Annotated in this window: 82 protein-coding genes, 2 tRNA genes and 2 pseudogenes (1 of these 86 only partly in view); 29 read left to right on the top strand and 57 right to left on the bottom strand. The window is 59.0% G+C overall.

Features of this window, described 5'->3' with window-relative positions; translation table 11 throughout:
- Nucleotides 1–47: 47 nt before the first annotated feature.
- The 8 genes from F617_RS0121290 to F617_RS0121255 all read left to right on the top strand — a co-directional run bounded on the left by F617_RS0121290 (nucleotide 48) and on the right by F617_RS0121255 (nucleotide 6,431).
- Nucleotides 48–124 (top strand) — tRNA-Met (locus F617_RS0121290).
- Nucleotides 125–434: 310 nt separating this feature from the next.
- Nucleotides 435–869: an acetyl-CoA carboxylase biotin carboxyl carrier protein subunit gene (locus F617_RS0121285; RefSeq protein WP_019566623.1), complete on the top strand. Its 435-nt coding sequence runs from the start codon at nucleotides 435–437 to the stop codon at nucleotides 867–869.
- 29 nt (nucleotides 870–898) lie between these two features.
- Entirely contained in the window at nucleotides 899–2,257 is a 1,359-nt protein-coding gene (gene accC, locus F617_RS0121280) for an acetyl-CoA carboxylase biotin carboxylase subunit (protein ID WP_026330988.1), read from the top strand.
- Nucleotides 2,254–2,682, top strand: coding sequence for a hypothetical protein (locus F617_RS0121275; RefSeq protein WP_026330987.1), 429 nt, complete (start codon nucleotides 2,254–2,256; stop codon nucleotides 2,680–2,682). Before accC ends, F617_RS0121275 begins: the two co-directional genes overlap by 4 nt.
- Nucleotides 2,679–3,386: a 5-oxoprolinase subunit PxpB gene (gene pxpB, locus F617_RS0121270; RefSeq protein WP_019566620.1), complete on the top strand. Its 708-nt coding sequence runs from the start codon at nucleotides 2,679–2,681 to the stop codon at nucleotides 3,384–3,386. Before F617_RS0121275 ends, pxpB begins: the two co-directional genes overlap by 4 nt.
- Nucleotides 3,383–4,378 (top strand): biotin-dependent carboxyltransferase family protein, encoded by a 996-nt coding sequence (locus tag F617_RS0121265; RefSeq protein WP_019566619.1) that lies wholly within the window; start codon nucleotides 3,383–3,385, stop codon nucleotides 4,376–4,378. The genes pxpB and F617_RS0121265 overlap by 4 nt, the downstream gene beginning before the upstream one ends.
- A gap of 30 nt (nucleotides 4,379–4,408) precedes the next feature.
- Entirely contained in the window at nucleotides 4,409–5,176 is a 768-nt protein-coding gene (locus tag F617_RS0121260) for a 5-oxoprolinase subunit PxpA (RefSeq protein WP_019566618.1), read from the top strand.
- A 49-nt stretch (nucleotides 5,177–5,225) separates the two neighbouring features.
- Nucleotides 5,226–6,431 (top strand): pyridoxal phosphate-dependent aminotransferase, encoded by a 1,206-nt coding sequence (locus tag F617_RS0121255; protein ID WP_026330986.1) that lies wholly within the window; start codon nucleotides 5,226–5,228, stop codon nucleotides 6,429–6,431.
- Between the two features lie 45 nt (nucleotides 6,432–6,476).
- On the opposite strand, the gene nac is transcribed toward F617_RS0121255, so the two are convergent.
- A complete protein-coding gene (nac, locus tag F617_RS0121250; RefSeq protein WP_003518016.1) occupies nucleotides 6,477–7,382 on the bottom strand; it encodes a nitrogen assimilation transcriptional regulator NAC in 906 nt (301 codons plus the stop codon).
- Between the two features lie 210 nt (nucleotides 7,383–7,592).
- Between nac and F617_RS0121245 the strand changes: the two genes are divergently transcribed.
- The 6 genes from F617_RS0121245 to F617_RS0121220 all read left to right on the top strand — a co-directional run bounded on the left by F617_RS0121245 (nucleotide 7,593) and on the right by F617_RS0121220 (nucleotide 12,232).
- Nucleotides 7,593–8,372, top strand: coding sequence for an SDR family oxidoreductase (locus tag F617_RS0121245; RefSeq protein WP_003518017.1), 780 nt, complete (start codon nucleotides 7,593–7,595; stop codon nucleotides 8,370–8,372).
- Nucleotides 8,369–9,076 carry an amino acid ABC transporter permease gene (locus F617_RS0121240; protein WP_003518018.1) on the top strand — a complete coding sequence of 236 codons (708 nt, stop codon included), beginning with the start codon at nucleotides 8,369–8,371 and terminating at the stop codon, nucleotides 9,074–9,076. The genes F617_RS0121245 and F617_RS0121240 overlap by 4 nt, the downstream gene beginning before the upstream one ends.
- The gene (locus F617_RS0121235) at nucleotides 9,073–9,831 is read left to right on the top strand and encodes an amino acid ABC transporter permease (RefSeq protein WP_003518019.1); all 759 of its coding nucleotides are present in this window, start codon (nucleotides 9,073–9,075) and stop codon (nucleotides 9,829–9,831) included. Before F617_RS0121240 ends, F617_RS0121235 begins: the two co-directional genes overlap by 4 nt.
- Nucleotides 9,828–10,589: an amino acid ABC transporter ATP-binding protein gene (locus F617_RS0121230; protein ID WP_003518020.1), complete on the top strand. Its 762-nt coding sequence runs from the start codon at nucleotides 9,828–9,830 to the stop codon at nucleotides 10,587–10,589. The genes F617_RS0121235 and F617_RS0121230 overlap by 4 nt, the downstream gene beginning before the upstream one ends.
- A gap of 30 nt (nucleotides 10,590–10,619) precedes the next feature.
- Complete coding sequence (locus tag F617_RS0121225; protein ID WP_019566615.1) at nucleotides 10,620–11,456, top strand: ABC transporter substrate-binding protein; 837 nt, start codon at nucleotides 10,620–10,622, stop codon at nucleotides 11,454–11,456.
- Between the two features lie 101 nt (nucleotides 11,457–11,557).
- Nucleotides 11,558–12,232, top strand: coding sequence for a 4-carboxy-4-hydroxy-2-oxoadipate aldolase/oxaloacetate decarboxylase (locus tag F617_RS0121220; protein ID WP_003518022.1), 675 nt, complete (start codon nucleotides 11,558–11,560; stop codon nucleotides 12,230–12,232).
- A gap of 211 nt (nucleotides 12,233–12,443) precedes the next feature.
- Here the strand turns inward: F617_RS0121220 and speB are convergent, their stop codons facing one another.
- The 5 genes from speB to F617_RS0121195 are packed head-to-tail and all read right to left on the bottom strand — an operon-like array spanning nucleotide 12,444 to nucleotide 16,360.
- Nucleotides 12,444–13,397: an agmatinase gene (gene speB, locus F617_RS0121215; RefSeq protein ID WP_019566614.1), complete on the bottom strand. Its 954-nt coding sequence runs from the start codon at nucleotides 13,395–13,397 to the stop codon at nucleotides 12,444–12,446.
- A 19-nt stretch (nucleotides 13,398–13,416) separates the two neighbouring features.
- Nucleotides 13,417–14,199 (bottom strand): amino acid ABC transporter ATP-binding protein, encoded by a 783-nt coding sequence (locus F617_RS0121210; protein WP_019566613.1) that lies wholly within the window; start codon nucleotides 14,197–14,199, stop codon nucleotides 13,417–13,419.
- A 1-nt stretch (nucleotide 14,200) separates the two neighbouring features.
- The gene (locus F617_RS0121205) at nucleotides 14,201–14,851 is read right to left on the bottom strand and encodes an amino acid ABC transporter permease (RefSeq protein WP_019566612.1); all 651 of its coding nucleotides are present in this window, start codon (nucleotides 14,849–14,851) and stop codon (nucleotides 14,201–14,203) included.
- Nucleotides 14,848–15,498: an amino acid ABC transporter permease gene (locus F617_RS0121200; protein ID WP_019566611.1), complete on the bottom strand. Its 651-nt coding sequence runs from the start codon at nucleotides 15,496–15,498 to the stop codon at nucleotides 14,848–14,850. Before F617_RS0121200 ends, F617_RS0121205 begins: the two co-directional genes overlap by 4 nt.
- A gap of 19 nt (nucleotides 15,499–15,517) precedes the next feature.
- Nucleotides 15,518–16,360, bottom strand: a complete 843-nt coding sequence (locus tag F617_RS0121195) for a transporter substrate-binding domain-containing protein (protein ID WP_019566610.1) — start codon at nucleotides 16,358–16,360, stop codon at nucleotides 15,518–15,520.
- A gap of 112 nt (nucleotides 16,361–16,472) precedes the next feature.
- On the opposite strand from F617_RS0121195, the gene F617_RS0121190 reads away from it, so the two are divergent.
- The 3 genes from F617_RS0121190 (at nucleotide 16,473) to arsK (ending at nucleotide 19,105) form a co-directional block, all read left to right on the top strand.
- Complete coding sequence (locus tag F617_RS0121190) at nucleotides 16,473–17,396, top strand: LysR family transcriptional regulator (RefSeq protein ID WP_003518035.1); 924 nt, start codon at nucleotides 16,473–16,475, stop codon at nucleotides 17,394–17,396.
- 139 nt (nucleotides 17,397–17,535) lie between these two features.
- On the top strand, nucleotides 17,536–17,907 hold the full coding sequence (locus tag F617_RS0121185; RefSeq protein WP_019566609.1) for a helix-turn-helix transcriptional regulator: 372 nt from the start codon (nucleotides 17,536–17,538) through the stop codon (nucleotides 17,905–17,907).
- Nucleotides 17,900–19,105: an arsenite efflux MFS transporter ArsK gene (arsK, locus tag F617_RS0121180; RefSeq protein WP_019566608.1), complete on the top strand. Its 1,206-nt coding sequence runs from the start codon at nucleotides 17,900–17,902 to the stop codon at nucleotides 19,103–19,105. The genes F617_RS0121185 and arsK overlap by 8 nt, the downstream gene beginning before the upstream one ends.
- 4 nt (nucleotides 19,106–19,109) lie before the next feature.
- Here the strand turns inward: arsK and arsH are convergent, their stop codons facing one another.
- The 14 genes from arsH to F617_RS0121110 all read right to left on the bottom strand — a co-directional run bounded on the left by arsH (nucleotide 19,110) and on the right by F617_RS0121110 (nucleotide 32,836).
- Nucleotides 19,110–19,838 (bottom strand): arsenical resistance protein ArsH, encoded by a 729-nt coding sequence (gene arsH, locus F617_RS0121175; RefSeq protein WP_019566607.1) that lies wholly within the window; start codon nucleotides 19,836–19,838, stop codon nucleotides 19,110–19,112.
- Entirely contained in the window at nucleotides 19,813–20,238 is a 426-nt protein-coding gene (gene arsC, locus F617_RS0121170; protein ID WP_003518039.1) for an arsenate reductase (glutaredoxin), read from the bottom strand. The genes arsH and arsC overlap by 26 nt, the downstream gene beginning before the upstream one ends.
- 2 nt (nucleotides 20,239–20,240) lie before the next feature.
- Nucleotides 20,241–21,299, bottom strand: a complete 1,059-nt coding sequence (gene arsB / locus F617_RS0121165; RefSeq protein ID WP_013761984.1) for an ACR3 family arsenite efflux transporter — start codon at nucleotides 21,297–21,299, stop codon at nucleotides 20,241–20,243.
- Nucleotides 21,299–21,655, bottom strand: a complete 357-nt coding sequence (locus F617_RS0121160) for a helix-turn-helix transcriptional regulator (RefSeq protein ID WP_003518041.1) — start codon at nucleotides 21,653–21,655, stop codon at nucleotides 21,299–21,301. Before F617_RS0121160 ends, arsB begins: the two co-directional genes overlap by 1 nt.
- A gap of 261 nt (nucleotides 21,656–21,916) precedes the next feature.
- Nucleotides 21,917–22,636: a ribonuclease activity regulator RraA gene (locus F617_RS0121155; protein ID WP_003518042.1), complete on the bottom strand. Its 720-nt coding sequence runs from the start codon at nucleotides 22,634–22,636 to the stop codon at nucleotides 21,917–21,919.
- Between the two features lie 34 nt (nucleotides 22,637–22,670).
- A complete protein-coding gene (locus F617_RS0121150) occupies nucleotides 22,671–23,468 on the bottom strand; it encodes an NAD(P)-dependent oxidoreductase (RefSeq protein ID WP_025595272.1) in 798 nt (265 codons plus the stop codon).
- Nucleotides 23,469–23,484: 16 nt separating this feature from the next.
- Complete coding sequence (gene araD / locus F617_RS0121145) at nucleotides 23,485–25,209, bottom strand: L-arabinonate dehydratase (RefSeq protein ID WP_019566605.1); 1,725 nt, start codon at nucleotides 25,207–25,209, stop codon at nucleotides 23,485–23,487.
- A 39-nt stretch (nucleotides 25,210–25,248) separates the two neighbouring features.
- On the bottom strand, nucleotides 25,249–26,328 hold the full coding sequence (locus F617_RS0121140; protein WP_003518045.1) for an ABC transporter ATP-binding protein: 1,080 nt from the start codon (nucleotides 26,326–26,328) through the stop codon (nucleotides 25,249–25,251).
- Between the two features lie 23 nt (nucleotides 26,329–26,351).
- Nucleotides 26,352–27,395 (bottom strand): carbohydrate ABC transporter permease, encoded by a 1,044-nt coding sequence (locus F617_RS0121135; RefSeq protein ID WP_003518047.1) that lies wholly within the window; start codon nucleotides 27,393–27,395, stop codon nucleotides 26,352–26,354.
- On the bottom strand, nucleotides 27,388–28,356 hold the full coding sequence (locus F617_RS0121130) for a carbohydrate ABC transporter permease (RefSeq protein WP_003518048.1): 969 nt from the start codon (nucleotides 28,354–28,356) through the stop codon (nucleotides 27,388–27,390). The genes F617_RS0121135 and F617_RS0121130 overlap by 8 nt, the downstream gene beginning before the upstream one ends.
- A gap of 57 nt (nucleotides 28,357–28,413) precedes the next feature.
- Nucleotides 28,414–29,682, bottom strand: coding sequence for an ABC transporter substrate-binding protein (locus tag F617_RS0121125; RefSeq protein WP_019566604.1), 1,269 nt, complete (start codon nucleotides 29,680–29,682; stop codon nucleotides 28,414–28,416).
- 22 nt (nucleotides 29,683–29,704) lie between these two features.
- The gene (locus F617_RS0121120) at nucleotides 29,705–30,778 is read right to left on the bottom strand and encodes a Gfo/Idh/MocA family protein (protein WP_019566603.1); all 1,074 of its coding nucleotides are present in this window, start codon (nucleotides 30,776–30,778) and stop codon (nucleotides 29,705–29,707) included.
- The gene (locus F617_RS0121115) at nucleotides 30,775–31,791 is read right to left on the bottom strand and encodes a Gfo/Idh/MocA family protein (RefSeq protein WP_019566602.1); all 1,017 of its coding nucleotides are present in this window, start codon (nucleotides 31,789–31,791) and stop codon (nucleotides 30,775–30,777) included. The genes F617_RS0121120 and F617_RS0121115 overlap by 4 nt, the downstream gene beginning before the upstream one ends.
- On the bottom strand, nucleotides 31,784–32,836 hold the full coding sequence (locus F617_RS0121110; protein ID WP_013761993.1) for a Gfo/Idh/MocA family protein: 1,053 nt from the start codon (nucleotides 32,834–32,836) through the stop codon (nucleotides 31,784–31,786). The genes F617_RS0121115 and F617_RS0121110 overlap by 8 nt, the downstream gene beginning before the upstream one ends.
- Before the next feature lie 106 nt (nucleotides 32,837–32,942).
- On the opposite strand from F617_RS0121110, the gene F617_RS0121105 reads away from it, so the two are divergent.
- The gene (locus tag F617_RS0121105) at nucleotides 32,943–33,656 is read left to right on the top strand and encodes a GntR family transcriptional regulator (protein WP_019566601.1); all 714 of its coding nucleotides are present in this window, start codon (nucleotides 32,943–32,945) and stop codon (nucleotides 33,654–33,656) included.
- Between the two features lie 35 nt (nucleotides 33,657–33,691).
- Nucleotides 33,692–34,615: an SMP-30/gluconolactonase/LRE family protein gene (locus tag F617_RS0121100; protein WP_019566600.1), complete on the top strand. Its 924-nt coding sequence runs from the start codon at nucleotides 33,692–33,694 to the stop codon at nucleotides 34,613–34,615.
- 145 nt (nucleotides 34,616–34,760) lie between these two features.
- Here F617_RS0121100 and F617_RS0121095 read toward each other — a convergent pair whose 3' ends face one another.
- The 5 genes and pseudogenes from F617_RS0121095 to F617_RS0121075 form a co-directional block, all read right to left on the bottom strand.
- Complete coding sequence (locus tag F617_RS0121095) at nucleotides 34,761–35,357, bottom strand: NUDIX domain-containing protein (RefSeq protein WP_019566599.1); 597 nt, start codon at nucleotides 35,355–35,357, stop codon at nucleotides 34,761–34,763.
- A gap of 27 nt (nucleotides 35,358–35,384) precedes the next feature.
- Entirely contained in the window at nucleotides 35,385–36,230 is an 846-nt protein-coding gene (locus F617_RS0121090; protein ID WP_019566598.1) for a PhzF family phenazine biosynthesis protein, read from the bottom strand.
- A gap of 43 nt (nucleotides 36,231–36,273) precedes the next feature.
- The gene (locus tag F617_RS0121085) at nucleotides 36,274–37,056 is read right to left on the bottom strand and encodes a pyrroline-5-carboxylate reductase (protein WP_019566597.1); all 783 of its coding nucleotides are present in this window, start codon (nucleotides 37,054–37,056) and stop codon (nucleotides 36,274–36,276) included.
- Between the two features lie 144 nt (nucleotides 37,057–37,200).
- Nucleotides 37,201–37,686, bottom strand: a pseudogene (locus tag F617_RS0121080) (FAD-dependent oxidoreductase); the annotation flags it as partial.
- A gap of 1 nt (nucleotide 37,687) precedes the next feature.
- Nucleotides 37,688–38,536 (bottom strand): LysR family transcriptional regulator, encoded by an 849-nt coding sequence (locus tag F617_RS0121075; RefSeq protein WP_019566595.1) that lies wholly within the window; start codon nucleotides 38,534–38,536, stop codon nucleotides 37,688–37,690.
- Between the two features lie 151 nt (nucleotides 38,537–38,687).
- On the opposite strand from F617_RS0121075, the gene F617_RS0121070 reads away from it, so the two are divergent.
- Nucleotides 38,688–40,208: an MFS transporter gene (locus F617_RS0121070; RefSeq protein ID WP_019566594.1), complete on the top strand. Its 1,521-nt coding sequence runs from the start codon at nucleotides 38,688–38,690 to the stop codon at nucleotides 40,206–40,208.
- A 25-nt stretch (nucleotides 40,209–40,233) separates the two neighbouring features.
- On the opposite strand, the gene F617_RS0121065 is transcribed toward F617_RS0121070, so the two are convergent.
- The 14 genes from F617_RS0121065 to F617_RS0120995 form a co-directional block, all read right to left on the bottom strand.
- Nucleotides 40,234–41,415 carry an acyl-CoA dehydrogenase family protein gene (locus tag F617_RS0121065; RefSeq protein WP_019566593.1) on the bottom strand — a complete coding sequence of 394 codons (1,182 nt, stop codon included), beginning with the start codon at nucleotides 41,413–41,415 and terminating at the stop codon, nucleotides 40,234–40,236.
- Between the two features lie 112 nt (nucleotides 41,416–41,527).
- On the bottom strand, nucleotides 41,528–42,631 hold the full coding sequence (locus F617_RS0121060) for an LLM class flavin-dependent oxidoreductase (protein ID WP_019566592.1): 1,104 nt from the start codon (nucleotides 42,629–42,631) through the stop codon (nucleotides 41,528–41,530).
- 192 nt (nucleotides 42,632–42,823) lie between these two features.
- Nucleotides 42,824–43,903: an LLM class flavin-dependent oxidoreductase gene (locus tag F617_RS0121055; RefSeq protein ID WP_019566591.1), complete on the bottom strand. Its 1,080-nt coding sequence runs from the start codon at nucleotides 43,901–43,903 to the stop codon at nucleotides 42,824–42,826.
- The gene (locus F617_RS0121050) at nucleotides 43,900–45,639 is read right to left on the bottom strand and encodes an ABC transporter ATP-binding protein (RefSeq protein WP_019566590.1); all 1,740 of its coding nucleotides are present in this window, start codon (nucleotides 45,637–45,639) and stop codon (nucleotides 43,900–43,902) included. Before F617_RS0121050 ends, F617_RS0121055 begins: the two co-directional genes overlap by 4 nt.
- Nucleotides 45,618–46,466, bottom strand: coding sequence for an ABC transporter permease (locus F617_RS0121045; protein ID WP_013762004.1), 849 nt, complete (start codon nucleotides 46,464–46,466; stop codon nucleotides 45,618–45,620). The genes F617_RS0121050 and F617_RS0121045 overlap by 22 nt, the downstream gene beginning before the upstream one ends.
- On the bottom strand, nucleotides 46,463–47,467 hold the full coding sequence (locus F617_RS0121040) for an ABC transporter permease (protein ID WP_019566589.1): 1,005 nt from the start codon (nucleotides 47,465–47,467) through the stop codon (nucleotides 46,463–46,465). The genes F617_RS0121045 and F617_RS0121040 overlap by 4 nt, the downstream gene beginning before the upstream one ends.
- Before the next feature lie 37 nt (nucleotides 47,468–47,504).
- Nucleotides 47,505–49,154 carry an ABC transporter substrate-binding protein gene (locus F617_RS0121035; RefSeq protein WP_003518073.1) on the bottom strand — a complete coding sequence of 550 codons (1,650 nt, stop codon included), beginning with the start codon at nucleotides 49,152–49,154 and terminating at the stop codon, nucleotides 47,505–47,507.
- A gap of 462 nt (nucleotides 49,155–49,616) precedes the next feature.
- Entirely contained in the window at nucleotides 49,617–51,911 is a 2,295-nt protein-coding gene (locus tag F617_RS0121025; RefSeq protein WP_019566587.1) for a molybdopterin guanine dinucleotide-containing S/N-oxide reductase, read from the bottom strand.
- Nucleotides 51,912–51,929: 18 nt separating this feature from the next.
- The gene (locus F617_RS0121020; RefSeq protein WP_019566586.1) at nucleotides 51,930–53,336 is read right to left on the bottom strand and encodes an FAD-binding oxidoreductase; all 1,407 of its coding nucleotides are present in this window, start codon (nucleotides 53,334–53,336) and stop codon (nucleotides 51,930–51,932) included.
- 121 nt (nucleotides 53,337–53,457) lie between these two features.
- The gene (locus F617_RS0121015; protein ID WP_019566585.1) at nucleotides 53,458–54,060 is read right to left on the bottom strand and encodes a 2-hydroxychromene-2-carboxylate isomerase; all 603 of its coding nucleotides are present in this window, start codon (nucleotides 54,058–54,060) and stop codon (nucleotides 53,458–53,460) included.
- Nucleotides 54,057–54,635 carry a TetR/AcrR family transcriptional regulator gene (locus F617_RS0121010; RefSeq protein WP_004431568.1) on the bottom strand — a complete coding sequence of 193 codons (579 nt, stop codon included), beginning with the start codon at nucleotides 54,633–54,635 and terminating at the stop codon, nucleotides 54,057–54,059. The genes F617_RS0121015 and F617_RS0121010 overlap by 4 nt, the downstream gene beginning before the upstream one ends.
- 48 nt (nucleotides 54,636–54,683) lie before the next feature.
- On the bottom strand, nucleotides 54,684–55,712 hold the full coding sequence (locus tag F617_RS0121005; protein ID WP_019566584.1) for a ketopantoate reductase family protein: 1,029 nt from the start codon (nucleotides 55,710–55,712) through the stop codon (nucleotides 54,684–54,686).
- A 320-nt stretch (nucleotides 55,713–56,032) separates the two neighbouring features.
- Nucleotides 56,033–57,190: an ATP-binding protein gene (locus F617_RS0121000; protein WP_019566583.1), complete on the bottom strand. Its 1,158-nt coding sequence runs from the start codon at nucleotides 57,188–57,190 to the stop codon at nucleotides 56,033–56,035.
- Entirely contained in the window at nucleotides 57,187–57,885 is a 699-nt protein-coding gene (locus tag F617_RS0120995) for a response regulator (protein WP_004431575.1), read from the bottom strand. Before F617_RS0120995 ends, F617_RS0121000 begins: the two co-directional genes overlap by 4 nt.
- Nucleotides 57,886–58,055: 170 nt before the next feature.
- Here F617_RS0120995 and F617_RS0120990 point away from each other — a divergent pair, with 170 nt between their 5' ends.
- Nucleotides 58,056–58,841 carry a phosphatase PAP2 family protein gene (locus tag F617_RS0120990; protein ID WP_019566582.1) on the top strand — a complete coding sequence of 262 codons (786 nt, stop codon included), beginning with the start codon at nucleotides 58,056–58,058 and terminating at the stop codon, nucleotides 58,839–58,841.
- A 140-nt stretch (nucleotides 58,842–58,981) separates the two neighbouring features.
- On the opposite strand, the gene F617_RS0120985 is transcribed toward F617_RS0120990, so the two are convergent.
- The 9 genes from F617_RS0120985 to F617_RS0120945 all read right to left on the bottom strand — a co-directional run bounded on the left by F617_RS0120985 (nucleotide 58,982) and on the right by F617_RS0120945 (nucleotide 65,951).
- Nucleotides 58,982–59,266, bottom strand: a complete 285-nt coding sequence (locus F617_RS0120985; protein WP_004431579.1) for a copper-binding protein — start codon at nucleotides 59,264–59,266, stop codon at nucleotides 58,982–58,984.
- A gap of 24 nt (nucleotides 59,267–59,290) precedes the next feature.
- A complete protein-coding gene (locus tag F617_RS0120980) occupies nucleotides 59,291–59,767 on the bottom strand; it encodes a plastocyanin/azurin family copper-binding protein (protein WP_004431582.1) in 477 nt (158 codons plus the stop codon).
- A gap of 41 nt (nucleotides 59,768–59,808) precedes the next feature.
- Nucleotides 59,809–61,158, bottom strand: a complete 1,350-nt coding sequence (locus F617_RS0120975; RefSeq protein WP_004431584.1) for a multicopper oxidase family protein — start codon at nucleotides 61,156–61,158, stop codon at nucleotides 59,809–59,811.
- Between the two features lie 14 nt (nucleotides 61,159–61,172).
- Nucleotides 61,173–62,636 carry a TolC family protein gene (locus F617_RS0120970; protein WP_019566581.1) on the bottom strand — a complete coding sequence of 488 codons (1,464 nt, stop codon included), beginning with the start codon at nucleotides 62,634–62,636 and terminating at the stop codon, nucleotides 61,173–61,175.
- Nucleotides 62,633–62,863: a hypothetical protein gene (locus tag F617_RS0120965; protein ID WP_019566580.1), complete on the bottom strand. Its 231-nt coding sequence runs from the start codon at nucleotides 62,861–62,863 to the stop codon at nucleotides 62,633–62,635. The genes F617_RS0120970 and F617_RS0120965 overlap by 4 nt, the downstream gene beginning before the upstream one ends.
- 87 nt (nucleotides 62,864–62,950) lie before the next feature.
- A complete protein-coding gene (locus F617_RS0120960; RefSeq protein ID WP_026330985.1) occupies nucleotides 62,951–63,364 on the bottom strand; it encodes a hypothetical protein in 414 nt (137 codons plus the stop codon).
- Between the two features lie 88 nt (nucleotides 63,365–63,452).
- Nucleotides 63,453–64,376, bottom strand: coding sequence for a hypothetical protein (locus F617_RS0120955; RefSeq protein ID WP_019566578.1), 924 nt, complete (start codon nucleotides 64,374–64,376; stop codon nucleotides 63,453–63,455).
- 123 nt (nucleotides 64,377–64,499) lie between these two features.
- Nucleotides 64,500–65,399 (bottom strand): AraC family transcriptional regulator, encoded by a 900-nt coding sequence (locus tag F617_RS0120950; RefSeq protein ID WP_019566577.1) that lies wholly within the window; start codon nucleotides 65,397–65,399, stop codon nucleotides 64,500–64,502.
- A gap of 105 nt (nucleotides 65,400–65,504) precedes the next feature.
- The gene (locus F617_RS0120945) at nucleotides 65,505–65,951 is read right to left on the bottom strand and encodes an acetyltransferase (protein ID WP_019566576.1); all 447 of its coding nucleotides are present in this window, start codon (nucleotides 65,949–65,951) and stop codon (nucleotides 65,505–65,507) included.
- 223 nt (nucleotides 65,952–66,174) lie between these two features.
- Here F617_RS0120945 and bioB point away from each other — a divergent pair, with 223 nt between their 5' ends.
- From bioB to F617_RS28915, 5 genes and pseudogenes are all read left to right on the top strand, one after another.
- On the top strand, nucleotides 66,175–67,194 hold the full coding sequence (bioB, locus tag F617_RS0120935; protein ID WP_019566574.1) for a biotin synthase BioB: 1,020 nt from the start codon (nucleotides 66,175–66,177) through the stop codon (nucleotides 67,192–67,194).
- The gene (locus F617_RS0120930; RefSeq protein ID WP_019566573.1) at nucleotides 67,191–68,333 is read left to right on the top strand and encodes an 8-amino-7-oxononanoate synthase; all 1,143 of its coding nucleotides are present in this window, start codon (nucleotides 67,191–67,193) and stop codon (nucleotides 68,331–68,333) included. The genes bioB and F617_RS0120930 overlap by 4 nt, the downstream gene beginning before the upstream one ends.
- On the top strand, nucleotides 68,330–68,968 hold the full coding sequence (gene bioD, locus F617_RS0120925; RefSeq protein WP_013762020.1) for a dethiobiotin synthase: 639 nt from the start codon (nucleotides 68,330–68,332) through the stop codon (nucleotides 68,966–68,968). Before F617_RS0120930 ends, bioD begins: the two co-directional genes overlap by 4 nt.
- Nucleotides 68,965–70,254, top strand: a pseudogene (locus tag F617_RS28920) (adenosylmethionine--8-amino-7-oxononanoate transaminase); the annotation flags it as partial. The gene bioD and the pseudogene F617_RS28920, both read left to right, overlap by 4 nt.
- A gap of 27 nt (nucleotides 70,255–70,281) precedes the next feature.
- Nucleotides 70,282–71,268 carry a beta-ketoacyl-ACP synthase III gene (locus F617_RS28915; protein WP_026330989.1) on the top strand — a complete coding sequence of 329 codons (987 nt, stop codon included), beginning with the start codon at nucleotides 70,282–70,284 and terminating at the stop codon, nucleotides 71,266–71,268.
- Nucleotides 71,269–71,390: 122 nt separating this feature from the next.
- Here the strand turns inward: F617_RS28915 and F617_RS0120910 are convergent.
- Both F617_RS0120910 and F617_RS0120905 read right to left on the bottom strand, forming a co-directional pair.
- Nucleotides 71,391–71,464 (bottom strand) — tRNA-Gln (locus F617_RS0120910).
- Nucleotides 71,465–71,587: 123 nt separating this feature from the next.
- Nucleotides 71,588–72,025 (bottom strand): Lrp/AsnC family transcriptional regulator, encoded by a 438-nt coding sequence (locus tag F617_RS0120905; RefSeq protein WP_004431612.1) that lies wholly within the window; start codon nucleotides 72,023–72,025, stop codon nucleotides 71,588–71,590.
- A 132-nt stretch (nucleotides 72,026–72,157) separates the two neighbouring features.
- On the opposite strand from F617_RS0120905, the gene rocF reads away from it, so the two are divergent.
- A complete protein-coding gene (rocF, locus tag F617_RS0120900) occupies nucleotides 72,158–73,078 on the top strand; it encodes an arginase (protein ID WP_026330984.1) in 921 nt (306 codons plus the stop codon).
- A gap of 13 nt (nucleotides 73,079–73,091) precedes the next feature.
- A complete protein-coding gene (locus F617_RS0120895; RefSeq protein ID WP_004431625.1) occupies nucleotides 73,092–74,147 on the top strand; it encodes an ornithine cyclodeaminase in 1,056 nt (351 codons plus the stop codon).
- Between the two features lie 23 nt (nucleotides 74,148–74,170).
- Here F617_RS0120895 and F617_RS0120890 read toward each other — a convergent pair whose 3' ends face one another.
- The 5 genes from F617_RS0120890 to F617_RS0120865 form a co-directional block, all read right to left on the bottom strand.
- Nucleotides 74,171–75,055: a DMT family transporter gene (locus F617_RS0120890; protein WP_004431626.1), complete on the bottom strand. Its 885-nt coding sequence runs from the start codon at nucleotides 75,053–75,055 to the stop codon at nucleotides 74,171–74,173.
- 264 nt (nucleotides 75,056–75,319) lie between these two features.
- Entirely contained in the window at nucleotides 75,320–76,312 is a 993-nt protein-coding gene (gene iolG, locus F617_RS0120885) for an inositol 2-dehydrogenase (protein ID WP_004431628.1), read from the bottom strand.
- Nucleotides 76,313–76,544: 232 nt separating this feature from the next.
- Nucleotides 76,545–77,795: an adenylate/guanylate cyclase domain-containing protein gene (locus F617_RS0120875; protein ID WP_019566568.1), complete on the bottom strand. Its 1,251-nt coding sequence runs from the start codon at nucleotides 77,793–77,795 to the stop codon at nucleotides 76,545–76,547.
- Nucleotides 77,796–78,019: 224 nt separating this feature from the next.
- A complete protein-coding gene (locus F617_RS0120870) occupies nucleotides 78,020–78,250 on the bottom strand; it encodes a helix-turn-helix domain-containing protein (RefSeq protein ID WP_004431634.1) in 231 nt (76 codons plus the stop codon).
- A 257-nt stretch (nucleotides 78,251–78,507) separates the two neighbouring features.
- Nucleotides 78,508–79,623: an RHE_PE00001 family protein gene (locus tag F617_RS0120865; RefSeq protein WP_019566567.1), complete on the bottom strand. Its 1,116-nt coding sequence runs from the start codon at nucleotides 79,621–79,623 to the stop codon at nucleotides 78,508–78,510.
- Nucleotides 79,624–79,845: 222 nt separating this feature from the next.
- Between F617_RS0120865 and F617_RS0120860 the strand changes: the two genes are divergently transcribed.
- Complete coding sequence (locus F617_RS0120860) at nucleotides 79,846–81,150, top strand: MFS transporter (protein WP_004431639.1); 1,305 nt, start codon at nucleotides 79,846–79,848, stop codon at nucleotides 81,148–81,150.
- A gap of 61 nt (nucleotides 81,151–81,211) precedes the next feature.
- Here F617_RS0120860 and F617_RS0120855 read toward each other — a convergent pair whose 3' ends face one another.
- Nucleotides 81,212–82,549 (bottom strand): HAMP domain-containing sensor histidine kinase, encoded by a 1,338-nt coding sequence (locus F617_RS0120855; RefSeq protein WP_019566566.1) that lies wholly within the window; start codon nucleotides 82,547–82,549, stop codon nucleotides 81,212–81,214.
- A 6-nt stretch (nucleotides 82,550–82,555) separates the two neighbouring features.
- A protein-coding gene (locus F617_RS0120850) for a response regulator transcription factor (protein WP_004431644.1) crosses the window boundary here: on the bottom strand, nucleotides 82,556–82,868 show its end. It continues 341 nt past the right edge of the window; only the last 313 of its 654 coding nucleotides appear in the window; the start codon falls outside the window, past its right edge; it ends in the stop codon at nucleotides 82,556–82,558.

The raw sequence follows: 82,868 nt of genomic DNA, 5'->3' as shown, positions 1-82,868 counted from the left end.
GGATTTACGCTGGTCGCGATAAATCCAATAGGGATTTACGCTGGTAACGCGGGGTGGAGCAGCCCGGTAGCTCGTCAGGCTCATAACCTGAAGGCCGCAGGTTCAAATCCTGCCCCCGCAACCAATATATTCAAGACTATCAACAACAAAGCCCTCCCATCCCGGAGGGCACCTTGCGTTTAGGGCCTTGGATACCGCAAATGAATTGCTGGCGGTATAGCCACGTGGGGCTCTGATAGCGTGCAGCGGTCGATCCATTACGCCCACTCGAGCTTCGCGGACCCAACAGGCTCACGGCCCCTATTCATTGAACACCTCCATCAAAAGTTCTTCTGACCCCATCAAACAGCCTATCGTGCTAGGTCTAAGGCAACCGAAAGTGACCCCGATCGTGCGGGATTACCGGGTGGCTTTGGACAATGCCGAGTACGCTTATGGACCTGCCGAAGATAAAGACGCTGATTGATTTTGTCGGACGAACGAACGTCACCGAACTCATGGTGACAGAGAAAAGCGTAACTGTGCGGATATTCAAAACCGCACCTCGAACAGAGACAGGCAGCAATATCCCGGTCAAAGCAGGGGATGACGCGCTGATCGATCGGTCGGAGTCGATCCTTCCTGCCACCACATCGGCCACCTCCGTTCATGCCCCGATTTTTGGCGTTTTGCATCGCGCTTCTGCGCCGGGACAACCTTCATTTGTCGAGGCTGGAGATGTGGTTGAGGAGGGGCAGGCCCTCTTCATCATCGAAGCCATGAAAGTCTTCAATAAAATTGTTGCGCCACGCGCTGGCCGGATCACCTATCTGACGGAGGTTGATGGTGGCGAGGTTGAGGCCAATGATTTGCTGGCGGAGATCGCGTAGTGACGGAAGGTCTCAACACCACATCGGATATGCCGGGTTTCGACACGGTCCTGATTGCCAACCGGGGTGAAATTGCTGCACGCATTCAGCGCGCCTGCCGCGAATTGGGCTTGAAGACCGTAGCCATCTGCTCTGAGGCGGACAGGCAGGCTCCATATGGCCAAACGGCTGACACCTTCCTTTGTGTTGGACCGGCGAATGCTGCCAAGAGCTATCTCAATCAGAATGCTATCTTAATCGCTGCCCGTCTGACGGGTGCGGGTGCGATCCATCCCGGTTATGGGTTTCTGTCCGAAAATGCCGCCTTTTCTCAGGCTGTCGAAGATGCCGGTCTCGTATTCATCGGTCCCGACGCAAGGTCGATCTCCACGATGGGCGACAAGATCGCTGCCAAACGGGCAATGATTGCGGCCGGTGTGCCATGTGTACCGGGACCGGATACAGCGCTTCCCGAGGATGCCGCAACGGTTGAGCGTATCGCGAATGAGATCGGCTATCCAGTCATCATTAAGGCTGCGGGCGGTGGTGGCGGGCGTGGCATGCGAGTGGTGCAGGAAGCTGCCTTGCTTCATGAAGCCATTAACTTGACGAGGGAGGAGGCAAGGCAGGCTTTTGGCTCTGCTGTCCTCTACATGGAGAAGTTTCTCCAGCATCCCCGTCATATCGAGATACAGGTCTTGTGCGACACGCACGGCAATGCCGTCTGGCTTGGTCACCGCGACTGTTCGATGCAACGTCGTCATCAAAAAGTGGTCGAAGAAGCGCCAGCGCCTGGAATTTCGGTCGATGTGATCCAGCCGGTTGGTATGGCTTGCGTCGAGGCTTGCCGACAGATCGGCTATCGCGGGGTGGGAACTTTCGAATTCCTGTTTGAAGACGGCAAGTTCTATTTCATCGAGATGAATACGCGCTTGCAGGTCGAACATCCCGTCACGGAAATGACGAGCGGCATCGACATCGTTCAGGCCCAGATCAAGGCGGCGCAGGGTAAGCCTCTGGACTTGCGGCAGGCAGATGTTATCTGCGACGGACATTCTTTCGAATGTCGTATCAATGCCGAAGATCCCGATAAGTTTCTCCCCTCGGCGGGCATCGTGACCGATCTTGTGCTGCCGGAAGGAGAGGGGATTCGCGTCGATACGCATATCCATGTCGGCTACCGGGTGTCACCCTATTACGATTCCTTGATCGCCAAGTTGATCGTACATGCGCCGACCCGTGCTGAAGCCATGGTTAGGATGCGCCAAGCGCTTGCGGGTACACGGGCGGAGGGTATTTCGACCAATCTTCCGCTCCTGCGCGCCCTGTTTGAGGACGAGGCTTTTGCGCAGGGCGAAACAGACATTCACTATCTTGAACAATGGCTAAAAGAACGGAGCGCGGCATGAGCAGGCCCGACTTTAGCGACCCCGTCTTACTCACAGCTTTGACCGATATGCTGACGGATGCAGGCGTGGACGGCGTGGAAATCACGACGCCTGAGGGTCAGGTACGCATTATTGTTTCTGCCTCGGCAAGATCTGCAATTTCCGTCGCCGGCACTGTTTGCTCACCAAAGGCCGCTGTTTCGAAAGTGGTGGTAAAAGCGCCGATTGCCGGTCTCTTCTGCTCTTCTAAGCCTGCTCTGCCTGCAAAAATGCAAAATCTTCCGCGTTTGGTTGCTGCAGATGACGTGATTGGATTTATCCGGATCGACCACATTCTCATCCCCGTTGTCGCGGGTCGTAACGGTTCGCTCGTCAATCAGCTTGCCGTGCAGGATGCTCTGGTTGGTTTTGGTGATCCGCTGTTCGAAATCGAGCTTCAATCATGATTGCGACATCGAACACTCTAGCCCCTCGTCACGAAATCCAGCCCGTCATCAAAGGCCAGGCGCGCGTTTCGTTCATAGGCTCCCGGTCATTCTTGCTCGAAGCATCCGGCGAATTTGATCTGCCAGCACAACGCTGGATCTGGGCGCTTTCGCAAACGGTAAAAGTCTGGGCAGGTGTTGCGGAAGTCATTCCCGGCATGACGAACCTTCTGGCGATTTTTAAGGAAACGCCTGAAGATCCAGAGTCCATCGTGTCTCAGTTGCTCGATGCCTGGGATAAAGCAGCCAGTCTGGATATTGTCGGGAAGACAGTTGAAATACCGGTACATTATGGGGGTGAATACGCTGCCGACCTTCCAGCCCTCTGTGATTTTTCAGGGCTGAGCGACCGCGAAGTCGTGCGGATTCACCATGAGGCAACCTACCGCGTCTTCGCGCTTGGGAGCGCGCCGGGCTTTGGCTACCTGCATGGTCTTGATGCGCGCATCTATATGCCCCGAAAAACCGTGCCATCGATCAAGATGGAAAAGGGTTGCGTGACGATCGGTGGAATGCAGACGGGTGTGGCGATGTTGACCGGACCGAATGGGTGGAATTCCATCGGTTACGCCGATTTGCAGATGTTCGATCCCGCCTCTTCTGCGCCAGCTCTTTTGGCACCCGGAGATACGGTTCGCTTCATACCTACAGGGATCGAGCTATGATCGAGATTATCGAAACCGGCCCCTTCAACACCGTGCAAGACCTCGGTCGCCCCGGTTACCGTGACATCGGGGTTTCTGCTGGCGGTGCCATGGATCCTCTGTCGCTTAAGATCGGCAATATTCTGACCGGTAATGCCGCAGATGCTGCCGTCATCGAGGTCCAGACTTTTCCATTCAAATTGCGTTTTACGAAAACAGCAACATTTGCCGTTACCGGGACGGATGGGCGCCCGTTGCTTGACGGGAAAGAGCTGCTTTCCTGGTGCGCTCATATCGGCAAGGAAGGTCAGATACTGGAACTGAGGCAGCCGCCGAAACTCGCCCGCGCCTATGTCGCAGTTACGGGCGGGGTGGACGTTCCGGTTTTGATGGGATCTCGAAGCACGGCACTGCGCGGCAGTTTCGGCGGTCACGATGGGCGACCGCTTGCAAAAGGTGACAGGCTGGAAATAGGGGCTTCCGCCGATCTTTTACCGCTGCCATCAAACGGGCTTGGTGTAGTTGAGCCTTCCGTGGCTTTAAGCGATATTTTCCCGCCTGTGGTGGACGGCGTTTTGCCGATACGTGCTATTCCGGCCGGTGAACAAAAGCTGTTTGCCAATGATGGCGAGGAATTCTGGAGCCAGATCTGGCGCATATCCTCCCGCAGCGACCGGACCGGTTACCGGCTGTCGGGTGATCCTATCAAACCGACCGAAACCATCGAAATGCGTTCCCACGGTGTGATGCCGGGCGTTGTACAGGTGCCGCCAGGTGGCGAGCCGATCATCCAGATGAGCGATGCAAATACGGCGGGCGGTTATCCAAAGATTGCCGGCGTGATCGAAGCCGACCTGTGGCGGTTAGGACAGGCACGCGCGGGTGGGAAGATCAAATTCGTGAAGTCCAATCACGAGGAAGCGCGTGTGGCCGAGCGGGCAGTTGCGAAATACGTCGATGATGTTCGCCAGACCTCACAAATGGTCAAGCGAGCGCTGAATGCGATGGGTTGACGGACAACCAGGGAGCAAAGGGAGGAAACGATGAAGATCGATCTGAACTCCGACATGGGCGAAGGCTTCGGTCCTTACCGGCTCTGTGACGACGAAGCGATGATGAAGATCGTATCGTCGGCTAATATTGCCTGTGGTTTTCATGGCGGCGAGCCAGATACCATGGCGCGAATGGTTCGCCTTGCCAAAGAAAATGGCGTTGGCATTGGCGCGCATCCGGGATTGCCTGATAGGGCGGGCTTCGGCCGACGCGAAATGCCCTTTCAGCCGGATGAGTTGAGACAGCAGATGCTCTATCAGCTCGGGGCCTTGATCGCGATTGCCAAAAGCGAAGGCGTCGAAGTCGGGCACTTCAGTTTTCATGCGGCCATGGGCAATATGGTCAATCGCGACCCGGCGCTTGCCGATTTGATGATGAATGCCATTTCTGCCGTTGATCCGAAGCTTGTGGTGTTCGTAACGCCGGACAGCGAAATCGAGAGAGCGGCAAAACGCGCTGGATTGAAGACCCTGGCATTGTTTTTGGCCGATCGCGCCTATGACGCCAAGGGAAGCCTTGTCGCGCGGGGTCTTCCCGGCGCGCTGGTCAAGGATGAACCATCGGTGCGCGCCCGTGTCCGCCGGTTCCTGACCAATGGCACGGTCGAAGCCATCGATGGCACGATCATCACAATGCCGGCTCGCTCCATCCTCGTCCACAGCGATACGCCCGGTTCGCTGGAGCTGGCGCGTATCGTGCGTAGTGAAATCAGCGCCTCCGGCGCAACGCTCGCGCCTGCCGCAGAACTCGCGTCTTAATGGGCCTCTGGTTGGCCCGTTCTCTAAATCTTACTGAAAGATCATGCAGATGCCCTCTACATCAGACCGCCTGAAAAACGTTTCCATCTCCGCTTCCGCCGCCATGACCCAACGCGCCAGAGAGCTCGCCGCGCAGGGTGTCAAGGTGGTCAGCCTCTCCTCAGGTGAACCGGACTTCCCGACGCCTGCTCACGCAATCGAGGCCGCGCACGAAGCAGCCCTTGGCGGGCAGACGAAATATCCACCGATGGATGGCACGCCTGCGCTCAAAGCCGCGATTGCCAGAAAGTTCAAGCGGGACAATAATCTGACATACGATGCCAGCCAGATCATCGTTTCCGCAGGCGGCAAACAGGTAATCTTCAACGCCATGCTTGCAACCTGCAATTCGGGCGACGAGGTCGTTATTCCCACCCCGTCATGGGTCAGCTATGCGGATATCGTCAAATTCGCAGGGGGTGTTCCCGTCGCTGTGCCGTGCGTCGAACAAACCGGTTTCAAACTGCGTGCCGAAGATTTGGAAGCTGCGATTACGCCACGTACGAAGTGGCTCATTCTCAATTTTCCCAACAACCCCACCGGCGCCGCCTGCTCCCGTGCGGAGATGAAAGCAATCGCAGAGGTTATGCTGCGTCATCCCCATGTCTGGATCCTGACTGACGATATTTACGAGCATCTTGTCTATGATGGCTTCGAATTCGGCACAATTGCCGATGTGGAGCCGCGGCTTTATGACCGCGTTCTGACAATGAACGGCGTGTCGAAGGCTTACGCCATGACGGGATGGCGTCTGGGCTATTGCGCCAGCGGCTCGAAGGAACTTATCGCCGCAATAAGCAATGTAAACGGTCAGAACGGCGGCGGCATTGCCACTGTTTCGCAGGCGGCAGCGATTGCAGCGCTGGACGGTCCCCAGGATCTTCTTAAAGAACGCGCCGCTATCTATCGCGACCGTCGCGATTTTGTTCTGAGCAAACTCGGCGAGATTGACGGTTTGCGCTGCCATAAGCCGGAAGGCGCCTTTTACCTCTATCCCAATATGTCTGGGCTTATCGGCAAGACCACCAAGGGCGGACGCAAAATCGAAGGCGATGTGGATTTTGTGATGGCGCTGGTGGATGAGCATCACGTGGCAACGGTACAGGGCGCCGCCTATGGTATGAGCCCATACTTCCGGATCTCTTATGCAACGAGCATGGAGATGTTGAGCGAAGGCTGCGCCCGCATTGCGCAGTTCTGCCAGGATATGCGTTGATCCTGAAAACGATCCTTTGGCTCGGCTGCCGGGCCAAAGGATACTCTAAAGTTTCAATTTTTCCGTCAGTTCCACCAGGATATCCTTGACGGCAAAAGCCGGCTCAGACAGCGAATTCTGGTCGGACATGCAGAGCGACAGTGTTTCTTCGATCCGTGGCGACAGCAGCCGGCAAATAAGTGGTTCGCTCGTTTCCGAGACGATCCGGTTGGCTATCGCTTTTGGCATGATGGTTGCGCCGAGACCACTGGCAACGGCGCGGGCAAGCGTCCTGACGATTTCCACTTCCGCGACGACCTTCAGATTGATCCGGCTGCGGGTAAATGCCGTGTCTACAGCGCGCCTGACAAAATTATACGCGGGTGGCATCAGCATGGGCATGCCATCAAGCGCGGCGATCGGCACCGGTTTTGAATCCGCTTCGATTGCGAAATCGCGATGTGCGACAAGATAAAATTCTTCGCTGAGCATGGGCTCGAATTTTACGCCCTTGATTGGTCCGACGCCGTGGATCAAGGCCAGTTCCAGACGTCCATTCATGATCATCTGGCTATAGGTTTGTCCCACACTTTCCGTCAGGTGGATCAATATCCCCGGATGTCGCTTGCGCGTTTCCGCCAACAGCTCCACGGAAAGCGTTGCAGCGCTGCTGAATGGGACGAGACCGACAGAGACGCGTCCCGCAATTGAGTTACCCGCCGCCGATACGTCAACCTGCGCCTGTTCCATCTGGCGCAATATGATCTGTGCATGGCGGTAAACGGCATGTCCCGCATCCGTCATCGTCACGCCCTGCTGGCTGCGGATGAGCAATTTCTGGCCGAAATGATCTTCAAGCGCGGCTAGTTGCTGGCTGAGTGCCGGTTGCGCCAGATGCAGAATATCTGCGGCGCGCGTGATGCTGCCACTGTCTACGATGACGATGAATGATTTGAGACGTCTTATATCCATGCTTGGCGCAGCTTACAGGCTCGCACGCGTTTTGCAATCTGGGCGCCAGAGCGGAAAGCTCCTGCCTGGAACAAGAACATCCCGGAATCCCGTCTCTAATTGCCTGTTTGCGGGTCTCCATAAAACTTACTTATTACTCCAAAAATAATCGGTCTTAGGCAAGCAGGGAAAGCTTCGCTAGTGTTGATGGTAACAAAAAAGGGGATCAGAATGCCATTCTCCGATTACAAGACCGCTTTGGTCACCGGTGCTTCATCCGGTATCGGTGCCGCTGTCGTCGAGCGGTTTTGCCGCGAAAACATTGAAGTCCACGCGGTTGCCCGCAGCGCCGGCGCCCTGAATGAACTTGCCGAACGCACCGGCTGTATACCGCACGCGATCGACGTTACCGATCGCGCTGCAATTGCCGATCTTGCAAACAAGGTGCAGTTCGACATTCTCGTGAACAATGCCGGCGTCGACAGGCCGAAGAAGTTCCTTCAGGCTGATGCGGAGGATATCGACCTTTTGATCGATGTGAATCTCCGTGCCGTTCTCCACATTTGCCGGCTGATTGTTCCGGGCATGGTGGAGCGTGATCGCGGGCATGTCGTCAATATCTCGTCCATCGCCGGAAACTATAATTTCGGTGGCAACTCGACCTATCATGCCGTTAAAGCTGGTGTCGCGATGCTTTCGAACCAGTTGAGGCTGGATGCATTCGGCAGACGCGTCCGCGTAACGGAGATCTGCCCCGGCCGCGTGGCGACGGATATCTTCACTCACGTTCACGGCAACGATCCGAGCGTGCGCGAGCGCTTCATCGATGGTTTCGAGTTGCCGAAAGCGGAAGATATTGCCGACGCGATAGCCTTTGCCGTTGCCGCGCCAGTTTCCATGAATATCGGCCATATGGAAATCACCCCGACATTGCAGGTTATGGGCGGACTTCAGACGGCCAAACCGCAGACTGTGGCGCAAGCTGACGCAGCGAAGGAACAAAAGCCGTGAGCGGTTTCGACCTGTCGGCAATCCTGAGCGACCCGCAGTATATTGCAATGCTCTGGCACGGATTGCAGATGACCTTCGTCATCTTTATCGGGTCCTGGTCTCTCGCCATGACGCTTGCGCTGGTCCTGTTATGCGTGCGGTTTTCATCGTCGCGTTTTGCTGATCGCGCCGTGGCGGCCTATGTTTCCTACCACCGCAATGTGCCCACACTCGTGCAATTGATGCTGTGGTACTTCGGGATATTCACGCTCCTGCCTTCAGGTTTGACGGACTGGCTGATCGGTCACAATGCCGAAGCGATCTTTGCCGTGGTGGGTCTTGGTCTCTGTCAGGCAGCCTATTTCAGTGAGGATCTGCGTTCAGGCCTGCGCTCCGTCAGCCCGGGACAGATGGAAGCGGCCAAGGCATTGGGCCACGGTTATCTTTCCGCGATGCGCTTCATCATCATGCCGCAAGGCGTGCGCAATGCCCTGCCGCCGCTCATCAATCACAGTGTCTCCCTGTTCAAGAACAGCAGCCTCGCCCTCATTATCGGCGCTTCCGAATTGACCCATGCCATCAAGGAAATTGAAAATCTCAGCTTCCAGACCTTCGAGATCTATCTTGTCGGAACTGTTCTGTACCTCTTCTTCTCGCTGTTGATCATGGGTGCCGGTGCGTATCTTTCGATGCGCCTTGATCCGGCGTGGAGGGCACGCGGATGATCGGCGATATGATTACCATCGTTCATGACAACTGGTTGCTGCTGCTGATCGGGCAATATCCGAACGGCCCGCTTGGAGGGCTTGCGAACACGATCATCCTGTCTGCCCTTGCCATCGCACTGGCCTTTCCTGTCAGCATCCTTATGGCGATGGCGCGCCTGTCCAAGTGGCGGCTCCTGCGGTGGCCGGTAACGGGGCTGGTCTATGTCACGCGCGGCGTGCCTTTGCTCATGCTCATCCTTTGGAGTTATTTCCTCGTTCCGCTCTGGACCGGCGCAGACGTGCCGAGCTTCGTCATCATGTTGACGACGCTTGTCATCTATCAGGGCGCATTTCTCAGCGAAGTCGTAAGAGCGGGTATTGTCGCTCTTGGTGCCGGGCAGATGGATGCGGCGAGAGCGCTTGGCCACAGCTATCTCGGTGCAATGCGCTTCATCATCTTGCCGCAGGCGCTTTACAACATGATCCCCAGCATGATCTCGACATTCGTCGCCACGATCAAGGATACGACGCTCGGTTACGTCATCAACGTACCCGACCTCACCTTTGCGGCAAGTCAGGTCAATAATCAGCTTCTGACACAACCATTCCAGGTCTTCCTCATCCTCGCGGTTGTCTACTACGCCATTTGCTGGAGCTTGACGTATCTCGCAAATGCCGTCGAGCGGCGTATCGCCAAACGCCGTGCCGGTGTGGTCGGTCGCCGGCAACAGGCATTGCAGGCGCAGGCGAAAATCATAACGGAGCAGCCATGACAAACACGGCATCATCAACACAGCAGACCATCCGCATTTCCAATGTCTGCAAGAGTTATGGCGACTACGAAGTTTTGAAGAATGTCGACGCCGAAGTTGCGCGGGGCGAGGTTATCGTCATCTGCGGCCCTTCCGGCTCCGGCAAATCCACATTGATCCGTACCGTCAATCGTCTCGAAGAGATCAACAGCGGATCCATCACGCTCGATGGGCAGGATATTCACGCGGCAACCAAGACAAAGGAACTCAATCTTCTGCGCAGCAGAGTTGGTTTTGTGTTCCAGAATTTCAATCTCTTTCCGCACCTGTCTGTTGTCGAAAATGTCACGATTTCCCCGATCCGGGTGAAAGGTGTCGCACCTGATGTTGCCCGCCAGAAAGCTTTGAAGCTTCTGGATCGGGTAGGCCTCTCCGACAAGGCTGGCGCCTATCCGGGGCAATTGTCCGGCGGTCAGCAGCAGCGCGTGGCAATTGCGCGTGCGCTGGCCATGGAGCCGCCCGTCATGTTGTTCGATGAACCGACAAGCGCTCTCGACCCGGAAATGGTTGGAGAGGTGCTGGCCGTCATGAAGGGGCTCGCGGCAGAGGGCATGACCATGCTTTGCGTGACCCACGAAATGGGCTTTGCCCGTGAAGTTGCCGACCGCATCTGGTTCATCGACGCCGGCGAAATTCTCGAAAAAGCGACGCCGGAAGAGTTTTTCACAGCACCACGCCATCCGCGCGCGCAGCGGTTCCTTTCCGATCTGCGCCACTGATACCAATCAATCATAAGAGGAGAACTGACCATGAACTGGAAATGCCTGACACTTACCGTTGCACTGGCTGGAACCGCTCTCGCGTCACCAGCGGCGGCTGATCAACTCGATACGATCATGGCGAACAAGGTGCTTCGTTGCGCAACCTTTGCTGATGTCGTGCCATTCGCGGCACCCGATCCGAAGACCCGTGAAATGGCCGGTTTTGACGTTGATCTTTGCAACGCGATCGCCAAGGAACTGGGCGTTAAGGCCGAAGTCAAACCGGTGTCGGTGGAAGCCCGTGTGCCGGAAGTCAAGCTTGGCCGCGTCGATATCACCGTCGCCAATCTCGCCTACACACAAAGCCGCGCCGAGCAGATTCAGTTCAGCGATCCCTATTATCTCGCCAAGGAAATGCTGATCGTGCCGGTTGATGATGCCGGCAAGAAGAAGTCGGATTACGAAGGCCAGCGTGTCGCCTCCACCAAGGGCTCGACCTCTGAAATGTCTATCAAGCTCAACAAGTCCGAGCCGCTGACCTTCCAGGATACTGCCTCTGCCTATCTTGCCGTTCAGCAGGGCAAGGCGCGGGGTATGGTGGCCAACACCATGACCACCACCAAGTTCGTCAATGAATCGAAGACCAAGGGCAAACCGATGCGCATGATCGAGGAGCCGATGCTCTATCAGCCGATCGGTGTCGGCATGGCAAAGGACAATCCTGCCCTCACAGCGAAGATCAATGAAGTGCTGCGCACACTCGACGCCTCCGGCGAGATAAACAAAATCTGGGACAAGTGGCTTGGCCCGAATACCGAATACAAAATGACCCGTACGGACAAGGTCGTCCCGCTCTCCGAGCTGAAATTCGACCCGATCCCCTGATCCCGCCTGGCTTCAAGCCACGGCAACGATTGACACATGACAATTAAACTCAATGCGAGTGGCGGGACGTTCCCGCCGCCAGCCTTACCGTGGGAGGTTTTATGATCCACATTAAAGATATAGCAGAACGGCCAAGCAAGGCAGACATCGAAGCCCTTTCGAAGTTTTCGCCGGCAACCATCCACGAGGCACAGGGTCGCAGGGGCGCACTTTCCTCCCGCATCAAGCCTGTCGATTACCGCATGAAACTGTGTGGTCCCGCCTTTACCGTCAAATGCGCGCCGCGTGACAACATCATGTTGCAGCTGGCCATTAATTACGCCAAGCCCGGCGACATCATCGTGGTTTCAGCTGGTGAGTACGAAGAGGCTGGTTCCTTTGGCGACGTGCTGGCAAATGCCTGCCTTGCAAAGGGGATCGGTGGTCTGGTGACGGATACCGGTGTGCGTGACACCTTGCAGCTTCGAGACCTTGGCTTCCCTGTATTCTCGTTCAGCGTCTGCATCAAGGGTACCGTCAAGGAAACGATTGCCGCAGTAAACGATACGATCATCATTGGCGATGAGATCGTCAATCCCGGCGACATCATTGTTGGCGATGCGGACGGTTTGGTGGTTGTGCGTCGTGCTGACGCTCAGGAATCGGCACGTCTTTCGCAAATTCGCGAAGATGCTGAAGCGGGCTTCATTGAAGCTTACAAGCAGGGCAAATCCGTTATCGAAGTTAGCAATCTGGAGCCCGTCCTGAAGGCAAAGGGGCTTGTCGTTGATATCTGATTTTTGCGTGGTGCAGCGAGGCGCGTTTGGCGTTTTTGGACTTTTAAAACCGTCGCAACCATAGCTACAATCAATGCAAACAAAAGCCCTCCCCCCGGGGAGGGCTTTTGGCTTCACGTCTGACGAGACCATCGAACTCCAGGAAGCCCCAAGGGCGGCCCTTCTTGCGCGCTGCGTGTCCAAGGATCCAGTACCGGCGGATCGCGGTTTTTTATGCGTTCCGAGCTATGAAGATACGTCCGATCGTGTTGAGCAGAATCTGCGCAGCCAGAATGGCGGTGGAGCCGGTGTGATCGTAATCAGGCGCGACCTCGACCAGATCAATGCCGACGATCTCGCCACGCTTTGCAAGACCTGCAATCAGTTCCAGTACCTCGTAATAGATGAAGCCGCCATGGCTCGGGGTCCCGGTTCCTGGCGCGATGGACGGGTCGAAGCCATCGATATCGATCGAAAGATAATAGCGCTTGCCCGCGGGGATGCGCTCCACTACGGCGTCCACGCCGAGTTTGCGGATCTGGCGCACGGAGAGAATATCCGAGCCCTGGGAGCGGGCATAGTCGTATCCTTCCTTTGCGGTGGAGGAGACGTTGCGGATACCGAGCTGGGTCATTCCGGTGACCCACGGTTTTTCCGAGGCGCGGCGCATGGGGCTGCCATGTCCGAAGCGGACGCCGTGACGCTCATCGACGAAATCCAGATGCGCGTCGATCTGCACCAGATGGATCGGCTCCTGATCGCTGAAGGCATTGATGCAGGCGATGTTGATGGAGTGGTCTCCGCCAAGCACCACAGGCAGTGCGCCGGCTTTAAGGATCTTGCGGACGCCGAACTCAATATTCGCGTGGCTGTTCACCGTATCGGTATGAACAATGTCGGCGTCGCCTATATCGACGATCTTCACGCCTTCCAGATATGTGACGTCGTCCTCGTGATCGTAGGCGCCCGCGTGGCCGAAGGAAAACAGGGTGGAGGCCTCACGGATGCTGCGCGGCCCGAAGCGGGCGCCGGGGCGCCATTGCGTCCCAAAATCGAACGGGGCACCGAGGACCGCCACATCCGCATCGATCGCGTCCCAGTTTTCGACGTAGGGACTTTTGGCAAAGGTGGAAATACCGACGAATGGCAGGTTCAATCGTCCGCCGTCATAGCCGTGGGCAGTCATAGAGATGTCCTTTCAGATATCAAAGTGCGCGCTTGCGCCAGGTTTGCAGAAATTGGGAAAGGCGTTCGCTCTTCGGATTACTGAAAAGCGTCTGCGGCGCGCCTTCCTCAACGATCTTGCCGTCATCCATGAAGACGACACGGTTGGCCGCATGTGCGGCAAAACCCATTTCGTGCGTGACGATGACCATGGTCATTCCTTCCGCCGCGAGCGTCTTCATGACGGAAAGCACTTCACCGACAAGTTCGGGATCGAGTGCCGAGGTCGGCTCGTCGAACAGCATGGCGCGAGGGTTCACCGCCAGTGCGCGGGCGATGGCGACGCGTTGCTTCTGCCCACCGGACAGGCCGTCGGGTCGGCGGTCAGCGAAAGCGGCAAGCCCGACTTTATCCAGCATGGCGCGGCCGCGCTTTATCGCTTCGGCCTGGGGAAGGCCATGGACGAGCCTGAGCGCCAATGTCACGTTTTTGATGACGCTCATATGCGGCCACAGATGAAAGTGCTGAAAGACCATTCCAAGCGGGCGGCGCGTCTCTGCCAGTTCTTTCGGACCGGCGCGTTCGCGGCCAAGCGGGGTTTCACGCCAGCCGATCAGGCGGCCGAAGACATCGACATCACCCGCGTCATAGGGATCGAGAAATGCAAGCGAGCGCAGAAGTGTGCTCTTGCCCGATCCCGAAGGTCCGATGATGCACAGGACATCACCCATATGAATGTCGAGATCGATGCCTTTCAGAACGGTCTTGTCACCGAACCTTTTCTCCAGGCCGCGCGCGGAAATAACAACTGTTCGTTCGCTCATGTCAGGAGCCTTCGGTGGAAAGGCGGCGTTCGAGATAGAGGCCGAGCCGCGACAGGATTTCGACGATTGCCCAGTAGAGCAGGGCAATGGTGAGATAAGGGGTTACGACCGCGAAGGTGATCGAGCTGATCGTACCGGCGACCTTGGTCAGCTCGCTGAGCGTGATGACGGACAGAACGGCGGATTCCTTGACAAGATTAATGGCCTGGCCGACCGAAGCCGGCAGTGTCAGTGCCAGCGCCTGCGGCATCTGGATGTGGAGAAAGGTGTCGCCGACGGTAATGCCCAGCATTCCCGCCGCTTCGATCTCGCCTCTTGGAACGGCATTGAAACCGGCGCGGAAAATCTCCGCAAAGGGGCCAGCGCCATAGAGGCCGAGACCGACGATGCCGGCGGCATAGGGGCTGAGGATCAGCCCCAATTGCGGGCCGCCATAATAGAAAAGAAACAGGATCAGCGCGAGCGGCGCGCCGCGGGCAAACTCCACATAAAGCCTTACCGGCAGGGAGATGGCCATGTACCGCGACCGTAGCGCCGCAGCCAGCACGATACCGATGATGACGGCCAGTGCGATACCCGCAATGGAAACTGTCAGTGTTGTGAACAAACCGGCCGCATAGAGAGGAATATCGTTCAGAAAGCCGGAAATCATCGCGTCGCTTCCTTTGTCAGGTGCCGTTCGACAAGGAGGCCTATTCCCGCAAGCAGCGCTCCAACCGCGACATAAAGCAGGAGAGCCGAGAGATAGGCGTCGAGTGGCCGGAAGGTGGTGGCCGCATATTGCTGGGCACGGCGCGTCAAGTCGGTGACGGCGATGACCGAAACGAGTGAGGAGTTCTTCACGAGAGCCTGTATCTCGCCGACAAGTGCCGGCAACATGGTTCTGAAGGCCTGAGGCACTTCAATGTGCAGGAATGTACGACCTGCGGAAAGGCCGAGCATGGCGGCGGCTTCCCGCTCTCCCTTTGGAATGGATTGCAGGCCTGCCCTGTATATCTCCGACTGGAAGGCGGCTGTGTTTAGCGCCAGCGCCACAGTTGCGGCAGCAACCGGCGTCAGATCCAGCCCCAGAAGTGGCAGGACGTAGAAGACGATCAGCAGCTGGACTAGAATGGGCGTGCCTCGCCAGAAGGAGATGTAGAGACCGGATGCCAGGCGGGGCAGGCGGCCGCTGCGACCGCAGGCCGCGAGGAGAAGGGCCAGCGGCGCTCCCAGGAGAAGCGCCGAAAGGCTGACGGTCAGCGTGGTGAAGAGGCCGTCCAGAAGAACCGGCCAGATGGCAAAAGATATCTTGTCCATGACCGGTTCGACCTGCCGGTCACTCAGTCGCCGGCAGAGTGGCGGGCAGCTCCATCTGCGCGCCGAACCATTTCTTCTGGAATTCGGCCAGTTTGCCGGATGCATTGAGCTTTGCCAATTCACTGTCCATGAAGGCATTTAGCGTCGCACTGTCAGTATCGTTGCGGCCCGCCCATGAGAAATAGGTCTTCGGTCCGAAGGTCGGCAGAACGACTTCAAAAGCATCCGGCCGCTGGCGTGCAGCTTCCAGAAGGTTTGGAAGCGAGTTGACGACGGCGCGCAGGCGCCCGGCACCGAGGTCGGCATAAGCTTCTGAGAAATCCGTGTAGCTGGAGACCGTCGTGGCATCCTTGCCGGCCGCCTTCAGTTCGGCGGAAAACGTCTCAAGCGCCTTGAGCTGCGCGGAGCCCGCCTGCGAGCCGACGGGCTTACCCGCGATATCTTCCGGCTTGGAGATCTCGGCATCGCCCTTGCGTTTCAGGATTGCCATCGTCGCATCTGCAACGGGTGCTGAGAGCTTGTAGGCCTTCATGCGTTCCGGCGTCACGGTGACCGAGGTCACGACATAATCGAAGCGGCTGGCGGCAAGGCCTGGCAGGATGCCCTGCCAGGGCAGATCGAGACGCTTCAGCTCAACGCCCGGCAAGGCTTTCATGACTTCTTGCATGATGTCAGCGGAATAACCGACGATCTTGCCGTCCTCGACAAATTCGAACGGCGCAAACCGGGCCTCGGTTGCGACAGTGAAAACCTTATCGGCCTTGATCTTTTCCAGAAGATCGGCGGCATGGGCGGATGCGCCGAGGCTGACGGCGAAAGCTGCGCAGAGCGTGAGAGATTTCAGAGTGGGCAGGTTTTGCATGGTTTCGTTCCCTTATTGGTTTGTGATTGGGGAGGAGGAAACCATGGACATTATTCCAGAAAAATAGGAAACTGATGGAGTTTATATTTGTAAAATTGATGTAACGGTCCCCATGCAGCTCGCGCAATCCGACCTTCGTTCTCTCGCCGTCTTCCGCGCCGTCGTGGAGCACAAGAGTTTTCTCGGCGCGCAAATCACGCTCGGGCTGAGCCAGTCCGCTGTCAGTTTCCATATCAAGGCGCTGGAAGACAGGCTCGGTTTCAAGCTGTGTCGGCGAGGGCGATCCGGTTTTGAATTGACGGATCGCGGCGCGCTCGTGCATGAGCGTTCGAAAGTGCTGTTCCTGGCGCTGAACGCCTTCGAAAGCGATATCGGTACGCTCAAGAACCGTATTACCGGTACGTTGCGACTGGGACTTGTGGACAACACGATTACCGATCACGACCTGCCCATTCACCGCATCATCGCCCGCATCAGCGAAAAGGCGCCGGAAGCACGTATCGAGCTGGTGATCGACACGCCGGACGCCCTGTTGTCGGAAATTGCCAATGGCGGCCTCGACATCGCACTTTTACCGGAAACGCTGCCGTATCAGGGCCTGAAGCTTTCGCGCTTCAGGGAAGAGGCGCATTCACTGTATTGCGCGAAGGGACACCAGCTCTTTCATCTTCCCGATGCCGAACTTTCCGTCGAGCGCATCGAATCCTTCGATTTTGTCGTGCGGCCCTATGCCAATATGCGTGAGCTGCAATATTTTCCGCAGGCACGGGCGCGCGCTTCGGCCTCCAACATGGAGGCTCAGGCGATGTTCGTGATGTCCGGCCACTATGTTGGGTATCTGCCTGATCATTATGCAGATGATTGGGTCCAGAAAGGAATTTTCCGGCCGTTGATGGCAGCAAAGACCCGTATCCAGTCCACCTTCGTTATTGCCACGCGGTCCGCTGAAAAGCCTTCGACGGTGCTCGATTTCTTCATTCGCGAACTCGCCGGTTTCGCATCAGAGGCGTTTCACAAGAACGCGCGCAAGGCGTAGAGCATACGCCGCTGATAGCCCGGTCGCCGCGAACGCCTACGTATGTTCCAGGGGGCAAGTGTGATCTCGGAAGAAATTGCCTTGCCGATGGCATCGCCGTTCGCTATCCATACTTCAATAATTCAAGGATTATTGAAGTATGGACCAGCATCAGGCTCTTTCGGCATTTGCTGCCCTCTCTCAGGAGACGCGCCTCGCGATCGTTCGAGCACTTGTCGTTGCCGGTCCTGACGGACTGGCCGCCGGTGCAATCGCCGAGCGCATGGGCGTCTCGGCAACGAACGTGTCGTTTCATCTCAAGGAACTGGAGCGGTCTGGCCTGGTCTCGCAACGACGAATATCGAGGTCTATCCTTTACAGCGCCAGCTACGACACTTTGGCCGAGCTTGTGAAATTCCTGGTAGAAGACTGTTGTGCTGAACATCCGGCGATTCTGGAGAATGTCGAGCGAAGCGATGGATGCGCCAGTCCGGCCGGCACTTCCTCCGGTGGGGGCAATATCATTGCATAATTCGAAAGTACCTGCTGGCATCGTCTCAGCGCTTGGCCTCACGCAGATCATCGGTTACGGCACTCTCTATTACAGTTTCAGTATTCTTGCGCCCGGCATGGCGGAAGACCTCGGCCTGACATTGGCGGAGGTATTTGGCGTCTTCTCGGTGTCGCTATTCATCGGAGGTCTGTCGGCAACCTATATCGGCAGGCAGATGGATAGGATCGGAGCCGCCACGGTGATGACGGTTGGCTCAGCCCTTGCGGCCTTGATGCTGTCGCTCTGTGCCTGGTCACCGTCAGTCGCAATCTTCGCCGTTGCCATCATCCTGCTCGAGGTATCGTCCGGAATGGTGCAGTATCAGGCCGCATTCGCGACGCTGGTCGAAAGCGATCCCAGAACCGCCGCCCGCAGCATCACCTACCTCACGCTGATCGGCGGGTTCGCATCGACGATCTTCTGGCCGATCTCGGCCGCGCTTTCCGAATGGATGTCGTGGCGTGAGATCTATCTGGTCTTTGCAGCGCTGAACCTGTTCCTTTGCATGCCTCTACACGTCTGGATCATGCGCGTCGGCAAGACCGGACCGAATGCGGATGCGGCTGTCCCTCGCGAAGCCATAATCGGAGCAATCCCCCACGATGCGCGCCGCCGAAGCATGATCATGGTGTCGTTCGCCTTCGCGCTTCTCGGATTTACGCTTGCCGCGATCCTCGCGCACATGGTGCCGATGCTCGGTTCCATCGGGCTAGGTGGCGCGGCAGTAGTTATAGGATCTCTGTTCGGTCCGGCACAGGTCGCAAGCCGCCTGATCAACATGGTCTTCGGAAAGAACCTGTCGCCGCCAGCGCTCGCCGTCCTGTCGGCGGTGCTGATTGTGTTCGGCATCCTGATCTTGCTGGCAACGCGAGACTGGCTACCGGGGGCAGTCGCGTTCGCAATCTGCCTCGGGCTTGGGTCAGGCATCAACAGCATCGCGCAGGGTAGCCTGCCACTCTATCTGTTCGGATCGGAAGGGTATGGCGCGATCACGGGCAAGATGGCGGCAGCTCGACTGGCGCTCGGAGCCGGGGCACCCTTCGCGTTCGCGGCGTCCATGGAAAACTTTGGCCTGAGCCTGTCACTCATTGGAAACGCATGTCTCGGCGCGGTCAGCATCACGGCATTCGTTGCGGTGGCAGCATCCTGTCGGCGGCCAGCCACCGCAACAACCTAGGTCGTCAGATCGATTTCAGGGAGACCCGCTTCTCCAACTCGACCGCTTCTTCCTTCCGCTCGCTGTAGCGGTCGGTCAAATAGGCCGAGGCATCGCGGGTCACGATGGTGAACTTAACCAGCTCCTCGCAGACATCCACCACCCGGTCGTAATAGGGAGACGGCTTCATCCGTCCGTTAGCATCGAACTCCTGATACGCCCTTGCGACCGACGACTGGTTGGGGATGGTGATCATCCGCATCCATCGCCCGAGGATACGCATCTGGTTCACAGCATTGAAGGACTGGCTGCCGCCGGAAACCTCCATGACGGCGAGCGTCTTGCCCTGTGTCGGGCGAACAGATCCGAGCGAGAGAGGAATCCAGTCTATCTGCGACTTCATGATGCCGGTCATCGCGCCGTGGCGCTCGGGACTTACCCAAACCTGCCCTTCCGACCATTGCGAGAGCTCACGCAATTCCTGCACCTTCGGGTGGCTCACGGGTGCTTCGTCGGGCAAAGGCAGGCCCTTCGGATCGAATATCCGAACTTCGCATCCAAGCCGTTCGAGCAGCCGCCCTGCTTCGAAGGCAAGCAAACGACTGTAGGACACCTCGCGTAGCGAACCGTAGAGGATCAGAATGCGGGGCTTATGTGTCGAAAAGGCCGGACGCAGAGCATCGAGATCAATCGCGTGCAGGTGCTGGCCCTCAAGTGCGGGGAATGTGTCAGGCAATGCGCTTTCCTTCATCATCGAGGACCTGTTCGCCGTCTTCTTTGGTAAACGGCCCCTTGAATGCGTCTGCCGGAAGTATATCCAGAACCACTTCCGAGGGGCGCGACAACCGCGTACCCATTGGGGTGATGACGAATGGCCGGTTGATCAGGATTGGCGTCTCGAGCATGGCATCGATCAACTGGTCATCGGTCAGTTCAGGATATCCAAGCCCAAGCACCGTATAGGGCGTGCCCTTCTCGCGGATCGCCTCGCGGACGGTCAGCCCGGCGTCGGCGATCATCTTGACGAGTTGCTCGCGGCTCGGCGGGGTTTTCAGATACTCGATCACAGTGGGTTGAATACCGGCGTGCTCAATGAGTGCGAGGGTGTTGCGCGAAGTGCCGCAATCCGGGTTGTGATAGATGGTGACGTCCATGCTCATTGCCTTTCGGTAATTGTGTTTCGGGAAACGGCTGGGGCCGCCTCGTACCAATCCTTCGAGCGGTTCACGATCCAGACGACCGAGAGCATGACCGGAACCTCGATGAGGACACCGACAACGGTTGCCAGTGCTGCGCCTGATTGAAAACCGAACAGGCTGATAGCGGCCGCAACCGCGAGTTCGAAGAAATTGCTTGCACCGATCAGTGCCGACGGACCGGCAATGCAGTGCCGTTCGCCGCTCATCCGGTTCAGAAGATAGGCGAGCCCGGAGTTCAGATAGACCTGGATAAGGATGGGGATTGCAAGCAAGCCGATGACGGCTGGTTGGGCGATAATCTGCTCGCCTTGGAAGGCGAAGAGAAGAACCAGTGTTGCAAGCAGCGCTACCAGCGAAATCGGCTGCAGCCTTGCGAGAATGCGATCGAGCATCCGTGACGTTCCGTCCGCCATGAGCCGGTGCCGGATGAACTGCGCGAGGAAGACGGGCACGACGATATAGAGGGCAACGGAGAGGACGAGCGTGTCCCACGGAACGGTGATTGCGGACAGGCCAAGCAAAAGGCCGACAATGGGAGCAAAGGCGATGACCATGATCGCATCGTTGAGTGCGACCTGCGAGAGCGTGAATAGTGGTTCGCCGCGTGTCAGGTTAGACCACACAAAGACCATGGCAGTGCAGGGCGCTGCGGCAAGAATGATCAGTCCCGCAATATAGGAGTCGATCTGGTCAGCGGGAAGATAGGGGCGGAACAGCCAGCCGATGAAGAGCCAGCCCAGCAACGCCATCGAGAACGGCTTGACGGCCCAGTTGATGAACAGCGTGACGCCGATACCCCGCCAGTAGGTGCCGACCTGCGTGAGAGAGCGGAAATCGATCTTCAGCAGCATCGGAATGATCATCAGCCAGATCAGGATTGCGACCGGGATATTCACCTTGGCAATCTCGGCCGCGCCAATGAGCTGGAAGACGCCGGGCAGCAAATGGCCGAGGGCGACACCGACGATGATGCACAGAAACACCCAGACGGTTAGGTAACGTTCAAATGTGGACATCAGGCGGACTTTCCCGCGTGTGGAGTGCAGCAGGGCGTCAACTCGGCGATCAGCGGAGCGCAAAGCTCTGCCGATCCACCACAACAATCCTTCAGGAGAAACAGCGTCATGTCGCGAAGCTGTTCTATCTGCGCGCGATACATGATGATTCTGCTCTGGCGTTGCGATGATACGAGGCCCGCGCGTGACAGAACATTGAGATGCGCGGACATGGTGTTTTGCGGCACCACCAGCGCGCGCGCGATGTCACCCGCCGGCAAGCCTTCCGGTGCGTGCCGCACAAGCAGCCGAAAAGTTTCGAGACGGGTTGGCTGCGCAAGCGCCGCCAAAGCGAGAATAGCCTGTTCTTGTTCCATATATCCAGATTAATGGAAATATAGGCATAGTCAATGTGTTTTTGCGGGTGTTACCAAACACCACAAACTCCAGGGGATCATTTTACGAATATCGACAGAAACCCATTTCGGGCCGGTTTTTAGTGCGGGAAAATCGTCGGCCCAGTCGCTTCGGCGACTTGGTATTATTGTACATGCGAGTCCGCCTGCATGAGTGGGACGCCACCCATGCAGGCTTGCTTCAAGGCATTGCCGACGAAACCGGCAAGCGTTCTGTTCGACTCACGCGCCCGAACGGTCTCTCTGTTCGCGCCATACGGCGAAAGCCTTCTGGTGTTCGTCCTTCGTGCAGGGATAAAGACCGATGATGGTTGCGCCGCCCTTCACCTGTTCGACCACGAAATCCTCGTAAGCGGTCATTTCCACCGCTTCTGTCGCGATTTCGTCGGCAATTCCGGCGGGGATGACGATGACGCAATCCGCATCACCGACAATGATATCCCCGGGGAAAATCGGGGCATCGCCGCAGCCGATCGGTCCGTTGATTTCAATTGCTTCGTGTTTCGTGAGGTTTGTAGGGCTGGATGGTCGGGTGTGGTAGGCTGGAATATCCAGCTCCGCAATCGTCGCAGCATCGCGGAAACCGCCATCCGTAACGACGCCGGCAGCACCGCGCACCATCAGGCGGGTGATAAGAATATCACCAGCAGATGCGGCGCTCGGGTCTTTGCGGCTGTCCATGACCAGTACGTGGCCGGGCGGGCAGGTCTCAATGGCGACGCGCTGGGGATGTGCTGGGTTGCGGAATTCCACCAGCTGGTTGCGGTCTTCGCGGGCGGGCATGTAACGCAGCGTGAATGCAGGCCCGACCATGTTCGCGCCCTTGTGGCCAAGCGGGTGGACGCCCTGAATGACCTGGTTGCGCAGGCCGCGCTTGTAGAGTGCGGTTGCGAGGGTGGCGACGGAAACCGTCATCAATTTTTCCCTGGTTTCTGTATTCATCTTATTCTCCTCGAATAGCGTGAGTGTCTGCACATCAGTTTTTGTGGATCGGTTCGTCTATGAAAACGCCGCCCTGGTATTTCGCGATTGCGGCATCCGGATCAGGGCGAGGGACATCCCGTTCGATATCGGCCCGGAAGCGTGCGGCATTATCCCGCCGCTGCCAGCCGAGAAAATCGACGTGGGAATTATCCCACCAGCTGTCGTCATTGGCAGAGACGCCCCAGATGACCAGGCAACCGAGTTTTGGCGCGTGAAATACGGCCTCTACCAGGGAGACCAGATCGTCATGGCTGAGCCAGGTGGATAACATGCGCCAGTTGGTGGGCTTCTCTTCGCAGGAGCCAATGCGGACGATGGCCGTTTCCTGTCCGAATTTGGAATGGTAGAGGCTCGCCATTGCCTCGCCGAAAATCTTCGAGACGCCGTAAAGGCCATCCGGCAAAAACGGCGTCTGCGGCGATAGCTGCTCACCCTGCGGATAATATCCGATGGTGTGGTTGCTGGAGGCAAACAGGATGCGTGGCATGCCAGCAAGCCTTGCTGCCTCGTAAAGATTATAGACACCGCGCAGATTGGCGGCCTCGATGGGATCGTAAGCCTTTTCGACGGAGATGCCGCCGAGATGGACGATGCCGTCGCAATCCTTCACCAGCGCATGGACGGCGCCACCGTCCTCCAGAGAGCAGCGGATGATCTCTTCATTCGCTGCCGCCGCACCCATATCAACCACATCCGAAAGGCGGATGATCTCCGCGAGGTGGCCGAGCCTGCCGCGCAACATGCTGCCCAGCTTGCCGCCGGCGCCCGTAATCAGCAAACGTTTCATCATTTTGCGCGCTCCCGTCTCAGAATATGTCGGGTTCGCCAGCGGTGCGGCCGAAATCCGTCTGCAGGAAATCGAAATCGCATCCGGCATCCGCCTGGGTAACGTGTTTCGAGAAGATGTAGCCATAACCACGCTCGTAACGCGGCGGCGGCGCCTGCCATGCGGCCCGACGCTGGGCGATCTCCTCTTCGCTGACCAGCATGTCGAGACGGCGCTGGGGCAGATCGAGCCGCACGATATCGCCGGTCTTCAGCAGGGCAAGCGGCCCGCCGACGAAGCTTTCCGGCGCGACATGAAGAACGCAGGCGCCATAGGAGGTGCCGGACATGCGGGCATCGGAGATGCGCACCATATCGCGGTGACCCTTCTTGATCAGCGCCTTGGGGATGGGCAACATGCCCCATTCGGGAAAGCCTGGGCCGCCAAGCGGGCCCGCATTACGCAGAACCAGAACGTGATCGGGCGTCACATCCAGATTTTCATCGTCGATTGCCGCCTTCATCTCGGGGTAGCTATCGAAGACCAGCGCCGGACCTTCATGGAAATGGAGTTTCGGATCGCAGGCGGCGGGCTTGATCACAGCACCATCCGGGCAGAGATTGCCGCGTAGAACGGCAAGCGATCCTTCAGCGTAAACAGGGTTATCCAGCGAGCGGATGACGTCGTCATTATAGACCCGCGCGCCTTCGAGGTTTTCGCCCATGCTGCGGCCGGTAACGGTGAGCACGGAACAGTCCAGACGGCTTTCGATCTGCTTCATCAGGGCTCGCAGACCGCCCGCATAATAAAAATCCTCCATCAGGTAATCTTTGCCGGAGGGGCGGACATTGGCGATAAGCGGCGTCACGCGGCCGAGTTCGTCCAGCTCGTCCAGCGTCATCGGTACACCGGCGCGGCGCGCCATGGCAATCAGATGCACGACGGCATTGGTGGAACAACCGGTCGCCATGGCAACGATGGCCGCATTCCGAAACGCGGCCGCAGTAAGAATACGATCCGGGGTCAGCTCCTCGGCCACCATTTCCACAATGCGACGGCCACAGCCTGCCGACATGCGCTGGTGTTCGGCGTCCACCGCCGGGATGGAGGAAGCGCCGGGCAAAGTGAGACCGAGCGCATCGGTGATTGCCGTCATGGTCGATGCCGTACCCATGGTCATGCAGACGCCGGCGGAGCGGGCAATGCCGCCCTGCACGCCGCGCCATTCTTCATCGGTCACGTTACCGGCCCGGCGTTCGTCCCAGTATTTCCAGGCATCGGAGCCGGAGCCCAGCACCTTGCCGGCATAGTTGCCGCGCAGCATCGGCCCGGCTGGAAGATAGATCATCGGCACGCCGGCCGAGATCGCTCCCATGACGAGGCCGGGGGTGGTCTTGTCGCAACCACCCATCAGCACCACGCCATCCAGCGGATGCGAACGGATCATTTCCTCCGTCTCCATGGCGAGCATGTTGCGATAGAGCATGGAGGTCGGCTTGGTGAAACTCTCATCGACCGAAAGCGAGGGCATCTCGACCGGGAAGCCACCTGCCTGTAGAACGCCGCGCTTCACATCCTTCACACGTTCGGGAAAATGCGAGTGACAGGTATTCAGCTCCGACCAAGTGTTGAGAATGCCGATGACGGGCTTGCCGGCAAAATCCTCCTCCGAATAGCCAAGCTGCATCATGCGTGAGCGGTGGCCGAAACTGCGCAGATCGTCGGGCGCGAACCAGCGGGAGGAACGGAGTTTTTTGTCGGTCATGTCAAAGGTCCTGCTTTACGGGGGCGTGGCGACGGAGGCTTAGTCCTGCTTCAGCGTAAGCCCGCTTTTCGTATCGAAGAGGTGGATATGTTGGAGCGGCGCCGACATGCGGATGACTTCGCCAGCTGATGTCGATGTCTGCCCCGCAAGATGCAGGGTGACGTGGCTGCCGTCACCGAGGTTGCCATAGAGATAGGATTCCCCGCCGAGCTGCTCTGCCGTGCGCACGGACATGGTCACCGCACCATCCGGTGTGGGCTGCACATGGTTGGGGCGAATGCCGAGCGTGACCCTCTGGCCGGGTGCGTAGGAAAAGCCGCTCTGCGGCAACGGGATCAATTCGCCGGTCGCGATTTTAAGGGACGGCTGACCTTCTGCTACTACTTCGCCGGCGAAGAAGTTCATCTTCGGCGAACCGATGAAGCCTGCTACGAAAAGGTTTGCGGGGCGATTATAAAGATCGAGGGGAACGCCGAACTGCTCGAGCTTTCCGGCGCGCAGCACGGCAATCTTGTCGGCCATCGTCATGGCCTCCACCTGATCGTGGGTCACATAGATCATGGTATTGCCAAGACGCCGATGCAGGCTGGAAATCTCGCCGCGCATATCCACGCGCAGTTCCGCATCGAGGTTCGACAGCGGCTCGTCAAACAGGAAAACCCGCGGTTCGCGCACGACAGCGCGACCGATCGCGACGCGCTGTCGCTGGCCGCCCGACAGATCCTTCGGCCGCCGCTCAAGCAGCTGGTCGATCTGCAGCATCTTGGACACCTGTGAGACCTTCTCGACGATGTCTTTTTTCGGAGTGCCGATGTTTTCCAGGCCGAAGGACAGGTTTTCCCGGACCGTCATATGCGGGTAGAGCGCGTAGGACTGGAACACCATGGCAAGCCCGCGATCGGCAGCCGGAACCGCGTTCACCACATCGCCGCCGATGACGATATCGCCGCCGCTCAGCTCTTCAAGACCGGAGATCATGCGCAGCAGCGTCGATTTTCCGCAACCGGACGGGCCGACGAAAACACAGAACTCGCCGTGCTTGATATCGAGATCGATACCCTTGATGACGTCGAGGGCGCCATATGTTTTTTTGACCTGACGAAGCTCTATACTTGCCATTGTGTCATTCCCTCCCTTGAGGATCATTTTCCGCCGGTCGATGCGATGCCGGTGGCGATATATTTTTGCAGGAACATGAAGACCAGCGCGATTGGCGCCAATGTCAGCACCGTCATGGCCAGCAGATTGCTCCACTCTGTCGTCATTTCTCCCTGGAAGGAGTTGAGCGCCAGTTGCAGGGTGAAATTGTCGTTGCGCGTCAGCACGATAAGCGGCCACAGGAAGTCGTTCCAACGCCACATGATGGCGAGGATGGCCAGCACCGCGAGCGCCGGTGCAGACAGCGGTAGGATGATGCGCCAGTAGATTTTCCATTCGCTGGCCTTGTCCATGCGTGCCGCATCGAGGATTTCATCCGGGATGGTCAACATGTATTGGCGCAGCAGAAATACCCCGGTCGGTGTGGCCGCTCCTGGAATGATCACACCCCACAGGCTGTTGATCATGCCGAGCTGGCTGGTGATGAGAAAAAGCGGAACGAGCACGACGGTCTGCGGGATCATCAACGTTCCGACGACGAGTGCCAGAACCACGCCTCTGCCCTTGAAGCTGTATTTCGACAGTGCAAAGGCCGCCATGGAGTTCACGATCAGCATGATGACGGTCGACGTCACGGTGATGAAGGTCGAGTTCCAGAAATAAAGCGGAAAGTTGAAGCGCTGGAAAAGCTCGGTGTAGTTCTCCGTCGCCAGTGCAACCTTCTCGGCCGGGCGCAGCTCGTTGAACGGCATCTTCATGACTTCGCCGGGCTTTGCCGGATCCACCACCTGGGCGACGAGCCCGACGCGCCTGATCATGCCGAGCTTGCGGCCTTCCTTGTCGACAAAGGCCGGCAAAGGTGCGGCCTGACCGTCAATGACCACGGTTTCCTGCGCATAGGGAAGCAGGCGCGGCGGAAACCGCTGGAGGTCGGCTTCCGTCTTGAAGGAGGAGAGAACGAGCCAAAGAACGGGTCCGAACATCATCAGAACGGCAACGCCGAGATAGGCGTAAGACAGCCAGTCGGTCCAGTGCAATTTGCCGTTTCTGCCGCGTGTGCGGGTTAGAAATGCGCCAATCCTAGCCATCGACTTTGCTCCTGTTGGCCCGGAATTGCAGGGCAGTCAGCACCACGAGAACCACGGCAAGCAGCAGCGAAGCCGCCGCGGCCAGTCCGAAGTTGCGGGGTGTTCCGGCAAAACCAGTCTGATAGATGAATTGAATGATGAAGGTCGTCGCCGAACCCGGCCCACCGCCGGTAAATGCGAAGACTTCATCGAAGGTCTGTACGCCCTTGATGAGGGACAATACGAGAACCACGAGCATGGTCGGGGCGAGAAGCGGCATTGTGATCCGGCGGAAAATCCGCCACGGGCTTGCCTTGTCCAGCTGTGCCGCCTCATAGACGTCACGCGGAATGGCCTGAAGACCGGCAAGCAGGATGAGCGTGTAAAAGCCCATATGCGCCCAGACGGACAGGAATACCGACCATCCAAAGGCAAGGTTGGCCTCCAGCAGCCAGTCCACCGAACCGATACCGAGGGAATCGAGCGCAGCGTTCAGGACGCCGAAACGCTGCAGTATCCACTTCCATATCAGCGCCACGACCACCGGTGAAAGCAGCACGGGAAAGAAGAAGACGGCGCGGAAAAAACCGCGTGCCCTGATGTCACGGTTGAGCACGACCGCCGTAATCAGCGAGAAGCCCACCATGAACCCGACCTGCAGCACGACGAAGAAAAGCGTGTTCCAGACGGAGCGCCAGAAAAGATCGCGCTGACAGGAATTGGGATCGAAATAGTTCTGGCACGAGAGAAGGACCGAGAAGTTTTCGCCGCCCACGGAGGGGCGTTCCGACAGCAGGATATGCTCGCTGCCGGTCACTGAATAAGCCATGTTGAGAACGATCGGCAAAAACGCGAAGACCGCAAACAACAGGAGATTGGGTGTCAGAAACACCCATGCGATGCGCCGATGCCCGAGCATTTTCTGCAAGAGGGCGAAAGGTAGCTCTATGATGCCCATGACGGGCGCAAGAAGTCTGTACATTGATGGTCCTCCTTCGATCCGGCGCGGCGCGGCAAGGCCGCGCCGGAAGGCGATGGATCACTTCGCCTGTTTCAACGCTTCCTCAAGATCGGCCTTCGCACGTGTCATGGCGTCATCAACCGAGCTTTCGCCAACAATCGCCTGCGTGACGCGCTGGACGGAAATGTTGAACATCGCACGGTTGTTCTTGTAGCCCTGATAGGCGTAGGCGATGGGGCTGATACCAGGGACCTGATCCAGCCACGCGTTCATGGCCTTCTGGGTCGCCGGGGTTGCGCCGGTGTAGTCGATAGGCTTTGCGCCGACGGCCTTGTGAGCCGGGACGTTGCGGGTACGGACAGTGAAATCGAGGTAATTTTCGTCCTGCGCGAGGAAGTTCAGAATATCCGCGACGATCTTGGGGTTCTTGGTCTGCTTGAAGCCCACGATACCCGTTCCGCCTGGCATGCCGGTGCATGCGGCCGGTCCGCATGGCTGCGACACGACTTCCCAGTCGAAAGCATCGCCGACCTGACTGTCGAAGCGCGCTGTCTGCCAGCTGCCGGAATAATAATAGACGAGCTGACCGTTGATGAATTCCTGCGCCGCATCGCGGTAGGTATTGCCACCCTGACCGGCCCAGACGTCACGCGCCATGGTGCCGTCCTTGTTCCACTCGACGAATTTCTTCACGAAAGTGGTGAAGCCCTCGTCGACCAGGATCGGCTTGCCGTCGGCGTCGAAAAGTTTCGCACCGTAGGAAATAGCCGGACCGGCGATACGGTGACCGGAGCGGTCGATCGCCATGGGGTATGGCGAGCCGGTGGCCTTGGCCACTTCATTTGCGGCCTTCGCCCAGTCGTCAAAAGTCGCATCTTTGCCGGGAACGGCGACTTTCGCCTGATCGAACAAGGTGCGGTTGATGAAGGCGCCGGTAATGGTAAGCTGCGTCTGCATACCATAGATGCCCTTGTCGTCGGGGCCGCTACGATACCATTTCAGCACATCGCCGAAATTGTCCTGCCAGTACTTCGCATCCACGTAGGGCGTCAGGTCGAGATAATAGCGATTGAGGCCGCCAAGATCGGTGACGGTTGCGAAATCCGGGCCGCTGCCGCCGGCGAGCTGCACCGGCAGGCCTTCGAGAAGCGCCTTGTAGGGCACGATATCCGTAACGATCTTGACGTCAGGATGCTGTTTTTCGTAACGCGACAGGATGTCCTTCAGGACTTCGCAGCCGTTGCCGTCATAGGCGCAGGTGAAGCGAACTTCCTGTGCCTCAGCGGCACCGGCAAAAGATGCCGTCCCCAGGGCCAAGGCAAACGCCAGGCTGTATTTTCTGCTCATCTGGTTTCCTCCCTTTAGATGATTATGCCGTGGCGGACGCGCGCGGAGCCCAACCCTTGAGCCGCTCATTGTCAGCGGTCAGCGGCAGGCGAACGGCCGTGCCTTCCTGTACCGACGTGTAGATTGCGGTTACGAGTTCGATGGACTGCAAGCCGTCCGTAATCGTCACTTCCTTGCCCCCGCGACCCTCCATCGCATTGGCAATCGCCTCGACAAAACCGGTAAAGCCGTTTTCGCCATCTTTAACCGTTGCAAGAACGGCGTCGATCTGGTCCTGCGTGGTCGGCGCCCGCGCTGCAAAGTGCCATTTATCTTCCGCCGGACGATAGGGCAGCGTTCCGCTTTCGGCCGTGAAGCCTTCGAAGCAGAACCGCAGACGGGACGTGTCGTCGGCTGCACCAAGCGTGACCGAGCTGGTGGCGAGCGCGCCGCTCTTCATGCGGAAGCTGATGGCGGCGCAGTCTTCCGTCTCGATCCTGTTCACCCGGGTGTCGGCCATGGCGAAGACCTGTTCCACCGGACCTAGGACATGGCACAGAAGGTCGTGGGCATGGATGGCGTGACCGAGGATCGCGCCGCCGCATTCACCCTTCCAGGTGCCGCGCCAGGGAATGTCGTAGTAGCTCGCGCCACGGTTCCAGTGAACTTCCGAGCTTGCCACATAGGCTTTGCCAGCAAGTCCGGCGTCGATGAGGGCGCGCAGCTGCCGCAGGGCGGGACCAAAACGATACTGGAAAACCGGAAAGACGCGCCGTCCGGTCTTCTTGACAGAGTCCATCAGCGCATTTGCTTCCTCCAGCGAACGCACCAGAGGCTTTTCGCAGACCACGTCCTTGCCGGCCGCGTGGGCCTTCAGCATTACGGGGAAATGCAGATGCGGCGGCAGGCAGACGTCTATGAGCGAAATGCTTTCATCGGCGAGGACTTCTTCGAGATCCGCCGTGATGCGGATGGAAGAATTTTCGCCAGCCACCGCCCGTGCCCGCTCCACATCAAGATCGCAGATCGCCTTGACGGTGAAACGTTCCGGCAGCGCCAGATAACCGGTGAGATGCTGTGCGCCGATACCGGCGCCGATAATGGCGACGCCGATCATGCTGCGGTTCCTTCAGCCTTGGCCTGCGCCTGAAGCGAGAGGTCACAAACCTTGAAGACGTGTTCCTGCGTCATGGCAGTTTCCGTGCGGTTGCGGATATCGTCGCATACACGGGCGAAGTAGGGCAGGCCGGCACCGGATGCGTCGATATATTCGCAACGGTCGCCATTGACGAGGATCAGACGGTCTGTCCCCTCGGTGTTGCCGACATCGACGTATTTGCGCAGTTCGATATAACCTTCGGTACCGAGGATCGTCAGGCGGCCATCACCCCATGTCGGTAGTGCATCGGGTGTGTACCAGTCGACGCGGATATACCCATGGCCCTTGTCGCCGCGCAGCACGACTTCGCCGAAATCCTGCAGGCCCGGATCGCCCGGGTTGGCGTAATTGGCAACGGTGGCAGATACGATCTCAACTTCGGTGGACCCGGTAAAGAACATGAACTGGTCGATCTGGTGGCTGGCAATATCGGTGAGAATGCCGCCATAGGCCTCGCGTTCGAAGAACCATGTCGGGCGGATTTGTCGGTTCAGGCGGTGCGGACCAAGGCCAACCGTCTGGATGACGCGGCCGATGGCACCCTGTGCAACCAGCTCGGCGGCTTTCGTGACGCTCGGGACTTCGAAGCGCTCGGAAAAATCGACGGTCCAGATTCTTTTGGTCTTGGCAACGGTCTGGCGCAGGCGCTCAAGCTGGTCGAACGTGGTGCAGCCCGGCTTGTCGGACATGACGTCCTTGCCTGCTTCCATGGCAGCGATGGCAAGATCGGCACGCTTGGACGGAATGTCGGCAATGATGACGAGATCGATGGTTTGGTCAGCCAGCAAATCCTCCTTGGAGGCAGCACGCGGCACGTCCGGGAAGCGCTTTACGAAACCTTCGACCACGTCCGGCTCGCCTTGCGTCCACCAGCCCGCAAATTGCGCACCGGCATCCAGCATGTTCTGCGCCATGCCGAAAATGTGCCTGTGCTCTATGCCGAGAGCCACGAACTTGATTGGTTTACTCATCCTGCAGTTCCACTTCCTTGCCGGTTTCGGCTGAGTTGATGATCGCGTCGATCAGTCTGTGAGACAAAAGAGCTGCTTCACCGGTGACGACCGGCGGGCGCCCTGAAGAAATGGCGTCGACGAAATCGTCGAAAACGCCCTGATGCCATTCATGCGTGAAAGCCATGGGATCGGCGCCGCCGCCGGTGCCGGAAGCGGCACCACCGAAGGTTTCCTGGCGGCCGTCGCGCCAGTCGACATGCAGCAGGCCGGATGCGAGCCGCAGGCTTGCCTTGTCGAAATGGAGAAGAATGGATTCAGGCGCACCGGGAAAGCTTGCGGTGCTCGCGACGAGCGAGCCGACGGCGCCGTTTTTGAAACGAAGGCCGGCCGATACGTAATCCTCGGTTTCCATCTTGTGAAAACGCGTCGTTGCCGCCATGGCCTGCACGCGGGCAACAGGGCCTGCAAGGCTCAGGGCCAGATCGATCGTGTGGATTGCCTGCGATATCAGAACGCCGCCGCCGTCACGCGCAAGCGTGCCGCGTCCCGGCTCATCATAATAGGCCTGGGTACGCCACCACGGCACCGAAATCTCGCAAAGGCCTAGTTCGCCAAGCGTGCCGGATGCGACCAGTTCGCGTGCCTTTTGCGATGCGGCGCGCATGCGGTGCTGGAAAATGATACCGAGCGTTACACCCGCATCGCGGCAGAGCGCTACCAGATCGGCCGCTTCCCGCGTGTTGCGGGCGACAGGCTTTTCGAGAAGAATGTGTTTGCCGGCTTTTGCAAGCGGACCGACGATATCGGCGCGGGCATTGGGCGGCGTTGCTATGATGGCGAAATCGACATCGCCGTCACGCGCGGCTTCCTCGATTGACGCGTATACGGCCACGTGGTGACCGGTGTGTTTTGCCGCTTCGGCAGCCAGCGCTTTCGCGCGGCCGGAGCCACCGTCAACAATCGCTTTCAGGCGGATTTTTTCAGGGCTTGCCGCACAGGCAAGCACATGCGTCTTCGCTACCATTCCGGCACCAACGATGACGCAGGTCTTGATATTTTGCATTCGGGAGCCTCCTTCCCATGGCCATTCAATTGCATACCGGTATGCCGGTTGTCAACACACCAGTGTTCCGGTATACCGGTTACAGAGAAAGACATTTGGAGAGCGTATGCCAAAGATCCCGATGACAGGCGGCACGGTGCCGATGATGGAACGACTGGATTTCAACCGACCGGTTGTGGACCAGATCTATTCGGCGCTGAAATCTGCCATCCTTTCGCGGGAGCTGTTTCCGGGCCAGGCCGTGTCGGAAAACGAGATTGGCCAGTCCTTCAACTCCAGCCGCACCCCGGTGCGCGAGGCGTTGAGCCGGCTGCGAGATGACGGTTTGATCGTCACCCTGCCGAGCCGCGGGACCTATGTCTCCAGACTGTCGGACAAAAATATCCGCAGCGCGCAGTTCATTCGTGAGGCGCTGGAGGTTGCCGCTGCCCGCAGGCTCTGCCAGACCGGCATCCCGGCCGAAGCGGACCAGGAAATCCTGCATGCGCTGGAAGGCCAGCGTTTGGCGATGGAGCTTGGCGACAAAAAGGCCTTCCGTATCCATGACGACCAGTTCCACAGCGCCCTTGCCGCCGCAACCGGCCTCGAAAGGCTGGAGACCCTGTTGATCCGGGAAAAGGCTGGGCTAGACCGCCTGCGAGCGCTGGCGATTACCGACGAAGCACACATGGCCAGACTGCTGACGGAGCATGAGGCCGTCTACAATGCAATAAAGGCGCGTGAGGAGGAGAGCGCGGTGGATTATCTGCGCCAGCATCTCCGCCGCGTCCTCGGCATTCTGTCGCAGATCTTCGAAGCACATCAGGAATATTTCGAATAACGCCACGCTGCGCAATTCAACGGTTCAGATAGAAAATGACAACAGCAAATTTCGACAACGCGCCTGCGATCGATCAGGCAGGACTCCTGTGCGACGAAATCAGCATTCTTGCGGAAAGCCCGGTGTGGGACGAAAGACGTCAGGTCCTGTTCTGGTGCGACATTCTTGGCAAGAAGCTACGTTCAGCTGGGCTGGGCGGCGTCCAGTATCGTGAATGGACGTTCCCGGAAACCGTCTCCAGTCTTGGGCTCTGTCAGAGCGGTGATCTGATTGCCGCTTGCGGGATGGATATACTCATCCTCAATCCGGAAAGCGGCGCGCGGCGCACACTTCATTCCATTCCCGCACCTGAAGGCATCGCCTGCCGGCTGAATGACGGACGTGTCGGTCCGGATGGAGCTTTCTGGGTTGGTACCATGCACAATGTCCCGCTCTCGCAGATGCAGCCCTATGGAGAGCTCTGGCGTATTACGAATAATGGGGCCGAACGTATCCAGACCGGACTGACATGTCCCAACGGCCTCGCTTTTTCGCAGGACGGTTCCGTCATGTGGCAAAGCGATTCCGTGCAGAAATGGATACGCAGGCGGAATTTCGACAAAACCAACGGTGTATTTGATGAAGGTGTGCTAGTCGCACAAATGCAGGAAGAGACCGGAAGGCCCGATGGTGGATGTCTTGACATAAGCGGCCGATATTGGAGCGCGGGTGTATCTGCCGGCGTTTTGAACATTTTCTCGGAAGACGGCAGTCAACAGATCGGGACGGTAAGGATGCCTGTTCCGCATCCAACGATGCCCTGCTTTGGCGGGCCGGATTTCGGCTCGCTTTTCGTGACATCGCACCGCCATAACATGACGCAAGACAGGCTGAGCGAGGTACCTCTTTCCGGTGGCGTTTGGGTCATTCCGTCCGACATCAAGGGCTTTCCCGCATTCCGTTTTGAGGATGGCAGGTGAAGCCCAAATCGTAAGTCTTTGATCTTTGTTGCCCAACGCAAGTGATGGGTTTCGGCCAGTCTACGTCAGGCAAATTCGTCCTGTTGATCCTGTAGTCTGGCCGTAATCAGCATCGCTTCCGCATTGGTAGATATTGCGGTCGAGATCAGCGTGTTCCGTGCTTTTCCTGCAAAAGCCGGATGGTGAGGTGCTGCAGCAGAATGATGGTCTTGGCGTCGCGAATATCGCCGCGGCTGATCATCTGCATAGCGTCTGGCAGAGCGATTTCCAGCACGTCTATGTCTTCTCCCTCGTCCGCGGAGCCGCCGCCTGTGCCCACTTTATGGTTCTCGGCATATTCGCCGTAGAAAAAGGCGAGGTATTCGGTGACCGATCCGGGGCTCATATAGATATCGAACAGATGGGTGAGTTCGGAAACCTCATAACCGGTCTCCTCCATCAGTTCCGCACGCATGCGCGCTGCCGGTTCAGCGCCTTCCAGCAGCCCCGCCGGAGTCTCGATCAGCGACTCGAGGCCGCCGTTCAAGAGAACCGGCAAACGGAACTGGCGGGTGAGCAAAACATGGTCGTTTGCGGGGTTGTACAACAGGCATGTCGCTCCGTTGCCGCGATCATACGCCTCCCGGGTCTGCCGTTGCCAGCTTCCGTCCCTTAGCTGAAGTTCATACTCATATTTGGTCAGCCGTCCCCAATCATCCGCCAATACGCGTTGCGAAATCGGGCGGTAAACGCTGCTATTCATCAAGTCACCTCGTCATTATCTGTCTTTTCAAAGGCCGTGCAGCCGGCCTTCGACTTGCGTGCGTGTCTCGCCGCCGACCCATATCTGGCCGGTATCATCGCGGGTCAGGTAAATGCGGCCTTGACGGCCAAGACATGTGCCCTGGGCGGCGACATAGTCTTCCGCGACCACGCCTGTCGCAAACAGCCACTGCGCCAGCGAGGCGTTGAGGCTTCCGGTGACCGGATCCTCGGCGATGGCGCCCAGATGATCGCTGAAGAAGGCGCGAACCTCGAAGGCGGCTTCGCCGCCATTTGCGTGCGGACCAACGACGCCAACGTCAATGCGGCCGGGCCAGCTGCGGACCGGCTCAAGGGCAAGCACCTTCTCAGCCGATGCCAGCCTGATCCCCAACCAGCCGGGGCCATTGTCGATCCATGCGGCATCAACGATGTCGCGTGTCTCTATTCCCAGCAGCTGCCGGGCCTCTTCCAGCTCTGCGGGTGTCGGCGCGCCGGAACGGACAAGGGGCGGAGCGGCAAAGGAAAGTCGACCATGCGCGTGCCGGATCGTCACCAGACCGGCACCGCACTCCTGAACGATGCCCATTTCGCTTTTGGGCAGGCCGTTTTCGGAGAGCCAGGCATGGCAAGTGCCGAGCGTAGGGTGTCCGGCAAACGGCATCTCCCGGTCCAGTGAGAATATCCGGACACGGTAATCAGCCTGGGGGTGGGTGGGCGGCAGCAGAAACGTGGTTTCGGACAGATTGAACCACCGCGTCAATCGCTGAATGTCATCCGTGGTCAAGGTGTCTGCACCCGTGACGACCGCCAGCGGATTGCCAGAAAGCGGGCCGGAGCCGAATACATCGATCATATGGATAGTAAAGGTCATGGCATCGTTCTTTCAGTTCGGATCGATTGTCGGCGCGGACTGTCTATTGCGTAATCCGTTCCAGCACGCGGCTCAATGCCCGCTTCAATGCGCTCGAACCGCCATTGCCGTCAAAGTCCTGAAGAACCTGCTCGTTCAGGCCACCCTTGGTGGCGAATTCGCGGCTGAGATCGGTAAAGTCCGTGTCCTTGCCGGCAAGCAGCGCCACTTCGGAGAGGCCGGCGAAGAGGGGTGCAAGATAGGCGCGGCCCTTTTCTTCCGGCAGGCCGTTTTCGGCCAACCACTCCGTCGTCTGTTGCAGAATGCCGAAATAGGTTGCCATCAGGGCGCTTGCGGCGGCGAGAAGGTCGTATTCCGCCTTTGTTTCACATTCCACCGCATTGCCGAGCACGTTGAAGATCGCGGCGGTATCCGCATCGGAGGGGTAAACGGCCGTGACGCCTTTGCGGCGGGCGACAAAAGGCAGCGGGATCGCCTGGGTCAGGCGCACATCCGCGCCGATCCAGTCAAGCAGTGCATGTCGACCGGTTGCGGCAACGACGCTTATGACTTTCTGCCCCTCGCGAAACCGCAGCGGCCGGATGACGTCCTCGGCGATCTGCGGGCGGATGGCCAAAACGACGGTATCGCAGCCGTCAACAATCGCCTGATTGTCGCTGGAGACGATCACCTGCGGGAAATCGGCGGCAAGCCTGGCCGAGATATCCGCGCTGCGCTGGGATACCATGACATGCGGCACGGCGGAAGGCGTGCTGAGGAGCCCCCGCACCATCGCATCGGTGATAGCGCCGGTTCCGATAAAGCCGATTTTCTGGGGAAGGGACATGATGACTCCATTGCATTGATAGGAAGGACGATACATCGGTACGGCTGACGCAGGAAGGCAATGAAACAATCACGAGATTGCCGGGGGCTGGCATATCTGCCGAAGAATTGGCTTGGCAACCGGATCGGCCACTTCACATAACCTTCAAATCTCTCCGAACCAACGGGCTGCTGCCCTTGCGAATTTCTCCTTGTCCGGAGCAGACTCCGTGGCACAGGCGACGATACCATCGGGGCGCACCAGGACTGTGCTCAAGCCCAATTGGTCGACGGCATTGCCGGCGACATAGGAGATCCGGCCGTTCCAGCGACCTGCCAGCGCTTCAAGCGATGCGTCCGCGCTAAAGTGCAAAAGCAGACCTTTGCCCTCTCTCAGAAGTTCGCCGGTGCTCCTCCCGTCCGCCAGTGCGAAGTCCGGAACGCTGCAGCCCACCAGCGGATGGTTGCCGCCTAGCTCGTAGCGGAGGGAAATGCCCCATACGCGCTCGGCGAAATATGTCGCGCCATCGCGGGTCTCGATGAGATCGCGGATGATGGCTTCCAGCGCTCGTGTGCTCCGGCTTGGGCGCATCAGTGCGACCTGGGCGCGCGACCAGTCAAGGACCTGTGCACCCACTGGGTGTCGCTCACAGTCACGGTCGATGCTCCCGGAAAGCGGCGGCCAGTGTGCGCAGCGCCTCACGGGATCTGCTGTCGGTAAGGGTCGAGAACATCACGATCTCGGTGGAAGGCAGCGGCGGGAGGCTGAAACGCTGGCTGACCTCGATTGTACCGGGTGGCGCCAGGCGGCAGGAGAATGCCGAAATGGCGAGACCTGCCGAAACGGCCGCGGTCACCATCGATGAGGTGCCGCCAAGAAAGACTTCCGTCCACGCGATGGCGGCGGAATCAAGAGCACGAGTGGCGATGTCACGTACACCGCAGGCGGGCGAAAGCGCTGCCAGTCGCAGTGGCTCGCCCTGACGATGCTCGAATTGCGGGGCTGCGAACCAGCCGAAATGCTCTTGCCCGAGCACTTCGCCATCACGCCTGTCATCCTCGCGCCGGATGATTGCAGCATCGATCTCGCCGCGGTCGAAGGCATCCAGCAACGTGCGGGAATTGTCCATCCGCACTTCTATCGTCAGTCCCGGATCGTGCGCGTTGAGCCGCGCCAGCAGCGTTGGCACTTCCGGCCCTGCAACATGGGCGGCTATGCCAAGGCCAAAGCGTCGGCGCGTGGAAAAAAGCCCTGCCATGGCGCGATCATGCGCGGCAAGGAATTCGCGGGCTGGTGTTAGAAACACTGCGCCTTGCGCGGAAAGGCGCACCGAGCGCGGCGTCCGTTCAAGAAGCCGCTGGCCGAGCCGGTCTTCCAGCCGCTTGAGCTTGACGCTGATGGCACCCTGCGTGGTTCCGAGCGTTTCGGCAGCGCGGGTGAAGCTCTGCAGATCGGCAATGGTGACGAAAGCCTGAACGGCATCCACATCCAGAGTGGTCACTTTAATAATCCAAATTTGTTGTCTCTGAAATATCCAAGCATCCAATTCAGTTATGGTCAAGCTTTCACTAATTTGCCTTGGACTCTGCAAAACACGGATCGAAGCGTGCATGTCTTCTGCTGCTTCAGTCCGAACCACGAAAGGCTGAAGAATGACCCTTGCCGTTACCGCCCCAACCCGGAGTAGAAGTGCCATTGCGCTCGCCGCCGTCTGTCTCTCCGCTCTGATGTTCGGGCTGGAAATCTCCAGCGTGCCGGCGATCCTGCCGACGCTCGAGCAGGTGCTGCACGCGGATTTCCGGCAGCTGCAGTGGATCATGAACGCCTATACGATCGGCGTGACGATGGTGCTGATGGCAACCGGCGCGTTGGCCGACCGCTTCGGTCGCAAACGCGTCTTCATCGCGACCATCGTCGCTTTCGCCATTTCCTCCCTCGCCTGCGGCATGACTGAAAGCGTGGCGGTGCTGATCGGCGCACGCTTCCTTCAGGGACTAAGCGGTGGAGCGATGCTGGTATGCCAGATCGCTATTCTGTCACATCAGTTCCGCACGGCCCGCGAGCGTGGAATGGCTTTCGGCTGGTGGGGTATTGTCTCCGGCGTCGGGCTGGGTTTCGGGCCGATCATCGGCGGAGCCATCGTTGCGCTGTGGAGCTGGGAGTGGGTATTCCTCGTTCACGTGGCGCTCGGCATCGTGACACTGTTCCTTGCCGCAAGCGGTGTGGAAGAATCGCGTGATCCGGATGCAACCCGTCTTGATCTTGCCGGTATCGCCACACTCTCGGTTGCCGTGTTCTGCCTTGCGTTTTTCATCACCCAGGGACCGGAACTCGGCTTTGCCAGTTCAAAGGCACTTCTGATCCTTGGTCTATCAGTCGCGAGTTTCATCGCCTTCGTGATCGTCGAAAAGCTCACGCCAAGGCCGATGTTTGATTTCTCCGTATTCCGCATCCGGCCATTTTCCGGCGCGATTATCGGCTCGGCGGCGATGAACATCAGCTTCTGGCCGTTCATGATCTATCTGCCGATCTGGTTTCAGGCGGGCCTTGGTTATGACAGCGTCACCGCCGGTCTCGGTCTGCTTGCCTATACGCTGCCAGCGCTGGTCGTACCGCCGTTGGCCGAGCGTCTGTCGCTGCGTTATCAACCCCGTCTTGTCGTCCCGGCCGGGCTGTTCACCATCGGTCTCGGTTTCATGCTGATGAAACTTGGCAGCAGTGTCGCAGATGCGAGCTGGCTCACCATGCTGCCCGGCTGCATCCTGTCCGGTGTCGGGCTTGGCCTCACCAACACGCCGGTCACCAATACGACAACCGGTGCCGTTCCCGCTGCCCGTTCCGGCATGGCCTCCGGCATCGACATGAGCGCGCGAATGATCTCGCTTGCCATCAACATCCCGATCATGGGCTTCATTCTGGTTGAGGGCGTCTGGTCGTCGCTTAGGGCCAACCTGCCGTCCGGCGCGGATTTGCCCGCCCTGCGTTCGCTCGCGGAGAAGATCGCGGCGGGAACCGCGGGATCGTCGGTGGAGCGTGTTTCGGATGCACTCGTCCATCAGGCACTCGCGGACGGTTTCGGTCTGGTCATGCTTTATGCTGGCATCAGTGTCTGGTTGCTCGCCGCTCTGAGCTTTGTGGTTTTCGGCCCGGCGCGAAAGCTTGCCCACGGTTAGTGGTGCCCGGGCGCTGGGACGATAGTCAGGCGGATTTCAGGATTTGCAGTCCTGCCGAAGGTTGGGCGGCCGCAGTCTCCTCGCGGCTCCAGCGGCCAAAGGCGGAGCGGCCCAAAATCGCAATCGACGTATCCTCCTGCGGCGCATGGACGAGCACCGTCTGGATGTCGCGGAAATGTCGTTCGAGGCCCAGTTCGCTACCAAGACCTGGATTGCCGATGCCGCGCACTGCGATCTCGACGGCATCACGCAGCTGCCGGCCGGCAAGCAGCCTTGCCCTGATGAATCCTTCCGCATCGCCATTGTTGTTTTCGAGCGTGCCGAAAATGATCTGGCGGGCGCCGGAGACCAGAAGATCGATTTCGCCTGAAAGCGTTATGAAACGTTCCGTGCGGGCGATGGGATGGCCGAGATTGGCCGGCACACGCTCATGCGCGAAGCGGATGAACTTGGCCTGAGCGGCTTCTGCTACGCCGAGGTAAAGCGCTGTCAAAGCCAGCGGGAGTGCCGCATGCGCCCGGTTGTCCTGCTGGGCGACCGATGGATCGACGAGGTCGATGACGTTTTCCGCCGGGATTTCGACATTGGCATATTCGACATCGTGCGATCCCGTAGCGCGCATGCCGAGGCTCTGCCAGTTCTCGATGACCTTGATGCCCGGCAACCCGTTCGGCACCACGAATGTTCCCACCCGCGCCGGCGTTTCGTCAGTATGCGCCCAGACAAGGAAATGCGTGAGACCATATGCGCCCGTCACGAAGCGTTTTCGGCCCGTGATAGACCAGCCATTGTTTGTCCGGCGGGCGAGCGTCGCGGGCAGGCCACCGCGCGCCGGCGACCCCAGCTCCGGCTCGACACGCGCGGCATTGAGCAGCAACGGCCGTTGTTTGGCGTCCGTCAGAAGCCGCCGGTAGAGATCTTCGGGCCAGTGGTTTTTCGCGGCCTGGGCGAGATGGGTAAAGATCGTCATGGCGCTGATCAGCGCCACGGAAGGATCGCCCCGGCCAAGTGCCGCCAGAATGTGGGCGGTATCGGCAAGCGTCGCTCCCTGGCCGCCATAACGTGTCGCAACCGTGCTTTCGAGGAGGCCGCTTTCGTGAACGGCACGGATACCCGTCCAGGGAAACTGGCCAGTCTGGTCCGCATCCGGTGCGGCCTGTTCAAGGATGCGAGCGGTTGCGTCTAGGACAGTTGAGTCATGAGACATGCGTGGTCGAGGCTCTCTGGCTGTGGGGAATACCATTTCCCCATCAGGGGCGATTGGCTCCGTCTGCACTTCAAAAAAATGCCCGGTCAGGCGACCGGGCTGGATCGCGGCATTATGCAGCGGTCTTTTTCTTCGCATCTTCCCGTTCGCGAATGCCTTCGCGGACAAGCGGCAGGATGTAGCGGCCATAATCCACCGCGTCGTTGTAATTGTCGTAGCCGCGGATCGAGATCAGGTCAGCGCCAAGATCGATGTAGTCGAGGATGGAATCCGCAATGGTGCGTGGCGAACCGACCAGCGCAGTGGTGGCGCCGCTGGCATTGGTGGCGGTGACCGTCGGATACCAGAGGGCGCGATCATGCACATCGCCGCGTGCGGCGATTTCCAGAAGCCGTTGCGAACCGACATTGGCCGGGCGCGGCGCGTTGAGCGGTGCGCGTGTTACGTCTTTCTGGCGGTTCTCGTTCAACCGATCCAGAGTTCTGTGAGCCTTTTCCCAGGCAAGCTCGTCCGTCTCGGCGACGATCGGCCGGAATGTGACCCAGATCCGGGGGCGATCCGTGCGGCCCGCCTTTGCGGCTTCCGCATAGACCCGCTCGATCTGCTGCTTGGTTTCGGCAAGCGGCTCTCCCCACAGGCCGAAGATATCGCAGAGCGAACCACCGATGCGATAGGCGGCGTCCGAGGAGCCACCGAGCGAAATCGGAATAAGCCCGTTTGTGGGCCGCACCGCGCTGCGGAATTGCTTGAACTGGTAATATTTTCCGTCGAAGTCGAAGGGCTCTTTCGAGGTCCAGGCCAGGCGCAGGATGCGGATATATTCCTCCTGGCGCTCATAGCGTTCTTCCTTGTTGAGGAAGTCGCCTTCACGCGCCTGTTCTTCATCGCTGCCGCCGGCAATGAAGTGCACCACGACACGCCCGCCGCTCAACTGATCGAGCGTCGCGAGCGACTTGGCGGCAACTGTGGGATAAACCGTGTTCGGCCGCAGGGCGACGATGATCTTGATGTTTTTCGTGTGCGCGAGCACCGTGGCGCCCAGCGTGAAAGGATCGAAAGACGATGAGGAGTAAGGGATCAGCGTATAGTTGAAACCGTAATCATCAAGGGCGCGGGCATAGCGCTCCAGAAAAACAGGATCCACAGGTGCGTCTGGAACGGGGTTTAGATCGTTCGATGCATTGGGAAAGCTTACGCTGATAAATTCCGCGGACATGGGCGCTCCTTCAGGTTCAATGCAAGCATGTTAGGGCGCGGCGCAGGGACGAGGAAGACAGGTCTTTCTTTTTCTATCGAATATGTAGAAAATATTCCCTGCGACGGCCTTCGATATAGGACCAGCAACCGCCGCCGCGTTTCCGTCTTCAAGTCGCTGCCACGAAGTGGCAATCGCTCGGTGCCCTAACGGTTAAAAGGTGGGCGACCAGCCCAGGCTCGGAGCCACCGTGTCCGCCAGATCGGTCAGCAGTTGTATGTTTTCGGCGAGACCGAAGGCAGGCGGCAAAAACAGCACGACCTCATCGGCTGCTGCAAGGCCCGGATCGTTGAATACCGATTCCAGCACCTGATCGGGCGTGCCTTGGAAAACGGGCGAAATTTGAAACCCCGCTGGCTGGGTTGCCTGTTCGAGAGCGCCTTTGGGGCGAGATGCGGCAATACCCTTGGTACGCCGCTCCAGATCATAGGCGGCGTATTTTTCGCGAAGCTCGGCTGTGGTGCCAACCAGGATGGAGGCGGCGACGGCGACCGGAGGCGGTTCCGTTGTCCATGTCTTGCGCCATGTGAAACGGAAGGCCTCGATGATGCGGGCCTGATATTCCCCGAAGCTCTCGCCTTCTGCCTGATCGTGCTGGACGGTTCCCGAGATAAGGCCGATGCCGAGTTCCGCCGCCTGCACAGCCGAAGCAATGCTTGCTGCACCCTGCCGGATGCGCGAACGCAGTGTCGGGCTATGCGGCGTGACACGCAGTGCCGTGCCCTCCGGGTTGGATTGGCCGCCTTCGACACGGTGCAGGACATCGCCAGCGATTGCCGAGAGGAAGCGGGCCTGACGACGTCTGGCCTCTGTGCGGGCATCGGTGTCGACCGTGCCGAATACCGCGTCAAAGGCGGCGTTTGCGCCGGTCGAAATGGCAAGTTCCAGTCGCCCATCAATCAAAAGATCGGTCGTGCCGGCCGCCTCGGCAAGCAGGATCGGATCCTGATAGCGCATGGGGATCACCGCAGAACCGAGCGTAATATGCCGGGTATGCTGGCCGGCAGCGGCGAAGAACGGAAGTGGCGAGGACAGATAGTGGTCGAAATGCCGCTGATAGGCCCAGCCGGACTGGTAGCCCAGTTGTTCGGCAGCCTTGAACAGTTCGATACCCTCACGCAGCCCCTGCGCCGGCCCGGCATCGTCGCTGAAAGATACGCGGGTATTGAAGCCGAGCCGCTGTTTGGGGCGGAAGGACGTGGACGCAGTATCGATGGGTGCAGCGATGGTCATGCGATCTTTTCCTTATCGTGAACCCGCCGGGGCAGCGGCTGTGGCGCACGGGCGATGGTTGCGGCACCGGATGGGATCGATTCCAGCAGCGACGCGGTATAGGGGTGCTGCGGATTGTCGAAGATATCGACGACCGTTCCATGTTCGACGATACGCCCGCGCTGCATCACAGAAACGGTGTGGGCGAGCTGGCGTACCAGTGCCAGATCATGGGAGACGAAAACATAGGTCAGGCCGAGCTTCGCCTGCAGCGAGAGCAGCACATCGACGATGTCTGCCTGGACGCTGACATCAAGTGCGGAGGTCGGCTCGTCGAGCACGATCACATCCGGTCGGAGAACCAGCGCCCTTGCAATGGCAACGCGCTGGCGCTGGCCACCCGAAAGGGCCGTCGGCTTGCGGTTGAGAAGGTGTTCGCTCAAGCCCACATTGGCCAAAGCGTCACGAACAGTTTCGAGCCGTTCCGCACGGGTTCCGATCTTGAAACGATCAAGCGGCTCGCGCACCAGCTGTTCGACGCTCCAGGTGGGATCAAGCGAGGTAAACGGGTTCTGGTAAACGAACTGAAGATGGCGCCATGTTGAACGCAGCGACGTGCGGGAGCGACCGGTCAATTCTTCGCCAGCTACCGATATCGTGCCGGTGTCGGGTTCCTCGAGGCCAAGCAGCAGCCGAATGGTTGTCGTCTTGCCAGAGCCGGACTCGCCAACCAGCGCATGGGTGGTACCTGCAGGCACGTTGAAGGAGACGTTGTTGACCGCCGTCAACACCCTGTCGCCGACCCTGAAATTCTTGGTGACGGCATTGACCGCGATCTTTGGCGTCGTGGTGGACTCTGCCTTCAGCAGACGGAAACCCGGATCGCGCAGCCGGGCGTAGCGATCCGGATTGAGTGCCGGCACGTCCGCATGCAGCTTCCTTGCATAGGCAGAGGCCGGTGCGGAAAACACCGATGCGGTGCTTCCGGCTTCCTGAACCTTGCCACCCTTCAGGACTACCAGCGAATCCGCCCGTTCGGCGGCGATCGCCAGATCGTGTGTGATGAGGAGCAGGCTGATATCCAGCTCGTGCTGCAACCGCGAGAGCAGATCGAGGATCCGCTTCTGGATCGTCACATCGAGCGCAGACGTTGGCTCGTCTGCGACCAGAAGTGACGGGCGCGGCAGAACCGCAAGGCCTATGAGCACCCGCTGCAACATGCCGCCGGATAATTGGTGCGGGTAGGACTCGTAGACAACACCCGGGTTGTCCAATCCCACCTGCGCGAAGGTCTCGAGAATGAGGGCCTTGCGGATCGCCTTGTCAGGCTCGTCGAGAAGTGCGGCCGCCTCCATGGCCTGCGCGCCGATTGTCCGCACCGGATTGAGCGAATTGCCTGGATCCTGCGGGACAAAGCCGATGGCGCGTCCCCGCAGCGGTCGGAAGTTGCGCTCTGGCAGTCCCAATATCTCCTGATCACCAAAGGTGACGTGGCCGGTGGCATGTCCCCCGCTTGGCAAAAGCCGCAGGACCGCACGGGCGATTGTCGATTTGCCGGAGCCGGACTCGCCAATAAGGGCAAGGCTCTTGCCACGGCCGAGTTCGAAACCGACATTGCTGACGACCTCCTGGCCTCCATAGGCGACCGAAAGATCGTTGACCCGGAGAAGCGGGACAGGAGCCTGCTGCGGCTGCGGTCTGGCCGCAAAGGTAACGGGGCGGGCGATAGTGGTGGTCAGTCTGTCTTGCGTAGCCATCGGCTGATCCTGTTTACAGAGAGGACGGTCGCGATTGTGACGAAGGCGGGGGCGTATACGAGCCACGGCCATTTGAGGTAATCCTTGCCGATCGAGATCAGCAGGCCCCAGTCGGAGGCGGGCGGCGGGTCGCCGTATCCGAGAAAGGCAAGGCTTGCGATCACGAGGATCGACTCGCCGAACTGCAACACGGCAAGCGGCAGCACCGAGCGCGACGCGTTAGGCAGAACGTGGCGCAGAAGGATGAACCAGCGCGAGCCGCCGAGCAGGTACGAAGCCTCCACGAATGTCGCCTGTCTGGTCTTGATGACCTCCGCACGCGTGACGCGGGCAAAGACCGCCACGGCGGAGACGCCGGTGGCGATGGCGGCATTGATGGTCTCGAAACCGATGGCGGTGACCACGATCACCGCCAGCAGAAACTTTGGAATTGCCAAGAGCACATCGACCAGCCGGGCAAGTGTGATATCGACCCAGCCGCCGAGAAAGCCCGCAAGAAGCCCGATGAGACCGCCAGCGAAGACGCCGATCACGACCGCGACGAGTGCGCTGGAGACGGAAGAGGACGTGCCATAAACGACGCGTGCATAGACATCGCGGCCGAGGTGGTCGGTGCCGAACCAATGCGCAAGACTTGGGCCGAGCAATTTGTTCGTCGGCACCCCGACGACTGGGCTGTGACTGGTAAACAGGCCGGGCGCCAGTGACCAGGCGACGACGAGCGCGATAATGGCGAAGGACAAGGCGACGGTCAGCGGTATCCGCAGGCCTGTCAGCCTGTTTGCAGGGGTCGCACCCGGCAGGGAAGCGTTCGAGGCGAAAGTCATGGTGTCACCGCCTTGGTGGTGGAGGAATCCTCTGTAATGGCCAAGCGAGGCTTTCGCGCGCCGAGAATTTGCACGCGTGGATCGAGCAGGGGATAAAGAAGATCGGCAATCAGGTTGACGAGCACGAACACCACGGCTCCCAGCGAAACGATCGCTTGCAGGACGGGCAGGTCCTGCGTGCTCACGGAGCGCTGCACCAGGCTGCCGAGACCGGTTCGCCCAAAGACAGACTCGGTGATGAGTGAATTGCCAAGCAGTTCACCGACGGTGATGGCGATCACGGTGACGACGGGCAACGAGGCAGGCTTGAGCAGATGCTGTGCAAACAGCCGCGCCTGTCCGATGCCGCGGCTGCGGGCGACGGCCGCGTATTCCTGTTCTGCCTCCCTGTCGAGGTTCGCTATAAGCACCTCGGCGATTTGCGCAGAGAAAGGAATTCCGATTGTGATTGCGGCAAACACCGTTGCCCAGAAGCTATCTGGTTCGATAACGCGGAAGAGGCGCAGCTGAAAGCCGAAGAGATGGATCAGTATCAGACCAATCACAAAATTCGGTGTCGAGAGAAACAGCGATGGGAAAGCTCTTAGCAATCCCTGGCCGTAGCGCTTTGGTACCACCTGGGTTCCGTAAGCAACGGCCATTGCCAGAATCAAGGCGACGGCAAGTCCCGTGGATGCAAGGATCAGTGTCGATGGCAGCACTTCAGCGATGAGGGTCGCCACCGGCCGGTTGGAGCGCATCGACATGCCCAGATCACCAGTCAGAAACCCCGACAGGGACGACCACAGCTGCACGAGAACCGGTCTGTCGAGGCCCTGCGCGGCGATGATTTCCGCGATCTCCTGCTCGGTAAACCCGTTTTGCGGGTTCCTGAGCACGCTGGTGATCGGGTCGCCAGGCAGGATACTGACGACCACGAAGGTGAAGACATAGGCCAGCAGTATGACGACGACCGCCTGGCCAAGCCGCTTTGCGGCGTAGGTTAGGTAGGCATTGCTCATGCCGGTGACCTCCTTCAACGTTGCCTTGTTGTGCGCGTCAGTCGCTGATGGAGGCGGTGTAGTAGCTGGCATAAGCCACGCCGTTATACACTTCGCCCTTCAGCTTCGGGGACTGCACGTAGATCCGCTGCACGATCTGCGTTCGCGGAATGAAATAGCCCTGCTCAAGGACATATTTCTGCAGCTCATCGAGAAGCGGGCTGCGCTCGTCGACAGAGCCGGCGCCGGCGATCTTGTCGCGCAATCCGTTGAGCGTCGCGTCACGGTCGTCAAGGGCGAACCAGTTCTCGCCATTGTTGGCGTTGGTGAGAATGCTGGCGACGGTGCCTGCATCGATGAAGCTGCGCGTCACCTCATAGGTCGGGATGGCCGCACCGCCGAATTTGACCTTTTCACCAAAGGTCACGACGTCGTAAGCGCGGATAGCGACTTTCCAGCCGAGCTTGCCGAGTTGCTGGGCGATGAGTTCATCGACCGACTTGGATGTCGCGAGATAGGGATTGGAGTGGATCGTCAGCGACAGCGGTTTGCCGTCTTTGGTCCTGATACCATCGGCACCCTTGACCCAGCCCGCCTCGTCGAGCAGCTTTTCGGCCTTGGCGGGATCGTAAGCGAGAAGTGCGCTGTGGTCGGTCGCGCCCGGCACGTTGCTTTGGATGAAGGACGTGGCGAGCTTCCAGTCTGGCGTATAGACGGTGTCGATGATTTCCTGACGGTTCACGCCGGCCTGCAGCGCCTGGCGAACCTTCACATCATCATAGGGCGGAAGCTTGGTGTTGACCGCCCAGCCGTTGACGAAGCCGAGATAACGCGGCGTTGCGACGGTAAAGCCCTCTTCGTGCAGTGACTTCAGCTCCTGCGGCGAAGCATTATAGGCGACATCGGCCTGGCCGGACTGGACCGAGGCGACACGCAACGACGGTTCCGACACCAGCTTATAGGTGATGGAATCGAGGAAGGCCGGGCCGGTGTGGCCAACGGCGGCAGGACCCCAATTGTAATCCTTGCGCTTGACCAGCTTGACGTAATCTCCCTCCTTCCAGGATTCGACCACATAGGGGCCGCTGCCGGAAGTCTTGCTGAGATCGGCCTGCTGGGTGGCGGGCTGGGCGATGGTCTTCGGCGAGATCAGGATCGAGCCGTGGTAACCGAGCGTCGGAATAAAGCCGAGCGTCGGCTTCTTGAAGAAGACCTTCACCGTGGATGCGTCCACCGCTTCAGCATGGTCGTAGGTCTTGGGGAAAAGACCGATCGGGTTGATGCCTTCGCTCTTGCGTCCGGCATACCAGATGTCGAGATTGGCGACGACCGCCGCTGCATCCAGCGGTGTGCCATCGGAGAAGGTCACGCCGTTTTTGAGGTGAAGCGTGAATTCGGTGGCATTGTCGTTCTGCTCCCAGCGCTCGGCAAGCCAGGGGCTGACCTTACCGTCGGCATCGACATAAAGCAGCTTGTCGGCGACATGGCCCCAGATATGGCCCTGAAAGCTGGAAATGGCGCTGTTGTTCGGGATCCAGGTGTCGCCGAGAGAATCGATGAGGAAGGTAATGTCGCCGCCATTGCGTGGGGTATCGGCTGCCTCAACCGGAGCAGGCCCCATCGTCGTCAGAAGCGCGATTGCCCCTGCGAGAGTGGTGGTCAGCAGACCCCGACGGGAGAAGGAAAAAAGCGAAGAACGTATCGTCATTAAGAAATCCTGATTGGTCGCGTTGTTTCTTGTCTTTGTGATTTCAGGAACTATCGCCGCTCTGCGCCGGTCTTTTGCGGCCACACGAAAGGCTTCACACGACAGCGTTGCCGGTGGTTTCAATGTCCTGAAATCGGCAAAAATGTGCCTGCTTTACCTCTTGGAGGGTCCGACCGATGTTACGGCTTAGCCGTTACTTTCAGCCATTGACGGCTCGTTCGATCGCAGGCCGTGCTTGCTGATACATCGTGCGGTCATGACGCGGTCCCTTGTTTCGAAATTCGGTTCTTGATGTCTAACGTAGCAGGGTGGCCAGAAGGAGAAAGACCAGTTGTTCTTTTTCTATCGAATTAATGGATTATTTTGCCGCGGTTTCCGAAGGTGGTAGGATCAGCTTTTCCGACGCCCGAAATACGTTGGCGGTGCGATTTTTCAGGCAGTGCCGGAACACCCGTCCCCCACTTATTTTGCAAATGCCATCTTTTCGAAAATCCGCACCGGAGGCGCCTCACCGGCAAAACGTTCCACCTCCACTCTGGTAATCTGACCGGTCGATCCCTGCGCCAGTTTCGAGGTGCCGATGTCGCGCGTCAGGATGTTCGGATTGCCGTGAATGCACGTCGCTTGCTCTGCATGCCGGTCATGCGGTTCGAACCACGCACCCGTTGCCAGCTGCATCACGCCGTTGCGCACATCCGTGCTCAGGACGGCTGCGGCGAGGCAGCTGCCACGACTGTTGAACAGCCTGATGATATCGCCATCGGCAATGCCCCGGTGGGCTGCATCTTCGGGGTTGATGCGCACGGGTTCCCGGCCCTTAATCTTGGTGGAGCGGCTGAAAGCGCCATAGTCGAGCTGGCTGTGCAGACGCTGATGCGGCTGATTGCACACCAGATGCAGCGGATAGAGCGCTTCGTCTTCCGGTTTCGTCCTGCCGGGATACCATTGCGGATGGCCGCCGCAATCGTCATAGCCGAAACCCTCGATCGTCTCGGAGAAGATTTCGATTTTACCGGATGGTGTCTTCAGAGGGAAGGCTATGGGATCATCACGGAAGGCACGCGCAGGCCCTCCGTCATCCGGCTTGAGCGGAAGACCTATCTCTCCACGTTCCCAGAACGTTTCGAAATCGGGAGCCTCGTACCCACCGGCGGCAAGCGCCCCACGCGTTGTTTCATAGAGGAAGGCAAGCCATTCCCGGCTGCTGCGACCTTCGGTGAAGGTTTCGAATTTGCCGAGCCGGCGCGCGATCTCGGAGAAGATTTCATAGTCGTCGCGCGCCTCACCAACCGGTTCGATCAGCTTTTTCATCGCGATCATCAGAGGATCGCGGTCGGCGGCGCCAATGTCGTCGCGCTCCAGAGTTGTCGTCGCCGGCAGCACGACATCGGCATGCCGCGCAGATGATGTCCATGCGGTTTCATGCACGATGATGGTCTCGGGCCGTCTGAACGCTGCCCGTAGCCGGTTGATATCCTGATGGTGGTGGAAAGGGTTACCACCCGCCCAGTAAACCAAGCGGATATCGGGATAGTGCATCCTCTGGCCGTTATAGTGAAATTCCCCACCAGGATTGAGCAGCATGTCGGCGATGCGCGCGACCGGAATGAAATCCGCGACCGGGTTTTTGAACTGGTTAAGTGTCGGCAGGGGAACGGCCAGCAGGTTCTTCCCGACATTGCCCAAAGCGCCGAGGGAATAGGAATATCCGCCGCCGTCGAGGCCAATCTGACCGAGCATGGCGGCAAGAACGATCCCCAGCCAGACGGGTTGCTCACCATAATCGGCGCGCTGAAGCGAATGGCTGACAGTGATCAATGTTCTCGCGCGCGCCATGGTGCGGGCGAGTTCCCTTATAGTTTCCGTGCCGATGCCGCAGAGCCCGGAAGCCCATTCGGGGCTTTTCGCCACACCATCGGTCCGGCCGAGCAGGTAGTCTTCGAAACGCTGATAGCCGACGGCATAGCGGTCAAGAAACGCCCGATCGTGCAGGCCCTCGGTGACGAGAACATGCGCAAGTCCGAGCATCAGCGCGACATCGGTACCGGGTATGACCGGCAGCCACTCCGCATTGAGGTCTTTCGGAAAATCGTCTTTTAGCGGGCTGATCAGCACGAATCGCGCGCCGCGTGCACGTGCGCCATTCAGCTTCTGTGGCACGATATGCACGCTGTTGCCGCCGCCATGCACGTCCGTATTCTTGATCGCCATGCCGCCGAAGGCGACGATCAATTCGCTGCTGCGCTCGATTGCATCCCAGGTAACGCTCTTGCGGTCGAAATGATCGTAGGGTCCGAGCACATGCGGAATGATGACCATCGCCGCGCCGGAACTGTAGGTGTTGACGGAGCGCACATATCCGCCAAGCGTGTTCAGAAAACGGTGGACCTGGCTTTGCGCGTGATGGAAACGTCCGGCGCTCGACCAGCCGTAGGAGCCGCCGAACACGGCCTGTGGGCCGTAATCGCCGTAAACCCTTTGAAGCTCCTTCGCGACGAGGTCCGCCGCCTGCGGCCAATCGACCTCCACATAGTCGTCCGCCCCGCGTATCTGCGCGTTGCCCGGTTTCCCCTCCAGCCAGCCGCGCCTGACCGCCGGACGCCGGATGCGCGCGGCGCTATCGGCGATTGCCGGCAGATTGGCGAGCAAGGGCGAGGGGTGTGGATCGTCCGGATGTGGACGGATATCGAGCTTGCCATTCCGGTAGCTGCCGGAAAAGGCGCCCCAGTGGGAGCTGTGGGTCTTGTAATTATCCATCTGCGAAATCCCGCACGGTCAAAGCGTTTCTCGGCGGCTGGGCAAGTCTTGGCTCGGCAGGATCTTGCCCGGATTCATGATGCCGGCCGGATCTATGGCGTTTTTGATGATCGCCATGAGGTCCACCGCGTCGCCGTGTTCCTGCCGCAGATAAGCGATCTTGCCGGTGCCAACCCCATGCTCGCCGGTGGAAGTGCCGCCAACCGAGATGGCGTGCTGCACCATCTTTTTGTTGATTGCCGCCACCTCGTCGAGTTCGGCTTGATTTGCAGGGTCTACGGCGAAGACCACATGATAGTTGCCATCGCCGACATGGCCGAGAATGGCGGCGGGCACGCTGCAGTCGCGTAGCAATTCCCGGGTCCTGACGATGCAGCCGCTCAACTCGGATACCGGCACGCAGACATCGGAAGACCAGCCCTTGGCGTTCGGGCGCTGCGAGACCACGGCGTAAAACGCGTTGTGGCGCGCCTTCCACAGGCGGTTGCGGTCCTCCGGCGCATTCGCCCATTCGAAATCCCTGCCGCCATTGTCTTCCACTATGGCAGCGACCATCTCGACCTGTTCCTTCACGCCAGCTGGCGAGCCGTGGAACTCGAAGGCGAGCGTGTCCTCGACCTTGAGGGAAAGACTGGAATAGGCGTTGACGGCCTCGATCAGGCCACGGTCCATTAATTCCATTCTCGCAACTGGAATGCCGAGCTGCACGACCGTAATGGCTGCCGCAACTGCCTGTTCGACGCTTTCGAAGGAGCAAAGTGCAGCCGAGATGGTTTCGGGAATTCCGTAGAGTCGCAATGTCACTTCCGTGATGATGCCGAGCGTCCCCTCGGAGCCGACGAACAGCCGCGTTAGGTCATAACCTGCTGATGATTTACGCGCCCGCCCGCCGGTGCGGATGACCTGGCCGTTCGGCAAGACGACCGTCAGCGACAGCACGTTTTCTCGCATTGTGCCGTAACGCACGGCGTTTGTGCCGGAAGCGCGGGTTGCCGCCATGCCGCCGATGGACGCATTGGCGCCAGGATCGATCGGAAAGAACAGGCCCATGTCGCGCAGATGTGTGTTCAGTTGCTCGCGCGTGACGCCGGCCTCCACCGTGCAATCGAGATCCTCGGCGCTGATGCGGACGATTTTCGACATGCGCGACAGATCGACGGAGACACCGCCACGCACTGCCGTCAGATGGCCTTCGAGCGAAGTGCCGGTGCCGAAGGCGATGACGGGAACACCTTCAGCGGCGCAAAGCCGCACGGCTTCCGCCACATCATCCGTGCTCTCGGCGAAAACGACGGCATCCGGGATCGCCGGCGTGTGGTGGGATTCGCCACGGCCGTGTTGTTCCCGCAATGCCTGCGCGGTGGAAAAACGCTCGCCGAAACGGTTGCGCAAAGAGTCCGAGAGAGCGGGAGGCAGTGCGCTCATCGCGATACTCCGCGCGAGGAGGGCGGGAAAAGAGACATGAGAAACTCCACGGGAATGGTCTGGAGAGAGCCATGGCCGGGTTGCGGCCACGGCGTGACAGTCACCCGGTTTTCGGCGGGGATCAGGCGGCCAGTTTTTCGCCCTTGAGATGACGTTCGAGGAAGGGCAAGCTGTCCTGTCCCCAATACAGTTCGTCCTCGTAGCGGAATGTCGGAAGCCCGAACACACCGGCTGCCTTTGCGGCCTCATAATTGGCTTTCCGGATGGCTTCCACGGCATCGCTTCCGCCGCGTTCGTCCAGCGCCGCACCGTCGAAACCGGCTTTGTCAGCGATTGCGCGGCGAACTTCGGCATTGCCGATATCTTCGCCGCCTTCCCAGAAAGCTTCCTGAAGCGCCTTGGTCAGCCTCAACCAGTCCTCGCCCGCATCGATCGCGGCAATGACCATGAAGCCGGCCGGCGTGGGATCGGAAAGGGCGGCGCGATTGTCGAAGTTAAGGGACTTGCCGCGCAACGCCGCCCATCGCTTCAAATCCTTCGTCCAATAGGCGCGGCGCGCTTCCGGACGGTTGCGTGAGTAGATGGCGCCATTATCCTCGATCAGCGGGATGACATAGGGCCGTATCGTGGCGTTGTGCTCGTTAGCGAGCGCGGCGAAAGGATCCAGGCCGAGAAAGGCCCAGGGGGAGCCGATGCCGAAGAAATAGTCGATGGTCTTGGTCATATCTTGTCTCCTGAGGATATCTTGCCGGTGGCGAGATCGAACACCGAGAGCGCACAGTCCCGGGCGATGAGTACGGCATGCGGATCGCGCCCGACCGCGACGGTGGCAAGTGCGCCTTCGTAAAGAAGCGAAAGGTGGGAGGCGGCCTGATCCAGTCGCACCCCCGCTTTCGACATGACGGTCTCGAAAATATCCCGCACCATTCTTTTGTGGGTTCGAGCCACGGTGACGACGCGTTCGGAATCGCCGTGTTCGGCAACCGCGAGTGCAAAGGCACAGCCCCTGAATTCAGGGCTGTCGGCCTTCTCGTAAAGCCGCTCGAAAATCACCTGCAGCTGGTCCCTTGGATCAATCGTCGCCGTCAGAACATCCTTCAGCGAGCGAATGACACGATCGTGGCGATCCTGAAGATAGGCCGCGACAAGATGATCCTTGGACGGAAAATGCCGATAGAGAGTAGCTTTTGCGACCTTCGCTTCTTCGATGATGCGGTCGATACCGACCGCCCGGATACCTTCTGTATAAAACAGCGCTCCGGCGGCGGTGAGAATCTGGTCTGGAATGGCTTCTCTCATTTTATCGCTTCAGCTTGGTGGTTTCATGGGAAGAACGGGTCGCACGCATCATTGCGCGGCGGCGAGACCGGTTTTGTCGCGCTCGTGGAGCTGCCCGACAAAAGAGAGGATCGCGTCAAGCGGCACCGCCTTCGAGAAGGCGCCCTGATGCGCCAGCCTGCCGCCAAGAGACTGGATAGCCTCGTTATATGGTGTCGCGACGTTATGCAGACGGCCGAGCAGCACAATCTCACCGTTGAGAAAATCGATCTCGCTGGAAGCCCCCCGGGCAAAGCTCTGCCAGGTCGATTGCTGGCCTGGCTGAATGCCGCTGTTTTGAGCGATGCTCCAGCCTGAAATATCGACAGCCCGTTCAGAGGGAGAGGCGAGATTGTAGCCTGCTACCTCAAGCGTCTGGCGGGCTTCATTGACCAGCGCTTCGGCGATCGATGCTCGCAGATCGTCTTCTCCGTCGAACAGATCCAGCGCGTTGCGGACGTTATGAAGCAGTTTTGCCGATTTCCAGCGGCGGATATCGCTGCTGGTTTCCGCAAGATAATTGGCGCGTGTGAGGTCTGCGGCAATCTCCTTCGCCGTTTCGTCGGAACCGGCCGGGAAGCGCCCGATCGTGACCACGCCGACCTGCGGATTGCCGGCCGCCGCAACCGCGCCGGTTTGTGTAAACCGGGCAGGGGTCAGAATACTGGCGCCGTAGACATTGGCGAAGGTCCTGAGCGCCAGCGCTTCCGTCGCCAGACCGTTCTGAAAGGTAACCACCGGCAACTGCGTGGCTGTTAGACCTTCCACACCGGATACCTGTCGCCATGACCAGTCTGCCAGAGTGGCTGCCGCATCCTGCGTTTTGACGGTCAGCAGCAGGATATCGTCGGGCGCTAGGTCCGGCGGAGCGGATACGTCGAAGGCGTTCAGCCTTATTTGCTGCGTGCCTGAGGGGCGTTGGTAGCTCAGCCCCTGTTCAATGATGGAGGCAATTTGTGCGCCGCGTCCGACCAGAGCATATTTGATGCCGGAAAGCTCGAACTGTGCGGCAAGGCTCGCGCCAACCGCGCCTGCGCCAATGATAACGTATCGTGTCACCTTTTCCTCCAATTCAACCGGGCCGATAATGCGCCAGTATCAATTGCAGCGGTGCGGTTTGCTGGATCGATACGGGATTTCGCTCAACATCGGTCCTCCCTGATGGCGACCAATGATGACAGCTAAACTAGGCATGAGGAGCGTCTCAAGAAAGACAGGTCGTTCTTTTTCTATCTATTTTATAGAAAATAATTCGGCGTAAGGAAAATTTGCGATCACCTTATTCCCGACAGCAGTCCTGGCGCGGCGAAACCCTGGAATAAGCCCCAACGAAGCACACCGTCAGCGCGCGCGGGAGAGCATCAACTCGCCGGGATTTTTCAGGTGGCTGCCTTGAAGAGAACCGTGACGACGGTTCCGCCGTCTTGTCGCGGATCTATCTGCAAATCGCTGTCATGCGCGCTTGCGATCGCTCGAGCAATCGACAGGCCGAGGCCGGTGCCACCGGTCTTACGTGCACGCGACGGCTCTGTGCGCCAGAAGAGTTCGATGCCGTGTGCCTCGATGCCGGGGGGAAAACCCGGCCCCTTGTCTTCGATTGTTATGAAGGGACGTCCTTCCCGGACTCCGGTCGAGCAGAAGAGGCTCTTCCCGCTCGCCGCATAGCGGCGTACATTATCCATCAGGATGAGCAGTAGCTGTTGAAGGCGTTGAGGGTCGCCGCTAATTGGAGCCGTCTGCAGCGACATATCGAGACGAATTCCTGCCTCTTCGAGAAGAGGCCGTGCCGCCTCCGCCACGGCCGCGCATTCGGTAGCGAGATCGAGTGGCCGCATCTCCGTAACGAGACTGTTGGTTTCTGCCAGCGAAAGCGTCCGCAGATCGTCGACGAGACGCGCAAGTCCTTCCACATGGCCGATTAGGTGGCGAATGGCCTGCTTGTCGAGCGGAAAGACGTCATCGGCAATGCCGTGTAAACGGCCTTGCAGGATGGTTAGCGGGGTGCGCAGCTCGTGGGCTACCGCCATGGTGTTGAACTTCAACCGGCGCTCCATCATCTGAAGCTCCTGCGTCAAAGTCTCGAAACTGTCGACCAGAAATCCGACTTCGGCGATGCGGCTCGCCTTGATCTTTGCGCCTCCGCTGAAGTCGCCGGTCGCCATGCGCCGCGCCGCGTCGGCAAGTTCGCCGAGAGGTGCTGCAATGCGCCGGGAGATGAAATAACCAAGCAAGCTGCACAGGAAGACACCGAGCAATCCAAAGAGGAACACCGATTTGAGAAGTTCGCTATCTGCCTGGTCCTCCAGGCCCGGTAAAACCTCGATAAGGGCCTGAAGCTGGCTCTGATCCGGCATCACGCCCCGGTCAATATCCGAGAAAGCCTTGGCAGCATCAGGTGACAGTTGGGCAAGGATGCGCTCCTCAATGGTGTCCGAATACCAGGAAACGCCGAAATAGACCAACGCAACCGCAAAGATGAGCATTGTGGTGATTGTGATCGCCGTCATCGTGCGCAGGCGGAGCCGCCGGAACCTCATGATGTCTGCTCCCTGGCAAGTCGGTAGCCGATGCTGCGCACCGACACCAGATAACCGCCAGCACCGTGATCCGTCAGTTTTTTACGCAGATTGGCGATGTGCGTATCGACCGTGCGTGCCAGCGCATCGCTTTCCGGCAGGCAGGCATCCAGAAGATCGGCCCGCTGAAAGGCATAGGTGGGGCGACGCGTCATATGGGCAAGAATTCTGAATTCGCTGAGCGTCAACGGCAGAACGGTTCGTCCCGCATCGCTGCAAACAGCCGCGATGTAAGCTTCGGTATCTATTTCGATGGCGCCGAAACGCAGGATCCCTCCGCCAGTTGGCTGACGCGAGCGTTTTAGAACGGCATTCACCCGGGCGACCATTTCCTGCGGGTTGAAAGGTTTGACGATGTAGTCGTCGGCACCCAGGCGCAGACCGGTCAGCTTGTCCATATCTTCGGCAAGGGCGGTGACCATGATGATCGGCGTATCGCGCTCCCGCCGTATGCGTGTCAGCACATCGATGCCATCGAGCTTCGGTAGCCCGATGTCGAGAAGAATGAGATCCGGCCGCAGCATCGAGAAATGCGTCATGGCCGTCTCGCCATCCCCGGCTCTAACGGTTCTGTATCCGTCACGAATGAGATAGGCGTCCAGAATCTGCATGATGTCGGGGTCGTCTTCGACGATGAGAATGAGCCCTTTGTCCATGCTAACCTTACGAACTTACTGATATTACCGCTTTATTGCCGGGACGCTAAGCCGACGCAAAGCGCCGGGCAAGAGCCGTCTCACGAGATAGATGCGGCAGGCACGCTTTTCCTCTCAGTCTTGAGACTTCCTCCGCAGAACCTTGACATTTCTGCGGAAGAAAGCTGGCCATGCACCAGTATCTCTCCCATAAGGCCGAACAGAAATGGCCAAGCCGGCCCGAAAAACCGAAGTTCCGCTTTGCCGTCATCCCCACGGCGCGCCAGACTTTCGCATGGGTTTCCGGCAGCCCATCTCTGCTCGCGCTTTCGACCACGCTTGCAATGATGGTCTTCTTCACTGTCAGGCCGGATATCGATCTTGACGCCAGTCGCTGGTTCTGGACAGATGGTTTTCGTCTTGGCGAGGATCAATTCTTGATTTCCGTCCGCGATCTGAACCGCGCACTTCCCGCCGTTTTATTGTCCACGCTTGTCTGCCTGCTCCTTGCCACGCCATTTGTCTCCGGCGTGCGGCGTGCCATCCGCCCTCACAAACTGCTACTTGTTCTCACCTTTTATGCGCTTGGGCCGGGTGCGACCGTGCATGTGCTGAAAAACCTGTTCGGACGTGCCAGACCGCGGCATATCAGTGAATTCGGGGCAGATTTGTTTTTTACGCCCGTTCTTTCCCTCGATGGCAGCTGTTCGCGCAACTGCTCCTTTCCGTCCGGCGAAAGCGCGTCCGCAATCGCCCTGCTGGCGTTCATCATCTTCCTGCCGGAAAAATTCCGCCTGAGTGCCACGGCGATCTTGATGCCGTTCATAGTGCTTTGCTCCCTAAACAGGGCAGCTATGGGCGCACATTTTCTCTCCGATGTCCTGATTGCATGGCCACTGATGCTCGCCGTGTTCCTCTCACTGCATCGGCTGTTCACGAAGCATGCGGACACAATCGACACTGCGTTTCTGCGCTAATTCATGGGAATACGGCATAGCGCCGAACAAAGGTCATGCCCCGAGCAATAAATTTGTGTTCGGGGTTCGTCCGCCGCCTGCTCAAATCGCACATGCCCGTGCCTGTGGTCTGGTACGGGCATGTGCAGACGGTGACTGCCTTATTTCACCTGGGCGACGACCAGCTTGCCATCCGCACGTTCGGCGATGAACTCGATGTTCGCGCCTTCCTTGAGCTTGGCGAGCAGGGCATCGTCCTTGACGCGGAACACCATCGTCATGGCGGGCATATCGAGGTTTTTCAGTTCCTCATGAATGATGGTGACTTTCTTGGCGGTAGCGTCGACCTTCTTCACCGTACCTTTGGTGAATTCCTGTGCGAATGCGCCAAAGGGGGCTGTAAGCAACAAAGCGGCTGCAAGGGTAATTTTAACGATCGTCTTCATGGTCAGATTCCTTTTTTCGATTGGTTACTTGGCCGAAACTTTGAGATCGCCGCGCATGCCGGCCTCGTAATGTCCGGGCTTCAGGCAGGCGAATTCGAACATGCCGTCATTGGTGAATTTCCAGATGATTTCGCCGCTTTCGCCCGGCGCAAGGCTGATTGCGTTCGGATTGTCGTGTTCCATCTCCGGGGCCTTTGCCATGGCGGCCTTGTGCTCCAGATTTGCGCTCTGTTCGTCGAGAATGAATTCATGGTCCAGCTCGCCGACATTCTTCACGGCAAAGCGAACGGTCTTGCCCTTCTTGAATTCGAACTTGGCGGGCGTGAACAGCATCTTGCCATCAGGCGTTTCCTTCATGGTGACCTGTATGGTCTGGGTTACCTTGGATTTGTCGCCGGGTTCGCCGATCGCCATCGCTTCATGGCCGCCGCCGTGGGTGCCCGATGCGAAGGCGGGTGTGGCAAGAGCGGTGAGAAGCAGTGCAAGTTTCAGTCTGGTCATCGAATTTTTCCTTGGTTCTGGTGGGGATATGGTCTGCACGATCAGCCGTGTTTCATCGGTTTCGGCGTTATCTGTGTTTTCGGATCATTGGTCTTTTCGGTATCCGGCACGTCGCCGGTCCATTCCCAGGCCTGGGTACCGGGCGGGTTTTGGTACCAGCCGGGATCTGAGTAATCGCCCGCGGAGATGCCTTCGCGGACCTTCACCACGGAGAACATGCCGCCCATTTCGATGGGGCCGTGCGGACCCCAGCCGGTCATCATGGGAACGGTGTTCTCAGGGATTTCCATCTCCATCGCGCCCATATCGGCCATGCCGGCTGTACCCATCGGCATGTATTCCGGCCGCACCTTGCGGATCTTTTCGGTGACGGTCTTCTTGTCGACGCCGATGAAGGTCGGGACATCGTGTCCCATCGCATTCATCGTGTGGTGCGACTTGTGGCAATGGATCGCCCAGTCGCCGACATATTTGGCGTCGAATTCATAGGCCCGCATGGCGCCGACGGGGATGTCGATGCTGACCTCCGGCCACCGGGCCTCGGGCCGCACCCAGCCGCCATCGGTGCACGTCACCTCGAAATCATAACCGTGCATGTGGATCGGGTGGTTGGTCATGGTCAGGTTTCCGACCCTGACACGCACCCGGTCGTCCTTGGAGACCACCAGCGGATCGATGCCCGGAAATACCCGGCTGTTCCATGACCACAGATTGAAGTCCGTCATGGTCATGATTTTCGGAACGTAGGAGCCGGGATTGATGTCGAAGGCGTTGATCAGGAACACGAAGTCGCGATCAACAGGCATGAAGGTCGGGTCCTTTGGATGGACCACGAAAAAGCCCATCATGCCCATCGCCATCTGCACCATCTCGTCTGAATGCGGGTGGTACATGAAGGTGCCGGACTTCACGAGATCGAACTCGTAGACGAAGGTCTTGCCAACGGGGATATGCGGTTGCGACAGGCCGCCGACACCGTCCATGCCTGATGGCAGGATCATGCCGTGCCAGTGGACCGTTGTATGTTCCGGCAGCTTGTTGGTCACGAAAATCCGCACCCGGTCGCCTTCTACGGCCTCGATGGTCGGGCCGGGTGATTGGCCGTTATAGCCCCAGAGGCGGGCGGTCATGCCCTCCGCCATCTCGCGTTCCACTGGCTCGGCGACAAGGTGGAATTCCTTGACGCCATTGTTCATCCGGAAAGGCAGGGTCCAGCCGTTGAGGGTGACGACCGGATTGTAATCGGGACCGGTAGTGGGCTTGACGGGGGCTTGCGTCGCTGCCGTTTCCATCACGGCCGCTTCCGGCAGGCTGCTATTCGATGTCTTTGCCCAGGCCGCCGTGGAGACCATTGCGGCGCCGACGCCCAGAAAGTTTCTTCTATTGAACATGGTCGTTTCCTTTCTCAGTGTCCGCCACCGCTGCCGCCACCAGTGGCGGCAACTTCGGTCTCCGCGCCTGCCGTACCCGCGCCACCGCCGTAGATGGCGGGCGCAAGGCCGGCTTCCGCGAGCCAGAAGTCACGTTTGGCATTGATGGCGAGCAGGTTCGAATTGACCTTTTCGCGGCTGTCGGCGAGCAGTTCGAAGGTGTTGGTGAGCATGCCGTTATAGGTCAGCAGCGACTCCTCCTCGATCTTGGTCCGCAGCGGCACCACGCTGTTGCGATAGTGCCGGGCGATGTCGTAGTTCGAGCGATAGGCCTGATAGGCGGAGCGGGCTTCGGAGCGGATATTGACCGCTTTTTCGGCCAGCAGGTTTGCTGCGCGCATATAGGCGAGTTCGGATTCCCGCATTCTTGCCCGACCGGAATCGAAGATCGGAATGATGAATTCCAGCTCGGCATTGCCGGTCGTCTGTTTGTGTTTTTCGCCGTCTTCAAGTTCGCGTTCGGTCTCGAAGCCGGAACGAAGTTCTAGATCGGTGACGTATCGGGTAGCTTCTGTGAGTTTGAACGACCGGGCGGTCGATTCCAGATCGAGCTTCGCCATCTGCAAATCCACCCGGCGCTGCAGCGCCTCGGCCTCGATCATCTCACGTTTGGCCAGATCCTTTGGAAGCTGGGGCAGGCGGTTGGGGATGGAGTAGTCTATGTCCGCGCCCCACAGGCCCATCAGCCTTGTCAGTTCCTCCTTCGCAAGCCGGGCTTCAAGCCGCGCCTTGGCGATCTGGCCGGTCAGTTCGGCATAGAAGACCTGCTCGCGAGCCTGGCCTTCCTTGTTCAGCGAGCCTGCTTCGCCAAGCTTCCTCGCAAGTTCCGAAGCGGCATCCGCGGCTGTCTGGGCCTGCGCCAGCTGGCCGACATTTTCCCAGGCAGCAACCGCCGTGATCCAGGCGCGGCGGGTATCTGCCGCCAATTGCAACGTCTTCAGCGCGGCTGCGAGCTGCGCCTTTCGGAAGCCGGTATCGGCAATCTCGACATTCTGTTTGAGCGTGGCCAGTGCCAGAATATTGGTGACGATCACACCCTCGATCGCCTTGTAGGCCCGGAGCCCCGGAGTGCCGATCCCCGTCAATCCGATGCCGACCCTCGGATTGACCAGCATGGTCGATTGCCAGGCGGTTGCGGCCGATTCACCCAGATCGGCATAGGCCGCCTGAAGGCCCTTGTTGTTGAGGAGCGCGACCTGAACCGCCGTCTCGACATCGATTGTTTTCGCTGACATCAGCGATTTGACGCGGGTTGCGGTTGCCTGCGCCTCAGCCCGGTTCTGTATCCAGACAGTCTGCTTTCCCGTCGCCTCGGTCGCCCTGGCCGAAACGGTGGTGAAGCCTGCGTTCTTCGAGGTGTAGTCGGCGGCCGTGACGCAGCCGCCAAGAACGAGCGGGACGGAAAGGACGGCCGTGAGTTTGATCACGCGTAGCGTCATGATGCGTCTCCTTTCGGAGCCTGCGCATCGTTCTGGTTTCGCCAGGGCTTCGGGTCCACCGGAGCACGGTGCGAGTAACCTGTGACCGGTGTCTTATAACGCAGAGGGGTGACGCCGAGCGACGGGTTTGTCGCGTCTTCATACGAGGCGGCCTCGTTCATCGAGGATGTGGCTGTGCAGCCGCCCAGCAAAAGGGGCGCTGCAACCACGATGTAGATAGGGTTCATGGTAATTTCCGAACAGGAGATGCAACGGCGCGACGGCGCTAAAGCCGTTCACGCACGATCATTGCCCGAGAGGCGGGCTTTGCCTGTTCAGATATTCGGTGGACGGTGAAGCAGCGGGATCTGGCCCACGGTCTTGCTGTCGTCAAGGAAGGAACGGATGGAATTGACGACTGGTCCGCCAAGGGCGTCATGCGCAATCAGCACCGCCATGCCGAGACAGAAATCGTTGCAGCATTCCTGCTTCACGGGCTTTTTGACGCCGCTGTCGTGGTCTGCCGTATCCATATTATGGTGGTCGCTGGACATCATGGCCGAACCGCCATGGTCCATCATCGCGCCGTGATCCATCATCATGGCGGATTGGGTGGTCTGCATTTCCGCGGTATCGGGACCATGCATTGCGGCATTGACGGTGGAAACGCTGTATCCCGCCAGTGACAATATCATCACCAGTCGAAACAGCAGTGCCGTCAATTTCGATGTTCGCAACATCCCACGCATGCCCTGTAGAAGAGCCGCAGTCCTGAAGTTTGTCAATGGATATCGCTCATAACCATCAATAAATAGCACGTCTGCCGGTTCTTAAACCTCACACTGTCTCCATAAAGGCATCGTCGAGAATGAGGAGTTTACGCGCCTGCATGCGGGCATATTCCTCGTAAAAGCCCTGGGAGATCCAGAGAGCGGAACGCCCCTTCCGTCCGCTCCAGCCGATGCCGCCGATCAGTTCGGCCGCGTCAAGCTTGCGCCTGACATGGATTCGGGAAAGGGAGAGCGATGCCGCCAGTTGCGATGGTGTTTTCACATCCGTCAGGTGTCTGCCCTGTTCTGTCGGCTTTTCCCAGTCGATCCCGGCGATCAGGCGGTCCATCAGCAGCCCGCCCGCGTCGAACCAGTTGAAGATGATGGAAAGCGGGCCCGGGCAGCGCACTTCCGGATTGGACAGCAGCGCCTGCGCCACGCGCGGATGGATGTGTGCGAGCATGGTTTCGGATCGCTCGATAAACCGAGAGGCTCTGAACCCCTCATCGATGAGGTCCAGCGCCTGAAAATGCACGTCGTACCATTGGGCAAGCATCGCCAGGGTGGACGGTGAAGGCACCACGCCATCGGCCGGCTTTTCGCCGGCTTGGTGCGCCGGTCTTGTCAGGCCGCGTTTCAGCGCCTCTTTGAAGAAGGCATAGGCGACATCATGGCTGGCAATGCCGTGTTGGAGCGCGAGTTGGCCGAAATCTTCCCGCGTCAGGGCGGGTTCGTCCGTTCCGGTCTTGCGCTTTTGAAAATAGAGCGCCAACAGCGCGTGGCAAAGAAGCCGGCTCTGGCGCGTGGCGAAAAGCGCGGTCATGTCGGGCGAACCTTCGTAGAGGGTGATGCAACTTCCCGCCAGCAGCCGTAGTGCTGCCGCGAAAGCACCCGTTTGAAGCAACCGGTCGATTTCGCTGGGTGGTAGCCTGCGGCCAACGGCGGAGGCGTCCGGCAACCCGGAGATCGCGAAATCGAAAAAATTGGTCATGGGCAGCGCTCCTCGAATTGCCGGCACCACCCTCCTTGCGGAGTGTAATGAGGATTGGATGATCCATCGGCCTTACAGGGGTCGGGATGAGGCGTCTTCTCATTGCGCGCAGAGGTGACACTTTTAGGCCGTCGGCATGCCCGTGGCGCGGGCTTCGCCGGGCGTCATGCCATAGGTGCTGCTGAACACCCGGTAAAAGGTTGGAAGACTGTCGAAGCCGCAGCCATACGCGACCTGCGTGATTTGCAGGGCGGGAGATTCCAGCAGCAGGCGTCGCGCTTCCTCGATCCGCATGGAGGCGAGCGTGCGGGAAAAAGACAGCTCCGCGCCTTCGAAAACGACGTGCAGTTGCCGAAGCGAAATGCCCAGTTCCTTTGCCACTGCGGCAGGCGTGAGGTTCTGCCAGGACTTTTTGCGCATCATGATGTCCTGGGCCGCATAACAAAGCCCGGTGCGGAGTGCGGCGCGCACTTCCGGCATTGCAGGCGAAAGTCGTCCACGCGCCGTCATGGCTAATCGAGCGATATGCGTCACATCGCGCACGGGATCGATGAGCCTGCTGTGTTCGGCGTTCAGCGCGTTGAAGAGCGCCCGGAACGGCCGGGAGAAGGCGGTCTTGTCGGCGTAACGCGTGGCGAACAGGTCATCGGCCGGTCGGCCAAGCATGACTTCGTCGTCGACAGGGATCTTGAGCATCTTGTAGTGAAAATCCGCCTCACCGCCCGGTATCGCGTCATAGGGCAAGTCCGAATAGTTGATGGTGAAATCACCACCGCTAACGGCATGGATCCTGTCTCGACCGGCATGCAGCAACCCCGAACCCCTTACCTGCAAGCCAATGCAGAGGCTGTCGCCGGCAATGCGGGCAATATCGGCTTCCGTGCGGTTGACCCGGTATGAGGAAGCGCGCATTTCGCTTACGACGGCACCTGCAACAGAGCGCGCCTGAAACGACCCGCTGAAGGTCTGGCGGCGATCCGGCGCAAGCTCGATCGTTACGCCAAACAGGCTTTTGCCGCGCACTTCGCGCCATTGGTCGAAGCGGTGCTCGGGCTGAAAATCCTCGGTTGCGAAACGGATGATGGTGTTCGTGGCTTGCTCCCCCCAGATGAGCCATGTCCCCGCGGCTTATTGTTCGGTTGCGCGAAACCCAAGATGGACGAGCGGATAGGGCCGTCCCTGCCCGTCGAGGTCGGAGCGTCCCGTCGGCTTGAAACCGAGCCGGCGATAAAAGCCCATGGCCTGCGTATTCTGTTCGTTGACATCGGTTGTCAGCGCGGGGTGTGCGGCAAGCGCTGCGTGCACGAGCGTCTTGCCGATTCCTCTGCCGTGATAATCCGGATCGATGAAAAGCGCTTCCATGTGCCCTTCATGCAGAAACATGAACCCGAGAGGCTTATCCGACGCATCGACGGCGAGCGTCAAAGCGGCCTCGGGAAGAAAAGCCGTCACTTCTTCCTCGATTGCGGCGCGATCCGCTCTGTGAAGAAAATCATGGGTAGCGTCTACAGCCTTACGCCATATTTCAAGGATGCGGGCCGTGTCGCGAGCGTTAGCGGGACGAAGTGTGATCATGTCTCACCCTTAGCAATTGCGGCGTTTTTGCGCCATCGGTCTTTTCCGCAAGGCGTTTTCCCATTCGCTAAATCCCCGCAGCCAAACGCCGCAGTCTTATCTCGCATATTTCTTCGATCTCCGTTGCCTGACGTTTTTCTCGAAAAAAGTCCTTGCAAAAGGGTCCGATAAAAAAATAGATAAAAATAAGTTCTATCTATTTATTTGAAGGGAAGATCGCCGGATGAATCAGATTATCACGGAAATTGAACAAAATCAGGCGCAGATTCCCTCAATCAAAGCGGATCCTTCACTCGAAGAAGCAAAAATTATCTATAATTTACCATTTAATGACCTCCTGTTCCGGGCACAGCAGGTGCATCGTCGCCATTTCGATGCCAACGCCATCCAGATGAGCCGGCTTTTATCGATCAAGACCGGCGGCTGCCCGGAGGATTGTGGTTATTGCAGCCAGTCCGCCCGCAATCCAACAGGTCTGAAGGCTTCCAAACTCATGGAGGTGGAGCGAGTGCTGGCAGAGGCGCGCAAGGCGAAAGAGGGCGGGGCGACGCGCTATTGCATGGGGGCGGCGTGGCGCAACCCTAAGGAGCGCGACATGGAGGCGGTGGTGGCCATGGTCGAAGGCGTCAAGGCGCTCGGCATGGAAACCTGCATGACACTCGGCATGCTGACGCCGGAACAATCCGAACGTCTCGCTCACGCCGGGCTAGATTACTACAATCACAATGTCGATACGTCGGAGCGGTTCTATTCGGAGATCATTACCACCCGCACCTTCGAGGATCGGCTGGAAACGCTCGCCAATGTTCGTGATGCCGGCATGAAGGTCTGCGCCGGCGGCATTCTCGGCATGGGAGAAACGGTCGAGGACCGTATTTCCATGCTGGTAACCCTTGCCAATCTGCCGGTTCCGCCGGAAAGCGTGCCGATCAACATGCTGATCCCGATCCCCGGCTCGAAGCTTGCCAAAGCCGCTCCGGTTGATCCGATCGACTTCGTCCGCACCATTGCGCTTGCGCGCATCCTCATGCCCCGTTCGCATGTGAGGCTTTCCGCCGGACGTACCGAAATGAGTGATGAGACGCAGGCGCTCTGTTTTCTGGCCGGGGCGAATTCCATCTTCGTCGGCGAGACGCTGCTGACGGCGGATAATCCGGGGGAAGATCACGATACGGCGCTGTTCCGGCGGCTGGGCCTGAAGCCGATGGCGTTGCAAACGGCGGAAGCGGGAGAGACCCGGTGAATTCGTCGGCGCTCTCCGCCTATGAGCTGAAGCTTGCCGGTCTGCACCGCAAGTCGCGCCTGCGGGCGCTAACGCCCCGGCAGGGTATCGACTTCACCTCCAACGACTATCTCGGGCTTGCCGATGCACCCCGGCTGAAGGCGGCGATCACTGACGCAATCGAGAGGGGCGTGCCTGTGGGTGCAGGTGGTTCGCGGCTGCTTCGTGGCAACCATCCCGAACATGAGGCGCTTGAAACGGAGGCGGCGGTATTTTTCGGCGCTGAGAGGGCGATCTATTTCGGTAGCGGATTTGCCGCCAATGTCGCACTTTTTTCCGCACTGCCGCTACGGGACGACCTCGTTCTCTACGATGCGCTGATCCATGCCAGCGTGCATGACGGCATTGCCGCCGGCAAGGCGAAGGCGGTCGCTGTGCCGCATAATCAGGTTGAGGCATTCGAACGGGAAATAAACCGATGGCGGCAGGCGGGCGGCAAAGGTCGCCCGTGGATCGCGGTGGAGAGCCTCTATTCCATGGATGGTGACCGGGCGCCGGTTGCTGCCCTTGCCGACCTCGCCGGGCGACATGGCGGCTTTCTCGTCGTCGATGAGGCGCATGCCACCGGCGTGTTCGGGCCGGGCGGGCGCGGCCTGGCCGCTGAACTGGAAGGTCGGGGTAATGTCGTGGCGCTGCACACCTGCGGCAAGGCGCTTGGCCTTTCCGGCGCGCTTATCAGTCTGCCTGCGGTTCTTGCTGATTACCTCACCAACCGCGCCCGCGGTTTCATCTATTCGACCGCGCCGTCACCGCTGATGGCGGCGGCTGTGCGGGAGGCCTTGCGGATCGTCGCCGACGAGCCCTGGCGGCGCATCCGTCTGGAAGAACTGATAAATTTGGCCAGCGAACAATTACGATCTCAGCTGGCCGTGACGCCCGGCGGCTCGCAGATATTGCCGGTGATGATTGGTGACAATGCGCGTGCACTGAAGATCGCCACGCGTATGCGAGACGGCGGCTTCGACGTGCGCGCTATCCGCCCGCCAACGGTGCCGGAAGGCACGGCACGCCTGCGCATATCCATTACGCTCAATGTCGAGGAAAGCCAGATCGCCGATATGGTCGGGCTGCTCGCCCTCGCCATGGAGGAGGAACGATGAGCCTTCGTTTCATCGTCTCGGGCACCGATACGGGTATCGGTAAGACGGTTTTTTCTGCGGCGCTTACTCACGCATTGCAAGCCCATTACTGGAAGCCGGTGCAATCCGGGCTCGAGGAAGAGACAGACAGCGAGGTGGTGGAGCGGATGGGTGGCGTGCCGCGCGCGCGCATCCTGCCGGAGGCCTATCGCCTGAAAATGCCGGCCTCACCGCATCTTTCGGCCCGCTTCGACAATGTCACGATCGAGCCCGAGCTTTTGCTGCCGCCGGAAACGGATGGGCCGCTGGTGATCGAAGGGGCGGGCGGTCTGCTGGTGCCGCTGACCGACACATTGCTGTTTGTCGATATTTTCGCCCGCTGGCGAATTCCGCTGATCCTGTGCGCCAGAACCTCACTCGGCACCATCAACCACACGCTGCTGTCGCTCGAGGCGCTGCGGCTGAGAGCCATTCCGGTGCACGGCGTGGTCTTCATCGGTGATGAGAACCGGGAAAATCAGCGCATTATCGCCGATATCGGCCGAGTTCGCTCGCTTGGCCGCTTGCCTCGCATACCGGAGATGACTGCCGAGGCGCTGCACCATGCATTCGCTCAACAATTCGATCTCGCTGATTTCCTGGAGGTGCCGGCATGAGTCGTTCCCGCGTCTGGCATCCTTTTACCCAGCACGAGCTGGAACCGCCGATGAAACGCATCGTCTCGGCGGAGGGCGCCTATCTGGTCGATGAGGATGGCCAGCGGTTGTTCGATGCAATTTCATCCTGGTGGGTCATCACTCACGGCCACCGGCACCCGGCAATCATGTCCGCCATCCGCGCAGCGACCGAGACCTTCGACCAGATCATTTTCGCCGAGTTTTCGCACGAGCCGGCCGAAACGCTGGCCAAAGGGCTGATCGAACTCGCGCCTGCCGGCTTGGAACATGTGTTTTATTCCGATAGCGGTTCGACCTCGGTGGAAGTGGCGCTGAAAATGGCGCTCGGTTATTTTCACAATTGCGGTGAAAAGCGAGATCGCATCGTGGTCATGGAGCACGGCTACCACGGTGATACGATCGGCGCCATGTCGACGGGCGAACGCGGCGTGTTCAATGCTGCGTATGAACCACTGCTATTCGGCGTCGACCGACTTGCTTTTCCGGAAGCGGATTGTGAGCAGGAGACGCTCGACATGTTCGAAAGCTTTTGTCGTTCGGGCCGAGTCGCCGCCTTGCTGATCGAGCCGCTTGCTCTAGGTGCCGGTGGCATGAAGATTTACCGCGCGGACGTTCTCGCCGGACTGAAACAAATTGCCGAACGCTACGGTTGCCTTGTCATCGCCGACGAGGTGATGACGGGCTGGGGCCGGACAGGAACCATGTTCGCCTGCGAGCAGGCGGGAGTTTCCCCGGATATTCTGTGCACCTCCAAGGGGCTGACCGGCGGCTCCCTGCCGTTGGCAGCGACCTTGTGCAGTGGCGAAATCTTCGACGCACACTTCTCGACCGATCGCCGCAAGACCTTTTTCCATTCGAGTTCCTATACCGCCAATCCGATTGCCTGCGCTGCCGCTGTCGCCAATCTGCAGGTTTGGCGCGATGAGCCAGTGGTACAGCGCATCGGCCAACTGCAAGAAGTGCTGCGCGACAATCTCGGGCGATTTGCGGATGACAGGCGCTTCACCAGCATACGCCAGATTGGAACCATCGCAGCGCTTGACCTCGTCGTGCCCTCCGGCGGTTATCTCGCGGAGGCGGGGCCACGCATGCGGCAATTGTTCCGCGAGCGCGGGCTCATCATCCGCCCGCTCGGCAATGTGCTCTATCTGATGCCGCCCTATTGTTCGACGGCGCAAGACCTCACCCGCGCCTTTGACGCCATGGACGAAGTGGCCTCGATCGTGACTGAAGCCGCTCCGGGAGAACCCGGCGCGGCCGCGATCAAAAACCGTCTCCGAAAGGCCTGGACAATGCAGACCCGTTCTTCCCGCATGGCTGGCTTCGGGCATGCCGTGCCAGCGCGATGTGTCCGCAACGCCGAGATTGAGACGCGTCTTGGGCTGGAGGCTGGCTGGATAGAGCGTCGGACGGGGATCCGCACACGTTATTGGGCGCAAGAGGGCGAGACGCTGAGCGGCCTTGCCGAAAAAGCCGGCCGCATGGCACTGGAAAACGCGAGAATTGGCGCCGAGGATATCGCACTGACATTGCTTGCGACGTCCACGCCAGACCATCTTTTGCCGCCTTCGGCCCCGCTGCTTGCGCACCGGTTGGGCCTCACACAATCCGGGGCGATCGATCTTGCCGGGGCCTGTTCCGGTTTTCTCTATGCGCTCACTCTTGCGGATGGTTTTGTCCGCACCCACGGCCGCGCGGTGCTGGTTGTTGCCGCCAATATCTTGAGCCGTCGTATCAATCCGGCGGAAAGGGCAACTGCGGTTCTGTTCGCCGATGCTGCCGGCGCCGTCGTGCTTGTCCCCTGCCGGGATGCGCAGCGCGGCCTTTTGTCTGCCGATCTCGTTTCGGATGGGAGCGGTTACGACCTGATCCAGATCGCGGCGGGCGGCAGCAGCCAGCCTTTTTCCAATGATACAGAGGCTGAAGATACCCTGATGACGATGCGGGACGGCCGCGAGGTCTTTTCCCGTGCCGTCGCAACAATGACGCAGACCTCACAGCGCGCTCTGCAACGCGCAGAAATGACGGCCACCGATATCCAGCGGTTCGTGCCGCATCAGGCCAATGCCCGCATGTTCGATGCCGTCTGCGGCAATATCGGCATCGACCGGCAAAAGACGGTACGTACAGTCGAAACCTTCGGCAACTCTTCTGCCGCCACTATTCCGCTTTCGCTTTCCGTTTCCAATGCTGAGCGGCCCATCACGGAGGGTGAAACGCTGTTATTGACGGCGGCAGGGGCGGGGATGACTGGGGGGGCGGTGGTGTATCGAGGCTAGGCCAGCTGGATACGGAAATGTCTGAGTCGGATCGAGCCGCGCGTACAACGTTGGCAGATATAGGCAGAGCGCGGTGATGCAGCTCAAGTGCTCGAAACAGTTTGATTTTGTTTGGAGAAATTTGGCTGGGGAACCTGGACTCGAACCAAGATTAACGGAGTCAGAGTCCGTCGTTCTACCATTGAACTATTCCCCAAAAGCCCGAAGCGGGTTACCGCGTTCGCTTTGGTGGGTCGTCATATAGATGATTTCTTGCGGGGCGCAAGTCGAAAAAATCGAAAAATGCGTTTTCGTCGCTCTTTTGCGTCTGTCTCCTGCGTCAGAGCCGCGCACGGGTGGAGCGTGGGGTGGAGAGCAGAAGGCTGGTCTCGCTACCGGTAATGCCAGGGACAAGGCGGATACGGCGGAGCACCGCGTCGAAATCGCTGAGAGTGGCGGCGTTAAGTTCTACGATCAGGTCCCAGCGACCGTTCGTGCTGTGAATTTCGGATATTTCCGGGAAACCGCCGAGCGTGCGGATGACGCGGTCCGTCACATGGCCTTCAATCTCGATCATCATGATGCCGCGGATCGCCGCCTCCACCGCATCGGCACGCAGGATGACGGTGTAACCGATGATAGTGCCGTCATTTTCCATTTTTTCGATGCGTGAGCGTACCGTTGCGCGCGAGGTTTCCGTCTCGATCGCCAGATCGGAAATGCTGCGTCTGCCGTTATGCCTCAAAAGGGTCACGAGCCGTTCGTCGAGATCATCCATTGGTAGCCATTCTGATAAATAGATTTGACCAAATCGATAGCCTATTTCGATAATATTGCCAATATTTGATGTTCATTCCGCCATGTCTGTGTGGTTTAGTGAGGTTATCGGTTGATAAAAGCGAGGGCTCAAATGGATATCAGGCTGATCGGTGCGCCGTTGCAAATCGGAGCCGGGCAATTGGGGTGTGAGATGGGGCCGAGTGCGTATCGCATCGCCGGTCTCACGCGGGCGCTCGAAGATCTGGGCCATCGGGTGGTGGATACCGGCAATGTGACGCCGGCGCCGCTGAGGGAGTTTAACCACCCCAATCCGGCGGTGCATCATCTCGCTGAGACGGTGGCCTGGACCGAGGCGCTGACGGAGGCCGCCTATCGAGAAAGTGCTGCTGCCGTTCCGATCTTTCTTGGCGGCGACCACGCAATTTCCGCGGGAACCGTCGCCGGCATGGCGCGGCGGGTGGCGGAGAGTGGCCGGCCGTTTTTCGTGCTCTGGCTCGATGCCCATACCGATTACCACACGCTTGAAACGACGCGCAGCGGCAACCTGCATGGCACGCCGGTCGCCTATTTCAGTGGTCGCGACGGATTTTCGGGTTACTTTCCGCCGCTCTCCCACGCAGTTCCTGAGGAAAATATCGGCATGATCGGCATCCGCAGCGTCGATCCAGCCGAGAGAGCCGCACTGGAAGACAGCGGCATCACCGTTCACGACATGCGCTCGATAGACGAACATGGTGTCGCGGTTCTGCTGCGCGCGTTCCTTGCGCGGGTGCAGGCGGCAAACGGCCTGTTGCATGTCAGTCTCGATGTCGATTTCCTCGAACCGTCGATCGCGCCTGCGGTCGGCACCACGGTTCCGGGTGGGGCGACGTTCCGTGAGGCGCATCTGGTGATGGAGATGCTGCATGATAGCGGGCTTGTGTGCAGTCTTGATCTCGTGGAGCTTAACCCGTTTCTCGATGAGCGCGGCAGGACGGCGACGCTGATGGTCGATCTGGCTGCCAGCCTGATGGGCAAGCGGGTTATGGACCGCCCGACACGGGCCGGCTGAGGGGGATGATGCAATGACGATTATACCGAACCTTAATATCGTACCTTTCGTCAGCGTCGACCATATGATGAAACTCGTGCTGCGCGTGGGGATCGATACGTTTCTGCGCGAGCTGGCCGACGTGGTGGAAGAGGATTTCCGCCGCTGGGAAAGTTTCGACAAGACGCCACGCATCGCATCGCATTCCCAAGAGGGCGTCATCGAGCTGATGCCGACCAGTGATGGAACGTTGTATGGCTTCAAATATGTGAACGGCCATCCGAAAAACATGAAGGAGGGCCGCCAGACGGTGACCGCCTTTGGGGTGCTTTCCGATGTCGGCAACGGCTATCCGCTGCTATTGACCGAAATGACCATTCTCACGGCGCTGCGCACCGCTGCTACTTCGGCTGTCGCTGCAAAACACCTTGCCCGCAAAAATGCCCGCTCGATGGCCATCATCGGCAATGGCGCACAGAGCGAGTTCCAGGCGCGGGCCTTCAAGGCCATTCTCGGCATCGACACGGTGCGGCTTTTCGATATCGACCGGACCGCCAGTGAAAAATGCGCCCGCAATCTTGCCGGGCAGGGCTTTACCATCGAAATTTGCGATAGTGCGCAGAGCGCAGTGGAGGGTGCAGATATCATCACCACCGTCACGGCTGACAAGCAATATGCGACAATCCTGACCGACAACATGGTTGGTCCCGGCATTCACATCAATGCCGTCGGCGGCGATTGTCCCGGCAAGACGGAACTGCACCGGGACATTCTGCTGCGGTCGGACATTTTTGTCGAATACCCACCGCAGACGCGCATCGAAGGTGAAATCCAGCAATTGCCCGAAGACTACCCCGTCACTGAGCTATGGCAGGTCATATCGGGTGAAAAGCACGGGCGGGTAAACGACAGGCAGATCACGCTGTTCGACAGCGTCGGTTTCGCGACCGAGGATTTTTCGGCGCTGCGTTATGTGCGCTCGAAACTGGCCGCCACCGGGCTTTATACGGAACTGGATCTGCTGGCCGATCCGGATGAGCCGCGCGACCTGTTTGGAATGCTGCTGCGTTGCGAGGCGACTCTCGCCTGAGAGGACGTTCAACGGGAATGACGTCAGTCAGCCCGCCTGCGTTCCCTGCGGGCAACGGCATGTTCCCGCCAGATGGTAAAGAGACCGGCGGCGATCACGATTGCAGCACCCAGAACCATGTTGGATGTCACGACCTCGCCATAGATGGTAACGCCGATGATGGAGACGAGCACGAGCTGGTAATAGGAAAACGGCTGCACGGAGGCCGCATCCGCCAGCTCGAATGCCTTGATCAGGCAATAATGGCCGCTCATGCCGGTAATGCACAGCGCCAGCATCCAGCCCCAATCCTGGGGTGCGAGGCTAACCCAATAAAACGGACCCACCAGCGTCAGTGCTGCCGCACCGGCCACGCCGGTATAAAAGAAGCTCGTCATCGCTGAATCGCTCTTGCTGCCAAGGCGGGTCAGGACGCTGTAGAGCGCAAGCATGAAGGCGGCGATGAAAGTGATCAGCAGGCGGTTGTCGAACCCTTCGCCATCAGGTTTCAGAATGACGAGAACGCCGATGAAGCCGACAAAAATGGCGCACCAGCGCCGCCAGCCCACATGTTCGCCAAGCAACGGCACGGACAGTGCGGCGACGATCAGCGGCGCCGAAGCGAGGATGGAGTGGCTGTGCGCCAGCCCGACAACGGCGAACGAGAAAATGGAAAAAACAATCTGCACGGCAAGAAGGACGCCGCGGCTGATCTGCAGCCACGGACGGTTTGCCATGACAGCGCCCCGAATGCCGCCAGAGGACCTTGCAGCCATCAACAAAACGAAGACGGCGAAGGCCCAGTATCGAAGCATTGCGACGAAGACGGGCGGATAAGAACCGCCAAGATGTTTGGATATGCCATCCTGCGCTGCAAAGATCGTGAATGCTATGAGCGCATAAAGATAACCGGTCTTGGGTGATGGCATAAATAAACCACTGTCCGGCTGTTGCCGGCAAAAAGAGGATTCGGCGTGAATAAGGTGAATAGCAGCCATATGGTCTGGCCGTATCTTGTCAGACAACCTTATTTTCCGAATAGCTGCCATGCAAGTCCGAAGACTGCCTCTGCCCGGTCAAGTTCACGGGTGGCGCCGATGCTGGCGAAAGCTTTGCGAATAGCTTTTTTCCTGTCCGCCATGCGTTAACGCACCGCGGACAGGATGTCGGTTACGGAGTGATTTCTGCGTCGATCAGCCGATCGTCACGGCCGCCTTCGAGGTGACGGATTTCAGCGCAGCGTCGGCCAGTTTCAATGCGATCAGCCCATCCTTGATGGAGGGTGAAGGAGCCACATTGTTTTCGATGCAATCGATGAAAGCGGTAATTTCCGCCGCGTAGGCCGCCGTATAACGCGTCATGAAGAAATCATGCAGCGGCGGGCGGGTGTAGCCCTCAGCATTGGCGATCTCGATGGAGACCGGCCGCTGGTTCTCGGCCGCAGCCGAACCGAGCGAACCATGCACTTCGATACGCTGGTCATACCCATAGGTCGCGCGTCGCGAATTCGAAATGCTGGCTTGCCTGCCGCTTTTCGTCGTCAGAATGATGCTGGCGCTATCGAAATCGCCGAGTGCACCGATCTCCGGATTGACGAGAACGGAACCGGTGGCGAATACGCTTTCCACTTCCTCGCCGAGCAGGAACCGCGCCATGTCGAAATCATGAATAGTCATGTCACGGAAAATGCCGCCGGAAACCTTGATATATTCGGCTGGCGGCGGGCCGGGATCGCGGCTGGTGATGGTCACCATTTCGACCTTGCCGATGCGGCCATCCTCGATTGCCTTGTGCACGGCCTGGAAATGCGGATCGAAACGCCGGTTGAAACCGAGCATCACCTTTGCACCGGTTTCCTCAACCACCTTGGCGCAAGCTTCCGCACGGGCCACATCCAGATCGACGGGTTTTTCGCAGAAGATGGCCTTGCCGGCACGGGCGAAACGCTCGATCAGATCGGCATGGGTGTTGGTCGGCGTGCAGATGATGACGGCGTCGATCGTCTTGTCAGCCAGAACCTCGTCGATTGTGCTGACCTTGCACTGCGCTTCGCGGGCGATTGCTTCCGCAGCACCGGCAACGGCGTCCACAACGGCCACCAGCTTCGCACGGCTGTCGGTGGTGATCGCCTTGGCGTGGACCTTGCCGATCCGTCCAGCGCCGAGCAGTGCCAATTTCGTAACCATCTTTCCTCCGGTTCCTCACACCCGTCTTCCACTCCCGGAAAGACAGAATATGAACGCAAACAATGTTTCGATATGGAATATATGTTCTATTTTGCTAGATCGACATCGGAGGCGTGTCAAGCGTTTTGACGACGGGCAGGGCAGCCGAAATGATCTCTTCGGGAGGTTGCGCAGGACGGGTGAGCGCTGCGTTGAGAAAGCGTTGAAACGGGAACAAAATCCTGACCGGCAATCAGTTGACAGGGGGTGCGACGACCTCCTGTTGGGGAAGCGCATAAACCTCGACCGGGGTTTCAAGGCCGCGCAGAAGCCATGGGCCGAGATTGTCCAGCTTGTCCTCGTGTCCGGCCATACGAACAAATTCTTCGGAAAACAGGACGTTGCGGCCGGTTTCCTTGGTCAGGGTTTCAAGCCGTGATGCGATGTTCACGGCCGGACCGATGACGGTAAAATCGAGGCGGGTTTTCGAGCCGATATTGCCATACATGACATCGCCGACATGGACGCCGATGCCGTAACCCAGAGGGTCATGGCCTTTCTGGCAATTGATGTCGTTGAGGGCAACGAGACTTTTCTGTGCGCTGGCAATGGCTTTCAGCAGGTTTTCACAAGCCTGTGGATCGCTGAGCGGGAAAATCGCCAGCAGCCCATCGCCCATGAATTTCAGGATTTCACCACCGAATTCCTCGATCGGATCGCACATCGCGTCGAAATAACCGTTCAGCAATTCGATCACATCATCGCGCGGCCAGAGGTCGGAAATATGGGTGAAGTTGCGCAGGTCGCAGATCAGGATCGCCGCGCCGACCGTTATGCCGCTGCCGCGCGTCGTTGCACCATTGAGGATTTTTTCGCCCGCATGCGGCCCGACATAGGTCTCCAGCAGGGTGCGCGTCATGCGGTTTTTCAGGCGAATTTCGCTGACCAGCGCGAGCGCCGGTAGCAGGTTTTTCAACGCAAGGACTTCCGCTTCCAAAAAGCCACCGGGCCGATCGCTGGAAAAAGTGGCGACATGGCGCTTGCCGAACGTATGTTCGATCGGCCAGGCGAAGTAATCCGTCAGCCCGTCGGCGCGCAATTCCTCATAGATCGGATAAGCGGATGACTCGATCTCGTCTCCGGTCAGCCGGTGGCGGATTTCGGTTGCGCCCTGATGGATGTCGTTGATGGGACTGTTCAGATATTCGGGCGAGCTCTCCGCCCCATAGCCATAGGTGGTGATCTCGGCCGACGATATGCCGGCCTTCCACAGGATGCGCGCGCCAAGCCATTGCGGATGACGAATGCGGAAGGCAAGTGCGCCCCGCGCTATGGAAATTCCACTTTCGCGCAACCTGCTACACAGCTCGAAGAATATCTCATCGATAAAGCGCTCGTCCTTCGTGCCGGTGACGAGCCAGTCGAGAATTTCCGTTTTCTCCGTTGGCCACAATTCATCCAATGCTGAAGAAACCCGTTCTTCGGTGTTAAGGCTGAGTGTCATGGCAGGATTCCGGAAATTATTGGTGCTCTCGCGCAGGCGGGCCACATGGCGAACATGTCCCGTGCGGACATCATGTGGTGCCGGATAACGGAAATGTTAAGAGAGCGGAGCGGAAAATGTTCCGGAGAGACTTGTAGCGTTCAAACCGTCACGCGCGCCGCCCGGATGTTGCGTGAACATCGTCCCCGGCGGCGCTGAGATTTGGTTCGGATCGTTGTGAACGATCAGATAACGGTTTCGACTGGAATATGCAGGGCGGCGGCAACGCGCCTGATGCGCAGAGGATCGCTGTCTGAGCCGTCTTCCAGGGCGCGGATTTCATTGGCTGTCAGGCCGCAGGTGATGGCAAGCTGATCGACCGTATATCCGGCGAGATTGCGCGCCATCAGGACTTTTCGGGCGAAAGGAGCATCTGTTTCCTGATCGGAATCGAGTTGTGAGACTGAAATTGTCATTTTTTGCATCTCCCTCATGGTGGACACTTTAATGCGGATGGCAAAGAAAGGTTGCCGGAGCCGAATGCGACCGCGTTACCGGAGAAAAATCGTGTTGCAACGCAGCGAGAACATAGCCGCTTCATTCACCTACGCAATAGTTAAATTTTGTTAAGATTCGTGATCGCAGGATTCCCGCGGGATTCATCGTAGGAACAAGGGGTTGAGAAAAATACTATTTTTCCGGGGTTTAGGCGGATGAAGACTGGCGGCTTGTGCTACAGCATGCCCCAGGCACGGAAGCGGCCGCGGCCCGTAACCTCCCTCAACTCCAGTTGATTGGCGAGCCCTATCGCGCCCTGCGGCGTGGTGCCGAGTTCCCTGACGATCATGGCCGCCGAAACCACCGGCCGGGAGACGACAAGCTCCACCAGGTCTGGAAGACGCGAAGACGAGCGTCGGCCGGCCAGCTTGCGCATCATGCGTTCTCTGGCGTGGGTCAGCCTGTCATGTTCCTTCATGCTGGCCAGCGCCGCCTCGTAAAAGCTGTCGAGAAGGGCGACTAGGCGTTGCGTCTGGTTTCTGGCGTGCCGGCGCTCGCGCGGGACGGCACGAAGCCCAGCGCTGAGCGCCGGCAGGTGGTCGGGAGAGACAGCCCCGTCGCGCAGAAAAGCGGCGGCCATGAGCCTGCCGAGCCAGGGGCTGCGTTGCAGAACCTCGATCATATTCCAGGCATCCAGCAGGATCGCGGTGCGCAGGATTGGGGGCAGCTCCTCCGTCTGGCCAAGGACCTGCCGCCATTCCTTCAGCCTTTCCTCCTCGTCCCAGTCGGGATCGTTGATCATCGGATGGGCCTCTTCCCGATGTGTCACCGGCGCAAGTGTGGTGCCGGCGGTGATCGCGTCCAAGGTCGCGGCGCTTCGCGCCAGAAGTGCGTCCAGCTCGGAAAAGGCCCCGTCCAGCGGTGTCTCGCCGTCTGCATCAGACTCTTCGTTGCCGGAATGATCCACCGTTTCCGGGGTAAATGCCGTCGCGTCGGCGGCAATTCCCATTCTTCCGCGCAGACGGGAAAGGCCTGGTGCAGTGAAGGCCCAGCCTGGCGCGTTTGAAAAAATCAGCCGCCTTGAGCGGACGATCCGGTGCGCCGCCGTCATTTCATGGGTTGGCGCCCGCACATCCATATGGGCGTCATGCAGGACCAGATCTTCCATATGGACAAGTTCGCCATCCACCCACATGGAGGAAATCGCGTCGGTAAAGTCCTGCCTTTCGATGAAGCCGTGTTTCATCGGCGACCGGCTTATCCTCTCGTCCAGTCGTGCCAGCGCTTCACCCGCGCGCGCGGCGGGGATGAGAAGCTTTTCGATATGGATGTCCGATGTATCGTAAATCATTGATATTTTTTAGTTTGAGCACGGCCGGGTGACAAGGCGTATTAGAATGGTCCGGCGCGGAAGATGGCGAGTAGACGCTGCCATTGCCATGCTGCGATGCGGCGTAAACTTGCGCATTGCAATATGGCGGGTATATACCCCCTCCGAGAGCGACAAATTATCACACCTTCCGTTCGCCCTTCCACCTCCAGGCGAGATGAATTGGAGTTTACCGTGAATATTATGGCAAATGGTCCCGCTACGGCACCGGATCAGAAAACCCGTTTGAAATCCATTATCGGCGGATCGGCGGGCAACCTCGTCGAATGGTACGACTGGTACGTTTATTCGGCCTTCACCCTTTATTTCGCGCCGGTGTTTTTCCCTTCCGGAAACCAGACCGCCGAATTGCTGAGCGCGGCCGCCGTTTTTGCCGTCGGATTTCTGATGCGGCCCATCGGTGCGTGGTTCATGGGAACCTATGCCGACCGCAAGGGCCGCAAGGCCGGCCTGACCTTGTCCGTTACCTTGATGTGCCTCGGCTCGCTGTTGATCGCGATTACACCCGGCCATGAGACAATCGGCATTGCAGCGCCTGCCATTCTGGTGTTTGCCCGCCTGCTGCAGGGCATCAGTGTCGGCGGTGAATATGGCGCCAGCGCGACCTATCTCAGCGAAATGGCCGGCAAGAACCGTCGCGGCTTTTTCTCCAGTTTCCAGTATGTGACGCTGATTTCCGGCCAGCTTCTGGCGCTGGCGGTGTTGCTGGTTCTGCAGCGGGTTCTGACACCCGAGCAGCTCGGCGCTTGGGGCTGGCGCATTCCCTTCTTCATCGGTGGCGTTCTTGCAATTGCGGTGTTTTACATCCGTCGCGGCCTTGCCGAGACGCAGTCCTTTGAAAATGCCAAGGCGGGCAACGCGGACAAGCCGAAATCGAGCGGATGGGCGCTGTTCAAGCACTATCCGCGGGAAGCGATGATGGTCATGGCGCTGACATCAGGCGGCACGCTCGCCTTTTACGCCTACACGACCTATCTGCAGAAATTCCTCGTCAATACCTCCGGCTTCAGCAAGGAAAGCGCGACCGAAATCACCACGGCAGCCCTCTTCGTCTTCATGCTGTGCCAGCCGATTGCCGGTGCGCTGTCGGACAAGGTGGGTCGCAAGCCGCTGATGGTCGGCTTCGGCATTCTTGGAACGCTGTTCACCTATCTCATCTTCACGACGCTGGCGACGACAACCGACCCGATCATGGCTTTCGCTCTCGTTCTGGTCGGCCTGTTGATCGTCACCGGCTACACTTCCATCAATGCGGTGGTGAAGGCGGAAATGTTCCCCGCCCACATCCGGGCGCTCGGTGTGGCTCTGCCCTACGCGCTGGCGAACACGATTTTCGGGGGAACGGCAGAATTCGTAGCCTTGAAGTTCAAGCAGATCGGCCACGAAAACTGGTTCTTCTGGTACGTTACGATCATGATTGCGCTGTCGCTGGTGGTTTATGTGAAGATGCGCGATACGCGCGACCACAGCCATATTCACGAGGATTGAGCGGCCACAATTATACCAGCGAAAGCCCCGCCCCCTGGCGGGGCTTTTGTTTTCAGCGGATTCAGGCGTCTTCGACCGGAAGCACGATGCGGGCCTCAAAACCGTCCTGTCTGCCGGGTGCGGGGGAGGATAGCACGAGTTCGCCGCCAATCTGTTCCATCAGGCTTCTGACGATAGCGAGGCCAAGCCCGGTGCCATCAGCCTTGGACGGGCCTCGGACAAAGCGCGTCGTCAGTTTGGGAAGAAGCGCCTTGTCGATCGCCGCGCCGGAATTGACGACGCGGATCGTACCGTCCTCTTCGGCCAGTATGTGCACCGGGCTTTCCGCCGGACTGTGGATCAGGGCGTTTTCGAGAAGGTTGCGGATGATGATGCCGAAGGCATCCGTACCCAGCTTGCAGTTCAGGCCGCCTTCGCAGCGATTGGTGAAGCGGATGCGCGACGTGCCGATCGCCGTTCTGCTCATATCGTCAATGATGAGTTCGAGAATGGGGATGAGGTCGGTCGCCGTGTCTGTTACCCCGATCCTTGCTTCCGCGCGCGACATCTGCAGCAGTTTTTCGGCGAGATGGCCGAGATGCATCAGGGCTTTCTCGATATTTTCCACGCGCGGTGCAAGTTCAGGCGGAATATCGGCGTGCAGCCGCTGCGCCTGCGCCAGCGCGCCGGCAATCGGCGTGCGCAATTCATGGGCGCTGTTGGCGGTAAACTCCCTTTCCGCTTCGATTGTCGATCGCAGCCGCCTCAGCAGCAGATTGACCGAGCGGGCAATCGGGTGAAGTTCAGCCGGAAACGGCAGGGTTTCCAGCGGCGCGAGATTGCCGCCGTCTTTTTTCCCGATCTCGTCGCGCAAGGTCTGTATCGGTTGCAGGGTTTTGCGCACCACAAAGATAACGGCAAAGATGCTGGCGGGGATAAGAATGAGAACGGGCAGCAAAATTGCAGTGCCGGCTTCCTCGATTGCCTCACGCCGGTTGGCGAAGGCATCTGCGACCTGAAGGAAGTAATTCCCGTCCGGTGTCGCCACCGTGTAGATGCGCTGGGTCGCCGTTTCAGAAAAACCGGGGTCGAGAGAGACCTCGAAAGGTTCGGTCGAACTGTCATGCGAATGAAGGACGACCTGTCCTTCCCGGTCGCGAACCTGATAGGTCAGATATTCCGCCGCATGTGCAGACTGGTTGAGTTTTTGCGAGGCGGGACCCGTGTTGTTTTCCCTGAGATCGTCCACCAGCAGTGGCAGCAGTCTTTCGGCTGTTTCCTCAACGCCAGCGTCGAAAATTTCAGCGAACTCGTCCTGCATCACCATGACGCCCAACCCGCAGGCGATAAACCAGGATATGGCGACAACGCTCGTCAGCGCCGTGACGAGCTTGCGGGTCATGCTGGTTGGTCTGGCCATTTCTGTCTACCTGATGGTGTAGCCGACGCCGCGCACGGTCTCGACGCGGTCATGGCCGATCTTCTTGCGCAGCCGGCTGATATAGACCTCGACCGTATTGCTTTCTATTTCCGCGCCGAATTCATAGAGCGTGTCGTGCAGTTGAGATTTAGAGACGACCGCACCGGGATGCTCGACCAGCTTTTCCAGCACGGCCCATTCTCTGGCGCTGAGCGTTTGCGCTGTTCCGTCAACGACGATATTGCGCGCCACCTGGTTGATTTCGATGCCGGGCAGGCGAATGACGGGGGCGGAGCGCCCCTCGTACCGCCGCGAGACC

The organism is Agrobacterium sp. 10MFCol1.1, from assembly GCF_000381165.1.
Taxonomy (GTDB): domain Bacteria; phylum Pseudomonadota; class Alphaproteobacteria; order Rhizobiales; family Rhizobiaceae; genus Agrobacterium; species Agrobacterium tumefaciens.
Note: the sequence above shows the minus strand (reverse complement) of the source record. Positions and strands in the feature narration are given on the sequence as shown.

Excerpts from the sequence above, each read along its gene's own strand:
- F617_RS0121275 (WP_026330987.1), top strand. The coding sequence starts at position 2,254 with ATGAGCAGGCCCGACTTTAGCGACCCCGTCTTACTCACAGCTTTGACC.
- iolG (WP_004431628.1), bottom strand. The coding sequence starts at position 76,312 with ATGGTTACGAAATTGGCACTGCTCGGCGCTGGACGGATCGGCAAGGTC.
- F617_RS0121045 (WP_013762004.1), bottom strand. The coding sequence starts at position 46,466 with ATGACTTTCGCCTCGAACGCTTCCCTGCCGGGTGCGACCCCTGCAAAC.
- F617_RS0121100 (WP_019566600.1), top strand. The coding sequence starts at position 33,692 with ATGACAACAGCAAATTTCGACAACGCGCCTGCGATCGATCAGGCAGGA.
- F617_RS0121260 (WP_019566618.1), top strand. The coding sequence starts at position 4,409 with ATGAAGATCGATCTGAACTCCGACATGGGCGAAGGCTTCGGTCCTTAC.
- bioB (WP_019566574.1), top strand. The coding sequence starts at position 66,175 with ATGAATCAGATTATCACGGAAATTGAACAAAATCAGGCGCAGATTCCC.
- F617_RS0121195 (WP_019566610.1), bottom strand. The coding sequence starts at position 16,360 with ATGCAAAACCTGCCCACTCTGAAATCTCTCACGCTCTGCGCAGCTTTC.
- F617_RS0121010 (WP_004431568.1), bottom strand. The coding sequence starts at position 54,635 with ATGAGAGAAGCCATTCCAGACCAGATTCTCACCGCCGCCGGAGCGCTG.
- F617_RS0121110 (WP_013761993.1), bottom strand. The coding sequence starts at position 32,836 with ATGCAAAATATCAAGACCTGCGTCATCGTTGGTGCCGGAATGGTAGCG.
- F617_RS0121190 (WP_003518035.1), top strand. The coding sequence starts at position 16,473 with ATGCAGCTCGCGCAATCCGACCTTCGTTCTCTCGCCGTCTTCCGCGCC.
- F617_RS0121225 (WP_019566615.1), top strand. The coding sequence starts at position 10,620 with ATGAACTGGAAATGCCTGACACTTACCGTTGCACTGGCTGGAACCGCT.
- rocF (WP_026330984.1), top strand. The coding sequence starts at position 72,158 with ATGGATATCAGGCTGATCGGTGCGCCGTTGCAAATCGGAGCCGGGCAA.
- F617_RS28915 (WP_026330989.1), top strand. The coding sequence starts at position 70,282 with ATGCAGACCCGTTCTTCCCGCATGGCTGGCTTCGGGCATGCCGTGCCA.
- F617_RS0121155 (WP_003518042.1), bottom strand. The coding sequence starts at position 22,636 with ATGAATACAGAAACCAGGGAAAAATTGATGACGGTTTCCGTCGCCACC.
- F617_RS0120855 (WP_019566566.1), bottom strand. The coding sequence starts at position 82,549 with ATGGCCAGACCAACCAGCATGACCCGCAAGCTCGTCACGGCGCTGACG.
- F617_RS0121070 (WP_019566594.1), top strand. The coding sequence starts at position 38,688 with ATGACCCTTGCCGTTACCGCCCCAACCCGGAGTAGAAGTGCCATTGCG.
- F617_RS0121015 (WP_019566585.1), bottom strand. The coding sequence starts at position 54,060 with ATGACCAAGACCATCGACTATTTCTTCGGCATCGGCTCCCCCTGGGCC.
- nac (WP_003518016.1), bottom strand. The coding sequence starts at position 7,382 with ATGGATATAAGACGTCTCAAATCATTCATCGTCATCGTAGACAGTGGC.
- F617_RS0121120 (WP_019566603.1), bottom strand. The coding sequence starts at position 30,778 with ATGATCGGCGTCGCCATTATCGGCGCCGGTATCGGCGCACAGCATCTC.
- F617_RS0120975 (WP_004431584.1), bottom strand. The coding sequence starts at position 61,158 with ATGTTCAATAGAAGAAACTTTCTGGGCGTCGGCGCCGCAATGGTCTCC.
- F617_RS0121160 (WP_003518041.1), bottom strand. The coding sequence starts at position 21,655 with ATGGAACAAGAACAGGCTATTCTCGCTTTGGCGGCGCTTGCGCAGCCA.
- F617_RS0121000 (WP_019566583.1), bottom strand. The coding sequence starts at position 57,190 with ATGAGGTTCCGGCGGCTCCGCCTGCGCACGATGACGGCGATCACAATC.
- F617_RS0121105 (WP_019566601.1), top strand. The coding sequence starts at position 32,943 with ATGCCAAAGATCCCGATGACAGGCGGCACGGTGCCGATGATGGAACGA.
- F617_RS0121035 (WP_003518073.1), bottom strand. The coding sequence starts at position 49,154 with ATGACGATACGTTCTTCGCTTTTTTCCTTCTCCCGTCGGGGTCTGCTG.
- F617_RS0121200 (WP_019566611.1), bottom strand. The coding sequence starts at position 15,498 with ATGGACAAGATATCTTTTGCCATCTGGCCGGTTCTTCTGGACGGCCTC.
- F617_RS0120890 (WP_004431626.1), bottom strand. The coding sequence starts at position 75,055 with ATGCCATCACCCAAGACCGGTTATCTTTATGCGCTCATAGCATTCACG.
- F617_RS0120895 (WP_004431625.1), top strand. The coding sequence starts at position 73,092 with ATGACGATTATACCGAACCTTAATATCGTACCTTTCGTCAGCGTCGAC.
- F617_RS0121285 (WP_019566623.1), top strand. The coding sequence starts at position 435 with ATGGACCTGCCGAAGATAAAGACGCTGATTGATTTTGTCGGACGAACG.
- F617_RS0121050 (WP_019566590.1), bottom strand. The coding sequence starts at position 45,639 with ATGGCTACGCAAGACAGACTGACCACCACTATCGCCCGCCCCGTTACC.
- F617_RS0120970 (WP_019566581.1), bottom strand. The coding sequence starts at position 62,636 with ATGACGCTACGCGTGATCAAACTCACGGCCGTCCTTTCCGTCCCGCTC.
- F617_RS0121025 (WP_019566587.1), bottom strand. The coding sequence starts at position 51,911 with ATGGATAATTACAAGACCCACAGCTCCCACTGGGGCGCCTTTTCCGGC.
- F617_RS0121065 (WP_019566593.1), bottom strand. The coding sequence starts at position 41,415 with ATGTCTCATGACTCAACTGTCCTAGACGCAACCGCTCGCATCCTTGAA.
- F617_RS0121085 (WP_019566597.1), bottom strand. The coding sequence starts at position 37,056 with ATGTCCCTTCCCCAGAAAATCGGCTTTATCGGAACCGGCGCTATCACC.
- F617_RS0120945 (WP_019566576.1), bottom strand. The coding sequence starts at position 65,951 with ATGATCACACTTCGTCCCGCTAACGCTCGCGACACGGCCCGCATCCTT.
- F617_RS0120990 (WP_019566582.1), top strand. The coding sequence starts at position 58,056 with ATGCACCAGTATCTCTCCCATAAGGCCGAACAGAAATGGCCAAGCCGG.
- F617_RS0121040 (WP_019566589.1), bottom strand. The coding sequence starts at position 47,467 with ATGAGCAATGCCTACCTAACCTACGCCGCAAAGCGGCTTGGCCAGGCG.
- F617_RS0121265 (WP_019566619.1), top strand. The coding sequence starts at position 3,383 with ATGATCGAGATTATCGAAACCGGCCCCTTCAACACCGTGCAAGACCTC.
- bioD (WP_013762020.1), top strand. The coding sequence starts at position 68,330 with ATGAGCCTTCGTTTCATCGTCTCGGGCACCGATACGGGTATCGGTAAG.
- F617_RS0121115 (WP_019566602.1), bottom strand. The coding sequence starts at position 31,791 with ATGAGTAAACCAATCAAGTTCGTGGCTCTCGGCATAGAGCACAGGCAC.
- F617_RS0120865 (WP_019566567.1), bottom strand. The coding sequence starts at position 79,623 with ATGATTTACGATACATCGGACATCCATATCGAAAAGCTTCTCATCCCC.
- F617_RS0120980 (WP_004431582.1), bottom strand. The coding sequence starts at position 59,767 with ATGACCAGACTGAAACTTGCACTGCTTCTCACCGCTCTTGCCACACCC.
- F617_RS0120905 (WP_004431612.1), bottom strand. The coding sequence starts at position 72,025 with ATGGATGATCTCGACGAACGGCTCGTGACCCTTTTGAGGCATAACGGC.
- F617_RS0121205 (WP_019566612.1), bottom strand. The coding sequence starts at position 14,851 with ATGATTTCCGGCTTTCTGAACGATATTCCTCTCTATGCGGCCGGTTTG.
- F617_RS0121125 (WP_019566604.1), bottom strand. The coding sequence starts at position 29,682 with ATGAGCAGAAAATACAGCCTGGCGTTTGCCTTGGCCCTGGGGACGGCA.
- F617_RS0121060 (WP_019566592.1), bottom strand. The coding sequence starts at position 42,631 with ATGTCCGCGGAATTTATCAGCGTAAGCTTTCCCAATGCATCGAACGAT.
- F617_RS0120860 (WP_004431639.1), top strand. The coding sequence starts at position 79,846 with ATGGCAAATGGTCCCGCTACGGCACCGGATCAGAAAACCCGTTTGAAA.
- F617_RS0120965 (WP_019566580.1), bottom strand. The coding sequence starts at position 62,863 with ATGAACCCTATCTACATCGTGGTTGCAGCGCCCCTTTTGCTGGGCGGC.
- F617_RS0120870 (WP_004431634.1), bottom strand. The coding sequence starts at position 78,250 with ATGACAATTTCAGTCTCACAACTCGATTCCGATCAGGAAACAGATGCT.
- araD (WP_019566605.1), bottom strand. The coding sequence starts at position 25,209 with ATGACCGACAAAAAACTCCGTTCCTCCCGCTGGTTCGCGCCCGACGAT.
- F617_RS0121210 (WP_019566613.1), bottom strand. The coding sequence starts at position 14,199 with ATGAGCGAACGAACAGTTGTTATTTCCGCGCGCGGCCTGGAGAAAAGG.
- arsH (WP_019566607.1), bottom strand. The coding sequence starts at position 19,838 with ATGATGAAGGAAAGCGCATTGCCTGACACATTCCCCGCACTTGAGGGC.
- arsC (WP_003518039.1), bottom strand. The coding sequence starts at position 20,238 with ATGGACGTCACCATCTATCACAACCCGGATTGCGGCACTTCGCGCAAC.
- F617_RS0121135 (WP_003518047.1), bottom strand. The coding sequence starts at position 27,395 with ATGGCTAGGATTGGCGCATTTCTAACCCGCACACGCGGCAGAAACGGC.
- F617_RS0121020 (WP_019566586.1), bottom strand. The coding sequence starts at position 53,336 with ATGAGCGCACTGCCTCCCGCTCTCTCGGACTCTTTGCGCAACCGTTTC.
- F617_RS0121090 (WP_019566598.1), bottom strand. The coding sequence starts at position 36,230 with ATGACCTTTACTATCCATATGATCGATGTATTCGGCTCCGGCCCGCTT.
- F617_RS0121230 (WP_003518020.1), top strand. The coding sequence starts at position 9,828 with ATGACAAACACGGCATCATCAACACAGCAGACCATCCGCATTTCCAAT.
- F617_RS0121095 (WP_019566599.1), bottom strand. The coding sequence starts at position 35,357 with ATGAATAGCAGCGTTTACCGCCCGATTTCGCAACGCGTATTGGCGGAT.
- F617_RS0121185 (WP_019566609.1), top strand. The coding sequence starts at position 17,536 with ATGGACCAGCATCAGGCTCTTTCGGCATTTGCTGCCCTCTCTCAGGAG.
- F617_RS0121140 (WP_003518045.1), bottom strand. The coding sequence starts at position 26,328 with ATGGCAAGTATAGAGCTTCGTCAGGTCAAAAAAACATATGGCGCCCTC.
- F617_RS0121245 (WP_003518017.1), top strand. The coding sequence starts at position 7,593 with ATGCCATTCTCCGATTACAAGACCGCTTTGGTCACCGGTGCTTCATCC.
- F617_RS0120960 (WP_026330985.1), bottom strand. The coding sequence starts at position 63,364 with ATGCGTGGGATGTTGCGAACATCGAAATTGACGGCACTGCTGTTTCGA.
- F617_RS0120995 (WP_004431575.1), bottom strand. The coding sequence starts at position 57,885 with ATGGACAAAGGGCTCATTCTCATCGTCGAAGACGACCCCGACATCATG.
- speB (WP_019566614.1), bottom strand. The coding sequence starts at position 13,397 with ATGACTGCCCACGGCTATGACGGCGGACGATTGAACCTGCCATTCGTC.
- F617_RS0120955 (WP_019566578.1), bottom strand. The coding sequence starts at position 64,376 with ATGACCAATTTTTTCGATTTCGCGATCTCCGGGTTGCCGGACGCCTCC.
- F617_RS0120985 (WP_004431579.1), bottom strand. The coding sequence starts at position 59,266 with ATGAAGACGATCGTTAAAATTACCCTTGCAGCCGCTTTGTTGCTTACA.
- pxpB (WP_019566620.1), top strand. The coding sequence starts at position 2,679 with ATGATTGCGACATCGAACACTCTAGCCCCTCGTCACGAAATCCAGCCC.
- F617_RS0121150 (WP_025595272.1), bottom strand. The coding sequence starts at position 23,468 with ATGATGAAACGTTTGCTGATTACGGGCGCCGGCGGCAAGCTGGGCAGC.
- F617_RS0121235 (WP_003518019.1), top strand. The coding sequence starts at position 9,073 with ATGATCGGCGATATGATTACCATCGTTCATGACAACTGGTTGCTGCTG.
- F617_RS0121055 (WP_019566591.1), bottom strand. The coding sequence starts at position 43,903 with ATGACCATCGCTGCACCCATCGATACTGCGTCCACGTCCTTCCGCCCC.
- F617_RS0121255 (WP_026330986.1), top strand. The coding sequence starts at position 5,226 with ATGCCCTCTACATCAGACCGCCTGAAAAACGTTTCCATCTCCGCTTCC.
- arsB (WP_013761984.1), bottom strand. The coding sequence starts at position 21,299 with ATGTCCACATTTGAACGTTACCTAACCGTCTGGGTGTTTCTGTGCATC.
- F617_RS0121130 (WP_003518048.1), bottom strand. The coding sequence starts at position 28,356 with ATGTACAGACTTCTTGCGCCCGTCATGGGCATCATAGAGCTACCTTTC.
- F617_RS0121220 (WP_003518022.1), top strand. The coding sequence starts at position 11,558 with ATGATCCACATTAAAGATATAGCAGAACGGCCAAGCAAGGCAGACATC.
- F617_RS0120875 (WP_019566568.1), bottom strand. The coding sequence starts at position 77,795 with ATGACACTCAGCCTTAACACCGAAGAACGGGTTTCTTCAGCATTGGAT.
- accC (WP_026330988.1), top strand. The coding sequence starts at position 899 with ATGCCGGGTTTCGACACGGTCCTGATTGCCAACCGGGGTGAAATTGCT.